This is a genomic window from Shewanella pealeana ATCC 700345, from assembly GCF_000018285.1.
Lineage (GTDB): Bacteria > Pseudomonadota > Gammaproteobacteria > Enterobacterales > Shewanellaceae > Shewanella > Shewanella pealeana.
The window spans coordinates 646,373-761,715 of the sequence record NC_009901.1; the positions used below are offsets into that span (position 1 = coordinate 646,373).

A 115,343-nucleotide genomic window follows, 5' to 3' on the forward strand; every position below is an offset into this window, starting at 1 on the left:
AGCCGCGGTAATACGAGGGGTGCAAGCGTTAATCGGAATTACTGGGCGTAAAGCGTACGCAGGCGGTTTGTTAAGCAAGATGTGAAAGCCCCGGGCTCAACCTGGGAACTGCATTTTGAACTGGCAAACTAGAGTCTTGTAGAGGGGGGTAGAATTTCAGGTGTAGCGGTGAAATGCGTAGAGATCTGAAGGAATACCGGTGGCGAAGGCGGCCCCCTGGACAAAGACTGACGCTCAGGTACGAAAGCGTGGGGAGCAAACAGGATTAGATACCCTGGTAGTCCACGCCGTAAACGATGTCTACTCGGAGTTTGGTGTCTTGAACACTGGGCTCTCAAGCTAACGCATTAAGTAGACCGCCTGGGGAGTACGGCCGCAAGGTTAAAACTCAAATGAATTGACGGGGGCCCGCACAAGCGGTGGAGCATGTGGTTTAATTCGATGCAACGCGAAGAACCTTACCTACTCTTGACATCCAGAGAATTCGCTAGAGATAGCTTAGTGCCTTCGGGAACTCTGAGACAGGTGCTGCATGGCTGTCGTCAGCTCGTGTTGTGAAATGTTGGGTTAAGTCCCGCAACGAGCGCAACCCTTATCCTTATTTGCCAGCACGTAATGGTGGGAACTTTAGGGAGACTGCCGGTGATAAACCGGAGGAAGGTGGGGACGACGTCAAGTCATCATGGCCCTTACGAGTAGGGCTACACACGTGCTACAATGGTCGGTACAGAGGGTTGCGAAGCCGCGAGGTGGAGCTAATCTCACAAAGCCGGTCGTAGTCCGGATCGGAGTCTGCAACTCGACTCCGTGAAGTCGGAATCGCTAGTAATCGTAGATCAGAATGCTACGGTGAATACGTTCCCGGGCCTTGTACACACCGCCCGTCACACCATGGGAGTGGGCTGCACCAGAAGTAGATAGCTTAACCTTCGGGAGGGCGTTTACCACGGTGTGGTTCATGACTGGGGTGAAGTCGTAACAAGGTAGCCCTAGGGGAACCTGGGGCTGGATCACCTCCTTACCTATACGACTAACTTAATAGTTGTTGAGTGTTCACACAGATATGCTTGTCGTAAAGAAAGAGCAAATTACGTTGGGTCTGTAGCTCAGCTGGTTAGAGCGCACCCCTGATAAGGGTGAGGTCGGTGGTTCAAGTCCACTCTGACCCACCAAAATCTTTATTTTCTCCTAAAGAAAGATTTTGTTTTAACGTAAATTTGTTTGACTGCATGTAAATGGGGCTATAGCTCAGCTGGGAGAGCGCCTGCCTTGCACGCAGGAGGTCTGCGGTTCGATCCCGCATAGCTCCACCATTTACATCTTTCTCTTCAGTAAGAGTAAGACATATGCACAGGTAAGAGATGCCAAAGATAAATGCAGAATTTATCTTTGGCTTTTTTAAGCCCGCTCTTTAAAAATTTGGAAAGCTGATAGTAATAATCGAAAGATTATTGCGAAATTAAAAAATTGAGTTCTATAAACACTTAACATTAAGTGTCTTAGCTCGTTGTTTAACATTAACTTGTTGGATGATGAGATAAAAATTCTAATTTTGGCGAAAGTAGAAACCATTAGTTACGATACGGCTGTTGTGAGCTTACCCGCTCAGAACAACGGATATATCTCATAGAGACTTATTTGGGTTGTATGGTTAAGTGACTAAGCGTATATGGTGGATGCCTTGGCAGTCAGAGGCGATGAAGGACGTAGTAACTTGCGAAAAGCGTTGGCGAGCTAGTAACAAGCATTTGAGCTAACGATGTCCGAATGGGGAAACCCACATGCATAAGCATGTATCACTACATGAATACATAGTGTAGTGAGGCGAACCCGGGGAACTGAAACATCTAAGTACCCGGAGGAAAAGAAATCAACCGAGATTCCCCTAGTAGCGGCGAGCGAACGGGGATTAGCCCTTAAGCGTAGAGGGTGTTAGTGGAATGTGTTGGAAAGCACAGCGGCACAGGGTGATAGCCCCGTACATGAAAACTAACTTTACGTGAAAACGAGTAGGACGGGACACGTGACATCCTGTTTGAACATGGGGGGACCATCCTCCAAGGCTAAATACTCCTGACTGACCGATAGTGAACCAGTACCGTGAGGGAAAGGCGAAAAGAACCCCTGTGAGGGGAGTGAAATAGAACCTGAAACCGTATACGTACAAGCAGTGGGAGCGGTTCTTGAGACCGTGACTGCGTACCTTTTGTATAATGGGTCAGCGACTTACATTTTGTAGCAAGGTTAAGCGAATAGCGGAGCCGTAGGGAAACCGAGTGTTAACTGCGCGTTTAGTTGCAAGGTGTAGACCCGAAACCGAGTGATCTAGCCATGGGCAGGTTGAAGATTGAGTAACATCAATTGGAGGACCGAACACACGTATGTTGAAAAATGCGGTGATGACTTGTGGCTGGGGGTGAAAGGCCAATCAAACTCGGAGATATCTGGTTCTCCTCGAAAGCTATTTAGGTAGCGCCTCGTACGAATACCATTGGGGGTAGAGCACTGTTAAGGCTAGGGGGTCATCCCGACTTACCAACCCTTTGCAAACTCCGAATACCAATGAGTACTATACGGGAGACACACGGCGGGTGCTAACGTCCGTCGTGAAAAGGGAAACAACCCAGACCATCAGCTAAGGTCCCAAAGTTATTGCTAAGTGGGAAACGATGTGGGAAGGCTTAGACAGCTAGGATGTTGGCTTAGAAGCAGCCATCATTTAAAGAAAGCGTAATAGCTCACTAGTCGAGTCGGCCTGCGCGGAAGATTTAACGGGGCTAAGCAATACACCGAAGCTATGGGTACTAGTGTTTACACTGGTGCGGTAGAGGAGCGTTCTGTAAGCCGTTGAAGGTGAAGGGGTAACCCACACTGGAGGTATCAGAAGTGCGAATGCTGACATGAGTAACGATAAAGGGGGTGAAAAACCCCCTCGCCGAAAGACCAAGGGTTCCTGTCCAACGTTAATCGGGGCAGGGTGAGTCGACCCCTAAGGCGAGGCCGAAAGGCGTAGTCGATGGGAAACGGGTTAATATTCCCGTACTTCTGCTAACTGCGATGGAGAGACGGAGAAGGCTAGGCTAGCGCGGCGTTGGTTGTCCGCGTTTAAGGTTGTAGGCTGTACACTTAGGCAAATCCGGGTGTACTTAAGGCTGAGAGCTGATGACGAGGTCCTAAGGGACTGAAGTAGTTGATGCCATGCTTCCAGGAAAATCTTCTAAGCTTCAGGTTAGCAGGAATCGTACCCCAAACCGACACAGGTGGTCGGGTAGAGAATACTAAGGCGCTTGAGAGAACTCGGCTGAAGGAACTAGGCAAAATGGTACCGTAACTTCGGGAGAAGGTACGCTCCTAGCGGTGATGAGACTTGCTCTCTAAGCTGCCGGGAGTCGCAGATACCAGGTGGCTGCAACTGTTTATCAAAAACACAGTACTGTGCAAACTCGCAAGAGGAAGTATACGGTATGACGCCTGCCCGGTGCCGGAAGGTTAATTGATTGGGTTATCTTCGGAGAAGCTCATGATCGAAGCCCCGGTAAACGGCGGCCGTAACTATAACGGTCCTAAGGTAGCGAAATTCCTTGTCGGGTAAGTTCCGACCTGCACGAATGGCGTAATGATGGCCACGCTGTCTCCAGCCGAGACTCAGTGAAGTTGAAATTGCGGTGAAGATGCCGTATACCCGCGGCTAGACGGAAAGACCCCGTGAACCTTTACTATAGCTTGGCACTGAACATTGAACCTACATGTGTAGGATAGGTGGGAGACTTTGAAGCTTCGTCGCTAGATGGAGTGGAGTCAATCTTGAAATACCACCCTTGTAGTTTTGATGTTCTAACCGCGGCCCCTGAATCGGGGTTCGGGACAGTGCCTGGTGGGTAGTTTGACTGGGGCGGTCTCCTCCCAAAGAGTAACGGAGGAGCACGAAGGTTGGCTAAGTACGGTCGGACATCGTACGGTTAGTGCAATGGCATAAGCCAGCTTAACTGCGAGACATACACGTCGAGCAGGTACGAAAGTAGGTCATAGTGATCCGGTGGTTCTGTATGGAAGGGCCATCGCTCAACGGATAAAAGGTACTCCGGGGATAACAGGCTGATACCGCCCAAGAGTTCATATCGACGGCGGTGTTTGGCACCTCGATGTCGGCTCATCACATCCTGGGGCTGAAGTCGGTCCCAAGGGTATGGCTGTTCGCCATTTAAAGTGGTACGCGAGCTGGGTTCAGAACGTCGTGAGACAGTTCGGTCCCTATCTGCCGTGGGCGTTGGATGATTGAAGGAAGCTGCTCCTAGTACGAGAGGACCGGAGTGGACGAACCGCTGGTGTTCGGGTTGTTATGCCAATAGCATTGCCCGGTAGCTACGTTCGGAATCGATAACCGCTGAAAGCATCTAAGCGGGAAGCGAGTCCTAAGATGAGTCATCCCTAGGAATTTAATTCCTCTAAAGAGCCGTTCGAGACTAGGACGTTGATAGGCAAGGTGTGTAAGCGTTGTGAGGCGTTGAGCTAACTTGTACTAATGACTCGTGAGGCTTAACCATACAACCCTAATGGGTTTTGTATGAGAAACTAATGTTTCTAAAGACAAAATTAGAATGAAGCACTTAATGTAGTGTGGACTCAAAACTTAATTTCAGTTTACTTGCTAAGGCGAGTAACAGCTTTCCAAACTTTTTTACCTTTAGTTTTTTTAAAACTGAAAGTAAAAGCAGAATTTGTCTGGAAACCATAGAGCTGTGGCACCACCTGAATCCATTCCGAACTCAGAAGTGAAACGCAGTATCGCCGATGGTAGTGTGGGGTCTCCCCATGTGAGAGTAGGTCATTTCCAGGCGCCAAATAACGAGAAAGCCCGTTGCTAAAGCAACGGGCTTTTTTCGTTATTGTCTGGAAAGGGGACCGAACGAACATGGGAAATAAAGAGTGCATGCGAAGCATACTTCAAATCATGTGATAGTAGGGTGAAGCCCTTGTGCTTATCAAACGAAGTTTGATGCAAGGGGGAAACGCGGAGAGCTCGCTCGAAGCTGGCCATGACAGGCGCTAAATTATTCTCGAAAGAGAAGCGATAAAGCCCGTTGCTAATGCAACGGGCTTTTTCGTATATGTGTCCCGTCCTGAGATAAATTGTTCCAGACAATTTAAGGCACTTTCTATATCCATATAGGTCGCGCGAAAAGAACAGCTCCCGACGTCGCCCCGCCGCTACGAAGACAAGCTTCTCCGCGTTCACTCTTCACTTAAAGCAGAGGGGCTGAATACTGCGTATTCAAAGCGCCCAACTTTCACCCCCATGTGTTCGCTGCGCGAACCGAGGGCGATTATATGCTGCTGCATAATCGACATTTCCCACATCTATGCAGTTTTGCGCTGGAAAATGTGGCTTTCAGCTGAGGAAAAAGATTAAAATACTCGTCTGGGGGAGCGCGTAAGGCGACGGCCTCCGATAAATATATAATTAAAGGGTTACCGATATCTAATACTGGGCAGTATTCAGACACGGTAGCCCTTTTCTGTACAAGTAACTTTAAAATATCTTCTTACTGGATAAATAATAAATCATGAAGTTCCAACAAGTAGCTACGTTTATTGTAGCGATATCTGTGTTAGTGGGCTGTAATTCTGACTCATCTTCAGACATTCCTTTACCACCTTCTTATTCATCAATTAATGGTCTTGCATCTCAAGGAGGGGCAATCAAAGGGGTTGTGACTCTTAAGCAAAGCGATGAATCTAGAGTTAAATCTATAAGTGATTTACAAGTATTTGAAGATGGTAAATTTGTTATCAGTGACGCTACAGAGCTTAGCTATCCTGCAATAGTTAAAATCACTGGTGCTCATGGCGTGAAAGCCACGACTGAATATTCAATTATCCTTGATAACACTGTTGAACGTATCAATTTATCACCTCTAACTCGGTTGATGATAGGCCGTATAGCAGGAGTGGACGCAGAGGTTGTTTATGATAAATTTTCAGACTATCAACATCTTTTTACCGATGAAGCACTCGAAGAGGCGCAAAGCGAGCTAGACAGTCTTCTGGAGCCATTGTTGTCGGTTGCAAAGTTAGCAACAGACACCAACTTTTTATCGGCAGTTTATCTGGCAGATTTTGAGCACCTTGACAGTGTGCTTTCTACTTTATCTATTGAATACCAACATGATAAAGCGACGTTGGTTTACTTGCCAGCCAAAGAGTTTCGAGTTGAATTAGCTTACGGTGAAAGCTGGAAAAATAAGTCATTTATTCCTGCTGGAAGCGATCAGGCACAGATTAAGCTGCAACTAGGCTTAATCAATCAAGCTAGCAATACTTTAGAGCAGATGATTTTGTTAAAGGACGATAGAGTCGCTTTTGATAATTATCTTGCTCCTAATGCACACTGGTTTGGTAGTGATGCTAGTACTTTGCATGACATCTATTTTGATATTTTACCTGAAGAAGATAATGCCAATTTAAAGCGCTATCGCGATTTTGTTATTTTGGATAGCACGCCAGCAAAGCAGCAATATTTGTTAGGTTTCACTGCTACGTTTGAAGCGAGTACTCAGTCGAGTATTTCGAGAGATCAAGCTTGGTTTGAATTTGTTGACGGTGAACTTAAGTTCCTTGGTGATGACAAGCCTTTCCCGACATCCTTTTATGCTATGTACAAGCTTAACGTCGCACCAGCAGAGTATAACTGGGTTCCTTTTAAGACATTTGAGTGGGTATTTGAAACTACAGGTTTCTTGTCATCAACTCACTGTACGCCAGATCTAGAGCGTGGTGCTTGGCAGCGGAATAGCAAAGAGTTTTTTGACAAGCTTGCAAACCTTAACGATGCCTTTGATGGGCTGCAATATATCACCGTTGAGTCACCAACTAGCAAATCGATTAAGTTAGATAAGATATTTAAGGAGCCAGGAAGCTCAAGCTGTCATCTTGTTGATAGTCAGAACAAAATCAGTGGTCTGTTAGATGGATATAAGATTGACCTTAATGCTGATGTGATTGAGAAAGATAAGGAGTATACGGTGACATTCGTGTATGACTCTCCAGAAAAGAACATCAGTAAAAAGATATTCCTGACGCAACCACCAGAAGGTGAGTCCGCAATGAAGTCGTATCTGGCTGAGTTAGAAGAGGTCGATGGTTCGAAAGACTCTTTTAAATATAACTGGAGCCGCCAAAATGACTTTGTCGCTGAAGGGGATTTATATGTTTACTTCCCAGCTCATCAAGGTTCAAGTCATCGTGTCAACATCGAGGCTGGAAAAACTGAGGTCGCAGCGCAACTAGATAATGACGTTGTGCAGATTTTTCACTCAGCCTTTGACCCTTATGGTCGAGTGATTATGAACTACTATGTATCTGCGGATGACACTCCGCTAAAGTAGTTTTAATACAATAACCGAGTGAGACTTAGTTTATCTCACTCGGTTATGAACACCTTTATAGAGGGCTATTTTACGCCCTCTATAAAATAGCTAGAAGGTTAGTGAGGTTTGTAGCACTGCGCCTAACTCGTTATCACTGGCGTAACTTGCCGACAGGTCGATACGGAAGGTATCAAAAGGCGATAGTCCAAAACCTGCGGTAAATTGATCGGCGAGATTGTCTGATAGATCGGTTTGGTAGCCTGCCCTTAGCTGTGCCCAATCGAAGGCGTTAAACTCGATACCAATACCTGCCATCTGCTTATTGTCTGTGTTGCTATTTATACCGTTTAATGTTCCCTCGATAGACTCGTAGCCCTCAGTTTCGTTTAGATCGATATCAAACCCGAGGGTGAACAGGCGGTGATTATAGCTGGCACTTGCGACGTAGGTCGGGCTGATAGAGTACTGGCCATGAATGCCTTTGGTCAGTGTCGTATCGTAGCTATTTTCAATCAAATTTTTACCAACAAGTGCAAAGGCAAGACCGTTATTCATATGGTAGGTCAAGCCCACGTCTAGATTGAAGTTGCTTTCTTCGCTTTGGTATTGATCATCATCCCAATCATCAAACTCGTAGTTTTCAATATCGGTAACATAGTTAATCGTAGTGACCTGCTGGTATTTTGGGGTGATACCGTAATAGAAGGTGCCGTGACCCATTTGATATGACTTGGCGAGGCTGACACCGGTTTCAGCGATTAACACTCCCATCGTCAGTGCCTGCGATGTGAGTGAGCCATTCTCAATGAGTTTATCAGCATTAAGATCGTCTTCGGCAATATCGGCGAACACGAAGGCGTCAGCGTAAGCTTTGACAAACATATTTACTGAGACATATTGATTCGGAATAGCGACAGCAATGTTGACACTCGCTTGTACATTCGCGCGGTTGCCTTGTAGCTCCTCTAGTGCATCGATAACCAATTGCGCATCTTGCTCTGACGGATTTGGAATGCTACTGAACTGATCATAGATATCCGAGAAGTTGTCAGTTTTGTCTATGATCTCTTGGCTATCATCTAATTGTGCCCCCACCGATGGGATCATCACCCCTACGTCGTCATTGTCACCATATCTTGCTGTTAGGGCTGGGTTATGAAATGCCGCCGACAGGTAATCTGCAGTCGAGGCACCTATGCCTCCCATGGCGAATGAACGTGCGTCGAATGATTGCACTGCAGCATAGGAGTTAAAGGAGATTAGAGTGGCAATTATTGTTGGGGCTAGTAGGTGTTTACGTTTCATTTTAAACCTTTGTATTTATAGTTTTTATAGATTGAAGAGACAGCCGAAAATATCATCTTATTGAATTGATGAACTTGAGCTCCCTCAAAGAAAGCCAACAGTCAGTTTCTTCTCTAGCTGATACCTAGGCCTGATATTGAACACCGAAATTTTGGCGTGGTCGATACTGGAGTCGTGGTTAATCGCTTTATGAATCCTGAGTGGTTAGTTCAGAGCTAAGTCGATGCCATTATGTGTGAAAGCAGTGGGTGTGAAAGCGATGCGTGTGAAAAGCGTTAGTAAGCTATACATAGATAAGCCTAAACCCTATGGGATTTTCGCGCTTAGTTTATAACTGTTTTAGGATGATAACGCCTAGTTCATATCACCGACAGCACTCAGTAATTTCTGTAATATATCAATAAATTTTAACATATTAGTTTGAGTTGCTAGACATTTTTACCTAGCTAGGTAGTCTAAGAGTCCTCAAATGGACTGGAGTAGAGCGCTTAATGAACTTGGCTAACCTTTATTATGTTTACGATCCTATGTGTAGCTGGTGCTGGGGTTATAGGCCGACTTGGTTAGCGCTACAGTCAAAGCTACAAATTACTTATCCAGAACTTAATATTGAATATCGCTTGGGGGGCTTGGCGCCCGACAGTGATGAACCTATGCCCGATGACATGCAACACTTTTTGCAACGAACATGGCTGCAGATTGCCGAGCAGTTAGACACACAATTTAATTTCGACTTTTGGCAAAACTGTCAACCTCGTCGCTCAACTTACCCCGCCTGCCGCGCTGCGCTGTTAGCTAGAGATGTAGGTCTTGAGCAAGAGATGATCTTAGCGATTCAGCAGGCCTATTACCTGGAGGCGAAGAACCCGTCAGATACCGAAATCTTAGTTACACTGGCTGGTGAGCTAGGTCTAGATGAGACGTTATTTACAAAGGCATTATTGAGTGAAACGACCAAGGTTAAATTAGATGAGGAAGTCAGTCGCAGTCGGCATTTGCCTATTGAGGGCTTTCCTTCATTAGTCTTGTTAGTAAACGGAGAGTTTTTTCTTATCGAGCTTGATTATCAAAATTGGCAGACCAGTTATAAACAGATTAGAGCGTTACTGACAGATTAGTCTCTGGTCTCTAGATTTTGGTCTCTAGTTGCGTTTATTCAATGCAGCTGACTCTGTCATCACTCTTGATAGTTAGCTCTAGTACCTTCATATATTGATCGTTAGTGACCTTGCCACAGCGGCCACTAATGTATGCTCCTGATGATAAACGAATGCGGTAAGCATAATCGCCATCAGACTGATCAGTGCTATGGTGAATACGCATAGTCTGTTTAGGGCCGATATTATCGAATACTAAGTTATTGCTTGGCAGGCTGACTTCGACTCGTGTCAGTAATTGTCCTGACTGATTAATGACCTTTACGCTAGGCATAATAAACAGGTAGGCGTGGTAGCCAATAAATAGGCATACCACTGAAAAAACCAGCATGAGTAGGCAAGTACGCATCCATTCTCCTAAAGACTAAGATAACCCCGTTATTTTAGAGTCAGATTGATAATCGGTTAGTTTGATATAAGTATAGTTACACTGCGATTATTTGTTCTTTATCTTAGCCTTTGCTCTCTGAGTCGCTGACTAACCTCGGGCTATGGTCAGATCGGCTATATAACCATGCTCAGTACTTTGCAGTGCCTGCTTTAGCATGCCAGCCGCTTCATCGGCGCTCATAAAGCTGCTGGTGTTAGCTATTTTGCCGCTGCTCGGCCAAAAGTCTGTGTCCATGCCACCTGGATAGACGGCAATCAGCTTCATCGGGCTATTCTTAAGCTCTAGACGCACCGATTCAATTAACCCCTTAACCGCCCACTTAGCTGCGCAGTAGGTTGACTCTTCAGCCTTAGGTACCAGCGCCGCAGTCGACATCACTATCACGACTGTCACATTTTGCTCTTTATAACGTTTCACCGCCTCGCGCAGCAAAAAAATTGCCGAAGTCACATTGTTATTGAGTAGGTCTTTAATGGCCTCTGGAGACTGAGACTCGATAGGGCCAAAATAACCACTGCCTGCGCTATGGATAATCAAGGATGGCGTCGTTGGGAGGTTATCGAATAGGGACTCAACGGCACTCGCATCACAAAGGTCGGTAACCTGGGCCTGACAAGGCTGGCTTACCTCTTTCGCAACTAGCTGTAAACGCTCGCTATTGCGACCACTGATACAAATTGGTTGTTCTGCGCCATAACGTTTGGCGAGCGCTGCGCCTAATCCGCTACTGGCTCCGGAAATTAATATCATATTGGTCCTTACTCTTTGCTAAATTGCGTGTTGCGTTATCTTGGCTAAGCGAGCTTATTCGATCTCGAGAATGGCTTGTTCGAAGTCTACTTGCTGGCCATCTTCAACCAAGATTGCACTGATTACGCCGGATTTATCGGCAGTGATTCGATTGTTCATGGTCATGGCTTCGATAATACACACTACATCGCCAGCGGTAACTTTTTGGTCGATGACACAGAGTGGCGCTTGGTTCGACTTGTCGATTAAATGAATCGTCCCGACCATGGGAGAGAGCAGTTGGTGGCTGAGGGCTTCATCATTGTCGTCACGGCTGCCAGTGTGTGGGCGTGGCATAGCCGCTGCAACGCTGCTGGCTGGTGCGAGAAAAGTCTGTGTGTTGGCTTGCATAGGCACTGGGCTGTGACGACAGATCCGCACCGACTCTTCACCTTCTTTAATCTCAAGTTCAGCAATATCAGACTCTTGTACGAGTTCGATAAGCTTCTTGATCTTACGAATATCCATAGTTTGTTTTAACCTTATTTATCTGCCGCATTAATACGTGCAATCGCGGCTTGTAGCGCAAATTGATAGCCTTGAGCACCTAAGCCACAGATCACCCCTATGGCTTTATCTGAAAAGTAGGAGTGGTGGCGGAAAGGCTCACGGCTGTGCACGTTGGAAAGGTGCACCTCAATAAAAGGGATTGCGACACCAAGTAGGGCATCTCTCAATGCAACGCTGGTATGGGTAAAAGCCGCCGGGTTGATGATCACCATATCGGCGTCACTGTTATGAATCGCCTCGATAAGTAAGTGCTCGGCGTTAGATTGAATATGCTCTAACTGCACACCCGCCTGAGCTGCATTTTGCTTAAGCTCATCGACGATCTGCTCTAGGGTATGGTGACCATAGTGGCCCGGTTCACGGCGTCCGAGTAGGTTTAAGTTAGGACCATTTACTAATAAGATCTTGGGTTGGCTCATGAGAATTCCCTTGAAAAACAGTGTTAGTGTGCGCTTGCCTTGATTTCAACAAAAAATAACTCAGTTGTCGAACCTTACAAGATGAAAGTGCTAATTATTCAGGCCGATTCTTTGTATATTGAATTGCATAGATTTGAAACATAGCTTTAAAACAGAGATTTAAAAACTGAGTTTAAAAACCAGACTTGTTTTGCCTCAGGGCTTTAGTCGCCCCTTTTTGTTTCTTGGCATCGACTCGGCGGCGTTGGCTACCTTTGGTAGGCTTGGTGGCGATACGCTTTTTCTGCACCGCATTCACACTGGCAACCAGAGCGATAAACTGCTCCAGCGCGGTTTGACGATTAAAGTCTTGGCTACGACTCTGCTGACATTTAATGATGATCTTGCCACTTTTAGTGATGCGGTGATCCGCTTTGGCGAGTAAGCGCTGCTGGTAGTATTCAGGTAGAGAGGAGGTTTTAATATCAAAGATCAGCTGCGCCGCAGTAGACACCTTATTGAGGTGCTGTCCGCCAGCGCCGCTAGAGCGGATAAACTGCCACTCGAGTTCACTATCTTGGATCGATACTGAGTTGGAGATTTTTATTAACGCCAAAAATTCACATCCCTTGCTTTCTGTGTCGATAAATCAATTTTTAGCACAGACTTAAATTACCTTAGGTCAATATTAACAGACTTTTAGCCTAAATAAGGGCTTGGTCTACTTTTCCTTCACGGCGAGTTTGCTATTATCAAGCAATATTGAAGTGATGATTGCTTCAGCAATTCTGTATTACGGAGCCTATTTATGCTGTGTAAGATCCCTGATATTGCCAAGGGTGTGATTAGTTTATTTGCCAGTGGACGTTTGTCGACCGAAGATTATGGTCAGATCATGCAGCCATTGATTGAAAGTTATCGTGATACGACAGGCAAGACCTGCATCTATGTCGAGGCCGATGTGTTACTCGAAGGCTGGCAACATCAGTCGTTAGCGGGCAGTGGCCAGGTGCAATTACCTAGCTTCGATGCACTTGTGCTGGTAGGTGGCCCCGACTGGTTTGGTAATGCTGTTAGGCTCATGGGGCCGTTTATGCAAGGAGAGGTGGCTTGGTATCCTTTGGAGCAAAAAGACCTAGCAGTAAAATGGATCGCCGCACGTACCGACTCGTGTGATTAGTTTTGTGACTCAATTTTGTTATCATTGGCCAAGATTGTTTTTTATACGTATAAAAATAGAAGGATTTAAAAATGTCTTTATCTAAACTGTCAGGACTGTCGTTGGTTTGTGCACTGGTTTTTGGACTGAGTGCCTGTGCGCCAGAAGTTGGCAGCGAAGCTTGGTGTAAGCAGATGAAAGAGAAGCCATCGGGCGACTGGAGTGCTAATGAAGCCACCGATTACGCAAAGCATTGTGTATTTAAATAAATATCAATAGTTTATCGACTCACATTGAAAATGAGAGCAAGTTCACTAAGAGTTAGATTTTATCTTGTTCAAAGTGAACTTTACGTTATCATGTGAGTCATACTGGTTAGATGTGTTAACTGTAAGAATTACAACCCAAATTAATAGGTGCGACTTGCGTTTATTTACTCCTCAATCTCTCTATAAAATGGCAGCTCTGCTGATTGCCGTTGTTCTCCTGCAGTTTGCAGGCGGCAACATTGGCGCTCATCAGTTGCATTTAGGAGATCATGAGGAAGAAAGCGCACAGCATCCACATGTGCAGTTTACCGCCGACGTAATTACGTTAGCCGAATGTGTAGACTGCACCTGCTCACTCGATCCACAAGCGAGTGTGAGTGTCGAAGAACCCGCACACAGCCATACTGTAAGTAAAACCGAATCTAAAAACTTCGATCTGTGTCTCGACTGCCCTTGTCATGGTGGTCATGTGACGACTATGTCATTTGTTACTATGGTGCCATCAGTGCCTGTGAGCGACGAACTAAACAGTCTCGATGCCCAATATTTACCACCAGAACAACTTCCAGATTACCGCCCTCCTATCGTTTAACCCTATCGGGGTTGAAGTTTGGACGGATGACTTTTACATCTTTTGCTGTATGTCATTCAAAGCTTAACTTCCTCTTCGTTAAATCTATATCAAAATTACTGTGTGAATCTTGCTGTTACAGGCCTAAGGTCGATGCTCTGCATCCGTTTGAGCTGTTAAATAGTAATATCCACGCGATTGTTATATCGATTTATACCCGAGCAATAGTGATTCAACATAAGCGCAAATAATTGCCATTGGCGGCGCTTTAGATAGTTGAATTAATGTAATTGCCGGGTCGATAGGATCCGCGATGAAAAAAAACATAATCGCTAGTCTGTTGTTAGGCCTTTTCGCTGGCTCTGCAACAGCTAATCAAGCTATTGCTGGTGAAGCTAATGCTAATCAAGCTAATGTTAGCCAGGTTAATGTTAACCAGACCATGGCTCATGCACAGATTGGTGCTAGCGTAAGTCAAGCAGGCCAGTTTAACGATTGGCTTCCACAAGTGATGCAACGCTTTAACGGCTTAGCAGAAGTCAAAGCGCAAGCTGCGCGTCGTCAGCAGGCATTGATGAGCATCGACGCCGCAGACAAGGCTGTTTATAACCCAGAGCTGGGTTTGGGCTACCAGAATGCCAGTGAAGACACCTATAGCTTAGACATCAACCAAACCATAGACTGGGGCGATAAGCGTGGCGTGGCGACACGTATTGCGCAGCTAGAAAGTGAAATCTTACTCTCTAGCATTGCGCTTGAGCGCAACCAAATGTTGTCTGAGAGACTACTGGCGCTCACCAGTCAAAGTCAGGCGCGTAAGGCGCTAGAGTTTCAAAAGCAGCAGTTTGAAATTGCCAAGGCTCAACTAGATATTGCTCGTCAGCGTACCGAGGTGGGGGATATCTCCAGTGTTGAGCTACAACTGATGCAACTCGATGTAGCGAGTAACGCCGCCGATTACGCATTAGCAGAGCAAGCATCAATCGCCGCCGATGGCGCGGTTTTAGCTCTATTTGGTGAATTTGAATTGCCCTTCGAGGATTTCGTTAACGCACTGACGTTACAAGCCAGTCACATTCAAGTCTCTCCTGAGCTCCCCGCACTTAAGAGTGCTTATCAGCAAGTGCTGATGGCCAAGGTTAGCACCGAGCAAGCCAAAGCCGATGGCAGTGCAGATCCAAGTATAAGTCTTAGCGCCGAACGTGAAGGTGAAGAGAATAAGTTTGGTGTTGGTGTGTCTATTCCACTGCAGATCCGCAACAACTATAGCGAGGCAATTGCCGTCGCTAATCAAGGCGTAGTGATTGCCGAGCAGACCTACCTTGCTGCTGAGCGTATCTTGCTGCAGCAACAGAAACAATTTTCGTTAAGCCTTCCAAGATTGACCCAGCGCTACCAAGACTGGAGCGAGCTAGTACTGACCTCTGGTTCTAAGGCTGCGAGTTCATTGTCACAACAGTGGCAGGCAGGTGATATCAGTACAAGCGACTATCTACAAAGCCAAAGGCAGATGAGCGGCAGCTATTTAGCGGGCTTAGCGCTCGAATCTGCGCTTTATGAAAGCTGGCTGAGCTGGATGGGGGCAAGTGGACAATTGGAAGGCTATCTCAATAGTCAATTATCGACTCAGGGCGGCTCGGCTGCTGGACAGGTAAATTAGGGCTTTGATTATGAAAACGAACAATAAAGAAACGGTACAAACAATGATGCTTAATAACGGCACGGCTAAATCTCGCTTATTCGATCTTAATGCGATCACTCGCGCCATGAGCTTCGGCTTCTTTATGAGCCTCACCACGGCATTTGTGTTGCCAACGGTAGCAACCGCTGGCGATGGCCACGATCACGATGCAGAAGAGATCGTATTGATTAAAACACAAGACGATGGTCATGATCATAACGCCGAAGAAGCTAAAGCGCACGATGACAGCCATGAACATAAGGCTGAAGAAGCCAAGGCACACGATGATGACCATGCTCATGATGCCGAAGAGGTGAAGGCAAAAGATGACGGACACGGCCATGGTGAGGAAGAAGCGGAAGAGGAGGCCCACGGTATCGAGCTGACTGCCGCGCAATTAGCATTGGCTAAAATTGATGTGGCTCAGCTTAGTGAGCAGACTTTCAGTCTAGAAGATGTGGCGACAGCAACCATAGTGGTGGATAGGGACAGAACTGTAACTATCGCGCCTCAGGTGGATGTACGCGTGCTAAAAAGAAATGTGGTTCCGGGCCAAGAAGTGGCTCAGGGTGATGTATTGCTAACCCTTGGCGGGGTTGCGGTTGCTCAGGCACAAGCCGATTATATCAATGCCGCAGCTGAGTGGAGTCGAGTAAAGCGTATGAGCGCCAGTGCGGTGAGTGCTAGCCGTCGTTTACAGGCGCAGGTGGATGCTGAGCTTAAGCGTGCCATTCTAGAAGCGATGAAGATGACACCAGCACAGATCAAGGCGCTGGCTAATGCCCCTGAAACTATCGGTAGCTATCAGCTAATCGCACCGATTAACGGTCGTGTGCAGCAAGATATCGCGCTATTAGGTCAAATCGTACCTGCAGGTACGGCGCTGATGCAGCTAACCGATGAGTCACATCTTTGGGTGGAAGCAGAATTAACACCGACTCAAGCCGAGAAAGTCAGCCTAGGCAGTAAAACCGTGGTTAAAGTGGGTGACAAGAGCATGGAAGGCACCATTATCGGTCGTTCACATGAGCTTGATAGCGTGACGCGTACCGAGCAGATCTTAGTGGCGTTTGAAAACGCAGGTCATGTGCTACACGCCGGCCAATTCGCTGAACTTTACCTACCAGATGCCTCTCAAGGTGGGGTGATCCTACCTGATTCGGCGTTGACTCGTAGCAGCGATGGTCATTGGCAGGTATTTATCGAAGGCGCTGAGGGCTTCGAAGCATTAGAGGTTGAAGTGGTTGAACGTCAGCGCGGCATGAACTTAGTTCGTGGCTTAACGAAAGACATCAAGGTTGTTGTCTCTGGGGCATTTTTCCTAGCCTCTGAGCAGGCTAAATCTGGTTTCGACATCCACAATCACTAAGAGGCTGCTGCTATGTTACAAAAACTCATAGACGTTGCCATTCGCAACCGTCTTTTGGTGATCTTGGCACTTATCGGAGCCATTATCGCCAGTGCAGCCATGCTGCCAAAATTAAACTTAGATGCCTTTCCTGATGTAACTAACGTACAGGTAACGGTAAATACCGCCGCCGAAGGCTTAGCGGCAGAAGAAGTTGAGAAGCTAATCAGTTACCCAGTTGAGTCGGCGATGTATGCCTTACCAGCGGTAACCGAGGTGCGCTCACTGTCGCGTACCGGTTTGTCGATTGTGACTGTGGTATTTGCTGAAGGTACGGATATTTATTTCGCACGTCAGCAGGTATTTGAACAGTTGCAGGCTGCGCGCGAGATGATCCCCGATGGGGTGGGGGTGCCTGAAATTGGTCCGAATACTTCGGGACTGGGTCAGATCTATCAATATATTCTGCGTGCAACACCTGAGTCGGGTGTTAATGCAGCCGAGCTGCGTAGCATCAACGACTACATGGTAAAACTTATCATGATGCCTGTGGGCGGCGTGACTGAGGTGTTATCTTTTGGTGGTGAAGTTCGTCAGTACCAGGTGCAAATTGAGCCAAATAAACTACTGAGTTACGGCCTATCTATGGCGCAGGTAACTAGCGCGTTAGAGAGCAATAACCGCAACGCCGGTGGTTGGTTTATGGACCAGGGCCAAGAGCAGCTCGTGGTGCGTGGCTATGGTATGTTGCCATCGGGCGATGCAGGCCTAAAGGCTATCGCGCAAATTCCACTGACTGAGGTTGCCGGTACGCCAGTGCGTGTGGGTGATATCGCTAAGGTGGATTACGGCAGCGAAATTCGCGTTGGTGCCGTGACCATGACGCGCCGTGATGAGGCGGGTAATGCCCAAGACCTAGGTGAAGTCGTCGCTGGCGTAGTACTTAAGCGCATGGGCGCCAACACCAAAGAAACCATCGATGATATCAGTGCTCGCACGGCGATGATTGAACAGGCGCTACCCGACGGTGTGTCGTTTGAAGTCTTCTATGACCAATCAGACCTTGTGAACCAAGCAGTAACGACGGTACGTGACGCCCTATTGATGGCATTCGTGTTTATCGTAGTTATCTTAGCTCTGTTCCTAGTCAACATCCGCGCGACCATGTTGGTGCTGCTGTCTATTCCGGTTTCTATCGGCCTTGCGCTGCTTGTGATGTCTTACTTTGGCATGTCGGCTAACTTGATGTCCTTAGGTGGTTTAGCCGTGGCTATCGGTATGTTGGTAGATGGCTCGGTGGTGATGGTGGAGAACATCTTTAAACACCTGACTCAGCCTGACAGACGTCATCTAGCTAATGCTCAAAAGCGTGCCTCTGGCGAAGACGATCCTTACCACGCCGATGAAGATGGTACTTCGACGGCTTCGCATGATGAGTCGAGTGCGGGTATTGCCATGCGCATCATGCTGGCAGCAAAAGAGGTGTGTAGTCCAATCTTCTTTGCAACCGCAATCATCATAGTGGTTTTCGCGCCGTTGTTTGCGCTAGAAGGGGTTGAAGGCAAGCTATTCCAGCCGATGGCGGTGAGTATTATCTTGGCGATGATCTCAGCCTTGCTGGTGGCCTTGATCGCGGTTCCAGCGCTTGCGGTGTACCTGTTTAAGCGTGGTGTGGTACTGAGAGAAAGTGCCGTACTTAAGCCGATTGAATCGGTTTACCGTAAGCTTCTAAGCTCAACCATGGCGCATCCTAAAGTGGTTGGGATCACGGCCGTTGTGATGTTTGCAATGAGCATGATGCTGCTACCAAGGCTGGGTACCGAGTTTGTACCTGAGCTGGAAGAGGGCACCATCAACCTACGTGTGACTCTTGCGCCAACCGCAAGTCTTGCGACCTCTTTAGATGTTGCGCCTAAGCTTGAGGCCTTGCTGCTTGATTTCCCTGAAGTGGATTATGCCCTTAGCCGTATCGGCGCCGCCGAGTTGGGTGGCGATCCCGAGCCGGTGAACAACATAGAGATCTACATCGGCCTTAAGCCTGTCGATGAGTGGGTTAGTGCGAGCAATCGCTTCGAGTTACAGCGTAAGATGGAGGAGAAACTTAACGTCTATCCTGGTCTGTTGTTTACCTTCTCTCAGCCAATTGCGACTCGCGTCGATGAGTTGTTATCGGGTGTGAAGGCTCAGCTTGCGATTAAGATCTTTGGCCCAGACTTAGATGTATTGTCTGAACGCGGTCAGGTGCTAACAGAGTTAGTATCACAAATTCCGGGTGCGGTGGATGTGTCATTGGAGCAGGTTAGTGGTGAGGCTCAGCTAGTGGTTCGCCCTAAGCGTGATCAGTTAGCGCGTTATGGCATCAGTGTCGATGAGATCATGGCACTAGTGAGCCAAGGTGTGGGTGGCGCGAGTGCGGGGCAGGTGATCGACGGTAACGCTCGATACGACATCTATGTTCGTTTAGCCGAGCAGTATCGTAGCTCGCCAGATATCTTGGAAGATCTACTGTTAACGGGCGTAAGTGGTGCAACCGTACGTCTTGGTGAAGTGGCCGATGTAGTCATCGAGATGGCGCCGCCTAACATTCGTCGTGACGATGTGCAGCGTCGTGTGGTGGTACAGGCTAACGTTGCCGATCGTGACATGGGCTCAGTGGTAAATGATATCTACGCTATCGTGCCACAGGCGGAACTGCCACCGGGTTATACCGTTGTGGTGGGTGGCCAGTATGAGAACCAGCAGCGTGCACAGCAGAAGTTGATGCTAGTGGTACCTGTCTCTATCGCCTTGATTGCCTTGCTACTGTACTTCTCTTTTGGTTCGGTAAAGCAGGTCGGCCTGATTATGGCTAACGTACCTTTAGCTCTAATTGGCGGTGTTGTTGCGCTGTTTGCCAGTGGCACATATCTGTCGGTACCTAGTTCAATTGGCTTTATCACATTATTTGGTGTGGCAGTGCTCAACGGGGTGGTGTTGGTGGACTCGATTAACCAGCGCCGATCTAGCGTCAAAGAGGAGACAGATGAGTCCCTCTATGATGCCGTTTATGAAGGTACAGTAGGGCGTCTGCGTCCGGTACTGATGACGGCACTGACCTCGGCTCTGGGCTTGATCCCTATTCTGCTTTCTTCGGGAGTCGGTAGTGAGATCCAGCAGCCATTAGCCGTGGTGATCATCGGTGGTCTGTTTAGTTCGACCGCACTGACCTTACTGGTATTGCCAACGCTTTATCGTTGGATCTACCAAGGCCGTAAGTAATGCTTGTTTGCCTGTGGCTCACTTGAGCTGCAGGCAGACTGTAGTAATAGCTATTTATTGAATTGATTCTTTACCAAGGATGGTAAAGAGGGCTTGATAATGGCGGTGACGCATTAGTCTGCCATCACCGTTCCATCTTGTTTTTTAGATACGGTTCGCCAGCCGTTAAGCGGTACTTTATTTATTCAGACGCGAGCTGAAATTTAGTTTGCGGTAATGCCTAACCATCTCAATGAATAAAGTCCCAGCTAGGCTAGCTTATTTAGTACGCGGAGCAGGAGTGCTCCGCATTTTTCCATCATTCTCTCGGCCAAAGAAGACGTCTTAGGTACCAAGGAATAAAAAATAAAGCAAAGCATAAGGTATACAGAGCGCTATAAAGAGGACTATCACCCCGCTTAGGCCTGTAGTAAGTGCAATAGCCCGAGTAACCTATGAGGGCATAGCAAAACCCCACACTCCCCGATAACAGCAATAACGCTTCTGCTAGCCCCTCATTTTGTGAGGCTAAATACGTAAATAAAGCCATTGGCAACACCATCAATACGCTGCCAACCAGCTTTGCAAAAAATTCTGACGCTGCAAATTTGCGCATAAAAAACACCTAAAATTCCCTTTTAATGGACCTTAGCACAACCTAGTATTGCTTGTTAACTGACGCAATAAACAGTCAAAGACTGCTTAGATAGAGCGACTAGCTATTAGCTAGTGGGTGCGACTCGGTAGAAATGACTTAATGACATTCAAAATAAGCAACATGCATGAGAGCGCAGTCAGCAACATGCCCCCGTCTCTAGTTACGCCCTATAGCAATCTCAACTATCTTTAATGCAGTGCTCAATTCGAATGGGCAAGAGGTTATAGCTAAGCTTTGGAGGAAAGGCATGATAGTGAGTCAGTTGCGAGCCTTGGGCTGGCAAGCCATGCTCCTGAGTCTGCTTGTTTGCTTAATCCTGTTTGTGGCTCCTAAGCTACAGGCTAATGAGTGGGAGTCGGTAGAGACGCCTTATGCGAGTCACGCCAGTGCCATTGGCGGTTATGCTAATGGCTGTCTAACAGGCGCTCAGACTTTACCTCTAGATGGAGAAGGCTATCAAGTTATCCGCCCTCAGCGACAGAGATACTACGGCCATCCGGCGCTTATCGAATTTATTCAGCAGTTTGCCGCGAGTCTCAATCGGCAGGGGAGTGATGATATTTTAATTGCTGATATGTCTATGCCAAGGGGAGGCAACTTCACTTACGGCCACAGCAGCCATCAGATAGGGTTAGATGTCGACGTTTGGTTCAAGCAAGCGAATCAGCCGCTAACTTCAGAGGAGCGAGCACAACCAATAGCGCTAAAACTCGTTGATAAGAAGCGGTTTGCACTCGACACTCAGTTATGGTCGAAGCTGCAGACGCAGATGATTAAGATAGCGGCACTGGATGAGCGAGTGGCACGAATTTTTGTCAGTCCAGTGATAAAGCAGCACCTGTGCGATTTAAGGCTAGAGAATGATACCTGGCTTAATAAGGTAAGGCCTTGGTGGGGGCATACTTATCATATGCATGTCAGGCTGAGTTGCCCTAAAGACAATCCGCTCTGTCGGGATCAAGCTAGCATACCCGTTGGCAATGGTTGTCATGAGCTTGGCTGGTGGAAGCGTCAGTTGACGCAAACTCAGACTACTCAAGCTGCCAAGGCTAACAAGCCCGCCAGCAAGCCTAAAAAGAAAAAAGCCAAGGTTAAACCTGAGCAGTGCTCGCGAATGATTGCAGCCAAATAAAGGCCCGTAAAAACAAGCCGCCAACAGTGACTCTTCGGCGGCTTGTGATTTCAACACTTGATGAGCGCTACTGGCTTTATTAAAGGTACGCTAATGGCTTTGTTAAACATTACGCTAATGGCTTAACGCGTAGCCGCCTTTCAAATGAGAGATTTGTGAAAAGCCTAATCTGTGCATGGCTTGAGCGGCAACCATAGAGCGACTACCACTGCGGCAAACTAGCACCCAAGGCTTATCCTTTTGATGTTGCTGCTCATGGATAAACTGCACGAGTCGAGTTAAAGGCACGTTTTGACTCGACTCCTGTGGATGACTAAGCGCGTATTCATGGGGCTCACGAATGTCGATTATCCGTACCTCATCCTTGCTGTCTATCGCAGCGGCTAAGCTCTTAGCATCATACTCTTTGATTGCTGACTTATCGCAGCTCCCTACGTAGGCACCACACATGATCTCTGTGCCAACTTCATCATTAAGGTGGCTGTCTAGTTTCGCCTTACGGGCAATAAAATCGTCCACAGAAACTTGATCCATGAGCACGGCATTAAGCAAGGTGTTACGCGACATTTCAGCAGGCAAAGTGGTGGTGAACTCGTGGTTGTAATCATGGCTGGCACAGATAAGAGTCGCTGGATTTATTGTGCAATTAAGCAGCTTAAGGCTATGAAATAATGCCTGACTGGAGCTTGAATCAAAGTTAGTGCGGCCAAGGCTGCCCATCAAGATGGTGTCGCCACAGAAAGCGAATTTGGCTTGCTGATGCAGAGTCTTATCACCTAGATTCAATGGGCACAGAATGAGGCTAATGCTGTCGGCAGTATGTCCCGGAGTCGGTACTTTGACCAATTGCAGTGAGCCAATCTCGATAGACTCATATTGAATGCCTAAATGCTCAACAGTTTGGGTCTGATAAGGCCAGCCCAGAATATCGCTATCTTGATTGGCCAAATAGCGGTTAGCTAATACGTCACGACCTGATACATGGTCTGCGTGCCCGTGGGTGTCAATAATCGCTTTTACCTCAAGCTGCTGGCATTGCAGTAGTGTATCGAGTCTATGTTGTAATTCAGGAAGAGGGTCGATAATCACGGCCTGCTTGCTGTTGTTATCGACATAGATCCAAGTGCAGCTGGCGCCAGCACCAAGTTGCAACAAGCCATCTAGCGGGGTCTTATCGTCGATATCACGGGAGCGATCTAACACCATACAGCTTTGAGTTAAGGCTTGTGATGCGGTTTTGATACGTTCACAAGCAATATCGACATCGGCCTGAGTCATGGCTGGGCCAAATGACATTCTGATAGCCGATTCACTTTGCCAAGCTGGCAGGCCCATGGCATCGAGCACAAAACTGCGGGTCACCTTAGAGCTGCAGGCTGAGCCAGAGCTGACACGAATATTGGCGGCATCGAACAGGTCCATGATCTCTTTGCTGCTAAAGCTGGGTACGGCAAAGTTAATCGTCGTAGGCACACTGTGTTCAAAGCTGTTATTAAACACGATGCGGGGAAAGCACTCGGTTAAGGTGTCGGCAATTTGCTGTCGATAACCTTGCAAGGTTTGCTGGTCGCTAAAGGCTGAGTCTTGGGGGCACTGCAACATCTTAAATATGACATTAAGCGCCGCCATACCAGGCAGGTTCTCTGTGCCAGAGCGTAGGCCGCTTTCTTGACCGCCACCGGCTATAAAAGGGGTAAAGGGGGCTCCATCACGAATATAAACAAAGCCGATACCTTTCGGGGCATAGAGTTTGTGACCACTAAAAGGGGCGTAATCTATGCTGGTTTGCGCTAGGTTTAGTGCTGTTTTACCCAGAGCCTGCACGCAGTCGACCATCCAAAAGGTATCGGGGTTTGCATCTCGAATGGTTTTCTCTAGCTGCTTAAGATCTTGAAAGACGCCGGTTTCATTGTTCACCGCCATAGTGCAGATCATCAATGCGTTTGGTACGTGTTGAGCAATAAACTCATAATCTAATATCCCAAACTCATCGACAGGTATCGCCATGATCTGCGCCGGTATATCTAACACGGTTAGCCAATGTTTTAACGACTCAGGCACGGCTTTGTGCTCGGTAGCGCCATAGAGCAGCTTATAGGTTTGCCCTGTTTGGATCTGTTTTTTTGCTGCAAGTAGCGCCGATAGAATGGCGGTCTGGATCCCTTCGGTTGCACCGCTGGTAAAGATCAGCTTTCCTTCGCCAGTTCCCAGTAGAGTGTGGGCTCTGGTGCGTGTCTGCTCCATCAAGTGTTTAGCTTGTAAGCCGGTAATGTGGCTACTACTCGGGTTACCAAATAATGTCTGCATTGCTGCAAGTGCTGCGGCAGCGGCCTCTGGTAGAACAGGTGTAGTTGCATTTGCGTCGAGATAAACTTGGGTCAGTTCATTGTGGTTATGCATGGCGTAAGGCCCTTTATTGTTATTTTACTTACAATGAAAACTATATATTCTTTTTGGGTATAACTAATGCTGGTTGGCTGTATTAGCAGTTTGGGAATAATGATCAAGATCACGTTTTTCTATTGGTGAGGTTTTTATTAGGGTTTTTATTTGCGGGTTAGATCGCACTAAGTAGCTGCTTAACATTGGTTTGTGTGGATTAAGGAAGAGAGAGAATGTCAATTAACATAAAAAAAACGCCCATCTAGGCGCTTTTTAGAAGAAGGTGGCGAGCTTGGCAAACCAAGCGCTATTGGTCTATGTCAGACTTCACCTGATCAATAAGTACCTGCCATTGGGGATACTCTTTTAAGCTTTTTGAAAGCTCTCCCCATGGTGCCATGACTTGTTGTTGGTAAGCCAATGAGTCGCTTTGGCCGCGTTTTAACTGATACAGATAATAAAATGCCGATGCGCGGAAGTTGGCTGCGCAGTGCACTAAAATATCTTTGTCTTGGTTAGCGTCCATTATGGCAAAAAACTGTTGAACATTTGCAACAGTAGGCTGTTTCCAGTCCACATCAATTTGCTCGTAGTCCATGCCAGCTTGTTTAACTAGCTCTGCTTCATTGGCATAACCAGTAGGATTATCTTTTGGGATTAAGTTAATCACTAGTTCTACACCAGAATCTTTAAGTACTTTGAATTGAGGTTGCGTTGGCAAGCCTGCCGTTATTACCTTGTTACTACTAAACTGCACAGCTTTTACCTGCTGTAAAGCATCCGGTGTAATGGCTGCAAACGCCATAGGGCTAAGCAAGCTAGTGAGTAATAAAATAAAGCGCATCTTGGTTTCCTTTTGTGTACTCATTATCAACTTGTATAAGAGTGACTCACAAGGCATAAGTTCAAGAAGCAGAACAAATAGTTAGTCTTAATACCTAGACTTAATGCTTAGACTTTGACCTTAATCACCACTTTACGCACTTGGCTAGCGTTATCGCCTGTTCCAGGCATATGAATATCATCCGGGAAAAATAACGCAAACATGCCGGCTTTTAGTGGAATAAATGCCGCATCATCTTTGTTTGATTCATAGTCATAGTTAGCGTAATCATGCTCAGCATAATAGGCTTTAGACGGTGTCTGATTGGCCAAAGGCAGGTAACCAAATTCTTCTTCACCACTTACCACGTATTGCACATCAATGTATTGCTGGTGGACTTCAAATGCTTGCTGCTCTTTAGGCTGTGTTTGATAGTCATTAACAATCACAAATAGATCTTTGCCTTCTAGTTCGTACTTGCCGATTTCTAGTTGACTAAAATCGGTTGTAGCTAGGTGCTCAAGCGCGCTAGCAATACGTGGATTAATGGCTTTGTAGATGTCGCGGTTAGCTAAAGTATCAACAATCATGATGTTTACTCAAAATAATGCCTAGTGACTTTGGGTCAACTGGAAGGATTAGACTTAGACAAACCGGTGAGATTTGTCATTTATGCTGGCAAGTGTAGCGCTAACTTGAGTCAGGCGATACAGGAGTTCACTTCAAACTGGATGCCTTTGACTTCAAATGCCTGTTTGAGCTTGTTGCGTCCATGAAGTTGCATCCATGAAGTTGCAGGTTTACTGTATGGCGTGTGCAGAATGAAAGCTGAAATAATTCAATATTAAGGATGAGTGTGTCTCCATTACGGTTTATCGCAGGCCCCAAAGCCTTTAAAACGCTCAGTGAAAATGACTTTAAACCAGAGCTGTTTACCCAGCTGTTGGCCGCATCGGGTGGGCCTAAGTGGATAGGTATCGCAGCACTAGATCGTTATTTGTTTAGCGAGTTTTTTAAAGACTTAAATCAGCCGTTACATACTTTAGGGGCTTCATCTGGGGCGTGGAGATTAGCGTGTTTAGCGCAGGCAAATCCAAGTGCGGCTTATGACCGATTAGAGCAGCTGTATATCGGTCAGCGCTATGATACTAAGCCTACAGCGGTAGAAGTATCAAAACAGGTGGCCGGGATTATTCAAGGCTTGCTAGGCAGTACAGGCGCTATGGAGATTATTAGTCATTCGCAGATCAATAGCCATTATATCGCCTGTCAGGCTAGGCATATTAATCGCCTCGGCGGGCACGCGCCGTTGGCTCTGGGTTTAGCGGCTGCAGCAATGACAAATTTAGTCACACGTAAGAGTCTAGCTTGGCATTTTAAGCGTTGTGTTTTTGGCGTTGAGCAAGGTGTTTCCCCCTATGCAGAGCTTAAGGATCTACCCAGTGAGTTTTACGCTCTCTCGCAAAACAATATTCATCAAGTCTTATTAGCAACGGGCTCAATCCCCTGGGTGTTAGCGCCAGTGAAGACCATTGATGGCGCGCCAAAAGGCCATTACTACGATGGTGGGATCACCGACTACCACTTTGACTTACCACTTAAGCAAAGCCAAGGCTTGACCTTGTACCCGCATTTTTACCCAAAGATGGCACCGGGCTGGTTCGATAAATCGCTACCTTGGCGTTTGGCTAAGGCTAACTATGATAATGCTCTTATCTTAGCCCCCAGTGATGCTTACCTGCAGAGTCTGCCCTACGGCAAGCTACCCGATAGAGGGGACTTTAAACATTTAGATAGTGACAGCAGGATTAAATATTGGCAAAAGTCGGCATCGATGAGTAAGAAATTAGCCGATGATTTAGCTGAAGTTATTGATAAAGGCCTACTGGCTGAACGTTTAGAACGGCTATAGTTTCTGCAATAAATCGCACTATGTTGCTGTCTAATTAGTGAGTACCTAGTCATTTGTGCTCGCTGGCTGAAATTTGTGCAGATGCTACACTTTAGCTTTATTGGCAGCGGTAAAAATGATGTGACCTACCTATTTAAAGGAGGGAGGTTATTATGCAGACTCAAGAGATGGCATTATTGGCGCACGACGCCTTATTGTTGCCTGGAGGGCGGGTCGAGATCCGCGTGATCGCTCCTCGTTGTCTGAATATGATCGCCGAGACTCTCAAGGGGCATTATCCTCTGGTGTTCGGTATGAGCAAAGCCAATAGTAACCCTCCCTGCTATGAGACTGCCACTCAGTGTGAGGTCATTGATTTTAACCAACTCGATGATGACTCTTTAGGGATTATTCTCGAAGGTAAGCAAAGGGTTAAAATTCTTTCAGCGGCTGAGCGTCGAGATGGAACTTGGATCTGTCGAGTATTGCCAAGCAATAATTGGCAGCAAGAACCTATCTATGGTGAGTTTGAGCTTATCAGCGCCGCACTGCAGCAGTTTTATGAGGTCAATCCTGAGCTATTCGGCCTGTATGAGAACGATATCCATCTCGAAGATGCTTCTTGGGTCAGTCAGCGCTGGTTAGAAGTGTTACCACTGTATAATCAGGATAAATTACGTCTGCTCAATCAGCCTAACTGCCATAAGACGATGAACTTCGTATTAGAGCTAATCAAGTCTCACGCTAGAGACAATCCTCACTCTTAGTTTTGTATAGAGTAGTTTTGTATAGAGTAGTTTGGTATAGAGTAGCTTGATATAGAACAGCTTGATATGGAACAGCTTGATATAGAATAGCTTGATATAGAATAGCTAGATATAGAACAGCTAGATATAGAATGGCCTGATTTGAGAGCCTCCTGCTCTAGAGTCGAGGCCGTTTTGATAACTAGTTATTTCCGCTAGCGATAGGTTCAGATGGCAGATTGTTTATTGATAGTCGATAGTTTTTTGATAGTAGACCGAGTTTTGCTAGAGTAGCGTCACTTCTGTTTAGCCCTCTTATGTTTTGAGTCTTATGAGTTCCTCTGTTCGTGCCACCCAAGCTTCTTATGTAGTGTTACCTGAAACGGTAACCGATAAACCTACCGTGCTTAGCTTCCTTGTGAGCCAATTTCCAGCAATAGCCGAAGCGGTTTGGCAAAAGCGCATTGTTGACGGTAAAGTCCATTGGCGTGATGGCACGCTTATTACGGCTCAAACGGCGTTTATTCCCCGCGAGCGGGTCTACTATTACCGAGAAGTGGAGCAGGAGTCATTAATTCCTTTCAAAGAAAAATGCTTGTTGCAAACAGACGAGTTTCTGTTGGTATTCAAGCCTCACTTTTTGGCGGTCAATCCGAGCGGCAACTTCGTCAATGAGTGTCTGGTGAATCGGTTACGCTTAAAAACGGGTAATCAGCAAATCGTCGCGGCTCATCGTCTAGACAGAGCGACGGCGGGGGTGATGTTACTGAGTCAGAAGAGCGAGACTCGTCATGATTATCACGAGTTGTTCAAGAGTGGCCAGATCCAAAAGACCTACCAAGCGGTTGCACCATTAAACAATCAAATCAAGCAAATGTTAGAGCAAGGCTCTCTGACTCTGCCTATGCATTGGACGGTGAAGAACCGGATAAGCAAAACGACTCCCAGTTTTAGAATGTGTATTAGCGACGGGGAGGCGAATAGCCACTCAGAGATCCGTTTAATCGAGACTTTTGGAGGCTATGGCCTGTTCGAGCTAGTCCCTGTAACGGGGCGGACTCATCAACTCAGAGTGCATATGATGAGCCTTGGCATGTCTATTCTTAATGATAGACTCTACCCCGAGTTACTCGATAAAGCCGCTGATGATTTTGCAAAGCCACTCAAGTTAATGGCAAGGCGACTCAGTTTTACCGACCCCATCACTGATGAAGATGTCGATGTGAGTTGCGACGGCTTTAACCTACAAGATGAAGTACAAAATCTATAAATGTTATTACTGACTTTTGATAGATTTATTCTTGCTAGGACCTAGGACCTAGGACCTAGGACCTAGGACCTAGGACCTAGGACCAGGCTTAGAACGCTCGCATGCTCGCTTCGAGGACGTTTCGCGGCGTCCTGCTATAAAGCCAAAATACGGCATTTATCTATTAGCCTTGGCTTTTCCGTCTTAGCCTTTATCGGCTGTTACATCTTAGCTTTTACCTAGGATCTCGAACCTGCTTTTCCTAGGGCCTAGGCTTTATGACCTAATGCCTTGGCGGTAAAAACTCGGTTTCGCTCATATCTGAATGCAATACGCCAATTTTGGTTGGTGCGCCGTCGGCCGCAATCTCCACAACCCCTATGCCACTGTTGTTGACTAAGCGTTTACTGCGCTCGCCATTGGGGCGTCGACCACGAATAGACATACGTTTACGCTTAGTAAAAAAGTTAAGCGGTGAGAAATGCCCATACAACCAACCATTAAGCTTATCGAAGATCGGCAGTAACTTTTCGGGGAATTGATTCTTAAAACCACTGCAGGTGATCTGATAAATTTGTGGCCCCCCATGACGAAAACGAATCCTGACGTCATAGCTAAATGAGTAGTGCACATCGCCCGATAGAATGATGAACTGCTCCGGTGTTTTTCGGTGCTGGAAGATGCTTAGTAAGGTGTTTGCCGTGCCGGGGTGGGCCATCCAGTTTTCGGCATCGACCAGTAATGAACCGCCACATAGAGTCGCGACTCGCTGAACGGTTTCAATCAGCTTCACGCCGTACATGGGGGCGGGGGATACGATGATGACATTAGGCTGGTTAACCAGTTCGGCTTGAAACTCCATCAAGGCTTCCCAGTCCATTAACCCAGAGGGTTTCCCTAAGTTAGACTCACTGCGCCAGCGTCGAGTACGGGTATCGAGAACGAGTAACTTCGGCGTGGTTTGTAGGCTGTAATGCCAGTGCTCAAAACTCAGTAGCTTTTCGATGAGTGCATCCTGGGCATCGGCTGTAGGCTGCTCAAAAAAGCGATTCAGATCTGGGGTGATCTCGCCATCGAAGCGACTCGGTGCATTGCCGAGCCCTTGAAAAAGAGTATAAGCAATTAATGCATTGCCTATTATTCGCTTTGAAAATGCATGGCCATAGGCGGCTAACTCCCACCTAGCAGTAAGATTCCAGTCATCGGTAATATCGTGATCATCGAAAATCATATAGGTAGGCACATGTGCCATTAAGCGCCTCACTTGTTTTAAGCCTGCTTTAAATTCGAGTAAGTGGGTCCACTCTCGCTGCCACCTTTGGTTGTGGGTTTTACTTAACCCGCTCACATCTTTTGGAATTTCAATTAGCTGCCACAGCTCTGGCGACCAATAAAGTAGATAGAGCGCAATTAACTCATTGAGGCTAACCAGATGGTTTTCTGCAATCGAGGAGGTAAATATCGGGTGATTGATATACCAGCTTGTAATGGCGGTCTTTGCCTTGTACTGGGTCTTGGGCAGCAGGTTTATGTGCCGCTGATACATGGCGGCAGGCTGGTAACTGATCTGGCTAGAATCTGTAAGCGGGGCATCGACAAACTCTTCTTGATTAAGACCCAAAATCTCGATGACCTGACCAATGGCAAACAGCATCGGGCCAGCAACATCATCAACATAGACTTGATCGCCACTCATCATTAACAAGGCGGGGCGCTGGTTGATATTTGGGTTCTGCAGCAATTGGGTGTCGGCGGCAACTAAGGCGTCGCTACTGTGATGGTGTGCGTTACGACAAGATCCATGCAGCAGCTTATCTATTTGAGGCTTGACGACAAACTCACAGGGCTTTGTATCGGGATAATTTAGTGTGTCTAAGTCATCAAATAGATTTTTCGCGTTAGCATCAAATACTTGATATTGCAGAGTGGTGTTTCTGGGCAGCAGCTTATCTTGGGAAACGTTTATCAGGTATTGAAAGGCATGCTCACCGAGGCGAATACAGTGCGCTTCCTTATCGCTTAGCTGGCGATCAAACTCTGCGCCCATAAGTGCCAAGCGTAAGCCAGATAAGCGCTCGCGACTGACAAACCACAAGGTGAAGTGCTGCTCGTCGCAGTGTCGCAAAATAGGGCCGGCAATAATGAGAGGCAGGGAAGTTGCAGATGGCATGGAGAGACTCTTTAGTAAAGTAGGCTTTTTCAAGAGTAAACCAGTGCTTAGAGGATGAAAACCCCTTAAGCTAGGTGACTGACTTTTTGGCCCATTTTATGGATTAATGGATGGTAACTATGGCAAAGATTATGGTGACGGGCGCAACAGGTTTATTGGGGCGGGCCGTGGTCAAGCAGCTAAAGCAGTGCAGTGATTTTCAGGTAATAGAGTGTGGATTTAGTCGAGCGAGTATCGGTATTGAAGTGCTAGATCTCACTCAGTCGGAGCAGGTATTTGAATTCGTGGCTAAACACAAACCCGATGCCATAGTACACTGCGCCGCAGAGCGTCGCCCCGATGTGTCTGAGCAAGCCCCTCAGGCCGCATTAGCTCTAAACGCGGAGGCTAGCGACTCGTTAGCAAAAGCCGCCAGCCAAAATGGGGCCTGGCTGTTATACATCTCCACCGACTATGTGTTTGATGGCACAGCCCCTAAATATGAAGAGTCGAGTCAGACTAATCCTGTTAACTTTTACGGCCAGTCAAAACTACAAGGGGAGAACCTTGTGGCTGATTCTGAGCCTAGTTTTGCTATTTTGCGCCTGCCGATCCTCTATGGAGATGTGGAAAGCCTAAACGAATCCGCAGTTATGGTGTTACTCAAGCATTTACTCGCCCCTCATGTGGAGTACCTCGATGACTGGGCCGTAAGAAGCCCAACTTCAACGGCAGATATCGCCGTCGCCATCCACGAGATGTTAGTGTTGCAGCTAGCTGGAAAGCAGCTCTCTGGGCGTTATCACTTTAGTGCCGAGGAGACCATGAGTAAGTATCAGATGCTATTAGTCATGGCAGAGATCCTCGGGCTAGACACGGGACACCTCATTGCTGTGACATCCCCCACAGATAGCGCTAAACGTCCAAAGGACTGCAGCCTAAGCTGTGAGCGACTTGCCAGTTTAGGGATTAAAAGCAGGCTACCTTTTAAGGTCGGAATAGAGAGCGCCTTGTTGCAGTCTTCAGTTGTACAGCAATGGCTTGCTCAAAGATGAAAACGATAACAATAAAGAATGATTACCCATGATAACAATGAGCCCCATGATGAATACACGTTTTAAAAATCTACTGATACGTAATCTTGGGGCAACCGATCAATTAGCATTGTTGAGATTTGGCGCTCTCTTGCTGAAGATAGGCTTAACCTTTTTTGCTGCAGACACCTTTGGCTTATCGCTTACTAGCCCGGTTCTCTACTGGGGAATGAGCCTAGAGGCTCTCTATTTAGGTTTTACTTTCTGGCACCGTAGCTCGATTGCTCGCCTGGATAACGGTTTTTTCATCGTGTTGCTGATTGATACCCTGTTTTGGATCTCCTGGCTCTATTTTACCGGAGGGGCTACGAATGCATTTATCTCTTTGTTGCTGCTACCGATTGCAATTGCCGCAGTGGTACTTCCTCAGTGGGCGCCCTGGGCCTTAGCTCTGTTGTCGACTTTCGCCTATAGCTTGATGATTTTTTCTGTGCCCGAGAGCCAGATGAAGCACCATGGCATGGATATGAGTTCTCACTATCTAGGCATGTGGTTTAACTTCCTGATTTCGGCGTTAGTGCTGACTACCAGTGTGGCCTATATTGCCCAACGCATGCGTAAACAAGAGGTTGAGCTAGGTTATATGCGCGAGGCCCAGCTACGTCAAGAAAGGCTATTAGCGCTTGGTACGGCCTCGGCACAAATGGCCCACCAATTAGCCACGCCGTTGGCGAGTCTACGTTTGCTGGTGGATGAAGCCGTTGAAGAGCAAACCAGTGAGCCTGAAATTTTACAGGAGATGAACACGGCATTAGTCCGCTGTGAGCAGACGCTAAACTCGCTGCGAATGGCCACTGAGTCTATTCGTGAGCAGAGACAGAGCTTGTTAACGGCCCATGAACTGCTGTCAACGCTCGAGCAGCAAGTGCTGTTGTTAATGCCAGAAGTTACCTTAGAGCTTAAGTTTTGTGAGCGCGCTGCCGCGCAGGCTGCAGAAAGTGCAGTGATTAAGACCGATGCCAGTCTGCTCCCCGCGCTACTGGCATTAGTTGAAAATGCCAGTAGCGCCAGTCAAGCCTATACCGGTGAAGCCCGAGTGGTGGTATCGGCCCTAGTTGGAGGGGATAGCGATCGACTCTGTGTTTCAGTTAAAGATTTTGGCGCGGGGATCCCCAAAGAGATGCAGCTGCAGCTGGGGCGCAAGTTGATTGAGAGTGAGCGTGGCATGGGCATGGCACTGCTCTTAAGTAACGCGAGCTTCGAGCGCTTGGGGGGGCAGTTACTTCTGGGTAGCGCTAAAGAGGGAGGCACTGTTGCCCAAGTATGTTTCCCTGTTTGGACTGGCGATACAGATGGAGAGTGTCATGAATAATAAGCTGCTCATTATTGAAGATGATACGGCTTTAGCAAACGTGCTGGCTCGCCGTATGACTAAGCAAGGATTTGAGTGTCAGCAGTGTCACGATGCCAGCCAAGGCTTGTTGCTAGCTAGGCAATTTCGTCCGACTCATGTGTTGTTAGACATGAAGTTAGAGCAGGAAAACGGCCTTAAGTTGATCTCGCCATTGAGACAATTACTCCCGGATGTGACTATGGTACTGTTAACGGGATATGCCAGCATAGCGACTGCTGTGGAGGCTATCAGATTGGGCGCCGATAACTATTTGGCAAAACCTGTCGATACGCAAACCCTGTTAAGTGCGTTATCGGTGACGTCATTTGATAATGATATGGATCCATTAGTCGAGGAGCCATTATCGCCTAAACGTTTAGAGTGGGAGCATATTCAGCAGGTGCTAAATGTCAACCGCGGCAACGTTTCAGCTACTGCTAGGCAGCTTGGGATGCATAGACGAACTTTACAGCGTAAATTATTAAAGAAGCCGACGGCGGATCATCGTTAGGCCTAATGTCGTCCATTTTGCACTTAGAGTGTGATGTATTTAAGGTGAGGGAAATCATAGACTTGTTGCTGAGCGAGTATTGCTGTGGCTTAGCGATGACCACAATACTTAGGGGGGTGCCCAAATATTGTGGTCTATATAACGCTAAAGCAACCAGTTGAACTTGTGTTATTTGTGTCTGGCTAGGATTTAATATCGGAATAGATAAGCCATTGACGCCTTCCCATCTCCAGGACCATTCCCGTCGCTAAACCTGCAGCAGTATTGACGAGTAAGCAGATCGCAGCCGTTGATAAAATTACAAAAATACAGAAAGGCTTACCATCGATAAATCGTTGTGACCACGCTAATTGCGTGCCTGCGATAGCCAGTAGGCTACCTAAAACCGCAAGAGGAATAAGCGATAATACCCCCGCGATGCCTTGTCCCCAAAACGCTGCAATCAGTAAGCAAGTGCTACCGAAAATCGTTGGTGCTAACCAGGTACGTGCGCCAAAGTGATACTGTACGGCAAGGCCTCCGGCACCATGGCACATAGCTGTGGCACCAAAAGGCGATAATAATAAATTAGCCCAACCTGAGCTGGTGGCAAAGCGCTTAGGCGCAAAAGCTTCTGCACCATCTTCTGGAAACTTCTGTTTCGCCATTGCAGAAGTGGCAATGACAGCATTTGTCAATGTAAGCGCTAGCTGAGGTAGCACCAATAAACCTGCTGCAGAGGTCCACTCATCTATGCTTGGCCAGATAAATTGCCATGGCGCGGAGACAGAAAGATCGAAACTTGGGCTAGTGCCACTATTCAGTTGCCAAACTATGCCAAGGGTTATGACTAAAGGCATTGCAAGGTAACGCATTGGCAAAAATTTACTCGCAAACAGTGCGATAAAGGCGACGAGGCCGATTAGCCAAGTTTGGCTCATCATCTGGCCGCCCATCCAGATAAGCTGTAAGCCAATGGCTAATTGGATACCGATACTTATGGCGGGTGACAACTGTTTTGCCATCCAAGTTATTGCGCCGCTATAGGCTAGTACTAACAGAATGATCCCCATTAACATGCCACTGGCTTGTAACATGCCAGGCGTTAAGCCTTGCGCAATCACTAAAGCGGTAATCACCTTCATCGGTTGCACGGGGATAGGGCGACGATAATAGAACGCGGTAAATAACGCGAATAAACCAAACCCCATAAATATCCCTTGTGGGGAGAAGTGGTTGAGGGCGATTAAACCTAGCGCGAGGGGGAGGAAGGTACCTAAATCGGCGAAGGCGCCGCTAAACTCTCCTGAATATTGGTTAACACTATCAAATTTATTGGTCTTACATCTCATATAGCTTGCCGTGGGAAAAGAACGCTTTAACTATCGCAAGAATGATGCCAGTTTTTCTGGGGAGAATTGGGAGCAAAATGCTGTTAAGACGGCAATTATCCATCTAGGTTGAGACAAATTGGCTGGAGGTTTTAATTAGAGTGGTCAATTGGTCTAATATTCGTAACCACTTAATTTTGGTTGATGGTTGGTGAGAAACATAGTGAAAAGCCCAGAGTGGTTAAACTCTAGGCTTTTTTATCTATATGATTTATCGCAGTTTTTTTGAGCAGTGATTTTTATGGCTGTTGACGCGTAGGGGCTAATACAATTTCACGTACACATACGTTTTGAGGTTGTTCGAATGCAAATACAGCGGCATCAGCAACGGCTGTTGGCTCAATGACGCCGCCCATGAACTCTTTCCACTCGTTGTAACCTGCTTTGATCTCTTCATTTGTGGTATGGCTTAAAAGTGCTGTTTCAACTGCACCAGGAGCGATAGTCACCATACGTACATCATCCATAGCCACTTCTTCACGGATGTTTTCAGTTAGTGCATGTACTGCAAATTTTGTTGCACAGTAAGCGGCGTGATTCGGGAATGTTTTACGCCCTGCAATAGAACTAACGTTGATGATGGTGCCAGTCTTGCGGGCCTTCATATCTGCAAGCACGGCGTGAATACCGTTAAGTACGCCCATCACGTTGATGTTAAGCATACGGCTCCACTCTGCAGGATCTTGAACATCTGCAGCGCCTAGTAGCATGACGCCAGCGTTATTAATTAGGCAGCCTACAGGACCAAACTTTTCTTCAGCTGTTGCGATAGCCGCCTTCATTGCATCGGCATCGGTCACATCTACACTAATTGCTAGGCTGTTGTCTAAACCTAGTGCTTGCATCGGCTCTACACGGCGAGCCAATAGAAGAAGTGGATGGCCTTTGGCGCTGAATGCTTGAGCCATGGCTGCGCCAATACCAGAAGATGCACCTGTAATAACGATTAATTGTTTCATATCAGCCTCAAATGTGGGGTGTCTTAGTGATTGGTGAGTATTCTAACCAACAGATTATTGTTGATATATAATCTACAGAGAATATGATTGTTTACATATGACGCCTAATATCGCGCTGTACTCTGAGATAACACGAGTTTCTATTTATGTATCAAGACTTAAATTTAGCAGATGTTCGTGCCTTTACCGTGATTGCGGAAAAGGGCAGTTTTACATTAGCAGCCGAAAAGCTCGGTTGTTCTCGCTCTCACCTTTCTAAACAATTAACACAGCTTGAGCGCTACCTTGGGGTGACATTGATTACTCGCACCACGCGAGCCCAGCGGTTAACTGAGCAGGGACAGTTTTTCTATGAACGCTGTCAGCATGCCTTAGATGTGATGGAGCAAGCGGTTGCAAAGACGGTCGATGATGCTCACAACCTGCAGGGTAAGATCAATATCAACTGTGTGGGCGGCTATATCGGTGAGGAGATAGTGAATCAGTTGGTGAATGACTTTATGAGTCTGCATCCTAATATTCATATCCACCTCGACTTTAGTAGCCAGCGAGTCGATTTGGTGCTGGATGAATTTGATCTAGTCTTTCGAATGGGGGAGCTAGAGGATTCAGGCTTGGTGGCAAGAAAGTTGATGGATATCGCTAATTGCACCTTGGCATCGCCAAGATATATCGCTAAACATGGTCGCCCTGAAAATCCAAAAGAATTAAAGAGTCATGCCTGTGTAACTGGCTCGGTTTACCATTGGAATTATCATCGCAGATCGGATAAAACTCAGAAGACCGAGGTGACCATTACTGGGGCATTGTTGTGTAAAAATGGCAGAGTAATGAAAAGTAGTGCATTAGCCGGAAATGGCATTGTACGCCTGCCGGAGATCTATTGTAGTGCAGAGCTAAACAAGGGGGAGTTAGTGCATGTATTCGATGACTGGACTATATCGGATACCCCGCTTTATCTGCTGTATAGCAAAGACCAATTTCAGCCCGCTAGGCTCAGGCAGTTTATAGAATTTACCACACAGCACTTTATGAAGTATGTCGAATTGCCAAATGCTTAGGCTGGCTGAGTTAACACGCTTATCTAGGCAATCGTAACTTATCCACCTTTTGGACCAATTGATATGGAAATGTTGATTTATGGTTAAGATTCACCTCCTCTTTATTCAATTTTGTCTTAGAATATCTTAAGAACAAAATTACCTTTTATCGGTTTGAGTCGTATCGTGACTTAAAGTGCTAAGGACATTAAAAGGGCTGAATGGATGAAACTAGATAAAATTGCATTGGCATGCGCCATAGTCCCCTGTTTTACAGCCCAAGCAGGGCAAGAATATTATGAGGCACGCAGTGATGCGATGGGAGGGGCGGGAGTAGCCGCTTCAAATAGAGAAGGCGCGGCATTTGTTAATCCCGCCCTACTTGCGATTAATGCCCATAAAGACAACTCCGCCGTGTTACTGATCCCCGCGATAGGGGCCGATGTGGCCGATAGTGATGACATGATCGATAAGTTCGATTCACTGATCGATTCTTATGACGCGCTCGAGGCCGCAATCGATGTTGGCAATACCGCTGCTATTGACGAGTTTCGTGATGATCTCGTTTTCGACTTAGAGTCACTAAATGGCAATTCAGCCTATGCCAGTGCGGGGCTTGGTTTTAGTGTGGCGATCCCCTACCAGAGGATGCCGATGGCTATCTTCTATAAGAGTTATGTTAACGCCGTTGGAGTTGCCGATATTGCGCAATCAGATATCGACGCCCTCAATAATCTCGATCCTAATAACCCTCCAAATATCAGTGATCTGGACTCCCAAGGGCAAGTGGTTGGTGGCGCGGTATCTGATTTCGGTATTGCACTAAGTTTTCCGCTGTCTATCGTAAACATGCCGATAGCAGTGGGAATTTCGCCTAAGTTTCAGCGTATCGACAGCTACAACTATATCGCCAATGCTAACAACTTTGATGCCAGTGATTTTGACGATGCCAAATATCGCAATGATGAGACTAACTTTAACTTAGATATTGGTGTCGCCATGCAAGCATTCGATGGTTTGACCTTAGGCCTGTCGGGGCGAAACCTGATCAGCCAAGATGTGGATACCATAGAAGTTGAAGGGCAGAAGTTTACTTATCGAGTCGAGCCACTTGTGACCGCTGCTGTGGCCTATGATTGGGATATTTTATCGGTGACCACAGATATCGATCTAATTGAGAATAAGAAGTTTAAAGAGCTGGATGGTACTCAATATTGGCGTGTAGGTGGTGAAGTGAGGGCCTTCGACTGGATGGCGCTAAGAGTGGGTTATCGTCATGACATGAAAGATTCTACTGCTAACCTTTACTCTTTGGGTTCAGGCTTTGCTTTTGGTGACTCATTTTTCTTAGACCTTACTGGTATGTTTGGTGATGACAATGCGGTAGGAGGCGTGCTGCAAACCTCCTACCATTTCTAACCAGTGCTAACCCATTAGCTCTATCGTTGATTTAACGGTTAGGATAAGAGCGCTACAACCACATAAAGCCAGAGTTAACACTCTGGTTTTTTGTTTGTCTACACGGCCCACTAAGCGTCCTGCAACGATATAACCCAGCACAACAGACGGCAACAGCATCAACGAGATATAAAAATGCTCAACGGTTAGTAGGCCTGCAAATGCCAGAATGATAAGGGCAATCATCGAGCTAAAGATGAAGAAGGCCGAGAGGGCGGCGCGAAATTGTCCGGCATCTTTGCCTGATAGTAAGATTGCCAGCGGCGGGCCGCCAATTGCCGCGATATTGCCAAAAATTCCAGATAAGATCCCTGCGATAAAGAGGCTGAAACGGTTCACTGGAATACTGAACTTCATTAGACTTAAACCGACGGCTAAAGCAACAATACCGGCAATGGCTAGACCTAAGATTGGCTGTGGCGCGATTAAAATTAGGCTGGCACCTAATATGCCTCCGGGAATGCGTCCTAATAGCGCGTATTGCAGACCATTGAATTCAAGTTGGCCACGTTCTCTAAACAAGGTGAGCAGTGCAATTGAGAAGCCCATCATAATTACAGGTGCAGGAACCAAACTCGGGTCGACGATATAGAGTAAGGGACTTGCCACCACGGCTAGGCCAAAGCCGATAAGACTTTGGGTCAGTGCGCCACAAAAAATAATAAGCGAGGCGAGTAAAAGCGTAACGGGTTCAATCATCAGTTTATCCAGCCAAGTGGCTATAGTTGGAGCGAAGGGAGGTCTTGCACTCTGTTTGAACAGTTCAGTATTTTGGTTATCGATTAGTGGTTATAGATTAATAGAGCTAAGCCATCATTCAAGGCCAAAAACAGATAAGGACTGCTAAGCAGTCCTTATCTGAAGATCACGTTTGTCGATAATCGATGAAGATTATTCAAGTTCTTCCCACTCAATGCCCATTTCATCCATTAGACGTTTAACCTCAGCAGGCATGCTGTCAGGTTTATCTTTAGTAAGATCTGCGTCGTTTGGTAGTGGCTGACCTGTGTACGCATGCAAGAATGCCTCGCATAACAGTTCACTATTGGTGGCGTGACGCAAGTTGTTCACTTGGCGGCGTGTGCGTTCATCGGTAAGTACTTTGAGTACTTTCAAAGGAATGGACACAGTAATTTTTTTCACTTGCTCATTCTTTTTGCCGTGTTCAGCATATGGGCTGATATAATCGCCATTCCACTCAGTCATTGACTCACCTGTTATTTCAAAATTCGGGGCAGATTTTAACCCTTTAAATTGTGCAGTCAAATTATTGCCTCTTATTTATGACAATTGCAAATAGATTTCCATATGCATGGACGTCTAAACGGCTAAAGTGGTTGACGCAGGCTTAGTGCTTAGGTACATTTAGCCGTCCAGACATCTCTTGAGTGAAAATTAACAGGAAAAGGAGTAGTACATGACTGAGCGTAAATTAGCCACTGCGGCTGTACGTCAAGGAATTGAGTCCGATAGCCAGCATGGTGCAGTAGTACCGCCGATCTATCTTTCTACTAATTACTCTTTTGATGGTCATAAAAACCCAAGAGACTTCGACTATAGCCGCTCAGGTAACCCTACACGTTCTATTTTAGGTGATGCCATTGCCGAGCTTGAAAAAGGCTCTACGGGCGTAGTGACTTGCACCGGTATGGCGGCAATAACGTTGGCCACTAGCTTGCTTGGACCTGATGATCTTCTTGTTGTTCCCCATGATTGTTATGGTGGTAGTTACCGCCTATTTACTAATTTGGCCAAAAAAGGTCAGTTCAAGTTATTAGTGGTCGATCAAACCGACTCACAGGCCCTTAATCAGGCTATAGCGCAAAAACCTAAGATGGTATGGCTAGAGACGCCGTCGAATCCACTGCTGCGTGTGGTCGACATTAAGGCCATCTGTGCTGCGAGCCATGAAGTGGGCGCACTGGTGGTTGTCGATAACACTTTCCTGTCGCCGATTTTACAGCAGCCGTTATTACTTGGCGCCGATATAGTGATCCATTCCACCACCAAATATATCAATGGTCATAGCGATGTGGTTGGCGGCGCGGTCGTGGCAAAGGATCCTGAGTTAGGTGAACTGCTTCATTGGTGGTCAAACACCCTAGGGCTAACGGGGTCAGCGTTTGACAGCTACCTGACTTTGCGCGGAATTCGTACACTTGCAGTACGAATTCGCGAACATCAGGCGAATGCGCAGCGAATTCTTGATACCCTTGTTAACCATCAGGCCGTCTCCAAGATATACTACCCGGGGCTGAAAGAGCATCCGGGGCATGAGATTGCGGCTAAACAGCAAAAGGGCTTCGGTGCCATGCTGAGCTTTGAACTTAAGGGTGGAGAACAAGAGTTAGTCACATTCTTAAAAAATCTTAGCTGTTTTTCAGTTGCAGAGAGCCTGGGTGGCGTAGAGAGTTTAGTCGCCGTTCCTGCAACCATGACGCACAGAGCGATGGATCCAGAGGCTCGCGCCGAAGCTGGCGTTAAAGATACGCTTATTCGTCTGTCTGTGGGTATCGAAGATGCCGATGATCTTGTTGCCGATATTGAAGCTGCGCTTAATGCCGCAGCCGCTTGTTAATTAAAGGGGTATACGATGGCACGCTGTCACTTACATAAATTTGGTGGCTCAAGTCTTGCTGATGCAGACTGTTACCGTCGCGTGGCTCATATTCTGCTGACTCACGGTCACAGCGATGACTTAGTTGTGGTGTCTGCGGCAGGTAAAAGCACCAATTTCTTATATAAGTTACTCGAGTTGAGTACGACTAAGCAGCTGTGGCAAGAAGAGCTACAAACACTGATTAGTTTCCAGCAAAATTTGATTGAGCAATTGCTCTCAAATGAGCAGGCACGCTCTCTTCGGGAGCGACTCTCTAACGATAAAGCGCAGCTAATCAGCTTGCTATCGATAGAGTCGATTAATGAATACCAAAGCAATCAGGTAGTGAGCTTTGGCGAGCGTTGGTCTGCACGCCTATTGGCGGCGCTATTACGTGAATCGGGTGTGGCGGCATCGGATGTAGATGCTCGCACACTCTTGATTGCCGACGAAGCGGCTGTACCGCAGATTCGTTTACAGGATTCCCGTCAACGTGTGCATTCGATGACTGAAACTCATCCTAATGAGCGTCTAATTATTACTGGCTTTATCTGCGCGAACGAGCGGGGTGACACCTTGCTACTAGGACGTAACGGCTCCGATTTCAGTGCGACCTTGATTGCCAGCTTAGCAGATATTGAGCGCGTGACCATTTGGACCGATGTAGAGGGCGTATTTAACGCCGACCCAAATAAGATCAACGATGCTAAGTTACTGAGTAGTTTGTCATTAGCCGAAGCTAACCGCTTGGCACATCTAGGTTCACCTGTGCTGCATAATAGAACGCTGCAACCGCTGTTTGATACTCAAGTGAGTTTGGCTGTTCGTTCTAGTTACGCGTCCCATACCGACTTTACCTTGATTGCACCAAAGAGTTCGTCGGCTAGTGCGCCAGTGGTTACTAATCTAAGCAGCGTTGCGCTGTTCAATCTTGAGCTTACAACGGAACTTAAGCAGCTTATTGAGCTGCTCGAGGAGACTGGCCTGAGTCCGCTGGCATACTGGGAACTTGGGCAGGGGCGCGCCGAGATCACTGTGACCTTAGAAAATCAGAAGCAGGTATTGGCATTACTGGATATTAACCGTGACGCCTTAGGCGTGAGTGATATTAAGATCACCGAAGATCTTGGCCTGGTTGCGCTGGTCAGCGCCGATGCCAGCCTGTATCGCCGCGGCTTTGCAAGATTACTGAGTCGTAATGCTAGACCGCTGTTTAACGACGGCATGAGCCTAGTGACCTTGGTACCTCAAGGGCAAGTAAACTTGTTAACTCAAAAAGTACACCGTCGCTGCGCGGGGCCTCGCAAACGTATCGGCGTACTGCTATTGGGTGTCGGTAACATTGGCGAAGCTTGGGTTGAACTCTTTAGTGGCGCTAAGGCAGCACTCAATAAAGAGCTCGAGGCTAGTGTAGAGTTGGTTGGTTTGGTTAGCTCACGTAACGCTTTGATCTGCGATGAGGGCATTGAGCTCGATTCGTGGAAGCAGGCCTTCGAAGAACACGCCACTCCATGGCAATACAGCCATCTGTTTGAAGAGTTACATGATTTAGAGTGTGATGAAGTGATTGCGCTGGATATTAGTGCCAGCGCCGATTTGACCTTGCAATATCCAGAGTTTTTCGCTCGTGGTATTCATGTTGTCAGCGCTAATAAATTAGCCGGTTCTGGACCACTAACCTTCTATCGTGAATTGAAACAGCAATTGGATAACCGTCGCTTATTTTGGCGTTACAACGCCAGTTGTGGCGCTGGTTTACCGGTACAACATGCATTGAACGATCTGCATAACAGCGGCGACAGTATCGAAGCTGTTGGCGGGATCTTCTCTGGCACTCTTTGTTGGTTATTTGAAAACTTCGATGCCAAGAAACCTTTCTCTGAGTTAGTTATTGAGGCGAGGGGCTTAGGGATCACCGAGCCAGATCCACGTGATGATCTGTCGGGTCGAGACATGCAGCGTAAACTACTCATTCTTGCCCGCGAGATAGGTTTTGAGATTGAGCTTGAAGATATTGAGCTTAAATCTTTAGTGCCAGCAAACTTGGCTGAAATCCCTCTAGAGCAGTTTTTATCGCGTATCACCGAGCTCGATGATGAGATGCAGCAGCAGTTTATTGCGGCTGCAGAGCAAGATAAGGTGCTGAGATACGTGGCCTCTTTAGATAAGGTCGATGGCGAGTTAAAAGCCGAGGTGGGGATACAGTGGGTTGATATCAGCCACCCCTATGCGAACCTAACGCCAGGTGACAACGTGTTTGTGATCCGCAGTGAATTCTATCAGGAAAATCCGTTGATTATTCGTGGCCCTGGAGCCGGGCGTTTAGTGACAGCAGCGGCTGTACAGTCTGATCTGGCACATATCTGTCGCGATCTGCTACAAGAATAATTTTCACGTTAATCAATAGAAAGGGCTCATTTGAGCCCTTTTTTATTGACTTGTTTATTATGATTTTATTGTTTTAATAAAAAAACTCATTTGCCTGCTTTTTAGGCTTGACTTCAATCTCAGTTTCTCTAGTATATGGACATATAGACGTCCAAACGTCTGTTTCTGGAAGTGCTAAATTAATGCTGAAGTTGAGGAAGTAGAAATGGGTTTTCATCACGCACAACATGCAACATCATTAAACCAGAGCCTGTCTGAGCTAAATGGTGATATTAACGTTTCTTTCGAATTTTTCCCGCCTTCAACTCCAGAGATGGAAAAGTTACTGTGGAACTCTATCCGTCGTTTAGAGCCATTAAATCCAAAGTTTGTTTCGGTGACTTATGGTGCTAACTCGGGTGTTCGTGATAGAACCCATGGCGTAATTGAGCGTATCCAGACTGAAACAGACTTGCTGGCTGCGCCGCACCTGACTTTAGTCGATGCCAGCGATGAAGAGCTTAAAGAGCTGGCAAAACATTATTGGAATAGCGGGATCCGCGATATCGTCGCCCTGCGCGGTGACTTACCAGACGGTAGCCCTAAGCCTACTCGTTTTGCTAATGATCTTGTCCGCCTATTACGTTCGGTAGCCGACTTTGATATCTCGGTGGCAGCCTACCCAGAGGTGCATCCCGATGCGAGTAATGCACAGTCAGATCTGATTAATCTTAAAAAGAAGATAGACGCTGGTGCCAACCGCGCTATCACTCAGTTTTTCTTCGATGTGGAGTCATATCTGCGTTTTAGAGACCGCTGCGCGGCTGCAGGAATCGACGCTGAAATCATCCCAGGGATCTTACCTGTGACTAACTTTAATCAGACTAAGCGCTTTGCCGCCATGACCAATGTGTCCATCCCAAGCTGGTTACATCGTCAGTTTGAGGGGCTCGAAGATGATGCCATTACCCGCCAGATGGTTGGGGCTAACGTGGCTATCGACATGGTCAAAGTCCTATCTCGTGAAGGAGTGAAAGACTTCCACTTCTATACGTTAAATCGCGCTGAGCTGACCTATGCCATTTGTCACACATTAGGGGTTAGACCGGGAAAGTAAGTGTCATAAACCCTTAAGTGATTTATTGAGCCAATAACCTCGTAGGTTGTTGGCTTTTTGTTTTAGAGAGGCATCCAGAAGGCTGTGTATGCAGGAGCTTGAGTAACTATCGCTAAGTAGGTAGTCTAAATAGGAAGCATTTTATACAGGGTTTGATTATGGATAATCAATTAAAGTTTATCGTTTTAACTGCAGCTTTGATGGGAATGACGGCCTGTCAGGGAGTGAGATTTAATACCAATTTAACGCCAGAATTTGTTGTAGATAAATATCAAACCAGTCAGATTGTCGAATACAGTGCAGAAGAGGTCTATAACCATGATTCCCAGATGATAGGTGACGTGAGCGCCGCTTATTGTCAAACGCTCAATACTCCGCCTCCTATCTATTCTAGTATTATAGAAACATTAAAGTATAAGGTGCACAAAATGGGTGGTAACGGCATTGTGGTGATGGAGTGCTTAAAGGATAACCCTTATGCATCTTGTATCGCTCACCTAGAGTGTCGAGCACTCGCCTATGAGGTGAATTTTTCTTAGTTAGGTTGTTATACTTTGCCTAGTCGTTGTGAGTATATATGAGTCCAATTTACCTATGAATGATAAAGAGCTGTCATTGTTATCTGAGCGGGAAAGCATTAAGGCTAATCATTGCCCCCTATGTCAGGGCCTTAATGGTTGTGCGGCGCAATCTGGCGCGGGTATTGAGCAGTGTTGGTGCAGTAAACAAGAGTTTCCAGATAAAAGGCTGTTAGCTAACATTTTGGGGGCAGAAGAGCTACTGACTCTGAGTGGAACTGCTTGTATTTGTGAGGTTTGTTTGCAGCGACTACAGTTGTTGCAGGCACAAGGCGGCACACTTTTTAAGAGAATTGATTAGTCCACTAGACCAAGCGCTATCAATCAGGCATTATCGCCGATCTTGTTATATCTTCAATGGCCATATTCATGGACCCGCGTTCTCAATCTTCCGAGTTTAAGCTCGGTTTTATCTTTGTTTCAGTTGCAGTTGTTTTTTGGGGGATATTGCCGATAGCACTTAAGCTATCTGGTCAATTTATTGATGCTGTTACCTTAACTTGGTTTCGTTTCTTAGTCGCTTTAGTGGTTAGTTTCGCCATTCAATACTTAAGTGGCAGCATAAAGCAGTTCAAAGGACTGGATAAACTCTCGTGGTTAAAAATGGCTTTAGCTGGAGTGTTGCTGATTTTTAACTATGTATCTTTTGTCTATTCACTTAAGTATCTTGCGCCAGGTTCTGCTCAGCTGAACTTCCAGACTGCGCCATTTTTTCTAGCTTTTGGTGGGGTATTGTTCTTTAAAGAGCGACTGAATGCATTCCAGCTTAGCTGTTTTGCGACTCTGGCCTTAGGTATGTTGATGTTTTTCCATCCATATTTAGATTTTACGGATGGGCCGTCAGATGTATGGAAAGGGGTAATGATTGTTCAATTCTCTGTGTTGTCATGGGCAAGTTACGCGCTTATCCAGAAATCGATGATTAAACGTTTATCACCGAATAATATTCTGCTGTTTATCTATCTGTTTGGCATCTTCGCCATGGCACCTTTTAGCGACTTTAGTCAGTTTACCGTAATGGATTCTAGTCAGTGGGCAATAGCTATCTTCTGTGCCATTAACACTGTGATTGCTTACGGCTGCTTTGGACAGTCGATGAAGTACTGGCCTACAGGGCAGGTGAGCGCCATGTTGGCATTAACACCTGTGATCAGCTTAGGCTTAACTGCAACGGTAGTGAGTTTTGGTTGGTGGAGTGAACTGATAAAAGGGGCGTATATCGATCCGTTATCGTTTACTGGAATAGTGTTGATTGTGGTGTCTGTGATTCTGGTACAGCTATCGCCAATGTGGCAAAAACGCAGAGCGTTACGAAGCCTTAAGGCTGCTGCTTAGACTTTGAACCTTAAGCTTGAAACAAGAAGCCACCTTTAATGGTGGCTTTTTTATGCCTCTTGTCACCATCGCCCTATCGATTCATTAGGCTTACTATTCAACTTCAACTTCAACTTCAACTTCAACTTCAACTTCAATTTCAACATTCGACACTTAGTATTGGCCTGTCGTTATCCCGAGTAACACAATCCTGGGGATAAACGATTGAGCATACAGCTTATGGGAAGAGTTTCGACGAGAGGTGCTTCAAGAGTACTGTAACAAAGGGTGCTGTAACTGCCAAAGAGCATAATGCTACTCAAAGCGCTGAGCAAGTCGGTTTTCTATTGCTAGTGGCTGTAGTGAGCTTACAGGAGTCGAGAGGGCAATCAGGGCTAGGCGGTGTTTTAAGCCATAAGCTAAGTCTACTGGATGATGAGTCTGTGCGAGGCAGGCTCTTTATCACAGACAATAAAAAAGGAGCCGATTGGCTCCTTTTTTAGATCTTATCATGAAACATCAGTTTCAAAGATTAAGACTTATTCTGCGTCTTTTGGACCTTTACGGTGCGGCTTTCTGTCACCAGAAGGACGACGGTCACTACGCTCACCACGTTCACCAGCAGGCTTGCGTGGGCGACGTGGAGGACGGCTATCGCCACCAGAAGTGTTTGCAAACGTTTCGCCAGCAGCTTCACGGATGTTTAGTGGACGGCCACATACACGCACTTTCTTAAGGTGCTGTAGAACTTCTTTTGGCATGCCATCTGGCAAGTCAATTGCAGTCACTTGGTCGAACAATTGGATTTGACCAATGTAACGGCTATCGATGTTTGCTTCGTTAGCTACGGCACCAACGATGTTACCTACACCAACACCATTATCACGACCTACATCGATGATGTAACGGCACATTTTAACATCTGGATTGTCCTTCAATGAATCAGCAGCACCTAGGTTTGAAGGTGTTGGGCGAGATTCACGACGTGGACGGTCGCTACGGTCACGAGGACCACGGTCGTTGCGATCACGAGAACCACGGTCATCACGGTCACGTGAATTACGATCATCACGGCTATCGCGTTGACGTTCGTTCATTGTATGTAGTTGCAATGGACGATCTTTTTGCACTTGCTTAAGTAGTGCTGCAGCAAGTATGTCTGTATCGACTTCTAATTGCTGACAAAGTGTTGCCACTGCGCCTTTCATGAACTCTAGATCTTGAGAGATAATTTCAGCTACTTGCTCACCTAGGCGAGAAAGACGACGTTCAGTTACTGTCTCAGGGCTTGGCACGTCCATTGGAGCGATACGGCTGTTAGTCGCACGCTCGATAGTGCGTAGCATACGCATTTCACGGTGTGTAACAAAAAGAATCGCCATACCTGTACGACCAGCACGGCCTGTACGACCAATACGGTGAACATAAGCTTCTGTATCATATGGAATATCGTAGTTAACTACGTGTCCAATACGCTCAACGTCAAGGCCACGTGCAGCTACGTCAGTAGCAATAATGATGTCTAGTTGGCCACGCTTAAGTTGCTCAATAGCACGCTCACGTGCTTGCTGGTTCATGTCACCGTGTAGTGGTGATGATGCATAACCACGAGCTTCTAACTTTTCAGCTAGCTCAACACAGCTGTTACGAGTACGAACGAAGATAATAATACCTTCGGTTTTTTCAACTTCTAGAACACGTACTAGCGCTTCAAGTTTGTTGTGCTGAGAAACCTGAACAAAACGTTGCTCGATGGTTTCAACTGTAGAAGTTGTTGCCGCGATTTTAACGTGAACAGGGTTATCTAAATATTTGTTAGCAACACGCTTAATCTGTTCAGGCATAGTTGCCGAGAATAGTGCTAGTTGGCGAGTCTTAGGCGTGTGCTCAAGGATCCATTCGATATCATCGATGAAGCCCATTTTTAACATTTCGTCAGCTTCGTCAAGTACCATAGCTTTTAACGTATCAAGCTTTAGTGTGCCACGACGCATATGGTCCATAACACGGCCTGGAGTACCAACGATGATTTGAGGGCCACGACGCAATGCATTCAACTGCTGTTGCATGCTTTGTCCACCGTAAATTGGTAGAACGTGTAGGCCTTTCATGTATTTTGCGTAGCTAGCGAATGCTTCAGCAACCTGAACTGCAAGTTCACGTGTTGGTGCTAGTACTAGAATTTGTGGTGCATTAGTATTTGGGTCAATGCTGTTTAGCAAAGGAAGTGCGAAAGCACCTGTTTTACCAGTACCTGTTTGCGCTTGACCTAAAATATCTTTATTCGCCATAAGAGGCTCGATACTTGCGGCTTGAATTGGTGTTGGTTTTTCATAACCAAGATCGTCAAGAGCACGCACTAAAGACTCAGTTAGACCGAGTTCGCGGAAAGTTTTTTCATTGGATGACATGGGTTGTAGCCTTGTGGAATAGCAGAGCACTTGGAATGTGCCGATGTTTAAGACAGAAAATCAACCCCGTGTCGACTTCCCGCACCGAAAAACGTATCAGTAAGCCGACTAGTATAGCAGCTTACAATTGGTAATACCAATTGATATTGGCGTTTTATCATGTTTCAAAGCAAATAGTAGGCCAAATAATAAGTTAGCGTGGTCAAAAAATGATTCATCAGTGCATTTTGTGAGGACTATTGAGTACTAAACTGTCTATTTTAAGCAGTTGGTAGGCAGATTCGCTAACAGCGGCGATAAAATACATATCTATTTTGTCTGGGGTATCGGTTTGTTGGTGATAGTCGCTATGAATCGGCACCCCAAAGTATAGCCAAGGTATACCCGCTTGATGGAAGGGGTAGTGATCGGAAGCTCGAAGAAAGTCGATAGAGATAACTGAGCCATCGAAGGTTTTAGGTTGCTGGGTTCGAATGCAGATTTTGTTCCCCTTTCTAAGGGACTTACTCATCTCAGAGAATGAATCAAAGCGCCTTGTTCCCTCAATGTAGATGGCACCGTTACGGCTTGGCCTACCTATCATGTCAAGATTGATGGCAAGTTCTATCTGCGCGAGGTTGGGGTTGGTACTAGCTAACTTAAGCTTATCTACAAGGGCATAGCTGCCATAAAGCCCTGGTTCTTCGGCATCTGTGGCGACAAACAGTAGGTTGATCTTGTTGCCTTGGCTTTTGGCTTGTTGTGCCAGTTGTAATAAGCCTGCTATTCCCGAGGCGTTATCATCGGCGCCGGGATAAAAGCGATTACCATTCCCCCCTAAATGATCGTAGTGGGCCATGACTATCCGCCATTTGTTTGTTTCTTGTTCTGCTGGAATTATGCCTATCATGTTGACTCCCACTCTGTCACTGAATGAGCGGCGGTAGCTAAAAGGGTGTTGATATTGGCCTTGCCAAGGGAGGAGTCCTATCTGTTCGAAACGTTGGCTCAGGTACTTTCTCGTTAGCGCTGCGCCCTCTGTACCAGTTTTGCGTCCCGATAAACTGACAGAGCTTAGGGTGTGCAGATCGGCGCTAATGGTACTGATATCGGCCCAGGAAATCCTTGGCTGCTTATCGCAATGGGGGCGACTGGCGCAGGAGGTGAGTAATACTAAACTTACAATCAAACAGGTTAAAAGCCGCATCCATTTCGCCTTTGAGAGTGACCTACTACAGATTTTTGTCTTGTATAGAGGTTAGTCGCTAGCTATCTGATTAGCGACTGTTTTTCATTGATGTTTGTTTGTGTTTGCACTTTCATTTGTGTCAGGGACAAGGTTTGCTTGAGCTCATAGACAGGTAAGCGAGAGAACAGCCGCTTCTTAGCGGCAACCTTAATCAGAGATTGCTCTTTAAGATGACCGACAGCCACACGAGCGATACTGCCATCGGGCAGGGCGATGGTACTTGAGTCCTCATTACTATCAATGACACGAGCTTTGAGGGATTTTCCGTTACTAATGAGGGGATCTATCACGGCAATAAGCAACAAGCCTAGTGTCATCACTAGGCTAGTGCTTAAGAAAAGGTTTCTAAAGTGCATTGTTTGGTTAACAGGCTTTATGCTTTAGTTAACAGCGGCTTTAAGAAGCGCGCGGTATGAGACTCGGTATGCTCAGCGACCTCTTCTGGTGTGCCCGCAACTAAAATGGTACCGCCACCAGAACCACCTTCTGGGCCAAGATCGATGATCCAATCAGCCGTTTTTATTACATCTAGGTTATGCTCGATCACCACGATAGTATTGCCGTGAGATTTAAGCCGATGTAAAACGTCCAGCAATAGTTGGATATCAGCAAAGTGCAGACCCGTCGTTGGTTCATCGAGAATATATAGTGTCTTACCCGTGTCACGCTTAGACAACTCCTTAGCAAGCTTAACGCGCTGAGCTTCACCACCCGATAGGGTAGTCGCACTTTGACCTAGACGAATATACGACAAGCCTACATCCATCAAGGTTTGAAGTTTACGGGCTATCGCAGGGATGGCATCGAAGAAAGGTCTCGCTTCTTCAACAGTCATCTGCAGAACTTCGTGGATGTTCTTGCCTTTAAAGCGTACATCCAAGGTTTCACGGTTATAACGCTGTCCCTTACAGTTATCACATGGCACATACACATCGGGTAGAAAGTGCATCTCAACCTTGATCAAACCATCGCCTTGGCAAGCCTCACAGCGTCCGCCTTTAACGTTAAACGAGAAACGACCAGGCTGATAGCCACGAGTTCGCGATTCTTGGGTGGCAGCAAACAGCTCACGGATTGGAGTGAAGATACCTGTATAAGTGGCAGGGTTAGAGCGCGGCGTACGGCCTATGGGGCTCTGATCTATATCGACCACTTTGTCGCAATGATCCATGCCGACAATTTTCTTGTAAGGAGAAGGCTCATCAACCGTCGCACCATTTAACTGTATATGAGCAATCTTGTAGAAGGTGTCGTTGATCAGTGTCGACTTACCTGAGCCAGACACACCGGTAATACAGGTGAATAAGCCTACAGGAATTTGCAAGTCGACATCTTTAAGGTTATTGCCCGATGCACCAAATAGCTCAATCAGCTTGTTTGCATCGTATTGAGTGCGCTCAGTTTTGATGTGAATTGTCTTCTCGCCCGACAGATACTGACCGGTGATAGACTCCTTGCAATCGAGAAGATCTTGCAAGGTCCCTTCACCTATGACCTGACCGCCGTGAACACCTGCACCAGGGCCGATGTCGATAACGTGATCCGCCATGCGAATGGCATCTTCATCGTGTTCGACTACGATAACTGTGTTACCTAAGTCGCGCAGATGAATAAGGGTTTGCAGTAAACGCTCGTTATCTCGCTGATGCAGACCAATAGACGGCTCATCGAGGACATACATCACACCCACGAGACCTGCGCCAATTTGGCTGGCAAGTCGAATACGCTGGGCTTCACCGCCCGATAAGGTGTCGGCAGAGCGAGAAAGGCTTAAGTAATTTAAGCCAACGTTAACGAGGAAGCCTAAACGATCGCGCACCTCTTTTAAGATCTTATCGGCTATCTGGGCACGTTGCCCCGTTAGCTCAAGCTTCTCAAAGTATTGTGCAGCCTCACCGATTGACCATTGGGTCAGTACTGGCAAGTTTAAGTCTTCAATAAATACGTTACGGGCTTCTTCACGTAGACGAGAGCCACCACAGCTTTGACAAGACTGGGTGTTAATGAACTTCGTGAGTTCATCACGAACCGCATTAGACTCGGTTTCGCGGTAGCGTCTGTCCATGTTGTTTAAGATCCCTTCGAAGGGATGATTTCTTACGACCACATCGCCGCGGTCGTTGATATACTTAAACGCGATGCTCTGATTGCCAGAGCCATAGAGTACGATTTTACGTACATCATCGCTTAGCTGCTCAAACGGTTTCTCAATGTCAAACTTGTAATGTTCGGCAAGCGAGGTCAGCATTTGGAAGTAATAGAAGTTACGTCTATCCCAGCCACGAATCGCGCCACCTGCTAATGAAAGTTCAGTATTGGTTATCACGCGTTCAGGATCGAAAAATTGCTGCACGCCAAGGCCATCACAGGTTTGGCAGGCTCCTGCTGGATTGTTAAAGGAGAAAATACGCGGCTCAAGCTCAGCCATCGAGTAGCCACATACGGGGCAAGCAAAGTTAGCCGAAAACACTTGTTCTTCAACTTTGCTTTTGCCTTCTGCTGGGTCCATGCTGGCAATTTTAGCGATACCGCCAGACAACTCGAGCGCGGTTTCAAATGATTCTGCTAAACGCTGTTTAATATCACCACGTACTTTAAAGCGGTCAACAACCACTTCAATGGTGTGTTTTACGTGAAGGTCTAGCTCAGGTGGGTCGGTTAAGTCGCACACTTCTCCATCGATTCTGGCGCGGATATAACCTTGGGCGGATAAGCTTTCTAACAGCTTAACGTGCTCACCCTTACGGTTATTCACCACTGGTGCTAGTAACATTTGACGACTGTCTTCTGGCAGATCGAGCACCTTATCGACCATCTGACTTACGGTTTGTGCAGCTAAAGGCTCACCGTGAGTGGGGCAGCGAGGCTCGCCCACACGGGCAAACAACAGTCTTAAATAATCGTAGATTTCGGTAATGGTACCCACAGTTGAGCGTGGGTTATGAGATGTAGACTTTTGCTCGATGGAAATAGCCGGGCTTAATCCCTCAATATGGTCAACATCAGGCTTTTCCATCAAGCTCAAGAATTGACGAGCATAGGCCGACAATGACTCGACGTAGCGTCGTTGTCCTTCAGCGTACAGGGTGTCAAATGCAAGAGAAGATTTGCCTGAACCCGACAGTCCGGTGATCACGATAAGTTTGTCACGAGGAATAGTCAGGTTGATGTTTTTAAGATTGTGGGTACGAGCACCACGTACTTCAATATTTTCCATCTAGCGTTCAGATCTCAAAGCCGAAAAAAGTGGTTAAGTATCTCACAAATTTGCCTGCGGAAATAGACAGAACTGGCTATCAATTGTAGGCGGAACTTGAGATTTTGCATCGAGCTAGTGCTTGAAGCCCTTGATATTGAAGCTTTGAGGCTAAGTAAATTAAAACGTGGCTCAAATATACACCTTTCACTTTTACTTTTGGGCTATTGAAAAACTTCGTGATAAACTCCGCGACCTATTTCAAGTTCACAGATCAGGGCGGGGCATGGCCAACCAAGGACTATCCAAGACTGAGAAAAAAGTCGCATTTTCTTTAGCCAGTGTATTTGGCTTGCGCATGATGGGCTTGTTTATGATCATGCCTGTGTTTGCACTCTACGGGCAACACCTCGAAGGTTTCTCACCTTTGTGGGTCGGCATCGCCATTGGTGCATATGGCTTAACGCAAGCGGTTCTGCAGATCCCTATGGGGATCTTATCTGATAAGTTTGGCCGTAAGCCGATTATCCTCATCGGACTGCTTATTTTTGCCTTAGGTAGCTTAGTCGCCGCGAATGCTGAAACCATCTATGACGTCGTGGCTGGACGAGCACTGCAAGGCATGGGCGCAATTGCCGCCGCCGTTTTAGCACTTGCAGCCGACCTTACCCGTGATGAGCAGCGTACCAAGGTGATGGCCATTATCGGCATGTGTATCGGTTTTTCATTTGCACTCTCCCTGCTAGTAGGTCCGATTGTGGCGCAGCATTTGGGTTTGTCAGGGCTGTTCTTTATGACGGCCGGATTGGCATTACTAGGGATGTTGATAGTACAGCTGTTAGTACCGACCCCGATTTCTCATGCGCCGAAGGGCGACACAGTGGCTGCGCCAGAAAAGCTTAAACGTATGCTGCTTGATCCACAGCTGTTTAGACTCGATGCGGGTATCTTCATCTTGCACTTAGTGCTAACCGCGGTATTTGTGGCACTACCGCTAGATCTGGTCGATGCGGGCTTAGCCAAAGAAAAGCACTGGATGCTCTATTTCCCAGCCTTTATGGGGGCATTCTTTCTGATGGTGCCGCTGATTATTATTGGAGTTAAACGCAATAATACCAAAGGCATGTTCCAAGTGGCTCTTATCATCATGATGGCTGCACTGGGTTCTATGGCGATGTTTGCCGATAATTTAGTGATATTGAGCATTGCCGTAGTATTGTTCTTTACTGGCTTTAATTACTTAGAAGCCTCATTACCGAGTTTGATCGCTAAGTTTTGCCCCGTCGGCGACAAAGGCTCTGCAATGGGCGTTTATTCGACCAGTCAATTTCTAGGTGCATTTTGCGGTGGTTTATTAGGCGGCGGCGCCTATCAACTCGTGGGCGCATCGGGTGTATTTGCAGTGGCATTAGGTCTAATGTGTGTCTGGTTTTTATTGACCTTTGGCATGAAAAATCCAGTACTACTCAAGAGTTACACATTAGAAGCAAATGTGACTGACAAACAGAGCGCAGTAAGCATGGCGACTGAGCTGTCGGCATTAGCGGGCGTGTCAGAAGCTATCGTTGTACTCGAAGAGAAAGTGGCTTATTTAAAAGTAGATGACCATTTCGATTTGAGAGAAGCCAGAGCTGTGTTACGCTCTGTCGATTAGGTAAAAATTTAATATACGTTCCAGGAGATTTCAATGGCTAGTCGTGGTGTCAATAAAGTAATTTTGGTCGGTAATTTAGGACAAGATCCTGAAGTACGTTATATGCCTAACGGCAATGCCGTAGCCAATATTACCGTGGCGACAAGTGAGTCTTGGAAAGACCAACAAGGTCAGCAGCAAGAGCGTACTGAATGGCACCGTGTTGTGATGTTCGGCAAGTTGGCTGAAATCACTGGTGAATATTTACGTAAAGGCTCTCAAGTTTACCTAGAAGGCAAACTACAGACTCGTAAGTGGAAAGACCAAAGCGGTCAAGATCGTTACAGCACTGAAGTGGTTGTCGATCAAGGTGGCAGCATGCAGATGCTAGGTAGTCGTAACCAGAGTGGTGGCGCACCAGCACAAGGTGGCAACCAGAACTATGGTGGTCAGCAGTCACAACAGCAGCAAGGTGGCTACAGCTCTAATTCACAGCCACAGCAGCAAAACAGCTACCAGCCTAAGCCTCAAGCTCCTGCTCAACAAGGTGGCTACCAGCAACAACAGCCACAGCAGCAAGCGCCTCAGCAAGGTGGTTATGCTCCTAAGCCACAATCTGCACCTGCTCCGCAGCAAGCGCCACAACAGCGCCCAGCTCCGCAGCCACAGCAGAACTTCACTCCAGATTTGGATGATGGCTGGGATGACGATATTCCGTTTTAGAGATCAGTAAATACTGTTATGTCTAGTCCTAAAATAGGTTGACGGTTTTTATTAAGCCAGTTGGAACTCCCGACTGGCTTTTTTATGTACTTCATTAGGGGTTTTCATCCCTAAACTAAGATGCGGCCTTAAATGGTTATAAGTCTCTATCGACTCTTTGATTAACATATCGAGCTCCTTCATCGTACGGCAGCGATAAAGCAAAAACTCGTGCTTCAAAATCCCATTAACCCGCTCTGCAAGTGCATTTTGGTAGCAGTCATATCCATCTGTCATGGACGGAGTAATACCATTTGCCGCTAACGTCTCCTGGTACTCAGCTGAGCAGTACTGCATCCCTCTATCTGAGTGGTGAATGGCATCGCCTGTTGTCTGACGATTCTTTATCGTCATATTCAATGCTTTGACCACGTCACAAGCTTTCATTTCATGGCTTAACTCATATCCCATTATCTTTCTTGAGTACGCATCTGTTACCAGAGACAAATAGTGCGTCCCCTCATCTGATTTCACGTAGGTGATATCGCTAACGAGCACCTCTTCAACACGCTTGACCGCTCTGTCTTTTAGTAAGTTGGGATACTTTCTTAGCCAGTGATGGCTATTGGTCGTTTTAGTGTAATTTTTTCTGGGTTTTACCAGCATATTTTGTTGCTTCAAATACTGAAATAACCCATCTCTACCGAGCTTTATCCCTTGTTCTATCAGTTGTGGCTTGATGAGCTGGTAGAGCTTGCGCGTCCCCACTCTAGGCATAAACTGGCGCCAATACATGACCATCTTCATCACAGGTTTAAGCGTTTCAGCTTTTGCCGTTCTGCGTTGTTTCCATTGATAAATTGCTTGTCTAGATAAGTTGAACTGCCGACTCGCTGTGGCTAACTTTATGGTGCCTTTTACTTTGGCGAACCAGAGCGTTCGGCTAAGTACTTTTTTTCTAAATCGATGCCGTATTCGTTTTTAAGCAACTCGACCATATCGCCATAAATCATGTTTTTCATTTCTAGATTAGAGACTTGCTTCTCCAATCGCTTAATTTTCTGGGCTGGCGTTTCTTTAGATTTAGACATAGGAGAGTGCTCAATAGGCTGGGACCAGTCTAATCTACCATGCTTTCGTAACCATGTAAGGACGGTACTTCTTCCTTGGATACCATAGTGGTCTTGAGCTTGCTTATAGGTCAGCTCGCCTTTTTCTACTTGGCTGACGACGGCTAATTTAAAGCCTAATGTGTAATCACGCTGAGTACGTTTATTGCTGATAGAACCTGAAGGTTTCATAGATAAGTCTCCAATGTGTCAACTTATCTCAGGACGGGACATTACATATAAAGAAAAAGCTCCCTGTTCAGGGAGCTTTTTTTTGCCAAAAATTTAAATCAGATTGCTCGATAGCGGCTTAAAACGTGATTTGGTATTTGTCGAGGATAGCCTGGTATTCACCATTTTGTTTGAGGCTTTCAATGCCTTGAGCAAACTTAGTGGCGTAACTTCGCCCCTTGTCATTATTACCAAATCCCACGTAAAGCGGGGTGATCTCATTTTCACTGCCTGCATAACGAATATCATCGCTATAGCCAAATTGCCTTGCAGTATGATCGATAACGTATCGATTACCGACTAGTAGGTCTACGCGACGTTTTGCGGTTAGGTAAAGATTACTCTTGAGCGGCGTCTCTCCCGATGTGCGGATCTGGGGATGACGTGTTTCTAGATACTGATTTAATGATTGGCCGTAATCATAGCCTAGGATGGTGGCGATCAGCATATCATCTAAGCTTGCTAGGTCGGAGTACTGCCAACTTGAGTCTACAGCGGTATAAAAGTCATTGGTGTATTGACCAATTACAATGTGATTATTATAAAGTTCAAAATTGAGCATGTGCTCACTAGTGACAGCCAAAACGGCATCGATCTTATGCTGGCTTGTGAGTTTTAATGCCCTTTGAAAAGGAATGGTTTCAAATTTCACCTCAACATCCACGGTGGCGAAGGCTTGCTGTGTGAGTTCAACCACATAACCAGAATTGTCGCTGCAAATGTAAGGGCACCATATGTCAGAAGCCACTACGATTTGCTCGGCGCTTGAAGGAAAGCTCACTGTTAACAGTATGAGTAATCTAGACTTCAAAATAATCCTATTAATCACGGTAGAAAGGCTAGCACTAGTCTATCAAATTGGGTTTAAAAAAGGTCTTTAAATGAGAATTATTCTTGATTCCTCCATCCTGTTGGTCGGGGGAGGGCTGAATGTTTTTTTTCCCTAATATTTGCAATTGTCATTCAGCTGTCATGTGGAACTATTCCTATAGTAATAGGATTGCGTGTTGAAAACGGCTTGTTGTCTTTTATTGTTGCTTGTTAGTTAAATTGTTGATGTTGTGGAGGTTGTCAGCGTGTTTTGGGGTTTTTTGTATTTATTAATAGCGAAAAACTTGAATAACGACGGCTTTGAGCTAAATTCGATAAGAGCTGAATAAATTATGTGATTAATTTCGTCTTTGAGAGGGGAATTTTGTATTTTCTGCTCTTGATATTCGGCAAAAATCTGTAAAAATACCGCGTCTGTTCCTGATAGCAAAATACAGGGCACACGGAAGTAAATGTTAGCGCAATTTACTTCTTATTTTATTTTGTATGTGTTGATTTAAGGGCGTTAACATATATGTACAAGACTACAAAGAAACCAGTTTGGTACGGTGAGCTGAGAACCGCTCGCGGCAATACCATTCTTATTCATGATAAACAGTTTCCTGACGCTTCTGCTGGTCGCGTTTACTTCTATAACGCAACTCGTGAAGCAATTATCGAATATGCAGAAGATATCGTTAAGCCTAACTTGCATGAGCTCGATGAGCAGGGAATAAACGAAGTTGAAAAAACTTGTGGCGCAGCTTGGTTTGCCGCAAGAGAAGAGTTTATGGCTAAACATCAAGGATGGGTCGAGGCGAATAATCCTAAGAGTGCAACTGCCGCTCCTAAGAAGCCAAAAGTCGTTGCTGAAGATGATGAGCCAGAGTTAGAGTCAGCCGATGGCGATGACTATGATGATGATTGGTCAGACGATTACGATGATTAATCAATAAGAGTTAAATAACAGCGCCTAGGCGCTGTTATTTGTTCTATACCAATTGGTATTAGGCGTCCACTTCAAATTGATAGCGACTGATATGATGGTAAACCTCGCCAGGATTAATCATCGCATCTCCAGCTATATGAGCCTGGTTTGGCGCATCTGGGATCTGTTGAGGTTCTAAACACACCCCCTGATATTGACCTAATCCCTGTTGGCTTTTACCTATTACCCCTTCTAAGCCATTACCTCCATATACCTGCACGCTTGGCTGATTGGTATATAAAGTCATGCTACGACCGCTAAGTGGTGAGCTCAAACGACCAAATCGCTGTAGTTTTGACTCTGTGTTAGGCATTAAGAAACAATGATCGATTCCCGAGGTTGCGGTTAATTCTTCACGCCCAATGAGTGACTGTAACTCTGTCGGCATAGAAAGATCTAAGTCACTGCTCTTGGTTGAACAAACAGACTTGGGGATCCCGCTATCATCTATGCTGAGGTATTGTTTTGCATCGATCTGCAGTTGGTGGTTGAGGCTTGTCTTGCTGGAGTCTAGATTAAAATAACTGTGTTGAGTCAGGCTAATCGGGCAAGGTTTATCTGAGCTTGCTAAGATCTCTACATAGAGATTATTGCCGACTAGACGATAATCTAACTGCACGTTACAGTTACCGGGAAAGCCCATGTCTTGATCTAAGCTTTTTAGACTGAGACGCACACCATCGGGTAGTGGCCCTAGTTGCCAATTTTTTCGATGGAACCCTTCACTGCCACCATGTAAACAATTCATCGCCTGGTTAACATCGAGCTGGTACTGAGTTTGACCAACACTAAAACGGCCCTTGGCAATACGGTTGGCGTATCGTCCAGCAATGGCGCCCAAGTAGGCATCTTGGGCTAGATAATCTTCAGCGCTATCACAGCCTAATACTAAGTTTGCACGCTCACCATCTCGATCCGGTGCCCATAAAGAGCGGATGATCCCGCCAAGGCTTAACACTTCTATCGCTATTGTACCGTTATCGATGAGCAGTCGCTCTATTTGTCCACCACGTGGATCGGTCCAAGGCTCGAGAGGGCGAATGCGTACCATAATTAAGTCCTGTTAATTGTTACATCAATCGTTAAGCTAATCGTCGATACGCTTGGCACCATCGCTAGCTGTACAGAGATAAATATCGGCTTCTAGGCCTGTTTTTTCGGCATACTGTTTTTCTACAACTTCAACTACAGCATCGGTTAACGCATGATCGACCAGTGCGACCACGCAGCCGCCAAAGCCACCGCCAGTCATACGTACGCCACCGCGCTCACCGATAACATTCGAGATTATCTCAACTAGGTAGTCGATTTCTGTGGTGGTGATCTCAAAGTCATCTCGCATCGACCTATGAGACTGTGCCATTAAAAGGCTAACTTTGGCTATGTCACCAGACTCAAGTGCCCACGCCGCATTTTGGGTGCGTCTGTTTTCAGTGACAACATGTTTAGCACGTTTGTAGCAGTTGTCGCTTAAGTCCGCCTTTCCCGCCTCTAAGGTGGCAAGGTCAAGGTCGCGCAGTGACTCTAAGCCAAAATGAGCAGCAGCTTGCTCGCACTGTTCGCGGCGAAGGTTATATTCCGACTCAACAAGTCCACGCTGTACATTCGAGTTGATAATGATCAGGCTTAAGCTGTCGGGAATACTAATTGCTTCACTGTCGAGATCTAGGCAGTCGATAAGCAGTGCATGATCTTGTTCACCGAGAGCGCTGATCATCTGATCCATGATGCCGCAGGCGCAGCCGACAAATTGGTTTTCGCCGCGCTGAGCCAGTTGAGCGATAGCAAGTGGTGACAGTTTAATCTGGCTGCAATCATTGACGGCGGTACCGAAGGCTATCTCTAATGCGGCCGAAGAAGACAGACCTGCCCCCATAGGGACATTACTGACAACTGCGACATCCAGTCCTTTTGGCGCTAAGCCTGACGTGGCCATCGCTGCGGTAAAGCCTTTAAGGTAGTTCGACCAATGATTGGCTGTGGGTAGGCCTTCTTCACCGAAAACCCACTCTTCAATTTCACCGGGAAAGGCGTCCGATACGGCGCGAAACCGCAAGTCATCACGGCGTTTAACAACCACAGCCGTATAGAAGTTGATGGCGGCGGGTAGCACAAAGCCATCGTTGTAATCGGTATGTTCACCAATCAGGTTAACGCGTCCAGGGGCACAATAAAGCTCATCGGCTTGGGTGCCAAAAGTTTGCACAAACAGTTTGTTTGCTCGCAGAGCGGGATTGGACATAATCAAAATTTCCGAATGTTAATATGTTCGTTCAGTACAAAAGCATTGCAATACACTGAGTGGTAGCTGAGTTTGATTCTGATGACCAATTTAATAACAGCGGCAAACATTAAAATTTAATAGTAATGGCTTACATTTATTGAGCGGCAATGAGGCCTAGTTTTATGACATAGATTTTTTAAACCCATGTCATATTGTATCGCTCAAGATCCATCTAATGTTTTATATCATGACTTTGTAACTTGTGTAACTGAGTTTTTCTATCACAGCTTGATACCAGCTCCAATACCCGATATAGGGCACTGGAGCAGTAGTTTGCGGTTAGTCGCTAACGAGTTGGTTATTGATGCTCTGTGGCCCGAATACATATTTACTCAGGGCGAGGGTGACAAATATGGTGGCGGCCAAGGTAATAGCCATCATGTGGATAAAGTGCAGCGGACTCCATACGAAGGTAAACACCGCATACATTAGCACGCCAAACACTAGGCCAATCTTAATCGCTTTAGCGTTAACATCCTTAAAGACTAGGGCGCAGATAAAGGCTGCGAGTACTGGCATAGAGTAGAGACCATTTAGCTGCTGTAGCAGCGAGATGATACTAGACGATTGGGCAAATACCGGCACTAAGCACAATGAAATAAGGGTAAAGACTAAGGCTACTCGGGTGCCAATTTTTCGAATATCAGCATTCGGATTGATATAGTTTTGATGGATGTCGCAGGTATAAAGCGCTGCAGCTGAGTTCAGGCAAGAGTTAAATGAGCTTAAAACTGCGCCTGCCATCACAGCTGCAAAGGCGCCAGACAGCCAGCTAGGTAGAATATCACCAACCAGCTTGCCGTATGCAACATCACCTACATCACCATAAAGTTTGTAGGCCACAAGCCCTGGTAATACCACGATAATAGGAATAATTAGCTTCATGACTACAGCTGCATAGAGGCCTTTTTGCGCCTCTTCAACTGACTTGGCTGCTAGGGCTCTTTGGGTGATCACCATGTTGGTGCCCCAGTAGAAGATCTGAATGAAGATCATACCGGTTAATAGGGTATGCCAAGGAATATCTGACTGAGTATCACCAATCAAGGTGACACGTTCGATAGGGATGCCAGACAGATCCCAATTGACGGCGTTGAGTGCCAGATAGGAGACCACGATCCCCATGAGCAGCAAACCAATACCGTTGAGGCTATCGGAGATGGCTATGGCTCTTAGACCGCCAAAAATCGCATAGATGGCACCGACAACGGCAAAAATGATCGCTAGCATGGTTACTGATATAGATAAGCCAAACATAGACTTCATAAATAACGAGCCTGTGTATAGCACTACAGGTAATAAAATGAAGGCGTAGCCGAGCATAAACAGCACCGACACCATAGCGCGGATCCCCTTGTCTTGATACTTGCGCTCAAGCAGTTCGGTTGTCGTGGTGCAGTTATACTTGTAATAGATTGGGATCAGCCATTTTGCTAGTATGATGAGTCCCACCGCCGCGGCGATCTCCCACCAAGCGACTAGCAAGGTTTGTGCGCCGTTCATGCCCACTATCTGTTCGGCGCTGATGTTAGTCATCATCAATGAGCCAGCAACTACTACCCAGCTTAAGCCTCCGCCGGCAAGAAAGTAGTCTTTGCTGTCGCTGCTATCGCGGGTGACTTTGCGGCATTTTAGGTAGGTGATTAAACCTACCAAGGCGGTTAGGCCAAAAAATATAACCAGTTGAATAGTGTGTTCCATGTTGATCCTTAACCGTTATTTTTAGTTCTATATCCTTGGTTCGGCCATATCTGCTCGATGGCTATGATGCCGGCAGATATTGCCATTTATAGGCAGCATTAAGTTGGTTATCATCTAATGCTGCCCGCCTTCTTAGGGCGTTAACTATTGCAGGCCTCTAGCCTGCTTTTTTATATCTGTGTTAGCTGAAATGGGCTCTAGGCTAAAGCTGAAGCTCATCGCTTTTGGTGCGATACGATAGGGTGCGTGTACAGGACGCCCCCATGAGGTATCACCGCCGACGCCCATCTGTTTGTAATCGATAGCTGCCCGCCTTCTTAGGGCGTTAACTATTGCAGGCCTCTAGCCTGCTTTTTTATATCTGTGTTAGCTGAAATGGGCTCTAGGCTAAAGCTGAAGCTCATCGCTTTTGGTGCGATACGATAGGGTGCGTGTACAGGACGCCCCCATGAGGTATCACCGCCGACGCCCATCTGTTTGTAATCGATATTCCAGGTGACAAAATCTCGGATTGGGATCTCGGCGCCATGGTTCGCTGTCACTGGTACTAGCCCTGATGCTGAACCTTCGGCATCGCCGTCCCTAAAGTCGATATCTGCTTGAGCAAATGGCCACAGACTCGTTTGCAGCATTTCACTGTTCATGGTGGTTTGCGCAAGTAGGCCTGCTCCCTTGTTATTGGTTACGGCGACATAGCGTACATCGGTGCGTTGCCCAGTTTCCTGCGGGCGTGAATAGCGATGGAAGGTTTGCTCTATCGGCAGGGCATACCAGGCAACAGGATTGCCGGTTTTTCTATCGGTATAGGTCTCTTCGGGGCCGCGGCCAAAGTAGTGCATAAAGCGCACCTCGAAAGGGAGCCTTGCAGAAAAACCGAAGCGGGGAAGATCGGCAAGTTCACCATCTCCAGGGGTAAAGTCACTGCTGACTAACAGTTTGGCCTGATCGCTCACTCGATAAGAGGAGGTAAGCGTAAAGCCAAGCTTAGGGTGCTGGTGGGTAACCTTAAGCGCCGCATGCTGGCCTTTGCTGCGAGTGATGGAGACGAGTTCAAGTTCTTGCCCTGCGTCTTGCCACATACCTGCCCACTTAGGCATCTGGTTACCTAAGTCGTTATCGGTAGGGGCGCGCCAAAAGTTGGCTATTAACGGGCTCTTGAGTTGAGACTCTCCTTCGACTCGAATGTCAGTTAACCAGCCTGTGTCTTTGTTGAACAGATACTGGGCGTTATTTTTCCCTAATATCCAGCTATCACGGGTCTCCTTTATCGCATCGATGGTCTTTGCCGTTACAGGCTTAGCTGATTGCAGGGCGAATTGCTCGAAGGCTATTAGGTGATCGCTTGGTAACATAGGCTGAGGGGTATCGACCTTGACCTCTAATAGCAGTTGATACTCATATTGCGGGCTTTGCTGCATAGTCTTAATCGCAGACTCAGGCAAGGTAAAGTTGAGCACTTGGCTTGTATCCGCCTTTACTTGTGGCATCGCGACCAAGCCTTCGGCAACCGGACGTCCGTCTTGTTGCAATGTCCATATTAGGTTTAGCCCTAAGGTGTCGATAAAGTCATAGCGGTTGCTTAAGGTAAACGTCACATCTTGCTGGTTTCGGGTTAGTTCAGTTAGCTTGAGCGGCTGATAAACCTTCTTCACCTCAGATAGATGTGGGTGCGGGTTTCTATCGGGATCCACTAAACCATTATTTAGAAAGTTACCATCGGTAGGCATATCAGGATGATAGTCTTTACCGTAGGCCCAATAGCGCTGACCATTTTCATTGGTAAAGGCGAGGGATTGGTCGACCCAGTCCCAAATAAAGCCGCCTTGAAGCTGAGGGTATTGTTCGATGACATCCCAGTAATCTTGCAGATTACCGACCGAGTTGCCCATGGCATGGGCGTACTCAATCATAATAAGTGGCCTATCCTGATGCTCTTTGGCGTACTTTTCGATGCGCTCAATGGACGGATACATAGGGGCGACGATATCGGTATAAGCATGTTGACCGGCAGGCTCATACTGTACAGGGCGACTCGGGTCGCGCTGCTTAATCCAATCATAGAGCGCGGCAAAGAGTTTACCTTCTCCGGCTTCGTTGCCCAGAGACCAGATGATGATAGAGGGGTGATTCTTATCGCGCTCGACCATACGTTCGACTCGCGCTTGATGGGCTGGCAACCAGCTCATCTCATTACCAAGCTGGGTATTTTTATCGATAGCTAGCGGATGTGATTCGATATTGGCTTCATCAATTACATACAGACCATACTTATCGGTGAGGCTCAGCCAGTAAGGATCATTGGGATAATGGCTCGAGCGCACCGCATTGATATTGTTCTGCTTCATCAGGCGGATATCAGTTTCCATACTGGCTCGACTGACAACGTGGCCTGTATCGGGATCGGTTTCGTGCCTGTCGACGCCACGAATGGTGATCGCCTTGTTATTGACCAGTAGTTGACCATTGTTAATCTCGACTCGGCGAAAGCCCAAATGTTGGCTACTGGCTTGTAGCAATTCACCTTGGTTATCGTTAAGGCTGACAATTAGTTGATAGAGGTTGGGAGTTTCTGCGCTCCAAAGCATAGGAGAATTGAGAGGAAAATCGAACTGCCGTGTATCTTGCTTTGCCAGTTTAGCTATTTTCTGTTCACCGCGGCTAACCTCTACACCTTGAGGCGATAGCAGTCGATAGCTAAGGCTCACATCTTTAGCTTTGGCATGGTTTTCTAACTTCAGTTTAAGTGCAACTTCAGCCTTATCTAAGTTTGCCGACATCTGATATTGGGCGTCGATATCGCTAATACGCTGTTTCTCAGTAGCATACAGATAGACATCGCGCTCGATGCCACTGACCCTAAGCATGTCTTGGCTTTCTAAATAACTGGCATCACTCCAGCGAATAATCTGTAAGGCCAGTAGATTCTGTTCTTGATTTAGATAAGGGGTAATATCAAATTCTGCAGGGGTCTTAGCGCCCTGACTATAACCGACCTCCTGGCCATTAACGAAGGCGGTCAGCGCCGAGCGTGCGGCGCCAATGTGCAGAAATACCTGCTTGTCTTGCCAACTCTGCGGCAGATTTATCTCACGGCGGTAACTACCCGTCGGGTTGTGATCTTCAGGGGCATCGGGCCAGGTGGTGCTAAATGGGTAGCGCTCATCTAAATAGATGGCGTGGCCAAAACCTTGTGTTTCCCAATTGCCGGGAACTTGAATGCTCTGCCAGTCAGCAAGGTTGGCCTCTACTTGCGCAAAATCCTTTGGGGCGCTCGATGGATTGTTCGCATAATGAAACTGCCAGCGACCGTTAAGATCGAAGAAGTTTTCACTGTCTCTATACTCATCAGTGAGGGCTTTTTCTTGGCTGGAATAGCCAAAGAAGCTCGCATGGGGTGGCTGCTTGTTCTGCTCGAAGATTTGGTGGTTCTGCCATCTTAGAGGCGCATCACTAGCAAAGCTCAGAGGGCAGACTAAAAGGGCAACTACACTGGCGATAAGGCGGCAGGAGGTTACATTTTTGCTGGTTAATTGTCGGGTATTCATCAGGGCATGACTCTTCATTAATTATTATTTTATGATTTTGAAGTTTATTTTCGCTGCCAAACCACAGCTAAGTGTTTGCTGTCAGGGCTAACGGCGATACGAGAGGCATTCAGGTAATGCTCACTTGGCGCTGGAATAGGGCTAAGTATTTGCCAGTCTGCTTGCTGTTTCGAGGCAGAGTTCCAGCCGCGTAAATAGCCACTATCTATGTTTAATAGCCAATTATTCTGACTCCAGGCATAGTCTTCACTCGCGCTACTGGCAAGCGTAATTAATAGGCTATGGCTATTGTCTTGTGGAGAGAAGCGCTTAATCACTCTGTCGCCATCGAGCTGTTTATGCAGGTAGCTAAAGGCTTGGTCATTGGGAATGGCGTGGATGCTACGGCCAACATTTTCTACCACAAAGTGGCGCTCATCGGCAGTTTCGCCCTTAGGCTCGAAGTAGAGACTATAGGCATATCTTGCCCAGATAAGCGTGCCTAAACGCTCATCGCTAGCAAAGTAACCCGTTGGAATATAGCTATTGATGGCACGTTTGCGTGGACTATTGCTCGTTTGCTGCCAAACGCTTTGGTGAGGTACACCTTGCTCGACCACATACTTGAGCTGGTAGCTATCAGTGCCATTAGTGAAAGCTTGCGGTGAGTATTCACTCTGCTTGGGGGTGAAGGTCAGCTGGCTAAGAGTGCCGTCAGTGAGGCGATACTGATAGATATCGTTTTGTGCGTCTATTCGGTCGGAGGTAAACAGCAGGTTTTGGCTATCGGGGCTAAAGCTAGGTTGGTTATCGTAGCCATCGCGTTCAGTGACGGCTTTAGCCTCACCTAGGCTCCATTGCTGGCTTGTGTCGTCGTAATCGAGGGAATAGATCCAGATATCAAACCCAGCAGCCTGAATGCTGCTGGGAATAAAAAGTAGGCTCGCTAGAAATGCATAACCCGCCAGAGTAGAGTTTTTATTATTGTTTGGCATTGTATGTTATCGGTCATTAAATACTCGTTAACAAATAACATACGCTATAACAGGGATAATGTATACAATTAGCCCTTTTGTTCAGTTTCTAATGCATTCGCCTCATTTTTACGGTTTATCGCGTGGGGGTTATCTGGCGCAGCGCCACTAGGAGTCAGCAATTCTTTGACCAAATGCTCAACAAAACCCGCTCCCGCAGCTTCATAGAGATTATAAACACTGTGCACCCCAGACTCGCTCAGTGACTGTGCATCTTCTTTGTACTTGACGATAGCACTCAATTTACCTTGGTAGTCGAGAAGTTGTAATTGCTCGACGGCAAACTGGTTACCCACGTGATGAGGCATGGTCAGTAGTACGAGCTCTAGGTAGGGGGCTCTATCGAGCTTCTCCCAAAAGTCGGTATCCGAGGCATCACCTTGTACTACATTTCTGCCCTGTGAAATATGAAAGTCGACCAGTTCTTGCTTATGCTCGACGCCTAAGATCTCACCATCATAACGAGCCCTGAGTTCATCATAAGCACCAGAACCGATACGCCCCATACCTAAGATAAGAAAGCGTGGGTTGCCGACGGGGATCGGTCTATCTTCAGGGTGAAGAGGGTGCTTTTCTAAGCGTTTAAGTTTGCTTTGAAACTTCTGATATAAACGGCTAGAAGCGGTATTAAGCGGCGCGGCAAACAAGAAGCTAAAGCTGAGCGCAACAGCAAGGATCACCATCCACTGTGGTGGCAGCCAACCCTTTGAGGTTGCAACTGCAGCCACAATTAGGCCAAATTCGCTGTAGTTACCTAAGGTAAATGAGCTCATTAGTGCGGTACGAGAACGTAGCTTAAAGTGGGTTAATAAGTACAAAAATAGGGTGACTTTAATCGGTACAATAAGTACTAAAATCGCAGCCAAACCGATATCGGAGAAGGTCGGTAAGCCGTTAAGACCAACGGTTAAGAAGAAGGCGACTAAGAACAGTTCTTTGAAGTAAAACAGTGATTTTGCCAGCTCCGATGATTTAGGGTGACCCGCCAGTAAAATACCTATGACGAGTGCGCCAAGATCTGGTTTTAGGCCAACAAGTTCAAATAGCCCAGCGCCCATGACTAGCGCCATGACTAAGCCAAATAGCACTAATAGCTCACCGTGGCCAACACGGTCGAATGCCTTGTATATGAGTGGCTTTGCCAGCGGTAGTAACAGTAGTCCTAATGCCCAGTAGGAGGGGATATCGCCTTTAGAGATGGTGAGAAAGGCGACCGCAAAGATATCTTGCATGATTAAGATACCGATCGCGACGCGGCCATAAAGCGTCTGCATGTCACCCTTATCTTCGAGTATTTTGACCGCAAAAATGGTACTGGAAAAGCTCAGTGCGAAGGCGAGTAGGGCTAATTGCTCAAGCTCTAATCCGGTGAGTTGCTCAAGCCCTAATAACCCCAGCAGCTTTAATAGCGGAATAAAGAACAGCATAGAGCCTAATAAATGTAGGCTTGATCCTGCCCACACCTCGGCTTTAAACAGGCTGCGCAGATCTAACTTTAGGCCGATGGCAAATAACAGCAGAGTAACACCTAGGTTAGCCAGTTGCTCCAGCATGGGTAAACTGGACTCTTCGATACCAAACAGAAACAGCACAAATCCCGCAACAAGATAGCCAATTAGAGGGGGAAGTCCCACACGGCTAACTAACATGCCGCAGGCTAAGGTGATAATGAGTATGGCGGGTTCCATGATGCTCCTTTATGGTTGATTTACATCCAAGTACTTTGGGTATAATGATGCACCATTGTATAAGAAATTTATGAAGTTGAGCTGAAAAATGTGAATAAGTTTGAAGCCGCAAGGCTAGATTTTACAAGCTAGGGATAAAGAAAAGCCCAGCTTATCTGTTGATAAGCTGGGCTTTTAGAAGGGCGTGTTACAAGCAGTGTTATTTGCTGCTTAACGGCTTGTTACTTAACTGGCTTGTTATTTAACTAAGTGGTCTAGATGCTCGGCAAACGCCTTTGGTCGCATAAAGCCTGTGACACGTAGATCGTCACGGATAGCGCCGTTCTCGTCGAACATCAACAAGGTTGGTAAACCAAGTATGTTGTAGTGTTCAAGCAGTTCGATATCGATATCATCATTCTTAGTGACATCGGCTTGCAGTAGTACCATTTTGTTCATGCGCTCTAAAACCATCGCATCTTTAAAGGTGATAGCTTCAAACTCTTTACAAGCCACACACCAGTCGGCATAGAAATCTACCATCACCGTCTTGCCTTGTGCAGTTGCGGCAGCAACTTCAGTATGTAAATCTTCTAACGACTTAATACGTTTGAAAGCATGACCCTGTGCTTCACTACTATTGATTGCGGCGGTATTGCTACTAAAACCTAGCTTAGCCATTACAGCCTGCATGCCGTATGAAAAGCTTGCCAACAACGCTAGCATCAAGAGTACTGAGCGCACAGTTTGCTTCCAGTTAAACTCGGTGATTTTGTTCTGATGCATCAAGTAGCCAACGAGTGCGATGCCCCAGATTGACCAAAGCAGATCTGAGATAAAGCCCGGCCAGATCCGGCCTAGCATCACGATAGACACGGCGATGAGTAGGAAACCGAAGATAGTCTTGATGACATCCATCCAGCTGCCAGCTCTTGGTAAAAGCTTACCGCCAGATGTACCGATAATCAGTAGCGGTAAACCCATACCCATGCTCAGTACATATAGAGCGAGGAAACCCTGCATTAGATCGCCAGTTTGCGCTACATAAATCAGTGCACCAGACAGCGGCGCGGTAGTACAAGGCGAGGCAACAAGACCTGAGATAATACCCATTATGAACACACCAATAACGTTGCCGCCTTTTTGGTTATTCGAGAATGAATTCATCTTTTCTTGCCATTTAGATGGCAGTTTTAGATCGTACAGGCCAAACATTGAGAGACTTAATACAAAAAACAGTATAGCCAGTACGATAAGTACTGCCGGGTGTTGTAATGCCGCTTGGTACTTCATACCCGCAGAGGCCACAACAAGGCCTACTAAAGAGTAAGTAATAGCCATACCTTGCACGTAAACCATAGACAGGGTGAATGCTTTAGCAGTTGAAAGCTTTTTACCTTGGCCAACGATAATACCTGAAAGGATCGGGTACATTGGGAATACACAAGGGGTTAGCGCAAGACCGACACCTAAGCCAAAGAAGATAACTAAGGTCCAGATCAGGCTGTCGCCTGAAAGCATAGCGCTTAGGGTATCTTGTTGGGTAATCGGTGCGCTGGTGGCATCAGCAGGGGTTGCCGTTGCGTCAACACTTCCTAGCGACTTGTCCGAATCACTTAGCAGACCATCATTGGCGGCAATTTGAGTTAACTCAGCCGTTTTCTTAGTCGGTGGAAAGCAAAGTTTGCCCTCGGCGCAGCCCATAAAGGTGACATTTAACTTACCGCCAGCACTCGACTCTTTGATTGCGACTGGCATCTCGACGTAAGTGTAATAAACCTCTTGCTCACCAAAGTATTCATCGGTGTGAGGCTTGCCTTGTGGCAGTGCGATTTCACCTAAGACGGCACCGTCGCTGGCTTCGAATTTAAGCTTGTCGCGGTACATGTAGTAACCGTCGGCGATGACCCAGCTAATTTTGACTTGGTCGCCTTGTTGTTTAAAGTCGAACACAAATGCCTGATCGACAGGCATAAGCTCAGGCTCGCCCTTTAAAAAGTCAAACTTATTACTACTGAAAATACCCTCTGCATGTGCCAGTGGCGTCAGCAGCAGTAGTGAGGCTAAAAACAGGTTTATGATTCTTTTCATGGCTGTGTGGTTTCTTTTATCCAATCAAAATAGGCTGGCAATCCTTGGGTCACAGGGAGTGCGATTAGCTCGGGTACATCATAGGGGTGTAACTTAGAAAGCAGTTGCTCGATGGCATTGTAATGATGCGTTAAGCATTTTATGTGCAAAGCAAACTCTTGTTCTTCACATATCTGCCCCTGCCATTCATACACAGAGGTCACCGCTTGCGATATTTGTACGCAGGCGGCGAGTTTGGCTTCGACTAACTCATGGGCAAGCGTTTTAGCCTGCTCTTGACTCGGGTAAGTTGTGATAACTAACAAAAATTCGTTTTGCATGACACTATTTCTATTTTCCAACAGATTAAAACTGTATTAAGCCAACTATTGTATTGTGTCGTTCAAGTTACAATGGCTTCACTTAAAGCTAATGGTTTTTTAAAATCTAATCGATACTTTACGTCTTTTAACTTAGCCTTGCATTAAGGCGTGGCTAAAATAGTGATGCCAGTAGTTTTTGCTTACAATTACTCGGCTAATTGCAGCATCCATTAGGATTTATACTGTTAAATAGCAGCATCAAAACAGGCAGCGACTTGAAAGTAGACCGAGTCGCCCCAATTTAGTTTTCAACACCAGCAAAAAATGTGAGGTCAGTGTGTTTTTTATTTTGTTATTAATATTCGTGGTGGTTCCTGTGATGGAACTATCTGTACTGATCCGTGTTGGTGAGGTTTTGGGCAGCTGGACAACCGTTGCGCTGGTTATTTTTACCGCGGTAGTAGGTGTCTCTTTGGTGCGTAGCCAGGGTATAAGTACCTTGATGCAGGTGCAGCAAAAGCTGGCTCGTGGTGAAGCGCCGGGACAAGAGATTGTCGAAGGTATGATGTTAGCTGTGGCTGGATTATTACTGCTGATCCCAGGCTTTGTAACTGACTTTATCGGCCTGGTATTACTGACGCCATTTACCCGCATCCCTGTGGCTAAGTTCTTCTATAAGCGGATGCAGCTAAAAGTGCAGGCAAATGGTGGCTTCCAATCGGGCTTCGGTCCGGGGTTTGGAGCTGGAATGGGTCCCAATGGACACAATCCATTCGAGCAAGGTGGTAATTCACCTTTTGATCAAGGCAATACCTTTGACGGTGATTTTGAGCGTAAACCCGACCCGAGTGATAAACGCCCCGAGAGCCATCAAGTCAATGATGCTAGTAATCAGCCTCATAATGACAAACAGCCAAAGGCCTAACTCTGTTTGGGATTTCTAGGGTAGAAGCGATCGGCTTTACGTTCGATATGGTTAAATTTTCGGGTGTTCTTATAAGGTAGCTTCATAAAGCCTGACACCCCTTTGCCCTGGATCTTATCGACATGAGCCAAGATCCTATCTAGGCTGGCACGAAAGGCAGCCTGCTTTCTTGGGTTAAGTAGCCGCAAGTAGCTATGGATCTTCATATGGTTGGGCAGTACCTCAAAGATAATACAGCCAGTATGGTGAATTTGGTTGATCCAAGCCAACTCGGTCATGATCTCTTTTGGCAGTTCTAAGTTTTCCTCAGGGTCGCGACCATCTTCAAAATAGGAGTGCAATCGAGACTTATCTTCCAGAGAAGGCACGTTACCTACCTCAAATGGTAGCTGTTGATCACAGCCAGTAACGAAAGGTTGTGTGCTGTCTTCACGTTCAATATGCAAGGTATCTCGAGCATTAAAGAAACAGGCTTTAAATACTCCGATACGGCGGATCCCGCGAGCCAATGTCACCATGTTATTGACTGCAATTGTGATGGCATGTTTTTGCTCGGCCTTGTAAATCGCCAAGTTGGAGTCGATAAACACTCCCGTCTCGCGCCAATGAATGGCTAGCCCACCGACAATGGCGTACTGACTAAGGCGACCTACCGCAGCGATAAAGCCTTTCTCGGTATCTCCCATGCCAGCCATAAAGTTGCGGTAATACTTTTCAAGCTGCAGATCATCCATCTTAGCAATGGGATCATCGCCATTGTGTTCTTTTAAGAATGCCTTACGCGAGCTATAACTCACGGTCTCAACTTCTTTATCTCTAGGTAGGATCCACACTGGGATCTCAGCGGTTAGCGCTGCGGAATTAATCTCGGGCAGATGCAGGCGGTGACTGTGACTCATACTCTTTAAAAAGTAATCGCCAGCTTTTCTACGCTGCAGTGGGTTCTCGCTGAGCATGCCATCTAAGGTACGAGCCAGCTCAACAGGAAGGCCGATACTGGTCGGCGGGATCACCTTGCTACCAAAGCGGCTCGCCTGGCCAGAAGCGAGGGCGTATAGGGTTGCAGCTACACCTTGCTCATCAAATCTTGGGCTAGAAAGTGCGCCATTAAGTTGTTCGTCACCGATGAAGTAGACATCACCCATCCGAGCATTGGTATGTTGCTGATCGCTAGACATCAAGTCCATTACATTGCCATTGACCGGATTGCCTTCATTATCTCTCTGAGCAAATACAGCCGAGCCCCAGTCAATTAAAGACAGGTGTTGAGTGTTAACGTCATACACTAAGTTAGAAGGTTTGATATCGCCATGAATGAGCGGTCGACCGTTATGTAAATACTGTAAAATGGCCGCGAGTTGGCGAGCGATGTTCATCACTGTGGCAACAGGCAATGCGCCGACTCTAATGCAGAGTTGCTCTAGATCTTCCCCAGGAGCCCTTGCCATCACTAAGATCCCCTGTTTGCCTACATGCTCAAACTTAATCACAGGTGGTACATTAGGGTGAATGACCTGCGACAACATAAAGGCTTCCTCTTCGAGGCGGTCTTGAATATGCTGAGGTAGGGTAAGGCGAGAGAACTTAAATACGTGAGCCTGTCCGAGTTTATTCACTCCAGCAAACACGAAGCCATAGGCGCCTTTACCCACTAACTCTAACTCCTGATATCCCAACTTGCCGAGCTGCTGCTTACATAGACGGATCCAGGCTCTATGTTTACGGGCATCGTGAGCACCCAGCAGATAGATAGATTGCTCTTCTGAGATGTAAAAATGTTGAAGTTCAGGTGTTTGCAAATGAGATCCCTCTTGTGTGAACTCCATTAAATCAACAAGCTGCAATAAAGTCCAAGCTGATTCAATTTAAAGCAAGAGTCGTCGCTTATAAAAAGCCTGTATAAGTGACACCTAACCAATATTTTCGGGTTAGATATTGATGCATATCAAATCCATGAGAATAAGAGAAAGGTAACCTTTAACTCGTACTAGTATAAATGATATAAGCCGGATAAAAGGCTTGGATATCAACCAGAGGTGGCTATGTCAGGATTGGATAAATCACAGTTAATTGAATTACTCGAATACCCTAGGCGTCGAATCCTTCAGTCAATGGAACTGAATTATTGCCCTCATGCAGGGTTCTTTAATCACACCGATATGGAGTGCATTAATTGTCATCAAGGTATGGAATGTACCTGGATGAATCACAATGATGAAACCGTCGCGGTTGAGAAAAAGTCGGTAGAGGAGCTGAAGCAGCAACTCCTTGTGGCAGTTGATTTCATCGATTCGAGCTTAACGCCGCACCACTTGTCGCGTCGTCAATGTGAATGTGAAAACTGTGTATGGTTAAAGAGAGTACAGCAAGTGCTGAAGGTATAAATCAGTCGCTAGTTTTGACTTGATATTGAAAGTTAGGCGCCGCTGATATGTTTTGCTTCTGCTTAACTGTGTCTATAGAGTAAGGCCAAAGTGGTATACCCAGTCTTGAGTCATTGCCTATTTCAGTGAGAGCTAACTTCAGTGAGATCTTACCCGTTCTTAGCTGATGATATTCAAGTGCTAGGTCATACCTTGGTTTTCTTTGATATGGACCTTGAATATGCAGCCAAGTTTTTGGCACGACAAATGGGATGCCCAGCAGGTTGGCTTTCATTTGAGTGCAGTTAATCCCCTTCTTGTAAAATACTGGCCACAGCTTGAGCTCGACGCAAATGCTCAGGTATTTGTTCCTCTGTGCGGCAAATCATTAGATATGTGCTTCTTGGCAGAGCAGGGCCATGAAGTCTTGGGCTGCGAGTTAAACGAGTTAGCAGTGCAGCAGTTTTACCGTGAAAATGAACTTGCTTTTGACATTTCTACACTAGCTGAACACCAACGTTTTCACACCGAACAAGTCACCATCTATCAGGGCGATATTTTTAGCCTCGATGCTGCTGAGATGCCAAATACTCAGGCGTTTTACGATCGCGCCGCCCTGATTGCTTGGCCTGAAGAGATGCGTTCAGCCTATGCTCGGCAACTCGCTAAGCTCGTTCCTGCCAATAGTACTGGTTTACTTATCACTTTAGATTACCCGCAGGCAGAGCTCAATGGGCCACCCTTTGCCGTATCCGATGATTGGGTACAGGCAAACCTAGCCACAGACTTTGAGATAGAGCGCTTATCGAGTGAAGATGTGCTCAGTGAGAACCCTCGCTTTGTTAACAAGCAGGTTTCATGGCTGACAGAGTCGGTTTATAAGTTAATACGGAAAGGTTGAAAAAGCAGGTTCTAGGGAAGTAGGTTCTAGGTTTTAGGAAAGGCAAAGACGGTAAAAACCGGGTAAAGCAAGGAAAGCAGAGACGGTAAAGGCGGAAAAGCTAAGAAAGAGCAAAGATGGTGTTTTTTGCTTTATTCTCTTCCTAGCAGGGCGTAGCCCGACCTCGCAGCGAAGCGTCCTCGAATCTTCTCGCATCATTTAACCAGATCAAAAAAGCGACCCTGAGGTCGCTTTTTTATGGCTTTAAATCGTTAGAGTCTAAAGACTCAATCGATTAGAAGTTGTAACGTACACCAACAGTGAATACGTTGTCGTCTTCTAGATCTTTAGTTGCTGTACCAACTTTGTGGTCACCTTCGTACATAGCGTAGTGGCCATATACCATAGTTGATTTAGAGATCTTGTAGTCAGCACCTACAGTGATCACTTGAACGTTGATATCAGAAGTTACACCTTCTTCATAACCACCAGTGATGTTTTTGTAGTACTTACCAAAACCGCCTTCGTCTTTACCGTATTCAGCTTTTAGGTTTACGCCGTTTAGGTTGTAAACAACATTTACGAAGTAAGAGTTACCTTCTTGATCTGTTGTTTGGCTTTCTGTGTTCTGGAAGATACCAGCCACTTTGAAGTCACCTAGCTTAACTTGAGCCACACCGCGGTATGCATCGATACCCTTGATAGTGTTGTAAGCAGCTGCTACATAGTAGTTCTGTGCCTTAAGCTTCTTGTCACCGATAGTTGCACTTAACGCATACTGTTGGTCGTAAGAAGTTTTGTTAGCTTCGTCAGTGTAGTTGCCTTCCATTAGGTAAGTCGCGTTCAAAGTCACTAGACCAGCGATCTTTGGAGAGTAGTACCAGATACCATCACCAACACGGTCTTGACCCGCAACTAGACGGTCGATATCGGCGTTTGTGTTACCAAAAACATCAGCGCCACCTTCAGTTTGCTTAAATACGTGATCGTTACGGCCAACAAGTACTGTACCAGCGTTGGTTTTTAGACCTAGGAAAGTGTTACGAGTAGTGAATGTCTTGTTGCTGTTAGAAGTGTTGTCAACACCAAACTCCATTTGGTAAACGATGTCATAACCGTCAGCGATATTTTCGCTGCCTTTAACACCTAAATGAGAGAAGTTGTTCTCTAAAATAGCGCCTTCTTTACCGTTTTGTGTCGTTGCACCAGTATCAGAGTGTGTAGCAGATAGGTCTAGACGACCGTAAAAGCCTGGACCATCGGCTAGCGCGCCGAAAGAAGCTAGGGTTAAAACTGATGCCACTGATGCAGAGATTAGTGTCTTTTTCATTTCATTTGCTCCCAGAACCTAAGTTCCTATTCGTTTCTTATGGTTTCTTACGTAAACTTTTGTTTTTGTTATGAGCATCCGAGCGCATAACAATTGTGGGGGCAAATATTACAGTTTTATGGATTTTAAATTGTGGACTAGATCATGTTTTCAAGGGTCAAGCACGGAATTGAGATTTTTTTGTGACGATTAGGCGATTTTGGTTATCTGTTTGGTAACTTCTATGGAAATGACGATTTAAATGTATCTATAAAGAGGTGTTTATAGATATTTTCACTGAATTCTCTATTACTTTATTAGTGGCTGATTAGTCAATGTGGACATGATCCTGCTATTGGAATGGATTCAGGTATTGAAATAGGTGTGTTTGAAAATTGTACAGTTGGCACTTTGAGTGGAATAAATCATTCAAACAGGTGAATATCAGTTTTTGTTATTGAGAGCTGAGTGGTTACGGGCCTTGCTGATGACTTAAATAAAAAGTCTCAGCGCTTAGAGTCAGTCATTGAGTGAGCCGCTGTATGAATAGTTGTATGAATAATAGTTGCATGACTAATTAGGGTGAGAAGCCAAATGAATAATAGCTGCGTGACTATTTTGAGTGAGAAGTTAAATGAGTAATAGAAGCAGAAATAGCAAAGGCAGCTAAAGCTGCCTTTGAGAATTGACTCTTGTCCTCTCTATATTCTTTTTAAACAAAAGAAGTATAAGAGGAACAATCAGACGGAAGTCCGATTAGAAATCGAAGCGCATACCGACAGTGAAGATATCGTCACTTAGGTCATGGGTAAAACCGCTTAGTTTCATGTCGCCATCGTACTTAGTGTAGTGACCGTAAACTAGGGTGTTCTTGCTTAGGCGGTAGTCAGCACCAACGCTGAACTGTTGTAGATCTACATCGCTAACAGTTTCTAGTGTTGCACCATTAGTGTCACCTACGTAACGGCTAACGTACTTACCTAAACCAGAGTCATCGCTACCGTACATAGCTTTAAGCTTTAGGTCACCCATAACGTAAGCTGCGTTTACAAAGTAAGTGTCGCCTTCTAGGTTCGAGTACTTGCTGTCAACGTGCTCACTGTTCTGGTAGAAACCGCCTAAGATCACTTGACCAAGTTTAACTTGAGCCACGCCGCGGTAAGCTTTCACGTTGTCGATGCCATCATTGTATGCTGCAGAAACGTAGTAATTCTGAGCTTTAAGGCCTTTGTCACCAACAGTTGCGCTTAGTGCGTACATGTTGTCAGTGTAAACTTCTTCACCTGAAGCATTTACTTGATCGTAGTTGTCATCCATCAAATAAGTGGCATTTAATGTTACTAGGTCGGCAATCTTTGGTGAGTAGTAGCTGAAGCCATCGGCGCTACGAGACTGACCGGCAGCTAATAGGTCGATATCTGAGTTAGTGTTACCGAAAATGTCGAAGCCACCTTCAGAAGCTTTAAATACAGTGTCGTTACGACCCACTAGGATGGTACCAGCTGTTGCTGACTTAAGACCTAGGAAAGTGTTACGAGCAGCGAAAGTGTTATTAGAGTTATCGAAGTTGCTTACGCCAAACTCCATTTGATAAACAACTTCAAGATCGCTATTGATCGCTTCAGTACCTTTTACACCTAACCATGAGAAGTTATTCTCAATGATGGTGCCTGACTTTTGATTTTGAGTAGCGATACCCATATCAGAGTTAGTGATTGCAAGATCGGCACGGCCGTAGAAACTTGGGCCATCAGCTAGTGCTGTAAAAGAAGTGGCGGCTAGTGCTGAAATAATAGTGGCAGACAGAACAGTTTTTTTCATTTTCATCTTCCTGTAGCGAATCGCTATTTTATAGTTGCAGGCTATCAATAATCGTCAGCCCTATATTTGCGGGCTAACAAGGGTGAAGCTGTTATTTGTCAGATGAGATTCTTGCACGGAAATGGAACTTTCATGTGTGACGCTTGTCACGGTTCGTGGATTTTGTGTGATGCGTATCAGCGGTGTTTACCTTTGTAAAACAATGGCTTGATTAAAAATCAACACTGGAAATATTTCAGGTGTCTAGTTGGTTATTTTTATCGTTTCGCTTTACAAATGTAACGGCTAGGTGGTTTGTTTTTTTAGGCTTTTATCGGCTTTTGAGATAAAATCAGTACTAAGCTTCACTTCCTACTTTTTTACATTGAGTATCATTTTGAATAATCACACCTTGTCAGACGCTTATTTAAATCGCTTTGCCGGTATCGGCCGCTTATATGGTCAGCACGCTTTAAGCTTTTTTGCTCAGGCTCATGTGGTCGTTGTTGGGATCGGTGGGGTCGGCACTTGGGTGGCAGAATCTTTGGCTAGAAGCGGTATTGGACAGATCACCCTTATTGATTTAGACGATATCTGTGTGACTAACACCAACAGACAAGCTCATGCGTTAAAAGACACTATAGGTGAGTCTAAAGTCGAAGTGATGGCTCAGCGCTTAAAACAGATTAACCCTGAGTGTATTGTGAATGAAGTAGAAGACTTTATTACACCAGAGAACTTGTCTGAATATTTTCAAGGTAAGAAGCAAGGCGGCAACATCGATTATGTGGTGGATTGTATCGACTCGGTTAAAGCCAAGACAGCCTTGATAGCCTGGTGTAAACGCCAGAAATTGCCGATTGTGACTGTTGGTGGGGCAGGTGGTCAGATGGACCCGACTCAGGTGCAGGTTGCTGATTTGGCCAAGACTTATCAAGATCCGCTATTGGCCAAAGTTCGCAACTTGCTAAGACGTGAGTATAATTTCTCAAAAAATGTAGCCCGCCGTTTTGCCATTGAAGCGGTATTTTCAACTGAGCAACTGGTATATCCGCAAGCAGATGGCACCGTATGCAGCACTAAGGCTACAGCGGAAGGCAGTATGAGAATGGATTGTGCGTCGGGTTTTGGTGCCGTGACTGTGGTTACTGGTACTTTCGGTTTTGTTGCCACGAGCCGTGTATTAACTAAGCTTGCCGCTAAGGCTCAATAGCTATCTGCTGATATAAATAGTGCTAGCTCTAATTGGGCTTAAGCTAAGGCTAGACTATAGTAGTTAATAAATCCGCACACAAAATAGAGAGGCGCTAATTCAGCGCCTTTTTTGTGTCTAGTCATTTGAAATTATTCGATTCAGTGAGAATGCTGGCACTATTATTGCTTTTACTTGCGTAGGAACAGAATTCTGACACTGGATACGGCTATGCAAAAAGTGGCTTTCAATACATCTTCTTTTAAAATGATCTCAGCTAAAAAGTTGATTTTTACCAGCATGCTATGGCTAACACTGGCCTGTGCAGGGCTATTGCTCGCACCACAAACACTGCTGGCCCAGCTAAGTTTAGATGAGTTATTACAAAATCATGCTCATTTTATTGGCTTGGGTCTGATCATCGGTGCCGCTTATTTATTGACGCTGCTGCTCAACTATTTTCTCGACGAAGCGATTAGCTACTTTAGTGACAAACGTTCGGTAGAGGTAATAGAAGAGAAGGTGAAGCTACTCGATCCAATGGAACGTGCTTTATTGAGAGAGTTTTTTCTGCAAGGGGAAACCATTCTTACTTTGCCAGAACAAGAGCCTGCAGTTAAGAGTTTGTCTAAGGCTGGAATTTTGGAGTATTTAGGTAACCAGCAACATTACGCGATTCAGGGATCTACTGCAGACTTTAAGATTTCGATGCGTGCAAGGGTTCACTTAAACCGCCAGGTATTGCGCTTCCCTGTTGGCGAGCCAAGCGCTGAAGAGATGAAAAACCTGATTAAGGCGCGCCCACATTTCGTTAATACTCTGGTCGCACCAAGAAAACATGCAGCCTAGAGTGTCATTTAGAATTTAATAACTTTGGTTGCGGAAGTTTGTTTGGACAAAAAAATGGGGGCTAATTGCCCCCTGCATTAGAAAGAACATTGAAAACTAATTTTCGGGATCCGCAGACTTGGTATAGAACATCCACATCAGATAGGAAATGATGCCTATCGTGCTAAAGATAACTATCATCGAGAGCAATCCTATTGGGTTGCCAAACATCAAATCTAACCAGAATGCCATTTGCGAAATCCTCTTTCTTTTTCTTAGTTCCCATTAACGATACGCCGTGGTACGAGTACACTTTTTGATCTCAGTCAAAAACAGTGCCTGTTATTAACAAAATGGGCGGTTATTGTTAATGAATATGTTGTAGATCATGTTTTGCTAATTTTTGCGTAGCAGTCGGTAGGCCGTTTTTGCATGGATAGTGAACCGATAGGCATGCTTAAGCCTGAAAAATGGCCACTTGATACAAAGCAGAGCTCAAAGTGCTTGCCATTCATCTGCTGGTAGGTATAATTCCGTTCACTTACTGAGGTCGAGCAGATTTTAGTGAGTGATATTGATAATGCCTGAGTGGTGGAATTGGTAGACACGTCGGATTCAAAATCCGATTTCGAAAGAAGTGACGGTTCAAGTCCGTCCTCAGGTACCATTATCAACAAAGCAACCTGCCATCGAGCAGGTTTTTTTATGCCTGAAATTTGGCTATGCTAGGCTTAGCGCCACTTCCAAGCAATCTTTCATCACCAACTCCCTGCAATTTTATCTGCATATTTCCACTCCATAACCACCAATTCATCAGCCCCCAAAATCAGTTTATGGTCTATATATGGTTCATAACTGGTTAAATCTGTGCACAACGCAATCCCACTAAATTCAACACTCTCCGGTTCTCGCTAAGTCACCAGCCAACATCCCCAAGATCCCCTGTACTGACTGTTTCCGGTCGTACCATGGTGACTTACGGTGCTATGAGTTCTTTTATGAGTTAGTGGCTTGGTTTGAATAGGTCGCTTGATCGTTTTGATAAAGTGGCTGAATGCATTGTATTGCCTCGCTTTGATGAGAGTGCTTATTAAAGTCGTAGGGAATTGATACATAGAACATTCTCACACTGGCTCACCATTAATCGACCATAACAGCATAGCGCAAGTCAAACGGTGGGTTTGCTGTAGGGCTCCCAAGGTGCGCTTTTATATTAGAGTGAGGTGTTTTTCTAATGTAAATCTGAGGTTTAGCAACACCGATCTTGAGTGGAAATCATTTTAATTGTTGCCCTTTGGTTGTGATATTGTTTCTCGATAGGTGTTATTAGGTCTTGTTACGCATGTATAAAAGGATATTTGAATGAAGTTGATAAAAAGGATGATTGCAGGTGTAAGCGTTGCAATGCTGAGTTGCAGTGCATTGGCTGTTTCTGTGGAGGACCTCTCTAAACATCGTGAGTTTTATAATGTAAAAATATCTCCCGATGGCAAGCATCTGGCGGTACTCGTTAATGATGAAGGGCGTAAGACGCTAACTTTTTTAGAGACTGACACCTTTGAGGTGACTTACAGCCTTAAAGGTGGGGAACGCGATCAGGCCGGGGACTATTTCTGGGTTAACGATGAGCGAGTGATCGTTCAGGTCCAGCAGGTACGTGGTGCATTAGAGAAGCCATTGAGTTATGGCGAAATTTTTGGCGTTAACTATGATGGTCGAAAGTCGAAAATGATTTTTGGCTATCGCTCAAAAGGTGGGCTGGTGCTCGCGGGCTATGCTGGTTTCTTATTAGATAATCTAGATGATGACGACAAACATATTCTTATTCGTAAACAGCTTATGGATAGGCGTAGCGATATTCGTCCAAGTGTTGTGCGTTTAAACGTCTACAATGGCCGTGAAAAACGCATTAAAAAGGCACCGATTGCCTATAGTCAGTTTTTGGTCGATAACGAGGGTAATCCAAGGTTTGTTGCTGGCATCGATAAAGATCATAACGCCAAGTTATTTTACTCAAAGGGCAAGAATCAGGATTGGCAGCCTTTTGGTGAAGAGTTTGAAGGAGAGTTTTCCCCCATTCGATTCACCCAGGATAATAAAGGCGTTTATGCGTTAAAAAGTGTCGATGGAAAACCTAAGGGTCTTTATAAATATGATCTAGCTACGGGAAAAGAATTGCTGCTATATCGTAGTGAGATAGCAGATCCAACCTATCCTATTTCTTCGAGTCTCAATGGGGTTTACGGCCTCAGAATGGATGAGGATTATCCAACCTACCTTTTTATCGAACCTGACTTACAAGAAGCTAAATTACATAAGGCGTTAGCAGGTGCTTTTAACGGCGATAAAGTGGCGATTACCAGTATGACACGTGATCGTCGCTTAGCGGTTGTACATGTCTCTGGCGACAGAAATCCGGGGGAGTTTTATCTATTTGATACTCAAAAAATGAGTGCGAAGTTTCTGTTAAGTAGCGCCAAGTGGATCAACAAGAGTGAGCTAGCAGCAACAGAGCCGTTTAGAATTAAAACGCCAGATGGGCTAGTGCTTAACGGTTTGTTGACTCTTCCTGTGGGTAAGAGTGAAAACTTACCGACTGTGGTATTGCCTCATGGCGGCCCCCATGCGCGTGATTATTGGGGTTATAACTCTCAAGTGCAGCTGTTAGCGAGTGCCGGCTATGCGGTTGTGCAAGTTAACTTTAGAGGGTCGACTGGTTATGGCAAGAGTTTTGAAGAAGCGGGATATGGCCATTGGGGCACAAAAATCCAAGACGATATTTTATTAGCCACACAATATGCTATTGAGCAGGGAGTTGCGGATAAAAACAGAGTCTGTGTTTATGGTGCGAGCTTTGGTGGCTACTCGGCCCTGCAAAGCGCAATACGCAAGCCTGACGCCTTTAAGTGCGCTATCGGTTATGTAGGAGTCTACGACTTAGAGATGCTTTATAGCGAGGGGGATGTTAAAGATCATACTTGGGGAGGGGCTTATTTAGATAAGACCTTAGGCAAAGATAAAGCCGAACTTATTGCTCAATCTCCGGTACACAACCTCGATAAGCTAAAAGCCCCGGTACTTATCATACATGGTGAAGATGATCTACGGGCTCACTTTGAACATGCAGTAGCATTGAAAGAGGCGATGGACAAAAAAGGTCATTCCTATGAATGGTTAGTTAAAGATAAAGAGGGCCATGGCTTTTATAAGGAAGACAATATATTGGAAGCAAACCAACGAATTTTGGACTTCCTAGATAAGCATATTGGCGATTAACCCTTAGCCCTTAACCCTTAACTTAATCTCGTTCTAGACAGTAAAAAGGGCATTAATTAATGCCCTTTTTTATTGCCGTAATAGCAGCTATTAGCTCTTTAAGATCTCTAATGGCAAGGCTAGCATCTCATCGCCGCTGCCAGCGAAGTACCAGATGATGCCAATCAGTGCCGCCACGGTTATGAAGTACCAGACTGCTGAAAAAATCTGTCCATATCTATCCAGTGGCAGAAGGTGACTCTGATGGCGGGTCTTCCACTCAAACACAATCTCCGCACTACCTATAAGCAGTAAGAAGCCAAGCAAGGCGAGCCCCAGTGAGTAACTGATATAAACCCCAACTGCTGCGCCAAGAATACACGCCACCAATCCCATCTTACTGTTCATTGAGAAGCTGATGCTTTTAAGGATATGACCACCATCGAGGGGCAGGATTGGCAGTAGATTAAACAGATTCAGCAGTGCGTTGAAGGTGGCTAGTCCGGCAAAGAAAATATTACCTGTAACCCAATAGGCCACAAGAGATGCGATTGACATAAATAGGCCGAAAGTGGGCCCCATAATGGAGATCACTACATCTTGCCATCGGGTATTAATTTTCTCATCGCTTAAGGCTAAGCCGCCCATAAAGGGAATTAAGTAGATGCCTTTGGTTTTCATGCCAAAGTATTTCATGGCACGGATATGGCCATACTCATGGAATACCAAACAGGCGATAAGTGCCAATGCGAACTGAAATGAAAACAGCCAAGAGTAGGCTGCGACACTGGCTCCTGCGAGAAGTACCTTAATCACCTTGGCACTCTTCAGTAGCTTAAAGCCCAGTGATGCAAGACCCACCACACTAAACTGTCTTTTCTCTGGGATAGGGGTAGTCGGCGTTTGGCGCTCAATGTCTTTGGTGGTGCGTTGACCTGTGGTAATGACTTCATCATCTTTGAGCAGGCGATAATCAATAACAAAGGGTTGCCATTGTAGATCGGTCTCAAGGGTGATTTTAATGGTCTTTAGCGGTGGGAGTTCAGCATCAGCAGCTTGCTCCAAAGCAGGATCTTGAATCGATAACTCAAAATCATGGCTCTTAAGGCCTTCATTATCTGGGCTTGCCTGAATAACGGATACTAAGCTATCGCCCCAAAATAGTTGTTGCCAGCCTGCAAGAGAACCCTCTAAGCGTAAGGGCTTGCCAAGGCAATCGATCTTCAATAATTCCACGTGTTAACTCAAAGGATAAAAGTGAGTTAATTATGCCGTGAATGCCCTGTGTAAGGAAAGTCAGAAGCGTTTGAAAGCTGCCAAATTATCCTGAAAAAGGGCGTAATCAATCGCTAATGGCTATAATCGAAGCGGATCTCTTGGTTTTTATTGCTGATTTGACAGGGGCCATGTTCTCTTTGAGTGCGTTGAAATGCCGTTCCAACATGGAGCTCAACATTAGAGAAAACATGTTTGAGCGCATCGATACGATAGTGCTTATAGTAGCCTTCTATCTCTAGCTTTAATGCCTCAAACTCAAGTTCCTCTTGCGTGCGGAACACCACGGTGCGGCGCTTCTCTTCTAGCATGACCTTCACCTGCTCAACCATCATGGCATCTGCTTGCCACTGCTCTTTGGGAGGCAGTTTTCTGAGTTGAGCCTCAATATTCAGACCCGCAACGACCATGGACTTAATGCTTTGATCTAGCTGCTTGAGTTGTTGTTTTAATTCTGTCAGCTCCATGGCACAGAAAAGTTCGGTTTTGGTATCGGCGGTGGCGCCGATAGCAACCGCCTTAATGCCTTTATTGGCCTCAGCCTTGCCGCCAACAAGATCGCCGCGGCGGGCGCTTGCATCACTGACTATTAATTGTTGTTGAGTCTGAGTGTGGCTATGCAGAAGCTGCTTGGTCACTAGGATATTACCCTTAGCCTTAAGCTGGGAGTACTGCACGAATTGTGCGCTGATCTGACCCTGAGCGATTAACTTAGTCGACAGGCTGAGGTCTTTTAGCTGGCGGCCAATAACCCCCTTGCTGACTGTAATGTCGCCCTTGGCCTCAAGGGTGGCTGAATCGACAAAGCCCATCACAGTGATATCACCATGGCTTTTTACGACCATGCCTTCGCCGACATCGCCAGTGATCAGTACGCTGCCTTTAAAATCTACGTGACCATAACCCACATCGACGTTTTTGATCTGCAAAACGTCATCTACCTGCATTCCCGATGGGGTTTCGACCGGTTGACCTGCCACGGTAGCGATGAGTTGGTTGGGGTTATTTGCGGCAAACTCGGTGCCATTACCTGCGGTGAACTTAAGATCTTTCCCCGGCTTGGCGATAAGCGTTTCGCCATAGACGTTATAGCCGTTAACGCCTTGGGTCGCAGGGTGCTTCTCTATGAGCAAATTACCCGGTTTGACCATGATGATTGCACCTAGATTACGCATATCGACGGTGCCATCGCTATTGTGTTGCGGTTGCAGTAATCGCTCCCTTGCCAAGGACACTTTTCTCTCTAACTTGGCAGGGCTGCCATTCACGGCTGCTCGGCCATTGGCGATGACACTGTGACACTTTTCACCGGGGGAAAGTGTGGCAAACTCTACTAATAGGGCTTCAATTTTGGCTTTGCTCAGCCCCATGCTAATGCGCTGCAGCTTGAGGTTTTGCAGTACATCTCTAAGCCCTAAGCTTTTACCGCCATAGGCTGCGGTCAAGGCCATGCTAGCTTGCATCTTGTCGCTGGCAATTTCGAAGCTGATTTCGGCGTCACGTCTTTCTGCTATTTCAAAAAATAGCTCGATGTTACCTTCATCTTGAGGGTGCAATTGGTTGACTTGAATGACTGCTTGAGTGATGACTGCGTGCAAGGGGCACAGATAAGAAAAGTCAGGTAGCGCCAATAATTGTAGTAAATCGTCTTCTGTAATCGGACCATGAAGATTAGGTACAATTTTTAATTCGGCTTTTTGGTTGTCGAGGCTAAACTCAATGAGCTCTGGGCGTAACATAAAAACCCCATCATTTTTTATTATTTTTATTAATATTGTTTTTATTAAAAAAACTGCTCAGCGAGTATAACCATATAAGAGCTTGGTTAAAAAGTGTCTGTGATGAATAGTGTGAATATACCCAAACAACTTCAAGATACAGGATTCAGCATGTCGAGAAGTGACAGAGTTCAAGGCATGGAATTGTAGGACTAGTTATTCTCGGCTCTGGCATCCTGCTTCGCCCTACCTTCTGCATCCATGCAGTCGTAATTCAATATTTCATAACACAGAAAAATGTTGCTTCTCGCCATGCCCTACGGGAGTTCCCGTAGAATACCTGCACTGCGTTAGTGATATCGACAAGGGAAAAACCATTATCCTCAATCACTGCCTTGTTCAGCTACCCTACGGGAGCTCTGAAACGAGCATCTTGAGGTAGCTTGGGTATAAAAGGGGAGGTAAGAGCTCTAAGGCATGAGCCATGTCATGCCTCAAAGCATATTTTGCTGGGACGTTAGCTACGTTAGTTACATTAGCTATTTTACGTTAGAGTAAATCTTGTATTTATTGTTTTCAGCTAGCACGTTCACACTGCCAAAGTGTTCGGCAATGGTGTCTGAGTACGGCAGGTGACGATTAGCCACAATGTGGAATAACCCCCCAGCCTTTAAGTTGTTGGCACTGTCTTTTACGAAATTAGTCGCAATGTTGGTGGTGCTTGCTAAACCATCATGAAACGGTGGATTTGAAATAATGCCGTCATAGCGCTGAGATGTTTGCGCTAGGCCATCGGATGCAAAGACCTTAGCCGTAAATCCATTGGCTTCTAAGGTGAGCTCGCAAGAGGCTAGTGCCATGGCATTGATATCGACACACTCAAGCTTAAGATCTGGCTGAGCCTTGAGTAAAGCGGCGGTGATAACCCCTGCACCACAACCAAAATCGAGCACATTGCCGCTCATCTTAGGTAAATTAGCCAGTAGTAATTGCGTACCTTCATCGAGTTTCTTCTCACTAAACACGCCAACTAAATTACAGATAGTCACTTGTCCTTGAGGAGTATCAAGTTGGTAGCGACTGAGCCAGTCTTTGAGTTTCAACTCTGGAGCCGGTGAATTTAGCTCACTGGTAAATAGGATGCAGTGACGGGCATTATCGACTTTAAAAGCTTTATCGAAATAACTCGGTAACTGCTTAGGCAGAGACTTAATGCCACCTTTGTTTTCACCTGCAACAATCAGTTGCCCTTGAGGTTTTAGATGCTTAGCAGCGAGATTAAACAGATAAGGTGCTAGCGCTTTAGCCTTAGGGAAGTAGACGATAACAGTGTCAAAACACTCATCGGTTGGTAGCTGATGACCAAAATGCAGTGTCAGGTTTGCCGCGGCATAAGGCTGCATCATCAGATGGTGATGATAGTCTAATGCTAATCCACACACGCTGCTGGCGGTTGCTAACAACTCTTTTGGCAGGTGATCACTTTCATAATTGAGTACTAATACCGATTGGTCTTTGACTAAATCACTGTTTCTGAGGAGGACTTGCGAAGCGTTGGTTAGCATGTGTATTCAAGGTCGACTTTTAATTGGCTGCGATTATACCGCAACCGCTTTGGAATGCGAATTTGATGCTCGTTATCTATGGTGATGAGTAGGATTGTTGGAGGCACAAACAAAAGGCTGCGTTGGTAGCATGTGAATTCAAGCAAAAGTCCGACTCATAAACAAAAAACTATAACCACGAAGCGCGGTTTTTGTTAGCTACACCGAGAGCTCGAAGAAAAGTAAAAAATCGGGGCTTTCCTTCGTGCTCTTCGCGTGTTTAGTGGTCACTTATTATCTTTCGAAATCACTTCAAGAGTTTGCTTGGCTCTAGGCAGTAGGCTTATCATCTTGTCTGCGATATCGGTATTGTCTTGATTACCTTTAAACAGATCGGCAGCAGGCCCAGCGGCAAACACCTGAACATCGACACCAGTGTGACCACTAGTAGTCCAGCCGGTAAAGCTGCGGTTATCGATAAGCTGCTTTAAGGCGGTATCTAACGCGACTTGGCCTTGCATGCGGGCATTACCGAGGGACTGTAGTTCTTCGGCTTTAAGTTCAAAACCTAGCTTCTGACTCACTAATGGTTGCCAATCGTCTATGGCGATAGCAAGTTCTGCGATACTCGCAGGGCTTGCTTGAATACCTTTAAGTAACGCGGTATCCCAAGCATACTCACCATTAGCGCCAATCGATAAGCCACCGGTATTATGATCGGCGGTCACCACCATCAAGGTGTCAGGATTGGCGCGTACATATTGCTCGACCACTTCTATGGCATTGGCAAAACCGTGCATCTCAGCCATGGCGGTGGCGATATCGTTATTGTGGCCGGCCCAATCGATCAGACTGCCCTCAACCAGCAGCACAAAACCATTTGGATTTTGCGATAACAGCTCTAGCGCTTTTTGGGTCAGCAAGCTTAATTGAGTCGAGTCTTGCTGATCGATAACCCAAGGTAGTTGCACCTCGGCAAATAGGCCCAAGGCCTTGCCTTGGGTTAAACTATCGAGTTGACTCAGTTGGCTAATATGTTGGTAGTCTTTAGCCGAAAACTGCTTAAGGAGATCTTCTGGGAAGTACTTTTGGCCACCACCTAGGATCACGTCAGCACCAGAACTTAAGTAGCTTTGGGCGATTGCATCGTAGTTGCGACGGCTTTCGTTATGCGCTAAAAAAGCCGCTGGGGTGGCATGATTAACTTGAGCTGTTACGGCTACACCGGTTGCCATACCGCGGGCTTTAGCCATCTGCATTATGGTTGTAAGCGGACGCTTATCCACATCGACAGAGATGGCGCCATTATAACTTTTAACGCCAGTTGCCAGAGCGGTAGCCGATGCGGCTGAGTCGGTAACATAGCCACTCTGCCTAGCTGGGTAGGTCGATGCCATGCCGACTAGCAGCCTATCAAAAACCGTCTGCTCAATCTCTTCGGTATCAGGGTTATTTTGGTAATAACGATAAGCGCTGGTGTAAGCCGGTCCCATACCATCACCGATCATGATAATCATGTTTTTAGGACGCGATGGAGCCTCATGAATATCGATATTGGCCGATGCAAATAGTGGTAACACAACAAGGGCACTAAGTGCCCAAGTGCATGTTTTTCTCAAGTTCATGCCGAATCCTTTGGCTATGCTGATTTGTTGATACGCTGTTCAATTGCATCCATTAACATGCCTGTGATATCGACATCGAAGGCTGCTTCAATCTCTTTAATACAGGTAGGGCTAGTGACGTTGATCTCGGTAAGCTTGTCGCCAATCACATCTAAGCCAACAAAGATAAGACCGCGTTTTTTAAGCTCGGGGCCAATCGTACGCGCAATGTGCCAATCAGACTCAGATAGAGGCTGGGCTACACCACGGCCGCCAGCGGCTAAATTGCCACGGGTTTCACCTTTTTGTGGAATACGGGCTAATGAGTAAGGCACTGGCTCACCATCAACCACTAAGATGCGCTTGTCGCCTGCAGTAATATCAGGGATAAAGGCTTGCGCCATCGCGTATTGCGAGCCTTCAGCGGTAAGTGTCTCGATGATAACCCCTAGGTTTGGATCATCTTTTTTCACTCTGAAAATAGAGCTGCCACCCATACCATCTAATGGCTTAAGGATGATATCGCCTTTGGCTTGGTGGAAAGCGCGAATGCGTTGCTCGTCACGGGTGACTATGGTTTCTGGGGTGAACTCAGAGAACCAAGCGGTAAATAGTTTTTCGTTGGCATCACGCAGGCTTTGTGGTTTGTTTACAATTAACACGCCTTGCTCTTCAGCGCGCTCAAGCATGTAAGTTGAATAGACGAATTCAGTGTCGAACGGCGGATCCTTGCGCATTAAGATCACGTCCAAGTCGGCAAGCGGAGTATCTACGGCTTCTTCAAGCTGGTACCACTCTTGTGGATCATTTTTCACTGTTAATGCGCGCATGGTTGCCATCGCTTGGCCGTTGACCATGGCAAGATCTTTCATCTCCATGTAGAACAGCTGATAACCACGAGACTGGGCAGCCATTAACATGGCAAAGCTAGAATCTTTCTTGATATTAATGTCGCTGATGGGATCCATCACGATGCCGAGTTTGATCATGGAGCGGTTTCCTTATCTTATATTCGTTTCAACGATAAATATGGGGGCATAAGCCCCCGTTTTCTAGCGTGCTACTAATAAATCTTCTACTTGGCAGAGTTTGCCATGTAAAGCGTTTAGCCGATATCACCAAATTTTAGCTGCAAAGCGCTAATGGTGGTGAGCGCTGCGGTTTCTGTGCGCAGTACTCGTGGGCCAAGCAGTACGTCGGTAAATTGGTGCTCTTCGGTCATGGCGATTTCTGGCGCTGATAAACCACCTTCTGGCCCAATAACCAATCTGACACGGTTATTAGGCAGTGTCAGCCCGTTAACACCGTGTGAGGCTCGCGGATGCAGGTTCAATTTCACCGCGTCAGAATCTTCAGCACACCAATCGCTAAGTTGCATCGCAGGGCGGATAACCGGCACCACACTACGGCCAGATTGCTCGCAGGCGCTAATGACAATCTTTTGCCATTGTTGAATTTTTTTATCTAAACGCTCGCCAGTTAATTTGACCCCACAGCGCTCTGAAAACAGTGGCGTGATGGTGTTCACGCCCAGCTCAACCGACTTTTGAATGGTGAAATCCATTCTATCGCCACGAGAGATCACTTGGCCTAAATGTAAGTTAAGTGGCGATTCGCTATCATTTGCCTCGCATGAGAGGACCTTAACTTCGACGTTTTTCTTACTAGCGCTAATAATCTCAGCAAGATAGTCATTGCCGTCACCATTGAACAAGCTAACCTGCTCACCTGAAGACATTCTTAATACGCGGCCAACATGACCTGCCGCTTCATCATCTAATGCGACCGATTGGCCGACAACTAATGTTGATTGTTGATAGATTCTTGGCACTCTCATGATGTAATTAGCCTTTTTTGCATATGTTGATGAGTAATTTAGCAGCTGTTATACCAACTTGTTGGCGTTGCTTTTGAAGCATAGCAATCACTTGGTCACGTCGACATTCAATATTATCAACGGAATAAGTTTTATCCTATCACTAACAATAACGGTAATTGGCAACCGGGTGTTTTCGTTAGTTGGTTGCGCATAAAATAGCGTTGGTTTTGAGACTTAAGATATGGCCGGAGATTGCACTTTAGATGCCTTAAAGTCAACACTGACATGGTGCAGGGCTATCTATCATTGCAGCCAATCAATGGCTGGAGATGAATAAATGAGGGCAGGATTGACCAATATAGATAGAAATTCGGATTTTGTTCACATTTTTTAGATGAAGTTGAATGAACTTTCGTTTAATAACGCCGTGTGAGCGTGAAGTTAAGGCAAAATTCGCGGAATTTTTTCTTAGTGTAAAGTGTTATGAAAATCCGTTTATTTTGTGCAGGGCTAATCACAGTTTTTTCCCTACCTACATTTGCTCAATCTTACCAAGGTAATACAAGCATTCATTCATTTAATAAGGCCAAAAAAACCTTAGAGCGACAAGTCTATCATGACCACCGTATCACGCTTTATTGTGATGCTAAGTTCGATAAAAATAAGAACATTACCCTGCCAAATGGCTTTACCACTGAAAAACATGTTAAGCGCGCTAAACGTGTGGAATGGGAACATGTGGTACCAGCAGAAAACTTCGGACGCACGTTTTCAGAATGGCGTGAGGGTCACGACAGTTGTGTGAACAATAAAGGTAAGAATTTTAAAGGCCGAAAATGTGCTGAAAAAATGAATAATGAATATCGATTAATGCAGTCGGACCTGTATAACTTGTATCCGGCAGTGGGCGCTGTAAATGCCACGAGATCGAATTATAACTTTGCCATGTTGCCTTCTTCACGCTCTAGTTTTGGGGTATGTGAAGTGAAAGTGCAAGGTAGGAAAGTAGAGCCGACAGTCGGTTCTAGAGGGCGAATAGCACGAACCTATTTATATATGGAGCAAGCATACCCTCGATTTCGTTTGAGTAATCAACAGAAGCAACTAATGAACGCTTGGGATAAGCAATTTCCAGTCAGCGAATGGGAATGTGAACGCGCTAAACGCATCGAGCGTATTCAAAAGAACAGGAACCATATCGTTTTTGAACGATGCGAGGCATTAAAAGCGAAATAGGCTAAATAGCAAGGCGTTCGCTTTACAAGTTGCTTTAGTTTGGCTTTAGTTTGCTGCCGCATTTGCGGCAGCGATATTGCGTTTCACCGCGAACAACCTTGTTATGACGGCGGATGCTGAGGTTAACCAGCCCACATTGGCAGAAATACTCAAAGGTTTTGCCCTCGACGCTGCGGGTGTCGAAGCTATGGGTGGTGCGCGGTACTCGCCCATAAAGGTGCTGCATCAAGTGTTGCCATTCTCGGCCATGGGGCTTAACGCGGCCATAGAGCTGGAAGGCTAATAGATGGCAGATCTCATGGGGGATCACATCGTCTAAGAAGGCTTGCTGATTATCATTAAGCAGCTTGGGGTTGAAGCGCAGCTTATTGAGTTGCAGGTGGGCAGTGCCTGCACTCTTGCCACGCAGCATAAAGCCAACCTCAGGTCTTGGAAAGTGCTTTTCCAGTTTAGATTCCGCGACTTGATAGCAATGTTCAACTTGCTGTGCCACCTGCTGGTGGAGAGGATCCGCAAACTTGATTACAGGCTGACTCTGCAAAGGGGTCTTTGACGACACTTTGCTCTGTAAGGATTTGAAAGGATTAAGCGATTTGAACATTAACTCTCACTGCTGAAATAAATAACCGGATTTAATAGCTAGATGTAAAAAATAGCGCATAACGAGTTGAGCCTAGCTATTTTAACCGAGGTAGTTAATGCAGACCAGTGCTACATCTGTCTGTCACTCTCCGGTATATAAAGCTTATATGATTCAATGTAATGGCTGTAACTGTTCGGAATCGATGTGAACACTGCTACTCGCTTGATAGCCTAAACATACAAGCGAGCAGGTTAGCAGGAGAGCAGAGTTAGAAGCCTCTTACTCTTGATTAAGTTTAAAGTGTACCCGCTGCTGCGACTACCATCTCTTGTACCTGCTTGACGATGTCGCTCTCGATTTTGACGTCGTAGGCGGCGATACGCGGAGTATGGATATGACCAACGGGGATGCTGCTATTAAATTGCTTTTGCAGCAAGATGGCACGATAAGAGATCTCATTCGACAAGTAACCACCGCCAGAACCTTCTACCGATGTTGCGCCTTGTAATTGAGCGAGAGAGCTTGCTTCAAACTCACCACGTTCTAACGTCGATACAGTGTGATTGTCATTGACTTTCCACGGGCCTTTTACCGTTTGCATTACAGTAACAGGCAAGGAGAACTCAACAAACTCGGGACCATTTAAACTGCCGCCATTAAATTTTGGCGCTATCGGAGCCTGTTTGTTTGCACCTGTTAGTACGTTGAGGTTGTCCGGTGCGGCGGCGCTGCGATTACGGCCTGGGAAGCGTTCGATGTCAAAATCATCACGCCCCATGCTGACGGTAAAGATCATGTCCACGCTATTATCACGATAGATAGGCGTGAGCAGGGACTCAATCATGCCCTCATCAAAATCGGCAAAGCGCACTGGGATCATCACGGTTTCAATTTGCGCTTGTTTGCCATCGACTTTAAAGCGGTAACCGTCTAGTGCCAACGCCGCGAGTCCAGAGGGATTGCTCTGGTCGATATTACGATCAAGAAAGAAAGGGTCGAAGCCGGTGAGGAGAATTTTTATTTGGGCATCATCTTTGAAGTGGAGATCGCTAAAGCCTCGTGATGACTTTTCGACGGCTTTAAGCAAAATATCTTGTTGCCAGGCCGCAATATTGAAGTCGGGTTCATCGGTCTTGAGCAGCTCGCGCATCGCTAAGCGATTCCAATATAGAGAGCGATCATCCAAATGGCCTGATTGCACATCTCTTACTGCTTGTTGCCATAACCTAAGCCCTTGGTGAACCACCATCTGGGTGACTTTAAGCTCATCGTCGTGTTGGCTGTATTTCTCGCCTAAATTACTGACAAAGGCTTGATAGCGACTGACCACATTAGGCATAGCTTGGGTTGCAGTTGCTAGACGGCTCTCCTCAACATCAAGCTTTGCAAAAGCGGGTTGGATTAACGTTAATGAGGTAATAGCGCAAGCAAGCATTGCTGTGCTGAGAGTAGTCATTGCCAAGTCCTTTATTATTATGACTGCAACTCATTCGTCCTACTTTAGACTTATCGCAGGTAGGTAGCAGTTTTATATTGTGTTCCAAGGTATGTGTTGTTCAGTATGCACCACAATAAATCTCATTGAAAGTCGCCTGAATCTTCTTAAGTCTGCATTAATAAATAGAGGGTTATTGTCTTTCGTGTGTGTAACTGAAGGCGGTTTAAGCTATAGCATAGTCAGTGGGGTCTAAGCATATACCTAAGAGTCAAAGTGGCAGAAGTTAACTACAGTAAGCTCAGCTGATTGGGGGCGTTGACTGGGTAAGGTATCTGCGGCAAGCGCTAATGACTCGAATATGAAGTATTAAATTGATTGGATATATTGAATGAAATGAAGGTCTGATTACAGGTAATCATGACTAATGAGGTCAGCTTGAAAAGCTCCAATACCGAGGAGCTAATTTATAAGAGCTTCGGCAGTTACTGCCGCGCGCTGTAAATTGAGACTACATCATCATAGATTGTAAGGATTCTTGGTTGGTGAAACGCTTATGAAAGAAATCCAAAAATACACTGATATTAGTCGCTAGTTGACGTCTGCTTGAATACACGCCATATACCTTAAACGCTTCCATCGGCCACTCTTGTAGAATGGGCACCAAAGAGCCACTCGCCAGTTCGTTCTTACACACTGAATTAGACAGCATGGCAATGCCAAAATCATCCATCACCAACTGTTTAACCATCACAGCACTATTGACTCGAACCTTACGCTGGAAGTTAACCATGGTTTTTCTGGCGCCTTTGCCTAGGGGCCAGATTGGCGCCGAGCGAGAGGTTCCCAGCAAAATACCGCTGTGTTCGGCTAAATCTTGAGGTGTGGCAGGTGTACCATGAATTTTCAGGTAGCCGGGACTTGCGACCAATATGGGTTGGCGTTCAAATAGCAGTCTGGCGACAAGATCCGATGATTGCAGTGGACCGTATTTGATAGCGATATCATAGCCTTCCCCAACGAGTCCTACATCACTATCGGTAAACTGCACATCTAACTCGATATTGGGATAGAGGCGCAGAAAACCGCTACACAAGGTGGCGATTAGCTCTTGACTGAAAGAGACTGGAATCGCGATACGCAACAGGCCTGAGACATCGTTATGGGTATTTTCCACAGTGGCTTTTGCAGCTTCAATTTCATCGCTTATACTGGAGCAATGCTGAAAAAACAGCGCACCGACCTGAGTCAAACTTAGATTACGGGTATCTCGCTGCAATAGTCGCACGCCAAGCTGCTCTTCTAGCTGGGCAACCTTACGACTAATGGTTGATTTTGGCATGCCTATTTCACGGGCAGCTTGAGAGAAACCTTTGGCTCTAACTACCGCCGCAAAGAGCATCATACCGTTTAAATCTGGCATGTTATCTCCACTGTCTCAAATATGGAACAAAGCGTCTAGTGCAGTTTAATAGCAATTGACGGGATAACAAAGTTATATTTACGGGCTAAAAATTTCAGAGGCTAAAAGCAGAGGATCTTTCGATGACCAGCAAAAATCAGCCCGCTAACATGACTCAAGTGCAAACTGCCGATCCGCTTTTTCTAAAAGCAGAGCAGTTAGCCAAAGACTTTTCATTGTTTCCAGAGCACAGCAAGCAGACGCTTTCAGAAGAGATTAAAGGTCTTTTAGACGATGACGCGATTCAAGCTAATCTTAAAGACTTGGCTCAGTTAGACGTTGATGGTTATGTCACTAAGGTGATCCAACCGACCCAAGATAAAAATCGTCCAGGTGCTAAGCGCATCATTGCCGACCTTAAAGGTAAGCTCATTACCGAAACCCATATCGGCCCTTTTTATAGTGCTGAGATCGAACTGAATTTTGGATCTCGTACCCGCCGTATTGGTTTTGTGGCGCAAGAGCGTACAACAGCAAACGGTGCTTGGATGCCTGAGCATCACATCGCTTGCTGTAAAGCGATTCGTCACTTTGCTGAACTGTCTATGCCGATTGTTTACCTTATCGACACTCCTGGTGCCGACGCAGGTGAAATCGCTAATAGCCAGAACCAAGCACACTCTATTTCAAAAGCGATTGCCGAGAGCGCTAACGTTGACGTACCAACTGTAGGTATCGTTATCGGTGCTGGTTACTCAGGTGGTGCGATTCCGCTAGCGGCTGCAAACATCCTGTTATCGCTACGCGATGGTATTTTCAACACCATTCAGCCACAAGGTCTACAGAGCATTGCGCGTAAGTACAACCTGTCTTGGCAGGAATGTGCTAAATCTGTAGGTGTATCGCCAGAAGAGCTTTATACCTCAGGCTGCATCGATGGCATCATCGATTTCTCGCCATCTGACAGAGATGAGCGTCAGCACAACCTACGTCGTGCGATTATCAGCAGCATCGAAGCGGTAGAAAAAGCGGCAGTTAACTTTGTTCGCGAGTCTGAAGATTTACGCGAACATTACGATCGTAGTTTGGCGCGTTTCCTTAGCCCGTCTAAGAATCTAGAAGCATTAGAGCTTAATGCTGAGCTTGCGGTTGCTAACAACCCAACGATGCATTTGAACCTATTTGGTAGCACCTACCGTTACCTGCGTTACCTAACGTTGCGTAGCCGTATTCATTCTATCTCGCAAGAGCAGTATGGTCGTCTATCTAAGGTGAGCGTACCTGAAGGTGATTTGTTAGCACGTATTCAGCAAGAGCAAGATCGTGTATTCCAATCTTGGTTATCAAGCCCTGATAAACTGGTCTATGACGAAGATCTAAACAAGCTTTGGGGTAACTTCATCGCTAAGCGTGATGATGTATCTACCGAACGTAACATGCTAACGCGTTTGATTTTGGGTGAGCCAAAAGAAAACTATAAGAAAGCACGTAAAGCTCTTATCTTCAACATCAGCTGGTCACTATACCATCGCTGGAAAGGTAACGCAGAAAACAACTTTAAAGGCCTTATTAACTACCTAGAGACGCTTCCATCTGAAGTGACTCAAGCAGATTGGCCTGAGCTGAACAAGCTGACTGTACTTGACGTGATCATTCACGACGAGCTACGTGAAGACTTTATTTGGCAGTGTCATAACATTCTTGTTTTCAACGCACTTTACGACAACGTTGTTGGCAACCTAGCATCAATCGCTAAAGAAGCTATGATGTCTAAGAGCTTGTCGCGTAACTCAGTTGATAACCTATTGCATGAGTCAATTGACCGTGCTTTATCGACGCAAAACGTCGCTAACGATAAGAACAAGTTCTACAAGTGGCTGAAGTACTTTATGACTCAGTCAAACCGCGCCGAGCTACTGACTCGTACTGAGCAGTGGAAGAGTGTTGGTTTCCCACAGCTAAACGACAGTCTATTCGTTATCCTGACTTACTTCTTCGAGCGTCTACTGCCAGAGTATTTCGACAGCGAAGAAGAAAGTGGTGAATACACAGGTGCTATTAACCCTGTGCGTATCGGTCGTCGTAAAGACTTCTGGAATCGTTTGACCATGGGTTATCAAGACTTACTAATCCAGAAAGTGCTACGTGACGAAAAACGCACTGGCAAAATGGGTTGGGAATCAATTGTTGCTAAGTTCTTCACCGAATTTGAAGAGATCAATGGCGACAAGATTTCAGCTAACCTGCTGAACTTCCCAGGTTTCCGTCTTTCAATCGAAGATGCGTTAGACAAGGGCATTCGCCCATGTGGTTTAATCACAGGTCTTGCCGACTTCGAGCATAACGGTCATCCAATGCGTGTGGGTGTTGCGGTATCAAATACGGCATTCCAAGCGGGTGCATTCGATATGGCCGCTGCTGAGAAATTCAGTGCGCTATTGATTGAGTGTGCTAAGCGTAAGCTACCGGTTATCTGTTTCATCAGCTCGGGTGGTATGCAGACTAAAGAAGGTGCTGCGGCGCTATTCTCAATGGCAGTGGTTAACGACCGTATTACTCGCTTTATTCGTGATAACGAATTGCCAGTATTGATGTTCGGTTTCGGTGATTGTACCGGTGGTGCACAGGCGAGCTTCGTGACTCACCCTCTTGTACAAACTTATTACCTGTCAGGTACTAACATGCCATTTGCTGGCCAAATGGTTGTGCCTGCATACTTGCCATCAACGTCAACGCTATCGAACTACCTGTCGAAAGTACCTGGCGCGATGGATGCCTTGGTCACCAACCCATTTAGTGACACGATTGACGATCAACTACAGAGCATCGATCCACTGATGCCAAAGCCAACGGCTAAGATTGTCGATGTGATTGGTAGCGCTGTATCGACATTAGTACCAGAGCGTTTAATCGCTGAAGAAGTGATTGTTCAGGATGACCCGCGTCAGCTAATGAAGCCGATTGAGAAGGTGCTGGTTCATGCGCGTGGTTGTACTGCGGTTAAGCTTATCCGTAAGGCGCACGACAACAATATCAAGGTAGTACTGGTTGCATCAGATCCTGATATGACTTCTGTGCCAGCAGACATGCTGAAAGATAACGACAAGCTGGTTTGTATCGGTGGTAACACCTCTGATGAAAGTTACCTAAACGCATACTCGGTACTTAAAGTTGCCGAATATGAAAACGTTGATGCACTGCACCCTGGTATCGGTTTCCTATCGGAAAGCCCACAGTTTGCTGCGTTATGTGTAAACAACGGCGTTAACTTCGTTGGCCCAAGCGTGCACAGCATGACGACTATGGGTAACAAGTCGAACGCGATTAAGACCTCTCAAGCGCAAAACGTGCCTGTTGTACCTGGTAGCCACGGTATCTTGACTAACGCAGAGCAAGCGGTAAACGTTGCCAGCGAAATCGGTTACCCTGTGTTGCTTAAAGCGGTACAAGGTGGTGGCGGTAAAGGTATTCAGGTTGTTGAACGTCCAGGCGACATGATCTCCTTGTTCCAAAAGACCTCTACCGAAGCGGCTGCGGCATTTGGTAACGGTGACTTGTACCTAGAGAAGTATGTCACTTCACTACGTCACATCGAAGTCCAGTTACTGCGTGACCAGTTTGGTAACACTAAGGTACTGGGTCTACGTGATTGTTCTGTGCAGCGTAACAACCAGAAAGTGGTTGAAGAGTCAGGTTCAACTATGTTGCCAGATGAGCTTAAGCAGCGCGTGATGGAATACACCCGTTTATTGGGTGATGCAACAGATTACATGGGCGCGGGTACGGTTGAATTTATCTATAACTTAGACGCTAACGAAGTCTACTTTATGGAGATGAACACCCGTCTACAGGTTGAGCATCCAGTTACTGAAGCAACTTCTGGTATCGATATCGTAAGCGCTGGTTTTGATATCGCAGCGGGTCGCTCTATTGCAGAGCTTGAGCCACAAGATATTGGCTATGCGATGGAAGTGCGTGTAACGGCAGAGAAAGCGGCTCTTGATAGCAATGGTGTTTTACAGCTACTGCCGTACCCTGGTTTAATCACTGAGTATCAGATGCCAGAGCGTGATGATATCGAAATCATCTCAATTGCTGGCGAAGGTAAAGAGGTTTCTCCTTACTACGATAGCTTGATTGCACAGATCATCTGCCGTGGTGAGAGCCGTGAAGATGTGATTGTTAAGCTACACGACTATCTAGCAAATCAAGTAGTGATTAAAGGTATCGCGACTAACATTCCATTGCTAACGCGCATCCTTAAAGATGGCACCTTCAACGAAGGCGTATACGACACTAACTATCTACCACGCTTTATGGCAGAGCTAGATGTGCCTGAGATGATTGCTGAGATGGAAGCGGCAGCAGAAACTGTTGGCGTCGATACAGCATCACTTCGTGTTGGTGAGAGTAACGAGCTTAAAGTGATGGCGCAGGGCGCAGGTATCTTCTATACCTCTCCAGCACCAGGTGAAGCGGACTTTGTTAAAGAAGGCGACATAGTTACTGTAGATCAGACTTTAGCGCTTACTGAAGCGATGAAGATGTTCTCTCAGGTGACGCTAGCCGGCTTTAACCGTAAGAATGCGGTACTTTACCCTGAAGATCAGCAGTATCGTATCGAGCGTATTCTTAACAGTAACGGTCAGCAAGTGTCTCAAGGTGAGTTGCTATTCGTAGTATCGCCAGTTGCTTAGACACTTCACTATTAGCCTAAACTAAGGCGATAGGAATTAACCGGCTTAAAATACCCACCTCGTGTGGGTATTTTTTTGTCTGGAATTTATTGTTTATCGACCCCGTGAAGGCGAATTAAAAAGGCTAATAGCAGCGGGGTAATAATACTGGTCGCTATTGCCATGATCACTATGGCGGAAAATAGCCCGGCTATAATAGGCGGCGTAGGATCAGGGTGGTTGAAGAGTCCTGCCTGCAATGCAACGCCTGCCAATACTATCTCTACAGCCCCTCGGCCACTCATCGCGACTCCGATCCGCAGAGACTCTTGAGTACTATGCCCTGTAGCGCGGGCACAGAATCCGGCGCCAATAAGCTTACTGAGTAAGGCAACGGTAACGAGTAGCGCGACAAAGCCTGGAATAGAGATAAGAGCGGTTAAGTTGAGGTGAAAGCCTATCGATACGAAAAAAATCGGCGCAAGGAAACCCGATGTAATACCTGATGTTTGCCCCTCTACTCGGTCATAGATCTCTTGCTCCACTACGGCGGGGTGAAAGAACATACCTGCGACAAAGGCACCAATAATGAAATGCAGCCCCAATACTTCTGCGAGTACAGCGTATGCTAGAGAGGCGATTAACAACATACTAAAATCGATATCAGGAATATTTGTGAGTTTGAGGTAACGACCTACAAGGGGAAACAAGTAATAACCGGCTGGGATGGTAATAGCGAAAAACAGTAGCACCTTAGCCAACAGGGTCCCCCATAAGTCAAAGGAAAAAGAGAGCGTTCCACCATTGCTTATTGCAGCTAATAACAGTGCGAGGATAAATAGACTTAACAAGTCGTCCCAAAGTGCTGCGGCGATAATAGTCCTCCCTTCTTCTGTATCTAAGCGATTAAACTCCATCAGCATACGAATGGTTACCGGTACGGCAGTAACGGCTAAGGCGGTACCTAAGAACCAGCTCTGAATTGTCTTGAAGGGGGATTCAGGAAACAGCATCAGTCCAATTATAGTGCCTGCAATAATTGGCACTAACATGCCACCGATAGCCACAGCGGGTGCTGAACCTGAGGTCTTTTTAAAATCCAAGGGACTCATGCGCACACCTGCGAGTAGCATAAGGAAAAACATCCCCAGATCGGCCAGCGCCTCAAACGCTTCACCTTGGGTTACCTGCCATAGCAGGGGAAATGAGTCTTGAAAGCGGTGCAGAAATAGCCCTAGCGCGATCCCCGACACTAATTCCCCCACTATCGGCGGTAAGTTTAAGCGTTTGGCTAGAATTGCAAATATTCTGGTAACTGTAAGTAATACAAGAACTAAATATAGAAAGCGCATCTGTATTCCCAACCCTCTGGTTGACTAGTATGAGAATAGTTGTGAGCTTGTATAAAGTCTAATATTTGACAGGTATCAAAGTTTGAATGTGATGGGCCAGAGGCGGAGCATAGGCTAGAATTTTTCTAGATTGGTGTGAGCTGCTCAACTTAAAAACTTAGTTTGTTTTCTAGCCCTTTGCTTTGCGATTACTCTTTGGTATTTGCCTATTATACTTGCAAGGAATGAGGGGTAAATTTTAGATTCAGAGATTTGGCAATAGACTTTAAATTTATTTGGAGCATGGCGCCGAGAGATGTTGAACTGAGGGTATAACGCCTGAAGCTGAATCGCATCTTTGCTTGGTGATAGCTCTGGGTTAAGCCTATACAGCTCACCACCGACTGGTCGAGTATGGATAACGGGAGTTGCATCAATAACAGCAATACTCTTGAAGTCTGTATTGCCAATGAGGTGAGGCCATAGCGCATCAAGGCCCCAACCTGATGGGCTTTGGCCAAAGCTCTCTTTTAGGGTCACTAAAGCACTGGCAGATAAAACCGGCACCATCACCTCAACAAAATTACTGTAGCGTAAAACAGAGCTTGGTTGGCGCAGTAAACTCGAGTGCGAGAAGTAAGAGTCCATGGTCAATGCTGGCTGCGCCAGCGCTAAGTCAAAGCCATCAAAGAGGTTGAACATCTTGTTGATGGTCTTAGCGTCAGTCATGATGTCATCATCGGGTAACCAGACTGCGTCATATTGCGATATGAGTTCCCAGTTTGCTTCTATCAGCTTATGGATTATTGGCCACTTTCCGCCTTTGACTTGCTCATAGTAAGTCGCTTCCGCTTGGTAATGATTAGGCTTGTCACCAAAGTAACTTAAGAATAAATCAAAGCTAGGCGCTGCATTTTCTAACCAATATGTATGTAGGGAGTTGTCACCTACTCGAGCAATGACTAAAAATCTTTTCATATCTACTGACTCTATAAATCTATCTATTGTGCTGTAAAAACGGGCATTGTTTTCTGGGTACTCAATGCTTCTAAAAAAAGCTTACTGGCGGTTAGTGCTTCATCTATGCTGGTGTCCATATCGAGGTAACGATAGGTGCCCAATCGGCCAACAAAGGTGATATTTTTCTGTTGCTTGGCAAGCTCAACATATTGATCTAGTAAGGTGTTATCATCACTTAGTCTTACTGGGTAGTAGGGAGTATCTTCAGCCGTAGCTTCTCGGCTGTATTCTTTAAAGATCACGGTACTAGAGTGTGATTCCCAAGGGGTAAAGTGCTTATGCTCACTGATCCGAGTATAGGCTTGGCTATTATCGCAATAATTAACCACAGCGTTTCCCTGATAATCACCTTCATGGACTTCTTTATGGAAGTCTAATGTTCTATAGGGCAGCTTGCCGAGCTTATAGTCAAAATAAGCGTCTAACGGCCCAGAGAAAAACACGTGAGCATATTGGTTTTTCATGGTGGCATCGAACGTCGAATTGAGTCGTAGGGTGATGTTTGGGTGGTCGAGTAATTTCTGTATTAACGGGGTGTACCCTTCAATTGGCATGCCCTGAAACGGGTGGTTGAAATAGTTATCATCGTAATTAAACCTAACGGGTAGTCGCTTTAAAATACTCGCTGGTAGTGTATCTGGTGAACGTCCCCATTGCTTTATCGTATAGTCTTTGAAGAAAGCCTGATACAGCTGCTCACCAATGAGTTTATGGGCTTGCTCCTCAAAGTTTTGTGGCTGTTTTATACTCGAGTCTGCCTTACATGCGATGAACTCTTTGGCTTCAGAGGGGGACATCTGCGCGTTAAAAAACTGATTGATGGTATGCAGATTGATTGGCAATGAATAGACCTGTCCTTGGCTCATGGCTTTTACTCTGTTGGTAAATGGCATCATTTGACCAAGCCGAGTGACGTATTCCCAGATATGCGCTTTATCTGTATGGAAAATATGTGGGCCAAAGTGATGCTGCATGATGTTGCTTTCATCATCTCGCGATGAATAGCAATTACCCGCAATGTGTTTTCGAGGTTCAAAAACAGTTATTTGATGGCCAGCTTTGGCAAGCTCATTTGCGATAACAGCACCAGAGAATCCAGCGCCGGCTATTCCAATTTTAAGATTCATCTATTCAGCATTAGCAGTTAGTTAAGCAGGTAAGCAGTTTACATTATCTGATTATATTTTTTGTCTAAAAAATCTTCTTTAATTGAATTTTACTTTTTGCACATGAGCAATGTTGTTTAATTGCTGTCGCTGTATTCGACCCGTGCCATAGGTGTTGTTAACTTGTTCTTCTGAATTATCTGTTTTGTAAGCGGAAGGGCGTCTTACTTAGCGATAATCGAGTGAGTTGCAACCATTTTAGAACTTAAGTTAAGTAACATCAGTCTCTAACTAAATAAACGAAATCACCCCATTAGATGACTTTATCTCTATCAGAATTTTACTTATTAATTTTTATGAACGGTATCTATATATAAAATATCGAGTTATAAATTGATGGAGGTGCTCGTTATTTAACATTGATTGTGAGCGTCAATCTTTTGTCTTGCTGTTTATTATAAATAATTCGATTTGTTTTTATGTGAGAATTCAACCTTGATTGACAGTAGTTAAATGACTTTGCCAATATATGTGAGCGGGAGTCATATTTAATAATTTGATGTCCGAGTGACTATATTTAGAGTGGGTTAGCTTAAGTTTATTAATCGTTAATCTACTTCTCTTTCTTGATGCTAGTGTTTTGTATCTTCTTTTACTTTCTTTGTAGTTTTAAATATCGCGAACAAACAGCATGGTAAGTGTGAATAATGTCACAACTCTAATCTATTAAAGTAGAGTGGTTATTTATTGGCACTGTTTTAGCATTGTATGACCATAAATAAAGAGATTATTAATTAGTTTCGCCGAGTGTATTGATAAGTTAAGAGGGGGAGTTAAATAGCTAGCCTCCGAACTTTCACGATTGGATTTAAATTAGAGTTCGTTATATGAGATTTTTTAGTTGGCAGATTTGGTGTGCACCTAGGCTTAAAAGAGACAGGCCTCTATCTTTGAGCCTACTATGGGGTATCTGTTTTTGCTTGTTTTCCAACATAGTGCTGGCGGAAAGTGGGCCTGCTAAATACGCAAAAGAGCTGCAGCAGCTTAAGCAGCAGCTAGAGGAGTGGGAGCGGTTGAAGCCAGCGATTGAGCGCTTAATCAGCAATGAGGAGGACTTGGAGTTTCTAATTTTAGAGCTAAGTAAGCAGGCTGAGATAAAAGAGTCTCCGAAAAAAGAGAGCTTTAATCAGCATGAACAGCTAGTCAGTAAAAAAACTGAACAGCGGTTCGTCGAATATCCTAATGTAACTAAACCAACTTTAAGCCTTAATAATATGGTGACCGGATTCGATAGTAATAATAAAGCTATCGAAAGTACCAAGGGGATACCAAATTTATATGGGGTTCATTTAGCATCATTTAGCAATGTACGGAATATAAAGCCGAGTTGGGAAGGGTATAAGAAACGTTACCCAAATTTCTTTTCATCAGGCAAGCCATTAGTGGTGAGTTTTGTTAAAAACTATAAGGAATATTCAAGGCTTATCTATGGTCCATACTTGTCTAAAAAAGAAGCGTTGGAAAGTTGTAAGCAGCTTAAGTTGAGCAGGCAATATTGTGCGGTGGTTAAGTATTCAGGCGAAATGTTTTAATTAATGAAATTTAAAATATTTTATTAAAGTTAAATTTTAAATTGCCGATGAGCTAATCAAGATTGATGTTAGTCGACGTTTTCTCATTAGTTATTAAAAAGTGTGTTGTGTCTAATAGTTAAAAATACAGATAATAGTATAATGGAGTTTTAAATGAATAATGTTTCTATGGTGGCAAAAGCTGTTGGCTTAGCATTAGTTGTTGCAGTTTCATCGCCAGTTTTAGCTGCTGAAACTGAGAATGCTACAGCATCTGTAACAGTTAAAAATGCTTTTGAAATGGTAGTGGCTAAGCCATTGAATTTTGGTGAGATTACTGCTGTGGTCGATCTGACTGATACTGATGGCGTAAGTGCCAGTATTACAATGTCTCCAAATCCGACTGAGCAGGCTACAGTGGTAAATGGGGCTGGAAATTTGGCAACCATTAGATCATTAGTACCGGGTGAGCCAGGTGAAGTGACAGTCGCTGGTGTTGCACCATATTCTGAGTTAAGTGTTACTTTACCTGCAGGCACAACTAATGTTGTTGCATCTGCAGCAGCTCCGGGATCACCTAAGTTTGTGTTAAGTGCTATAACAGCTTATATCACTTCAGGTGATCATGACGGTACGCTATATGCTGATGCAAATAAGTTGACTGCAGACGGTCAAGGTAATGCGAGTTTCAATTTTGGTGGCACGTTAACTACTGATGTTTACGCTGCTGATACCAACGTAATTGATAGACAGTATCAAGATGGTGAGTTCTCGGGTTCTTTCCCGATCACTGTCAGCTATTAAGAAAAAATAAACTTAGGTGGCTCAACGTTTGTTTAGCCACCTTATTTGTTCTAAGGCTAATTTTGAAACCAATCATATTTTTGATTTTTGGGGCGGTCACTTTTGGTGTAAATGCAGACGTATATTTTGAGCAACCTTTATCATTTGGCACAATAGTGATCCGTGATAATAGCATTCAAAGTAGCGTGACAGTGCCGACCTATGGACACAGTACTTCGTCTGGGCAGCTACTAATAATTAGCCCGGGTAAGGCTGCTGAAATGGTAATGACTGATTACCCTCCTTATGTAGAGCTTTCAATTACTCCTATGTTGCCTGTAACAACTACAGTGACTTCAGGAGATACTGAACAATTCACTTTAAGTGAAATCTATATTGAACAGAACATTCGTACTGATAGTACAGGCGTAGCAACCGCTAAAATGGGCGGAAAGTTGACGACGTCGGGTAATGGTAAGCATTATTTGAATACTTCCTACCAAGCTGTTTTTTATTTAGATATTAGTTATTAAGTCCATCAGTAACTCAAGATATTGTACTGAGGGATCTACAGGGCTTTGGTATGCCTACCAGAGTGAATTTGTGTTTTTACTGGTTTGAGTTTTTTCTATGTTTAAGAGTTTATTAAAGGCTGCTCTTGTTGTGTCGGTTTGCATGTTGTCACCTATCAATTCTGCTCAAGCCAGCCTGCTAGTCTCACCTATCCGTGTAGCTTTTGAGGGGCGAGAACGAGCCCGTGAAATAGTGCTGATAAATAGCAGTTCAGAGATCAAAACTTATCGTTTGCAATGGCAAGAAAAGTTAGCTGTTTCTAATGGTGGCTATAAAGAATTAACTGCTGAACAAGCAAAAGATTACCCGTCAGCAAGCAAAATGCTGCGATTTAGTCCTAGGCAAGTAACCCTGAAGCCTAATGAACGTCAGGTTGTGAGATTAGGGCTTAGACGCCCTAAAGATCTTGCTGATGGAGAGTATCGCTCGCACCTAAAGCTAGAAGCGCTGCCACCGAAACGAGCCAAAAAGCAAGATGGTGAGATGTCGATTAATTTAGACGTATTACTGAGTTACAGTCTGCCTGTCATCGTAAGACAGGGGCCGGCAAACGCTAAAGTTGAAATTACGTCTAAGGCATTGAGTTTTGATCAACGTAGCGGTAAAACGCAGTTGAGTGTTAACTTAACTCGCACTGGTCAATATTCTACAGCCGGAAATCTGGTTGCTTATTGGCAAGATCATCAACAGTCAGAACAAGTCGTTGCTCGCTTGAATAACGTGAATATATACCCAGAGGTCAATGAAACGTCTAAATCTATGGCTTGGATTGCTCCAGACTTTACACCTAACAGTGGACAATTACGTATCGTTTATGAGGGGCAGCAAGAGTTTAATGGCCAGGTTTTCGCTGAAAGAGAATTTGATGTAACGCCTGCAACGTTTTCTAAAAATTAACGATTTGAGGGCTGAGCATTAGTGGATGCGAGCCAAAGCTTGTGAATTCTTTCTTGTTGTTACGACCTAAGGGCATGTAGTGCGGTATCGCCTAAGTTACTTACTACTCTTTTATGTGCTCTATAGCAATGCAGGCTCCGCGAATGTGCAGCCTGCTTTTATTGATCCAGTATCGACTCAACAGCCTGAACCTGCATTAGTTCAAAATGAGTCAAAGCTACAGTTTTCCACTTTAAATAATGCCGATGTCGCGAGTATCTTAGCGAGACTGAAACAAAGCTATGGCTTATCGCAGCAACAACTGCAATCTCAAGCATTAATTTTAGCGTCAACAACCGACAACAATATAGTGCAGGATGAGTTACCAGGTGAAACTCTCGGTATTCCTGAAGGTGAGGAGTTACTGTTATCCCTCTATGTCGACAGTTATTATTTGTCTGATGTATTTGCTATAAAAAGCAAACGAAATGCTCAATTTAGCTTAATGGGTTTATTCGAATTAATTGATTTCCCTATTGAAGTTGATATCGGTAATAGCATAGTTAAAGGCTGGTATTTAGATGAGGAACGTCAATTTTTGATGCAGTTACCCGAGACAGGAGACGAAGTTGTCAGCGTGTCGGTTAACCAGCAAACTTTTCAATTAACAGCTGCTGATTACAGCTTAATGGCTGATGATATTTATGTTGCAGGCGATGTGATTGAAGATTGGTTTGATATCACCTTTGACTACAGTTTTGCAGATTTAAAGGTGGATATTAGCAGTGGCTCCCCACTACCTGTACAGCAAAGGTTAGCACGACAAAACCGTCAACTTAATCAGGTTGCGAGCCACAATAGAGAGGCGGTATTACCTTGGAAAGAATCCAATTACCAAGCGATTTCCTCACCCTTGGTGGATGTTCAAGTTAACGCAGCCGTCACTGAACATAATAACTATCAAAGTTATTCAGTCATTGGCGGGCATGATTTTGCATTTTTAAGTAGTGAGTTTTATGCCAGTGGTAATAGTAATGATGCACTGACTGATTTACGTTTAACCCTGTCAAAAGAATCTACTGCGGGCGACTTACTCGGTCCGTTAAAGGCGACAGAATTTAGACTCGGTGATATTACTCCCGTTAACGTTGGAGTTGATGGCACGCTCGGACAAAGTCGCGGTGTTTCAATAACCAATGATAAAACGGGTGTATCAGCCAACAATAGGACCATCAATCTAAGCGGTGATATTCAACCCGGCTGGGACATTGAGCTATATCAAAATGGTTTACTAATTAAGCAAGCGCTAAGTTTGCAAAATGGTCGCTATGAATTTAACGACATCGAATTACTGTATGGTGATAACCAATTTGAGATGATTGCTTATGGCCCCCAAGGGCAGGTTAAAACTGAAACGAAGCAGGTGTATGTTGATAGCAACAAGCTCAAAGCTAACGAGAGCAGCTATAGTGTTTCGCTTGCTGAAGTTGGTAAAGGGTTGTCGGGTATCTCTAGTATACCCGAGGATAACGAAACTGGTTGGGTATTAAGCTCAACTTATGAGCATGGTTTAACAGATTGGGCGTCGATTAATCTAGGTGTGCAAGAGCAGCTATCAGAGAAAGGAACTTCAGTCGATACCTATGCTATCGGTGGTAATTTTAATCTGTTTGAACGCTTTCTCTTTGATGCTGACTATCAAATAGAAGGCAATAGAGACAGTTCCTTAGAGCTTTCTGGACGTACACAGATTGGTGATCAATCCTTAAGTGTGCGTTATCGGGTATCGGAAGACACCGCGGAAGATTTAAGTCAGCGGCAATACACTGAATATAACTTTGACCACAGTGGCTTCATGTTTAAACACTCTCCATATCGTCTGAACTATCGCAACCATTGGCGACAAACTCAAACAAGTAACGGTACTAGGCACGACGAGTTTGGTAATCTGTTAGCGATGAATACCCGTTGGGCGAACATTAATAACCAATTAACTTGGTATACAGGCCAATCTTCTAATGACATAGCTTTAGATGACACGCTAACGGGGCAATTACAGTTACAAAAGAGCTTTGGTTGGGCATTTAGCCGAGTGAAATTAGACTACTATATTAAGCCGGAGACCGAAATTTCACGTTTCTCTACCGAGTTGGCGATCCCCATTAATACCAATCTGCAGTCTGAACTAGAGATAGATTACTACCCCGTTACGGAACTTCTAAGTAGCAGTGCTAGCTTAAGCTGGCAACATGATGCCTTTAGCCTCAATTCTACAGTTTCTTACGACAATACCGGAGATTGGTCATTGGGGCTTTATGGCCGCTTTAGCTTTGGCTATGAGCCCGATACTGAGCAGATTTTTATGTCATCGCGCAGCTTATCGGGAGCAGGGGCATTGATGGTGCGAGTATTTGAAGATGATAACCTTAATGGTCGATTCGACGCCGGTGAAGCGGTTATTGAAGGGGCAAGGGTCAAAGGGGTGCAGCAGTACCGCTATGGTACAAGTAACCAAGATGGTGTGGCTATTTTGACTTCGATGTCTAGCCAGAAAAAAACGGACATAGTGTTAGACCAAAAGAGCTTGGGCGATCCATTCTTAATTCCGTCAATTCCTGGAGTGTCAGTCACGCCAAGGCGCGGCCATATTCAAACCCTCGATTTCCCTGTGGTTAACGCTGCCGAAGTTGAAGGCACAGTTTATGTTCGCGAAGTCGATGGTACTGAATCTATAGCGCCTTATGCCACAGTAAACTTAGTCAATGCCATGGGTGATATTGTAGCGACGACTGAAACGGAATTTGATGGTTACTACCTATTTACTGATTTGATCCCAGGCGATTATCAGCTGTCCATTGACGCCAATTATCTTGAACGCAAAAAGTTACGTGGGGAGTCACAAATAGCGATTAGTTTGCAAAATAATGGTGATGTGATGAATGGCGCCGATTTTACTTTTGCAGAGATAATGATGACTAAGGGCTACGTGATGAATTTAGGTAAATTTAATTCGCTCACCATGCTAAAAACCTACTGGCAATTGGTTAAGCATAACTATGATGACGCCATGAGCCAGCAAGTGTTTTATATCCAAGATAAGCAAACAAAACGTTACGCATTAAACGTAGCGTTTCTGGCACGTAAACAACAAGCAGAAAATGGTTGCTCACAAATTACTAAACAAGGTTTGAAGTGCAGTGTCGAACCTTTTGAATTCGATTTTGAATCGTAACAAATGAAGGGTTTTACATTGAAGCCGTATTATTTTTCAGAGACAGTCTTGTGGAAAAAAGTCTTAAAATGAATGCATTAAATCGAAACATTAGACGGTTAAAGGCGGTGCTACTAGTCGCTATGATAGGTTTGACGGGCTGTGCCAGCCAGGCTGATATCAAGCTTGATAAACAGCGTATTGCGGAGCAGAAACAGCTCAAAGACAAAATTGAGCAATTAGAGCTAGAGCTTGCTGAGTGGCATCAAATGAAGGCTGGTTTGTCACGACTCATTGTCATCGAAGGCGACCTTAAGTTACTGGTCGAGCAATTAACTATGCTTGCTGGTGGTAACCAAGCTCAAAAAGCAGCTAAAACAACAGCTGCACCAGAATCGATTACGGCTACTAATACACAAGTTAACACACAACAAAGTGGCGAAAGTAAAAATAGTGAAGATGCTTCTGTTGAGCAAGCTAGTGAGCCGGTGCGTAAATTACCAATAGCTGAAGAGCTCACTAATGACGTCAAGGTGCCAGAATCTTTAGCTCAGAAAACCTATGCCTCTGCCTACCCTGGTGCGCCTGAGCAGCCTGTCGAGGCCAATGCAAAGGTCTTGAAGTATGCGAATAATGCGAAGTCAGTACCCAAAGCCACACTGGTGAAAGGCGACTATGCTTTGCAGTTATCATCAGTGGATAAATTTTCACGAATAGAGCCGACCTGGTTTGAGCTACATAGCGGCTTTGGCGCGCAATTAGGCCATTACGTACCGAGGTACGAGCGAGTGTTTGTCAAAGGGAAAACATATTATCGCATCAAAGTCGGCCAGTTTACTCAACGGCAGCAGGCAGTCTCTGCTTGCAAAAGCATGCAACAAAGTGGCTTAGAATGCATAGTAGCGACGAGTAAAGGCATTAATCTTTATAGCGGTTAGTTTGAAAAAATAAGCTTTAGTGATGGCAAGCTTGGCTAATAACATAAGCTAAAGAGCACAGGCTAATGAACATAGCGTTTAAGCGAGTTCATTAGCCTCTATCTTATTTGCAGCTGTACTGATTTAGTTGAGCAGTTCATGCTCTGCTGGCAACTGACGGCTGATCCACAAAATCAATTTATGTTTCATATTCGGGCCATCTTCTTTATCTTTGGGGAGTGCTTGAATAAGGTTATCTTGCACCAGCAAACGATAGATACATTCGACCTTATCTTTGGGTGAGATCCCTTGACCAAAATCGGCAAAACCTCTCTTCTTGGCGTAGCCTACACCAATTTCCATCGCGAGCTTAAGTAGTTGTGCATCGTGCTTACCTGACTTCATAGTGACGCTTCTTATGTCAATTACTCTTGCTCTAACGTTACCTGAAAATAGGATGATAGCAAGTGACATCGCGCCGATAAAAGTAGTTTAATCTATTGAAATTTCGGGTTTGTTATCAATAGATAGCAATTATTTAGGGTTGTTTTTCTGTCGATATTGCAATGGCGACACCCCATACCAGCGCTTAAACGCTCGGGTAAAATTACTCGGATCTTTAAAGCCTAGCCGAAACGCGATCTCTAGCATTGAGAGCTGAGGGGTCGCTAGATATTTTTGTGCCAAATCTTTTCTGAGCTGTTCGACTTGCTCGCTAAAAGAGGTACCTTCCTCACGCAGTTTTCGTTGTAAATTGCGGCTGCTCATATGAAATGCCTTAGCAATGGCATCTCTATCTGGGTTACCTAGCGTCATGGCAATGCTGATTTCTTTAGAGACTCTTTGGCTAAAAGGTTGACTCACAATGGATTGGAAATAGGCTTGTATCGCCTCATCATTTTTTAAGGCAAGCTCTCTATTGGCAGAGGGGAAAGGTAAGCCAAGGTCTCGGTTTGAATAGAAGATCTTGTTGTGGCCTGCCGAAAACTTCACAGGGCAACAAAACAATGTGCTAAAAGGTTGTGAGTCGAAGGGCTCTCGGCGTTCAAGCTCTAGTCGTATGGGCGTTATTTGGCCATGACTGGTTTGCAGGGCCATAAGGTAACTGGTAGCCATAAAAGCATCGATAGCTTCATCGGCGTAGTGATTCCCCATAATCTTATTAAAGCACAGCGCAGACTCACACTCACCACGCTCTATATCCATCTCAAGCACATTACTGATTATGGTGTAATAACGCTTTATTCTAGACCAGGCATCTTCTAAAGATTCGCTTACCAGCAGTGAAAAACTCAATGCGTTAAAGCTGGTAGGTTGCACAAAGTTGGCGACTTTTAGGCCAATGGCTTCGTCACCGCTCGTTGTCACTGCTCGTCGCCATAATTGGGTCATTTGCTGTGTGAGTAGCCGTGCATTGGGGTCATGCAGCAGAGCTTTGTCGATGCCTAGTTCATTGAGTATGTGTTGACTATCGACCCCCGTTGAATCAATGGTTCGGCATACGGCTAGAGCCCAAGATGCGATGGTCGTCGACTCATCTGTTAACTTGCCTTTGTCTTTTAAAGTCATAAATCTGTCTCAATCCGACCATAAATCACTGTTCGCTTGGTTTAGGTTACAAATAATGCTACTTAAGCTCAATCTTTATCCTATTCGAATGTAATAGCGTTGGGGGAAAGCTAAGACCAACGTTTAAGGGGTAAGGCATTTCTGTCGGGTAAAATAAAAGGAATAATAATGAATCATTACTCGTTAACCTCTATAAGTTATGTAAAAAAATCCCTGTTGACGCTGATATCTTGCTTATCGATCGTATCTATAGCTGGGTGTAATTCGGATTCAGATGCTGAACCGCTTACAGGCAAACAAATTGAGCCCAGCGCTTGCTTCTGGGTTGGCCCCTACAACATTGATCACCCAGAGCGTAACTTTGCCTATCCTGACACTGGCGCTAACTACTGGCATGCGGGCTATATTTTGCCAGAAGGTGCCAGTTTAACTTTGCACGGTGAGTATCCCTATGCGCGTTATATTTCCCTCAATAGCTACCGCGCCGATACCTCGCCTGCAACGGCGATAACAGATAAAGATATCATCGCCGATGACGGCTCCTTTAATCCCTATATTCAAGATGCAGAGCGTAAAAATCAGTTGAGAGAGTACACGCTGACGGTTGCTCAAGGGGCTGCGGAAGGTGAACTGCCTGCTAACACCTTATTTGATTATGCCGAGCAGGGAGCTAAAGCCG

89 protein-coding genes, 3 tRNA genes and 3 rRNA genes (2 of these 95 running past the window's edge) are annotated in these 115,343 nt (G+C 45.7%); 47 read left to right on the plus strand and 48 right to left on the minus strand.

Annotation, left to right across the window (positions count from 1 at the left end):
• From SPEA_RS02810 to SPEA_RS02835, 6 genes are all read left to right on the plus strand, one after another.
• Positions 1-1,021: ribosomal RNA gene (locus tag SPEA_RS02810) — 16S ribosomal RNA — on the plus strand (it extends 522 nt beyond the left edge of the window).
• Positions 1,022-1,095: 74 nt separating this feature from the next.
• Positions 1,096-1,172 (plus strand) — tRNA-Ile (locus tag SPEA_RS02815).
• A 65-nt stretch (positions 1,173-1,237) separates the two neighbouring features.
• Positions 1,238-1,313, plus strand: a tRNA-Ala gene (locus tag SPEA_RS02820).
• A 336-nt stretch (positions 1,314-1,649) separates the two neighbouring features.
• Positions 1,650-4,544 (plus strand): 23S ribosomal RNA (locus tag SPEA_RS02825).
• Between the two features lie 177 nt (positions 4,545-4,721).
• Positions 4,722-4,837, plus strand: a 5S ribosomal RNA gene (rrf, locus tag SPEA_RS02830).
• The 16S, 23S and 5S rRNA genes sit together here with 2 tRNA genes alongside, the layout of an rRNA operon.
• Before the next feature lie 727 nt (positions 4,838-5,564).
• Positions 5,565-7,385 carry a hypothetical protein gene (locus tag SPEA_RS02835; protein ID WP_012153794.1) on the plus strand — a complete coding sequence of 607 codons (1,821 nt, stop codon included), beginning with the start codon at positions 5,565-5,567 and terminating at the stop codon, positions 7,383-7,385.
• 90 nt (positions 7,386-7,475) lie between these two features.
• Here SPEA_RS02835 and traF read toward each other — a convergent pair whose 3' ends face one another.
• Positions 7,476-8,672 carry a conjugal transfer protein TraF gene (gene traF, locus SPEA_RS02840; RefSeq protein WP_012153795.1) on the minus strand — a complete coding sequence of 399 codons (1,197 nt, stop codon included), beginning with the start codon at positions 8,670-8,672 and terminating at the stop codon, positions 7,476-7,478.
• 491 nt (positions 8,673-9,163) lie between these two features.
• Between traF and SPEA_RS02845 the strand changes: the two genes are divergently transcribed.
• Entirely contained in the window at positions 9,164-9,790 is a 627-nt protein-coding gene (locus SPEA_RS02845) for a DsbA family protein (RefSeq protein ID WP_012153796.1), read from the plus strand.
• Positions 9,791-9,824: 34 nt separating this feature from the next.
• On the opposite strand, the gene SPEA_RS02850 is transcribed toward SPEA_RS02845, so the two are convergent.
• The 5 genes from SPEA_RS02850 to arfB form a co-directional block, all read right to left on the minus strand.
• Positions 9,825-10,178, minus strand: a complete 354-nt coding sequence (locus SPEA_RS02850; RefSeq protein ID WP_012153797.1) for a hypothetical protein — start codon at positions 10,176-10,178, stop codon at positions 9,825-9,827.
• A gap of 129 nt (positions 10,179-10,307) precedes the next feature.
• Positions 10,308-10,970 (minus strand): SDR family NAD(P)-dependent oxidoreductase, encoded by a 663-nt coding sequence (locus tag SPEA_RS02855; protein ID WP_012153798.1) that lies wholly within the window; start codon positions 10,968-10,970, stop codon positions 10,308-10,310.
• Positions 10,971-11,024: 54 nt separating this feature from the next.
• Positions 11,025-11,477 carry an acetyl-CoA carboxylase biotin carboxyl carrier protein gene (gene accB / locus SPEA_RS02860; RefSeq protein ID WP_012153799.1) on the minus strand — a complete coding sequence of 151 codons (453 nt, stop codon included), beginning with the start codon at positions 11,475-11,477 and terminating at the stop codon, positions 11,025-11,027.
• A gap of 14 nt (positions 11,478-11,491) precedes the next feature.
• Positions 11,492-11,938, minus strand: a complete 447-nt coding sequence (aroQ, locus tag SPEA_RS02865) for a type II 3-dehydroquinate dehydratase (protein WP_012153800.1) — start codon at positions 11,936-11,938, stop codon at positions 11,492-11,494.
• A 172-nt stretch (positions 11,939-12,110) separates the two neighbouring features.
• Positions 12,111-12,533 carry an alternative ribosome rescue aminoacyl-tRNA hydrolase ArfB gene (gene arfB / locus SPEA_RS02870; RefSeq protein WP_012153801.1) on the minus strand — a complete coding sequence of 141 codons (423 nt, stop codon included), beginning with the start codon at positions 12,531-12,533 and terminating at the stop codon, positions 12,111-12,113.
• 192 nt (positions 12,534-12,725) lie between these two features.
• On the opposite strand from arfB, the gene SPEA_RS02875 reads away from it, so the two are divergent.
• The 6 genes from SPEA_RS02875 (at position 12,726) to SPEA_RS02900 (ending at position 20,203) form a co-directional block, all read left to right on the plus strand.
• On the plus strand, positions 12,726-13,097 hold the full coding sequence (locus tag SPEA_RS02875; protein ID WP_012153802.1) for a SpoIIAA family protein: 372 nt from the start codon (positions 12,726-12,728) through the stop codon (positions 13,095-13,097).
• 71 nt (positions 13,098-13,168) lie between these two features.
• Positions 13,169-13,345, plus strand: coding sequence for a DUF3012 domain-containing protein (locus tag SPEA_RS22595; RefSeq protein ID WP_012153803.1), 177 nt, complete (start codon positions 13,169-13,171; stop codon positions 13,343-13,345).
• A 187-nt stretch (positions 13,346-13,532) separates the two neighbouring features.
• Positions 13,533-13,937 (plus strand): hypothetical protein, encoded by a 405-nt coding sequence (locus SPEA_RS02885; RefSeq protein ID WP_041411249.1) that lies wholly within the window; start codon positions 13,533-13,535, stop codon positions 13,935-13,937.
• Positions 13,938-14,229: 292 nt separating this feature from the next.
• Positions 14,230-15,576, plus strand: a complete 1,347-nt coding sequence (locus SPEA_RS02890) for a TolC family protein (RefSeq protein ID WP_012153805.1) — start codon at positions 14,230-14,232, stop codon at positions 15,574-15,576.
• 10 nt (positions 15,577-15,586) lie between these two features.
• Positions 15,587-16,966 (plus strand): efflux RND transporter periplasmic adaptor subunit, encoded by a 1,380-nt coding sequence (locus SPEA_RS02895; protein ID WP_012153806.1) that lies wholly within the window; start codon positions 15,587-15,589, stop codon positions 16,964-16,966.
• A 12-nt stretch (positions 16,967-16,978) separates the two neighbouring features.
• Positions 16,979-20,203 carry an efflux RND transporter permease subunit gene (locus SPEA_RS02900; RefSeq protein ID WP_012153807.1) on the plus strand — a complete coding sequence of 1,075 codons (3,225 nt, stop codon included), beginning with the start codon at positions 16,979-16,981 and terminating at the stop codon, positions 20,201-20,203.
• Positions 20,204-20,501: 298 nt separating this feature from the next.
• On the opposite strand, the gene SPEA_RS02905 is transcribed toward SPEA_RS02900, so the two are convergent.
• The gene (locus SPEA_RS02905) at positions 20,502-20,798 is read right to left on the minus strand and encodes a hypothetical protein (protein WP_041410797.1); all 297 of its coding nucleotides are present in this window, start codon (positions 20,796-20,798) and stop codon (positions 20,502-20,504) included.
• Between the two features lie 289 nt (positions 20,799-21,087).
• On the opposite strand from SPEA_RS02905, the gene mepA reads away from it, so the two are divergent.
• The gene (gene mepA / locus SPEA_RS02910) at positions 21,088-21,972 is read left to right on the plus strand and encodes a penicillin-insensitive murein endopeptidase (RefSeq protein ID WP_012153809.1); all 885 of its coding nucleotides are present in this window, start codon (positions 21,088-21,090) and stop codon (positions 21,970-21,972) included.
• A 114-nt stretch (positions 21,973-22,086) separates the two neighbouring features.
• On the opposite strand, the gene SPEA_RS02915 is transcribed toward mepA, so the two are convergent.
• The 3 genes from SPEA_RS02915 to SPEA_RS02925 all read right to left on the minus strand — a co-directional run bounded on the left by SPEA_RS02915 (position 22,087) and on the right by SPEA_RS02925 (position 25,767).
• A complete protein-coding gene (locus SPEA_RS02915; RefSeq protein WP_012153810.1) occupies positions 22,087-24,372 on the minus strand; it encodes an aminotransferase class V-fold PLP-dependent enzyme in 2,286 nt (761 codons plus the stop codon).
• Between the two features lie 289 nt (positions 24,373-24,661).
• Positions 24,662-25,198: a protein tyrosine phosphatase family protein gene (locus tag SPEA_RS02920; RefSeq protein WP_012153811.1), complete on the minus strand. Its 537-nt coding sequence runs from the start codon at positions 25,196-25,198 to the stop codon at positions 24,662-24,664.
• A gap of 107 nt (positions 25,199-25,305) precedes the next feature.
• The gene (locus tag SPEA_RS02925) at positions 25,306-25,767 is read right to left on the minus strand and encodes a NanQ anomerase/TabA/YiaL family protein (protein WP_012153812.1); all 462 of its coding nucleotides are present in this window, start codon (positions 25,765-25,767) and stop codon (positions 25,306-25,308) included.
• A 266-nt stretch (positions 25,768-26,033) separates the two neighbouring features.
• Between SPEA_RS02925 and SPEA_RS02930 the strand changes: the two genes are divergently transcribed.
• The 3 genes from SPEA_RS02930 to SPEA_RS02940 all read left to right on the plus strand — a co-directional run bounded on the left by SPEA_RS02930 (position 26,034) and on the right by SPEA_RS02940 (position 29,084).
• Positions 26,034-27,089, plus strand: coding sequence for a patatin-like phospholipase family protein (locus SPEA_RS02930; protein ID WP_041410800.1), 1,056 nt, complete (start codon positions 26,034-26,036; stop codon positions 27,087-27,089).
• A 152-nt stretch (positions 27,090-27,241) separates the two neighbouring features.
• A complete protein-coding gene (locus SPEA_RS02935) occupies positions 27,242-27,835 on the plus strand; it encodes an LON peptidase substrate-binding domain-containing protein (RefSeq protein WP_012153814.1) in 594 nt (197 codons plus the stop codon).
• A gap of 310 nt (positions 27,836-28,145) precedes the next feature.
• Entirely contained in the window at positions 28,146-29,084 is a 939-nt protein-coding gene (locus SPEA_RS02940) for a pseudouridine synthase (protein ID WP_012153815.1), read from the plus strand.
• Between the two features lie 262 nt (positions 29,085-29,346).
• Here SPEA_RS02940 and SPEA_RS02945 read toward each other — a convergent pair whose 3' ends face one another.
• Complete coding sequence (locus tag SPEA_RS02945; RefSeq protein WP_012153816.1) at positions 29,347-31,233, minus strand: alkaline phosphatase D family protein; 1,887 nt, start codon at positions 31,231-31,233, stop codon at positions 29,347-29,349.
• Between the two features lie 119 nt (positions 31,234-31,352).
• On the opposite strand from SPEA_RS02945, the gene SPEA_RS02950 reads away from it, so the two are divergent.
• Genes SPEA_RS02950 through SPEA_RS02960 form a run of 3 tightly spaced genes read left to right on the plus strand, consistent with a single transcriptional unit; the run spans position 31,353 to position 34,150 of the window.
• The gene (locus tag SPEA_RS02950; RefSeq protein WP_041411252.1) at positions 31,353-32,267 is read left to right on the plus strand and encodes a dTDP-4-dehydrorhamnose reductase family protein; all 915 of its coding nucleotides are present in this window, start codon (positions 31,353-31,355) and stop codon (positions 32,265-32,267) included.
• A gap of 46 nt (positions 32,268-32,313) precedes the next feature.
• A complete protein-coding gene (locus SPEA_RS02955) occupies positions 32,314-33,618 on the plus strand; it encodes an ATP-binding protein (RefSeq protein WP_041411253.1) in 1,305 nt (434 codons plus the stop codon).
• Complete coding sequence (locus tag SPEA_RS02960) at positions 33,611-34,150, plus strand: response regulator transcription factor (RefSeq protein ID WP_012153819.1); 540 nt, start codon at positions 33,611-33,613, stop codon at positions 34,148-34,150. Before SPEA_RS02955 ends, SPEA_RS02960 begins: the two co-directional genes overlap by 8 nt.
• Positions 34,151-34,332: 182 nt before the next feature.
• Here SPEA_RS02960 and SPEA_RS02965 read toward each other — a convergent pair whose 3' ends face one another.
• Entirely contained in the window at positions 34,333-35,481 is a 1,149-nt protein-coding gene (locus SPEA_RS02965) for a putative sulfate/molybdate transporter (RefSeq protein ID WP_012153820.1), read from the minus strand.
• Between the two features lie 278 nt (positions 35,482-35,759).
• A complete protein-coding gene (locus tag SPEA_RS02970; RefSeq protein ID WP_012153821.1) occupies positions 35,760-36,479 on the minus strand; it encodes an SDR family oxidoreductase in 720 nt (239 codons plus the stop codon).
• A gap of 146 nt (positions 36,480-36,625) precedes the next feature.
• On the opposite strand from SPEA_RS02970, the gene SPEA_RS02975 reads away from it, so the two are divergent.
• A complete protein-coding gene (locus tag SPEA_RS02975; RefSeq protein ID WP_012153822.1) occupies positions 36,626-37,540 on the plus strand; it encodes a LysR family transcriptional regulator in 915 nt (304 codons plus the stop codon).
• 204 nt (positions 37,541-37,744) lie between these two features.
• Positions 37,745-38,938: a conjugal transfer protein TraF gene (locus SPEA_RS02980; RefSeq protein WP_012153823.1), complete on the plus strand. Its 1,194-nt coding sequence runs from the start codon at positions 37,745-37,747 to the stop codon at positions 38,936-38,938.
• A gap of 6 nt (positions 38,939-38,944) precedes the next feature.
• Here the strand turns inward: SPEA_RS02980 and SPEA_RS02985 are convergent, their stop codons facing one another.
• Together SPEA_RS02985 and metJ are read right to left on the minus strand one after the other, a co-directional pair.
• Positions 38,945-39,676 carry a sulfite exporter TauE/SafE family protein gene (locus SPEA_RS02985; RefSeq protein ID WP_012153824.1) on the minus strand — a complete coding sequence of 244 codons (732 nt, stop codon included), beginning with the start codon at positions 39,674-39,676 and terminating at the stop codon, positions 38,945-38,947.
• Positions 39,677-39,868: 192 nt separating this feature from the next.
• The gene (gene metJ / locus SPEA_RS02990) at positions 39,869-40,183 is read right to left on the minus strand and encodes a met regulon transcriptional regulator MetJ (protein ID WP_012153825.1); all 315 of its coding nucleotides are present in this window, start codon (positions 40,181-40,183) and stop codon (positions 39,869-39,871) included.
• A 211-nt stretch (positions 40,184-40,394) separates the two neighbouring features.
• Here metJ and metB point away from each other — a divergent pair, with 211 nt between their 5' ends.
• From metB to SPEA_RS03020, 6 genes are all read left to right on the plus strand, one after another.
• The gene (metB, locus tag SPEA_RS02995; protein WP_012153826.1) at positions 40,395-41,555 is read left to right on the plus strand and encodes a cystathionine gamma-synthase; all 1,161 of its coding nucleotides are present in this window, start codon (positions 40,395-40,397) and stop codon (positions 41,553-41,555) included.
• 15 nt (positions 41,556-41,570) lie between these two features.
• The gene (locus SPEA_RS03000; RefSeq protein WP_012153827.1) at positions 41,571-43,964 is read left to right on the plus strand and encodes a bifunctional aspartate kinase/homoserine dehydrogenase II; all 2,394 of its coding nucleotides are present in this window, start codon (positions 41,571-41,573) and stop codon (positions 43,962-43,964) included.
• A gap of 205 nt (positions 43,965-44,169) precedes the next feature.
• Positions 44,170-45,060 (plus strand): methylenetetrahydrofolate reductase, encoded by an 891-nt coding sequence (gene metF / locus SPEA_RS03005; RefSeq protein ID WP_012153828.1) that lies wholly within the window; start codon positions 44,170-44,172, stop codon positions 45,058-45,060.
• A gap of 158 nt (positions 45,061-45,218) precedes the next feature.
• Positions 45,219-45,599 (plus strand): hypothetical protein, encoded by a 381-nt coding sequence (locus SPEA_RS03010; protein WP_012153829.1) that lies wholly within the window; start codon positions 45,219-45,221, stop codon positions 45,597-45,599.
• A gap of 55 nt (positions 45,600-45,654) precedes the next feature.
• The gene (locus SPEA_RS03015) at positions 45,655-45,939 is read left to right on the plus strand and encodes a cysteine-rich CWC family protein (RefSeq protein WP_012153830.1); all 285 of its coding nucleotides are present in this window, start codon (positions 45,655-45,657) and stop codon (positions 45,937-45,939) included.
• A 56-nt stretch (positions 45,940-45,995) separates the two neighbouring features.
• On the plus strand, positions 45,996-46,973 hold the full coding sequence (locus SPEA_RS03020; RefSeq protein ID WP_012153831.1) for a DMT family transporter: 978 nt from the start codon (positions 45,996-45,998) through the stop codon (positions 46,971-46,973).
• 518 nt (positions 46,974-47,491) lie between these two features.
• On the opposite strand, the gene SPEA_RS03025 is transcribed toward SPEA_RS03020, so the two are convergent.
• From SPEA_RS03025 to uvrA, 4 genes are all read right to left on the minus strand, one after another.
• Positions 47,492-49,363, minus strand: coding sequence for a DEAD/DEAH box helicase (locus tag SPEA_RS03025; protein WP_012153832.1), 1,872 nt, complete (start codon positions 49,361-49,363; stop codon positions 47,492-47,494).
• 217 nt (positions 49,364-49,580) lie between these two features.
• A complete protein-coding gene (locus tag SPEA_RS03030; RefSeq protein WP_012153833.1) occupies positions 49,581-50,549 on the minus strand; it encodes a M28 family peptidase in 969 nt (322 codons plus the stop codon).
• 62 nt (positions 50,550-50,611) lie between these two features.
• On the minus strand, positions 50,612-50,908 hold the full coding sequence (locus SPEA_RS03035) for a hypothetical protein (RefSeq protein WP_223296596.1): 297 nt from the start codon (positions 50,906-50,908) through the stop codon (positions 50,612-50,614).
• Positions 50,909-50,964: 56 nt separating this feature from the next.
• The gene (gene uvrA / locus SPEA_RS03040; protein ID WP_012153835.1) at positions 50,965-53,808 is read right to left on the minus strand and encodes an excinuclease ABC subunit UvrA; all 2,844 of its coding nucleotides are present in this window, start codon (positions 53,806-53,808) and stop codon (positions 50,965-50,967) included.
• A gap of 265 nt (positions 53,809-54,073) precedes the next feature.
• Between uvrA and SPEA_RS03045 the strand changes: the two genes are divergently transcribed.
• Both SPEA_RS03045 and ssb read left to right on the plus strand, forming a co-directional pair.
• Complete coding sequence (locus SPEA_RS03045; RefSeq protein ID WP_012153836.1) at positions 54,074-55,441, plus strand: MFS transporter; 1,368 nt, start codon at positions 54,074-54,076, stop codon at positions 55,439-55,441.
• A 33-nt stretch (positions 55,442-55,474) separates the two neighbouring features.
• Positions 55,475-56,143, plus strand: coding sequence for a single-stranded DNA-binding protein (gene ssb / locus SPEA_RS03050; protein WP_012153837.1), 669 nt, complete (start codon positions 55,475-55,477; stop codon positions 56,141-56,143).
• A gap of 51 nt (positions 56,144-56,194) precedes the next feature.
• Here the strand turns inward: ssb and SPEA_RS03055 are convergent.
• Together SPEA_RS03055 and SPEA_RS03065 are read right to left on the minus strand one after the other, a co-directional pair.
• Positions 56,195-57,423, minus strand: a protein-coding gene (locus SPEA_RS03055; protein WP_086024290.1) for an IS3-like element ISSpe3 family transposase whose coding sequence is annotated in 2 segments (ribosomal slippage) — positions 56,195-57,072 and positions 57,072-57,423 — 1,230 coding nt in all. Because the reading frame shifts where the segments join, the coding sequence is not laid out codon by codon here.
• Between the two features lie 118 nt (positions 57,424-57,541).
• Positions 57,542-58,273: a substrate-binding periplasmic protein gene (locus SPEA_RS03065; RefSeq protein WP_012153840.1), complete on the minus strand. Its 732-nt coding sequence runs from the start codon at positions 58,271-58,273 to the stop codon at positions 57,542-57,544.
• Between the two features lie 534 nt (positions 58,274-58,807).
• Here SPEA_RS03065 and SPEA_RS03070 point away from each other — a divergent pair.
• Positions 58,808-59,221 (plus strand): hypothetical protein, encoded by a 414-nt coding sequence (locus SPEA_RS03070; RefSeq protein WP_012153841.1) that lies wholly within the window; start codon positions 58,808-58,810, stop codon positions 59,219-59,221.
• 58 nt (positions 59,222-59,279) lie between these two features.
• On the opposite strand, the gene SPEA_RS03075 is transcribed toward SPEA_RS03070, so the two are convergent.
• The 9 genes from SPEA_RS03075 to cutA form a co-directional block, all read right to left on the minus strand.
• Entirely contained in the window at positions 59,280-60,311 is a 1,032-nt protein-coding gene (locus SPEA_RS03075; protein WP_012153842.1) for an aldose epimerase family protein, read from the minus strand.
• A 36-nt stretch (positions 60,312-60,347) separates the two neighbouring features.
• Positions 60,348-61,502 (minus strand): galactokinase, encoded by a 1,155-nt coding sequence (galK, locus tag SPEA_RS03080; protein WP_012153843.1) that lies wholly within the window; start codon positions 61,500-61,502, stop codon positions 60,348-60,350.
• A 321-nt stretch (positions 61,503-61,823) separates the two neighbouring features.
• Positions 61,824-63,245: a solute:sodium symporter family transporter gene (locus SPEA_RS03085; protein WP_012153844.1), complete on the minus strand. Its 1,422-nt coding sequence runs from the start codon at positions 63,243-63,245 to the stop codon at positions 61,824-61,826.
• A gap of 144 nt (positions 63,246-63,389) precedes the next feature.
• Positions 63,390-63,578, minus strand: a complete 189-nt coding sequence (locus SPEA_RS23495; protein WP_223296597.1) for a beta-galactosidase small subunit-related protein — start codon at positions 63,576-63,578, stop codon at positions 63,390-63,392.
• Positions 63,575-66,790: a glycoside hydrolase family 2 TIM barrel-domain containing protein gene (locus SPEA_RS03090; RefSeq protein ID WP_223296561.1), complete on the minus strand. Its 3,216-nt coding sequence runs from the start codon at positions 66,788-66,790 to the stop codon at positions 63,575-63,577. The genes SPEA_RS23495 and SPEA_RS03090 overlap by 4 nt, the downstream gene beginning before the upstream one ends.
• Before the next feature lie 44 nt (positions 66,791-66,834).
• Positions 66,835-67,764, minus strand: coding sequence for a TolB family protein (locus SPEA_RS03095; protein ID WP_012153847.1), 930 nt, complete (start codon positions 67,762-67,764; stop codon positions 66,835-66,837).
• Positions 67,765-67,832: 68 nt separating this feature from the next.
• Positions 67,833-69,491, minus strand: a complete 1,659-nt coding sequence (locus SPEA_RS03100) for a cation:proton antiporter domain-containing protein (protein ID WP_012153848.1) — start codon at positions 69,489-69,491, stop codon at positions 67,833-67,835.
• Between the two features lie 237 nt (positions 69,492-69,728).
• Entirely contained in the window at positions 69,729-71,561 is a 1,833-nt protein-coding gene (locus SPEA_RS03105; RefSeq protein ID WP_012153849.1) for a protein-disulfide reductase DsbD, read from the minus strand.
• A complete protein-coding gene (gene cutA, locus SPEA_RS03110; RefSeq protein WP_012153850.1) occupies positions 71,558-71,881 on the minus strand; it encodes a divalent-cation tolerance protein CutA in 324 nt (107 codons plus the stop codon). Before cutA ends, SPEA_RS03105 begins: the two co-directional genes overlap by 4 nt.
• A gap of 319 nt (positions 71,882-72,200) precedes the next feature.
• On the opposite strand from cutA, the gene SPEA_RS03115 reads away from it, so the two are divergent.
• On the plus strand, positions 72,201-72,788 hold the full coding sequence (locus tag SPEA_RS03115) for an FxsA family protein (RefSeq protein ID WP_012153851.1): 588 nt from the start codon (positions 72,201-72,203) through the stop codon (positions 72,786-72,788).
• Here the strand turns inward: SPEA_RS03115 and SPEA_RS03120 are convergent.
• Entirely contained in the window at positions 72,785-74,587 is a 1,803-nt protein-coding gene (locus tag SPEA_RS03120) for a serine/threonine protein kinase (protein ID WP_041411256.1), read from the minus strand. The genes SPEA_RS03115 and SPEA_RS03120 overlap by 4 nt on opposite strands.
• Positions 74,588-74,830: 243 nt before the next feature.
• Here SPEA_RS03120 and SPEA_RS03125 point away from each other — a divergent pair, with 243 nt between their 5' ends.
• Positions 74,831-75,172 (plus strand): hypothetical protein, encoded by a 342-nt coding sequence (locus tag SPEA_RS03125; RefSeq protein ID WP_012153853.1) that lies wholly within the window; start codon positions 74,831-74,833, stop codon positions 75,170-75,172.
• Between the two features lie 220 nt (positions 75,173-75,392).
• Positions 75,393-76,052, plus strand: coding sequence for a thiopurine S-methyltransferase (locus tag SPEA_RS03130; protein WP_012153854.1), 660 nt, complete (start codon positions 75,393-75,395; stop codon positions 76,050-76,052).
• A 274-nt stretch (positions 76,053-76,326) separates the two neighbouring features.
• On the opposite strand, the gene SPEA_RS03135 is transcribed toward SPEA_RS03130, so the two are convergent.
• Together SPEA_RS03135 and SPEA_RS03140 are read right to left on the minus strand one after the other, a co-directional pair.
• Positions 76,327-77,361: a porin gene (locus SPEA_RS03135; protein ID WP_012153855.1), complete on the minus strand. Its 1,035-nt coding sequence runs from the start codon at positions 77,359-77,361 to the stop codon at positions 76,327-76,329.
• Between the two features lie 735 nt (positions 77,362-78,096).
• Positions 78,097-79,161: a porin gene (locus tag SPEA_RS03140; protein ID WP_012153856.1), complete on the minus strand. Its 1,065-nt coding sequence runs from the start codon at positions 79,159-79,161 to the stop codon at positions 78,097-78,099.
• 376 nt (positions 79,162-79,537) lie between these two features.
• Here SPEA_RS03140 and tcdA point away from each other — a divergent pair, with 376 nt between their 5' ends.
• Together tcdA and SPEA_RS03150 are read left to right on the plus strand one after the other, a co-directional pair.
• Positions 79,538-80,353, plus strand: coding sequence for a tRNA cyclic N6-threonylcarbamoyladenosine(37) synthase TcdA (tcdA, locus tag SPEA_RS03145; protein WP_150102199.1), 816 nt, complete (start codon positions 79,538-79,540; stop codon positions 80,351-80,353).
• Positions 80,354-80,563: 210 nt separating this feature from the next.
• Positions 80,564-81,181 carry a superinfection exclusion B family protein gene (locus tag SPEA_RS03150; RefSeq protein ID WP_012153858.1) on the plus strand — a complete coding sequence of 206 codons (618 nt, stop codon included), beginning with the start codon at positions 80,564-80,566 and terminating at the stop codon, positions 81,179-81,181.
• Positions 81,182-81,277: 96 nt separating this feature from the next.
• Here SPEA_RS03150 and SPEA_RS22605 read toward each other — a convergent pair whose 3' ends face one another.
• Positions 81,278-81,412 carry a DUF3149 domain-containing protein gene (locus tag SPEA_RS22605; protein ID WP_012153859.1) on the minus strand — a complete coding sequence of 45 codons (135 nt, stop codon included), beginning with the start codon at positions 81,410-81,412 and terminating at the stop codon, positions 81,278-81,280.
• A 330-nt stretch (positions 81,413-81,742) separates the two neighbouring features.
• On the opposite strand from SPEA_RS22605, the gene SPEA_RS03155 reads away from it, so the two are divergent.
• Together SPEA_RS03155 and SPEA_RS03160 are read left to right on the plus strand one after the other, a co-directional pair.
• A tRNA-Leu gene (locus SPEA_RS03155) sits at positions 81,743-81,827 on the plus strand.
• A 695-nt stretch (positions 81,828-82,522) separates the two neighbouring features.
• On the plus strand, positions 82,523-84,436 hold the full coding sequence (locus SPEA_RS03160) for an alpha/beta hydrolase family protein (RefSeq protein ID WP_041410813.1): 1,914 nt from the start codon (positions 82,523-82,525) through the stop codon (positions 84,434-84,436).
• A 90-nt stretch (positions 84,437-84,526) separates the two neighbouring features.
• On the opposite strand, the gene SPEA_RS03165 is transcribed toward SPEA_RS03160, so the two are convergent.
• From SPEA_RS03165 to rsmE, 6 genes are all read right to left on the minus strand, one after another.
• Positions 84,527-85,651: a site-2 protease family protein gene (locus SPEA_RS03165; RefSeq protein ID WP_012153861.1), complete on the minus strand. Its 1,125-nt coding sequence runs from the start codon at positions 85,649-85,651 to the stop codon at positions 84,527-84,529.
• Between the two features lie 113 nt (positions 85,652-85,764).
• Positions 85,765-87,429, minus strand: coding sequence for a flagellar assembly protein A (locus SPEA_RS03170; RefSeq protein ID WP_012153862.1), 1,665 nt, complete (start codon positions 87,427-87,429; stop codon positions 85,765-85,767).
• A 518-nt stretch (positions 87,430-87,947) separates the two neighbouring features.
• Positions 87,948-88,973 (minus strand): methyltransferase, encoded by a 1,026-nt coding sequence (locus SPEA_RS03175; RefSeq protein ID WP_012153863.1) that lies wholly within the window; start codon positions 88,971-88,973, stop codon positions 87,948-87,950.
• Between the two features lie 266 nt (positions 88,974-89,239).
• A complete protein-coding gene (locus SPEA_RS03180; RefSeq protein WP_012153864.1) occupies positions 89,240-90,577 on the minus strand; it encodes an alkaline phosphatase in 1,338 nt (445 codons plus the stop codon).
• Positions 90,578-90,591: 14 nt separating this feature from the next.
• A complete protein-coding gene (gshB, locus tag SPEA_RS03185) occupies positions 90,592-91,545 on the minus strand; it encodes a glutathione synthase (protein ID WP_012153865.1) in 954 nt (317 codons plus the stop codon).
• A 116-nt stretch (positions 91,546-91,661) separates the two neighbouring features.
• Entirely contained in the window at positions 91,662-92,393 is a 732-nt protein-coding gene (rsmE, locus tag SPEA_RS03190) for a 16S rRNA (uracil(1498)-N(3))-methyltransferase (RefSeq protein WP_012153866.1), read from the minus strand.
• A 465-nt stretch (positions 92,394-92,858) separates the two neighbouring features.
• On the opposite strand from rsmE, the gene SPEA_RS03195 reads away from it, so the two are divergent.
• Positions 92,859-93,611, plus strand: a complete 753-nt coding sequence (locus SPEA_RS03195; protein ID WP_012153867.1) for an endonuclease — start codon at positions 92,859-92,861, stop codon at positions 93,609-93,611.
• A gap of 34 nt (positions 93,612-93,645) precedes the next feature.
• Here SPEA_RS03195 and SPEA_RS03200 read toward each other — a convergent pair whose 3' ends face one another.
• The 3 genes from SPEA_RS03200 to SPEA_RS03210 all read right to left on the minus strand — a co-directional run bounded on the left by SPEA_RS03200 (position 93,646) and on the right by SPEA_RS03210 (position 97,052).
• Positions 93,646-94,212: a SprT family zinc-dependent metalloprotease gene (locus SPEA_RS03200; protein ID WP_012153868.1), complete on the minus strand. Its 567-nt coding sequence runs from the start codon at positions 94,210-94,212 to the stop codon at positions 93,646-93,648.
• A gap of 277 nt (positions 94,213-94,489) precedes the next feature.
• A complete protein-coding gene (locus tag SPEA_RS03205; RefSeq protein WP_012153869.1) occupies positions 94,490-95,650 on the minus strand; it encodes a PA0049 C-terminal domain-containing protein in 1,161 nt (386 codons plus the stop codon).
• Positions 95,651-96,140: 490 nt separating this feature from the next.
• Positions 96,141-97,052: a LysR family transcriptional regulator gene (locus SPEA_RS03210; protein WP_012153870.1), complete on the minus strand. Its 912-nt coding sequence runs from the start codon at positions 97,050-97,052 to the stop codon at positions 96,141-96,143.
• A 122-nt stretch (positions 97,053-97,174) separates the two neighbouring features.
• Here SPEA_RS03210 and SPEA_RS03215 point away from each other — a divergent pair, with 122 nt between their 5' ends.
• Positions 97,175-101,728, plus strand: coding sequence for an ATP-binding protein (locus tag SPEA_RS03215; RefSeq protein ID WP_012153871.1), 4,554 nt, complete (start codon positions 97,175-97,177; stop codon positions 101,726-101,728).
• 86 nt (positions 101,729-101,814) lie between these two features.
• Here SPEA_RS03215 and SPEA_RS03220 read toward each other — a convergent pair whose 3' ends face one another.
• From SPEA_RS03220 to glf, 3 genes are all read right to left on the minus strand, one after another.
• Positions 101,815-103,059 (minus strand): cation:proton antiporter, encoded by a 1,245-nt coding sequence (locus SPEA_RS03220; protein ID WP_012153872.1) that lies wholly within the window; start codon positions 103,057-103,059, stop codon positions 101,815-101,817.
• A 144-nt stretch (positions 103,060-103,203) separates the two neighbouring features.
• Positions 103,204-104,016 carry a hypothetical protein gene (locus SPEA_RS03225; protein WP_012153873.1) on the minus strand — a complete coding sequence of 271 codons (813 nt, stop codon included), beginning with the start codon at positions 104,014-104,016 and terminating at the stop codon, positions 103,204-103,206.
• A 23-nt stretch (positions 104,017-104,039) separates the two neighbouring features.
• On the minus strand, positions 104,040-105,185 hold the full coding sequence (gene glf, locus SPEA_RS03230; RefSeq protein WP_012153874.1) for a UDP-galactopyranose mutase: 1,146 nt from the start codon (positions 105,183-105,185) through the stop codon (positions 104,040-104,042).
• 959 nt (positions 105,186-106,144) lie between these two features.
• On the opposite strand from glf, the gene SPEA_RS03235 reads away from it, so the two are divergent.
• The 6 genes from SPEA_RS03235 to SPEA_RS03260 all read left to right on the plus strand — a co-directional run bounded on the left by SPEA_RS03235 (position 106,145) and on the right by SPEA_RS03260 (position 113,116).
• Positions 106,145-106,756: an SPOR domain-containing protein gene (locus SPEA_RS03235; RefSeq protein ID WP_150102200.1), complete on the plus strand. Its 612-nt coding sequence runs from the start codon at positions 106,145-106,147 to the stop codon at positions 106,754-106,756.
• A 153-nt stretch (positions 106,757-106,909) separates the two neighbouring features.
• Positions 106,910-107,539: a hypothetical protein gene (locus SPEA_RS03240; RefSeq protein ID WP_012153876.1), complete on the plus strand. Its 630-nt coding sequence runs from the start codon at positions 106,910-106,912 to the stop codon at positions 107,537-107,539.
• A gap of 62 nt (positions 107,540-107,601) precedes the next feature.
• Positions 107,602-108,051: a DUF4402 domain-containing protein gene (locus SPEA_RS03245; protein ID WP_012153877.1), complete on the plus strand. Its 450-nt coding sequence runs from the start codon at positions 107,602-107,604 to the stop codon at positions 108,049-108,051.
• 97 nt (positions 108,052-108,148) lie between these two features.
• Positions 108,149-108,988, plus strand: coding sequence for a fimbrial biogenesis chaperone (locus SPEA_RS03250; protein WP_012153878.1), 840 nt, complete (start codon positions 108,149-108,151; stop codon positions 108,986-108,988).
• A 79-nt stretch (positions 108,989-109,067) separates the two neighbouring features.
• Entirely contained in the window at positions 109,068-112,199 is a 3,132-nt protein-coding gene (locus SPEA_RS03255) for a hypothetical protein (protein ID WP_012153879.1), read from the plus strand.
• Positions 112,200-112,267: 68 nt separating this feature from the next.
• Positions 112,268-113,116, plus strand: coding sequence for an SPOR domain-containing protein (locus tag SPEA_RS03260; protein WP_012153880.1), 849 nt, complete (start codon positions 112,268-112,270; stop codon positions 113,114-113,116).
• A 123-nt stretch (positions 113,117-113,239) separates the two neighbouring features.
• Here the strand turns inward: SPEA_RS03260 and SPEA_RS03265 are convergent, their stop codons facing one another.
• Positions 113,240-113,500 (minus strand): DUF5062 family protein, encoded by a 261-nt coding sequence (locus SPEA_RS03265; RefSeq protein ID WP_041410821.1) that lies wholly within the window; start codon positions 113,498-113,500, stop codon positions 113,240-113,242.
• A gap of 129 nt (positions 113,501-113,629) precedes the next feature.
• Positions 113,630-114,664: an AraC family transcriptional regulator gene (locus tag SPEA_RS03270; RefSeq protein ID WP_012153882.1), complete on the minus strand. Its 1,035-nt coding sequence runs from the start codon at positions 114,662-114,664 to the stop codon at positions 113,630-113,632.
• 168 nt (positions 114,665-114,832) lie between these two features.
• Here SPEA_RS03270 and SPEA_RS03275 point away from each other — a divergent pair, with 168 nt between their 5' ends.
• Positions 114,833-115,343, plus strand: the beginning of a protein-coding gene (locus tag SPEA_RS03275) for a hypothetical protein (RefSeq protein WP_012153883.1). It continues 851 nt past the right edge of the window; only the first 511 of its 1,362 coding nucleotides appear in the window; the start codon lies at positions 114,833-114,835; its stop codon lies beyond the right edge, outside the window.

Excerpts from the sequence above, each read along its gene's own strand:
- SPEA_RS02975 (WP_012153822.1), top strand. The coding sequence starts at position 36,626 with ATGTATCAAGACTTAAATTTAGCAGATGTTCGTGCCTTTACCGTGATT.
- metB (WP_012153826.1), top strand. The coding sequence starts at position 40,395 with ATGACTGAGCGTAAATTAGCCACTGCGGCTGTACGTCAAGGAATTGAG.
- SPEA_RS03130 (WP_012153854.1), top strand. The coding sequence starts at position 75,393 with ATGCAGCCAAGTTTTTGGCACGACAAATGGGATGCCCAGCAGGTTGGC.
- gshB (WP_012153865.1), bottom strand. The coding sequence starts at position 91,545 with ATGATCAAACTCGGCATCGTGATGGATCCCATCAGCGACATTAATATC.
- mepA (WP_012153809.1), top strand. The coding sequence starts at position 21,088 with ATGATAGTGAGTCAGTTGCGAGCCTTGGGCTGGCAAGCCATGCTCCTG.
- SPEA_RS03010 (WP_012153829.1), top strand. The coding sequence starts at position 45,219 with ATGGATAATCAATTAAAGTTTATCGTTTTAACTGCAGCTTTGATGGGA.
- SPEA_RS02980 (WP_012153823.1), top strand. The coding sequence starts at position 37,745 with ATGAAACTAGATAAAATTGCATTGGCATGCGCCATAGTCCCCTGTTTT.
- SPEA_RS03200 (WP_012153868.1), bottom strand. The coding sequence starts at position 94,212 with ATGTTCAAATCGCTTAATCCTTTCAAATCCTTACAGAGCAAAGTGTCG.
- SPEA_RS03135 (WP_012153855.1), bottom strand. The coding sequence starts at position 77,361 with ATGAAAAAGACACTAATCTCTGCATCAGTGGCATCAGTTTTAACCCTA.
- SPEA_RS02985 (WP_012153824.1), bottom strand. The coding sequence starts at position 39,676 with ATGATTGAACCCGTTACGCTTTTACTCGCCTCGCTTATTATTTTTTGT.
- SPEA_RS02885 (WP_041411249.1), top strand. The coding sequence starts at position 13,533 with ATGGCAGCTCTGCTGATTGCCGTTGTTCTCCTGCAGTTTGCAGGCGGC.
- SPEA_RS03170 (WP_012153862.1), bottom strand. The coding sequence starts at position 87,429 with ATGTTACGCCCAGAGCTCATTGAGTTTAGCCTCGACAACCAAAAAGCC.
- SPEA_RS03270 (WP_012153882.1), bottom strand. The coding sequence starts at position 114,664 with ATGACTTTAAAAGACAAAGGCAAGTTAACAGATGAGTCGACGACCATC.
- SPEA_RS03030 (WP_012153833.1), bottom strand. The coding sequence starts at position 50,549 with ATGCGGCTTTTAACCTGTTTGATTGTAAGTTTAGTATTACTCACCTCC.
- SPEA_RS02920 (WP_012153811.1), bottom strand. The coding sequence starts at position 25,198 with ATGCGCTTTATTTTATTACTCACTAGCTTGCTTAGCCCTATGGCGTTT.
- SPEA_RS03210 (WP_012153870.1), bottom strand. The coding sequence starts at position 97,052 with ATGCCAGATTTAAACGGTATGATGCTCTTTGCGGCGGTAGTTAGAGCC.
- SPEA_RS02895 (WP_012153806.1), top strand. The coding sequence starts at position 15,587 with ATGAAAACGAACAATAAAGAAACGGTACAAACAATGATGCTTAATAAC.
- aroQ (WP_012153800.1), bottom strand. The coding sequence starts at position 11,938 with ATGAGCCAACCCAAGATCTTATTAGTAAATGGTCCTAACTTAAACCTA.
- SPEA_RS03045 (WP_012153836.1), top strand. The coding sequence starts at position 54,074 with ATGGCCAACCAAGGACTATCCAAGACTGAGAAAAAAGTCGCATTTTCT.
- accB (WP_012153799.1), bottom strand. The coding sequence starts at position 11,477 with ATGGATATTCGTAAGATCAAGAAGCTTATCGAACTCGTACAAGAGTCT.
- SPEA_RS02835 (WP_012153794.1), top strand. The coding sequence starts at position 5,565 with ATGAAGTTCCAACAAGTAGCTACGTTTATTGTAGCGATATCTGTGTTA.
- SPEA_RS03105 (WP_012153849.1), bottom strand. The coding sequence starts at position 71,561 with ATGAAAAGAATCATAAACCTGTTTTTAGCCTCACTACTGCTGCTGACG.
- SPEA_RS03090 (WP_223296561.1), bottom strand. The coding sequence starts at position 66,790 with ATGAATACCCGACAATTAACCAGCAAAAATGTAACCTCCTGCCGCCTT.
- rsmE (WP_012153866.1), bottom strand. The coding sequence starts at position 92,393 with ATGAGAGTGCCAAGAATCTATCAACAATCAACATTAGTTGTCGGCCAA.
- SPEA_RS03125 (WP_012153853.1), top strand. The coding sequence starts at position 74,831 with ATGTCAGGATTGGATAAATCACAGTTAATTGAATTACTCGAATACCCT.
- SPEA_RS02845 (WP_012153796.1), top strand. The coding sequence starts at position 9,164 with ATGAACTTGGCTAACCTTTATTATGTTTACGATCCTATGTGTAGCTGG.
- SPEA_RS03175 (WP_012153863.1), bottom strand. The coding sequence starts at position 88,973 with ATGCTAACCAACGCTTCGCAAGTCCTCCTCAGAAACAGTGATTTAGTC.
- SPEA_RS03240 (WP_012153876.1), top strand. The coding sequence starts at position 106,910 with ATGAATAATGTTTCTATGGTGGCAAAAGCTGTTGGCTTAGCATTAGTT.
- SPEA_RS03000 (WP_012153827.1), top strand. The coding sequence starts at position 41,571 with ATGGCACGCTGTCACTTACATAAATTTGGTGGCTCAAGTCTTGCTGAT.
- SPEA_RS02850 (WP_012153797.1), bottom strand. The coding sequence starts at position 10,178 with ATGCGTACTTGCCTACTCATGCTGGTTTTTTCAGTGGTATGCCTATTT.
- SPEA_RS22605 (WP_012153859.1), bottom strand. The coding sequence starts at position 81,412 with ATGGCATTCTGGTTAGATTTGATGTTTGGCAACCCAATAGGATTGCTC.
- traF (WP_012153795.1), bottom strand. The coding sequence starts at position 8,672 with ATGAAACGTAAACACCTACTAGCCCCAACAATAATTGCCACTCTAATC.
- SPEA_RS03220 (WP_012153872.1), bottom strand. The coding sequence starts at position 103,059 with ATGCGCTTTCTATATTTAGTTCTTGTATTACTTACAGTTACCAGAATA.
- SPEA_RS03180 (WP_012153864.1), bottom strand. The coding sequence starts at position 90,577 with ATGAACTTGAGAAAAACATGCACTTGGGCACTTAGTGCCCTTGTTGTG.
- uvrA (WP_012153835.1), bottom strand. The coding sequence starts at position 53,808 with ATGGAAAATATTGAAGTACGTGGTGCTCGTACCCACAATCTTAAAAAC.
- SPEA_RS02875 (WP_012153802.1), top strand. The coding sequence starts at position 12,726 with ATGCTGTGTAAGATCCCTGATATTGCCAAGGGTGTGATTAGTTTATTT.
- ssb (WP_012153837.1), top strand. The coding sequence starts at position 55,475 with ATGGCTAGTCGTGGTGTCAATAAAGTAATTTTGGTCGGTAATTTAGGA.
- SPEA_RS03025 (WP_012153832.1), bottom strand. The coding sequence starts at position 49,363 with ATGTCATCCAATGAAAAAACTTTCCGCGAACTCGGTCTAACTGAGTCT.
- SPEA_RS03020 (WP_012153831.1), top strand. The coding sequence starts at position 45,996 with ATGGCCATATTCATGGACCCGCGTTCTCAATCTTCCGAGTTTAAGCTC.
- SPEA_RS03225 (WP_012153873.1), bottom strand. The coding sequence starts at position 104,016 with ATGAAAAGATTTTTAGTCATTGCTCGAGTAGGTGACAACTCCCTACAT.
- SPEA_RS02855 (WP_012153798.1), bottom strand. The coding sequence starts at position 10,970 with ATGATATTAATTTCCGGAGCCAGTAGCGGATTAGGCGCAGCGCTCGCC.
- SPEA_RS03140 (WP_012153856.1), bottom strand. The coding sequence starts at position 79,161 with ATGAAAAAAACTGTTCTGTCTGCCACTATTATTTCAGCACTAGCCGCC.
- SPEA_RS03250 (WP_012153878.1), top strand. The coding sequence starts at position 108,149 with ATGTTTAAGAGTTTATTAAAGGCTGCTCTTGTTGTGTCGGTTTGCATG.
- SPEA_RS03085 (WP_012153844.1), bottom strand. The coding sequence starts at position 63,245 with ATGGAACACACTATTCAACTGGTTATATTTTTTGGCCTAACCGCCTTG.
- galK (WP_012153843.1), bottom strand. The coding sequence starts at position 61,502 with ATGTCCAATCCCGCTCTGCGAGCAAACAAACTGTTTGTGCAAACTTTT.
- SPEA_RS02890 (WP_012153805.1), top strand. The coding sequence starts at position 14,230 with ATGAAAAAAAACATAATCGCTAGTCTGTTGTTAGGCCTTTTCGCTGGC.
- glf (WP_012153874.1), bottom strand. The coding sequence starts at position 105,185 with ATGAATCTTAAAATTGGAATAGCCGGCGCTGGATTCTCTGGTGCTGTT.
- SPEA_RS02900 (WP_012153807.1), top strand. The coding sequence starts at position 16,979 with ATGTTACAAAAACTCATAGACGTTGCCATTCGCAACCGTCTTTTGGTG.
- SPEA_RS03150 (WP_012153858.1), top strand. The coding sequence starts at position 80,564 with ATGCAAAAAGTGGCTTTCAATACATCTTCTTTTAAAATGATCTCAGCT.
- SPEA_RS03260 (WP_012153880.1), top strand. The coding sequence starts at position 112,268 with ATGAATGCATTAAATCGAAACATTAGACGGTTAAAGGCGGTGCTACTA.
- SPEA_RS02955 (WP_041411253.1), top strand. The coding sequence starts at position 32,314 with ATGATGAATACACGTTTTAAAAATCTACTGATACGTAATCTTGGGGCA.
- SPEA_RS02945 (WP_012153816.1), bottom strand. The coding sequence starts at position 31,233 with ATGCCATCTGCAACTTCCCTGCCTCTCATTATTGCCGGCCCTATTTTG.
- SPEA_RS03195 (WP_012153867.1), top strand. The coding sequence starts at position 92,859 with ATGAAAATCCGTTTATTTTGTGCAGGGCTAATCACAGTTTTTTCCCTA.
- SPEA_RS02970 (WP_012153821.1), bottom strand. The coding sequence starts at position 36,479 with ATGAAACAATTAATCGTTATTACAGGTGCATCTTCTGGTATTGGCGCA.
- SPEA_RS02935 (WP_012153814.1), top strand. The coding sequence starts at position 27,242 with ATGCAGACTCAAGAGATGGCATTATTGGCGCACGACGCCTTATTGTTG.
- SPEA_RS03075 (WP_012153842.1), bottom strand. The coding sequence starts at position 60,311 with ATGGTACGCATTCGCCCTCTCGAGCCTTGGACCGATCCACGTGGTGGA.
- metJ (WP_012153825.1), bottom strand. The coding sequence starts at position 40,183 with ATGACTGAGTGGAATGGCGATTATATCAGCCCATATGCTGAACACGGC.
- SPEA_RS02965 (WP_012153820.1), bottom strand. The coding sequence starts at position 35,481 with ATGAGATGTAAGACCAATAAATTTGATAGTGTTAACCAATATTCAGGA.
- SPEA_RS03015 (WP_012153830.1), top strand. The coding sequence starts at position 45,655 with ATGAATGATAAAGAGCTGTCATTGTTATCTGAGCGGGAAAGCATTAAG.
- SPEA_RS03265 (WP_041410821.1), bottom strand. The coding sequence starts at position 113,500 with ATGAAGTCAGGTAAGCACGATGCACAACTACTTAAGCTCGCGATGGAA.
- SPEA_RS03100 (WP_012153848.1), bottom strand. The coding sequence starts at position 69,491 with ATGGAACCCGCCATACTCATTATCACCTTAGCCTGCGGCATGTTAGTT.
- SPEA_RS03215 (WP_012153871.1), top strand. The coding sequence starts at position 97,175 with ATGACCAGCAAAAATCAGCCCGCTAACATGACTCAAGTGCAAACTGCC.
- SPEA_RS03160 (WP_041410813.1), top strand. The coding sequence starts at position 82,523 with ATGAAGTTGATAAAAAGGATGATTGCAGGTGTAAGCGTTGCAATGCTG.
- SPEA_RS03070 (WP_012153841.1), top strand. The coding sequence starts at position 58,808 with ATGTACAAGACTACAAAGAAACCAGTTTGGTACGGTGAGCTGAGAACC.
- SPEA_RS02950 (WP_041411252.1), top strand. The coding sequence starts at position 31,353 with ATGGCAAAGATTATGGTGACGGGCGCAACAGGTTTATTGGGGCGGGCC.
- SPEA_RS03205 (WP_012153869.1), bottom strand. The coding sequence starts at position 95,650 with ATGACTACTCTCAGCACAGCAATGCTTGCTTGCGCTATTACCTCATTA.
- SPEA_RS02925 (WP_012153812.1), bottom strand. The coding sequence starts at position 25,767 with ATGATTGTTGATACTTTAGCTAACCGCGACATCTACAAAGCCATTAAT.
- SPEA_RS02940 (WP_012153815.1), top strand. The coding sequence starts at position 28,146 with ATGAGTTCCTCTGTTCGTGCCACCCAAGCTTCTTATGTAGTGTTACCT.
- SPEA_RS03095 (WP_012153847.1), bottom strand. The coding sequence starts at position 67,764 with ATGCCAAACAATAATAAAAACTCTACTCTGGCGGGTTATGCATTTCTA.
- metF (WP_012153828.1), top strand. The coding sequence starts at position 44,170 with ATGGGTTTTCATCACGCACAACATGCAACATCATTAAACCAGAGCCTG.
- SPEA_RS03035 (WP_223296596.1), bottom strand. The coding sequence starts at position 50,908 with ATGACACTAGGCTTGTTGCTTATTGCCGTGATAGATCCCCTCATTAGT.
- SPEA_RS02905 (WP_041410797.1), bottom strand. The coding sequence starts at position 20,798 with ATGCGCAAATTTGCAGCGTCAGAATTTTTTGCAAAGCTGGTTGGCAGC.
- SPEA_RS02915 (WP_012153810.1), bottom strand. The coding sequence starts at position 24,372 with ATGCATAACCACAATGAACTGACCCAAGTTTATCTCGACGCAAATGCA.
- SPEA_RS02960 (WP_012153819.1), top strand. The coding sequence starts at position 33,611 with ATGAATAATAAGCTGCTCATTATTGAAGATGATACGGCTTTAGCAAAC.
- SPEA_RS22595 (WP_012153803.1), top strand. The coding sequence starts at position 13,169 with ATGTCTTTATCTAAACTGTCAGGACTGTCGTTGGTTTGTGCACTGGTT.
- cutA (WP_012153850.1), bottom strand. The coding sequence starts at position 71,881 with ATGCAAAACGAATTTTTGTTAGTTATCACAACTTACCCGAGTCAAGAG.